The organism is Lacipirellulaceae bacterium (genome assembly GCA_040218535.1).
In the GTDB taxonomy this organism is placed as follows: domain Bacteria; phylum Planctomycetota; class Planctomycetia; order Pirellulales; family Lacipirellulaceae; genus Adhaeretor.
Window position 1 is genome coordinate 1,095,758 of sequence record JAVJRG010000005.1, and the last position, 115,343, is coordinate 1,211,100.

Below are 115,343 nucleotides of genomic sequence, written 5' to 3' on the forward strand. Positions count from 1 at the left end.
ACCCGGTTTCGCCGTCTCCTAATAAGTTGTCTCCCGAATGAATCGTCCACAGGCCGCTCCGGCGGAAATTTCTTTGGTCCCCGCTGGGGGCGGATGGCATTGCAGCCATCTTTATTACACGTGGGACCGAGCGGTCCTCGCTCAGATGCCAGCCAAGCAGCTCTCAGCCGGGCGAGCCGCAGTTGTCGAAACGCTCGATCCTTCTGCTGAAAACAATCCGGCGCGTTTGCAGCTTTCCGTGGTAAGTGGACACAAGGCTGACTTCTCCCTGATGTTGATGGACCCGGATCCATTGAAAGTGGATGGCGTCCATCAACGACTGATGAGCAGCCCGCTTGGTGTGGCTTTGCAGCCTGGGTACTCTTTCGTTTCAGTGACCGAGATCAGCGAGTACGTCCCCAGCGTCGAGCAATTCGGTGCTCGTCTCGTTGCCGAAGGGGAAGAAAAGGACAGCCCGACCTACACCGCCAAGGTGAAGGGCTACGAAGGGCGCTTGGAGGCGATGAACAAGCAGCGCATCACGCCAGACTTTCCTGAGTACCCCAGCACCTGCTTCTATCCGATGAACAAGAAGCGCAAGGTCGGCGAAAACTGGTTTCTGCTCGACAAGAAAGAGCGAAACCGCATGATGAGCGAACATGCCCGCAGCGGCATGGCGTACGCCGGCAAGGTGTCTCAGTTGATAACCGTTGGCTTAGGCTTTGACGATTGGGAGTGGGGCGTCACTCTATGGGCGGCGAATCCAGAATTCCTCAAAGACATCGTCTATCAGATGCGGTTCGACGAGGCGAGTGCCCGCTACGCGGAGTTCGGACCTTTCCTCATCAGCTACATCTGCTCTGCAGAAGCGATGCTCGATCACTGCCGAGTTGGGGTTTAGCGACGGAAAAGTTCCTGCATTCAGCAAGGTCGAAGGCTGATTGCCGTTTTCTAGCTCGCTTGTTTCTTCACACGGCTGGCTTGAATGCTTAGACTGCTAGCATCGCGGATTCTCTTATTTCTCAGGCAGCGAGCAAGCGAGCATGACAACTGTTGTGGATACCAACTCCCCTCCAGCCCAGTTCCAGGGCGGCGTTTTTGAAATCAACCATCCGCTTGTGCAGAGACACATTACTTGGATGCGGAACAAGGACACGCGTCCCAGCTCGTTCCGGCATTCTGTACGTCGTCTTGCTGCACTAATGGCTTACGAGGCGACCAAAGACTTACCGAGCGAACCAGTGGCCGTGCAAACTCCCTTGGCTGAAGCTGAAGGAGTGAAGATCCATGGACGCATTGGTCTGGTTCCTATCTTGCGAGCTGGCCTAGGGATGGTCGATCCCGTACTCGACTTGTTGCCGATGGCGGAGGTCTGGCATTTGGGACTCTATCGTGACGAAGCGACCGCCGAGCCAGTGACCTACTACGACAAGCTTCCTGAAGAGCGTCCCGTGGATGTGGCTCTCGTTACCGATCCGATGCTGGCTACCGGAGGTTCGGTCACTGCAGCCCTTACCGCGCTTCGCGAGTGGGGCGTACCTCATGTGAAAGTTCTCTCCTTGATTGCTTCTCGTGAAGGTGTTGATACGGTCGCGGAGCAATTCCCTGAGGCACAAGTTTACGTTTGTAAGATCGATCCGATCTTGAACGACAACAAGTTCATCGTTCCCGGCCTTGGTGACGCGGGAGATCGCATTTTCAATACGGTTGATCCGTCGTAAACGTTCCGCGAGCCTGTTTTGACCAGCCTAATATTAGCTCAAGCCGCTGAAGCTCAAGAATACTCCAGCACTTTAGGCCAACGGCTCATTAGCGCGCTAGGTCTGTTCGTTATGATTGCCCTGGCTTGGCTGATGAGCTCGCACAAGCAGAAGATACCTTGGCGAGTGGTTGCTGGCGGTCTTGGGCTTCAGTTTCTCTTTGCGATTCTCATTCTTGGTAACAAGTATGGGAAACTCTTTTTCGACTGGCTTGGCGATTTCTTCAGCGCCGTGGTGAATACCACCGACGCAGGTTCGGCTTTCCTCTTCAACATCTATCCTCAGCCAGGGGACGAGGCCTTACCGCCGCAGTACACGCTCTGGAGGAGCTTCGCATTTGGCGTCTTACCGACGATTATCTTCTTCTCCTCACTCATGGCGATTCTCTATCACCTTGGCGTGATGCAGCGTGTCGTGCAGGTGTTTGCTTGGATTATGCAGAAGACGCTCGGAACTTCGGGGGCGGAGACGCTCTCTGCAGCTGCGAACATTTTCGTTGGCCAAACCGAAGCGCCGCTGGTCGTGCGACCCTATGTGGGGCAGATGACACTTTCTGAGTTGAACGTGGTGATGGTGGGTGGCTTTGCTACGATTGCTGGTGGCGTTCTCGCAATCTTCTTACGTATGGGGATCGACGCGGGACATCTGATTACCGCGTCGGTGATTTCTGCCCCAGCTGCACTCTTAATTGCAAAAGTATTGCAGCCGGAGACCGAAGAACCCAAGACCGCTGGCCATGTCAAAATCGAGGCCGAGTCTGGCAACGTGAACGTGCTCGAAGCGGCTGCCGAAGGGGCAAGCACAGGAATGCAACTCGCACTGAACGTCGCTGCGATGCTCGTGGCTTTCGTTGCTTTGGTCACCCTTGCCGATTTAGGGATTGGTTGGTTGGGGACGATTTTTGGGTTCGAAGAAGAGGCCGCTTGGTCTCTCGACAAGATATTCGGGTTTCTCTTTGCCCCTTTTGCGTGGTTGATGAGTATCCCTTGGGACGAATGTCAAACCGCTGGCAGCTTGCTCGGAACGAAGATGGTCGTCAACGAGGTGCTTGCCTACATTCAACTCGATGGAGCGGACAAGGCCGGCGACCTCAGCCAGCGATCAGTTGATATTCTCACTTACGCCCTTTGCGGTTTTGCGAACTTTAGCTCCATCGGAATCCAACTCGGCGGTATCGGCGGTATTGCCCCTGAAAGACGGGGAGATCTAGCCAAGTTAGGCTTCCGCGCCATGCTCGGCGGAACGCTTGCCGCTTTCATGACCGCCTGTATTGCTGGAATTTTGTTATGATGTTGAGAGTCGGCAGTAGGCAGTCTTTTTGGTCGACTTGACGAGACTGCCCACTGCCTACTGCCCACTAAGATTAACTGTGATGCACTCGGATGGCTTCGATCTCAAACACTCTTACCTCAATAAATCAACTTACCCCAACCTCACCATGAAAACACTCTATTCCGAAGCAGAACTCCACGCTGGTGTCGAACGCATGGCTCGCGAAATCGAAGCCGCTTATGAAGGCCGACAGCTTACAATCGTGGGTGTTCTCACGGGCAGTGTTGTCGTTGTGGCGGATTTAATACGCCTGATTGATCAACCAATGCGTGTTGGGGTGATTCAAGCCAGCAGCTACCGCGGGGCGACGACAACACGCGGCGATCTGGTGATCAATAGCGAACTGATGCTTGATATCGAAGGCCGCGATGTGCTGCTTGTCGACGATATTTTCGACACCGGCCACACGCTGGAAAAAGTGGTCGCCAAACTCGACGACTTCAAACCCAACTCGGTCGCCTCGGCAGTATTGCTCCGCAAACAAGGCCGGCAGGAAGTCGAATACGAGCCAGACTTCGTTGCGTTCACTATTCCTGACGAGTTCGTGGTCGGCTATGGTCTCGACTACGAGGACATGTATCGAAACCTTCCGTTCCTGGGTGCTCTCGAAGAGCAAGATCTGCAACGGCATGCTGAGGAAGCTGTGGCTGTCGGTGAAGCAAGCAATGGCTGAGAAGCGAATGCCATGGCTGATGATCAATCTACAGCATCGAAAAGAAAAAGGGGAGTCTCAATTCGCTGGATGCTGCTGCTGACTACCTTTGCAGCCGTTTCTTGTGCCGCTCTCATGAAGCCCGATACTTATTGGGCACCGCTGCTTACCAACCTCAGCGTCGCGGCACAACTAGCGGCTGTGGTTGCCTGCATCTTTGCCGAAAAAAGCACACGGGCTTTCGCTGCAGGTTTCGCCATCTGCAATGGGTTCTTTCTAGTTGCCGAATTCGTGCCGTGGGTCGGCAAGCCTGTTGTCAGAAACATGCTGCCGTACGTCTTCTGGTCCAGAGACTCGCCGCTACTCGTTGGTGAGTTTTACAGCAAGAGGGCATTCATGGGCTTGTTGGTGAGCGGTTTCGTCTACGGCTACGGCGGGGCGGTGTTGGCAAGAAGACTTTACCAACGCCGGAGCGACTCTTAGATCAAGTTTGACTTGCTATTCTGGGATCTCAAACTGCTCTGGTAGCAAGCGATCCAGGCTTGTTTCCCTAACTTTGGCTGGATCATCGGAATCCACCAACAGGACGGTCATGCTGCCACCGAATTCCGCAAGGAACTGGCGACACGCACCGCATGGTGAATGCCCGCCCGGGGTCGCAACGGCGACCGCCAAAAATGCTTGCGACCCCGCAGCGACTGCCGAACCCGCCGCAACCCGTTCAGCACAGATCGTCAGCCCGTAGCTTGCGTTTTCGACGTTACAGCCGCCGAAGATTTTGCCGTCAGCCGTCAGTATGGCAGCGCCAACGAGGAACTCGGAGTAAGGAGCGTAGGCGTTCGCACGTGCTTCAATTGCAGCTTGGATGAGTGCCTTGCGTTGTTGCTCATTCATGCTGTTTTCCTATGCAACTTGCTCGATAATCAAGGGGCCAGACTTCGTTGAGTCCGGTGAAATCTTAATCGCGGAGAGCACCGATTCGCACACGTCTCCGGCATCCTCACTTTTCGCGAAGACTCTGACCAAGGGCTGACCTTTTTCGACATGTTCACCTAAGCGGACGAGCATTTCCAAACCGGTCGAGTGATCAAGCTTTTCCCCTTGAACTTTTCGACCACCCCGCAAGGAGATAATCGCCTGCCCGAGTTGCTCCGTGTCGATCTCTGAGACGTAGCCTTCTTCAGTCCCTGCGAGATCAATCGAGGGGCTCACGGGGCGTGGAGCGTCAATGTCTCCGCCTTGCGCGGCGACCATCTCAGCGAACTTTTCGCGGGCTTTGCCACTGTCAAGCGTATACTGCAGTCGCTTGCGGGCTGCTTCGCTATTTTCGGCCGTTCCAGTTGAGAGCAACAACTCGATCCCGAGGGCAAGAGTCGCCTCCATGAGATCACTTGGACCCTCGCCCTCCATGGCGGCCAGCGATTCATCAACTTCGACAGCATTACCGACCATTCGGCCTAACGGTTGATTCATATCGGTGATGAGCGCTGTCGTCTTCACGTCCATTGCCTTGCCCGTTGCGACGAGTGAAGAGGCTAAAGCTTTCGCCTGGCTGTGTGTCTTCATAAATGCGCCACTGCCAAACTTTACATCCAAGACCAATGCGTCGAGCCCTTCGGCTAACTTCTTGCTCATGATGCTTGCTGTGATCAGCGGTATCGAGGGGACCGTGGCCGTCACGTCGCGCAGGGCGTAGAGCTTGCGATCGGCAGGAACCAGCTTAGGAGTGGCTCCGCTGATGACGCAGCCGACTTTTTCAACGACTTCACGCATCTCATCCATTGAGAGATCCGTACGGAAGCCGGGAATGGATTCCAACTTATCAAGCGTGCCGCCTGTAGACCCCAGGCCACGCCCTGAGATCATAGGGACTTGTAGGTCGCAACAAGCGAGCATAGCCGCTAACGGCAGCGAGACCTTATCTCCGATGCCGCCCGTGGAATGCTTGTCGACTTGCTTGCTGCCATCGGGCCAAGTGAAGGTAGCTCCCGAGTTAAGCATCTCACGCGTCAGAGCAGCCGTTTCACGAGAGGTCATACCGTTGAGAAAAATGGCCATCGCCAGTGAGGCCATTTGGTAGTCGGGGATACTCTCTTTGGCGAAGCCGTCAACAAAAAAGGCAATCTCTTCGTCGGAGAGTTCGCCGTTGTCTCGCTTCTTTTCGATTATCCAAACGGGATTCATAAACTTTTTCGGCCACGGATGAACACGGATGAACGCAGGTGCGTCATTCTACCAAAAAATCCGAGTTATCCATGTCCCGACTGGTCGGGATGGCCAAAAACTTCAGGTCATCGACTCTCGATGGCTCGGCCTAACGGCAGCAGCGTTGAGGATGCCTGTCGAATTATCTTTATCTTCGCCGGGTTCGTGATCTTCTGGCCCGTGTGTGATCTTCTGGTGGAGGACGAAGACCCACACAAAGAATAACAGCCCGTAAATTGCCCCGAACATCAAGATCGATCCCAGCACCTGTCCTGACGAGATGACCGTCGAAACGCCATCAGTCGTGCGTAGTCCCTTTTCTTCGTCAAAGACGAAGAATCCTTCCTTGTCCCTCAGAGGCCTTCCTGAGTCATCCTCCACAAGCGGTGCGTAAACAATCCAGGGCTGGCGACCTACCTCCGCGGCTACCCAACCCGCTTCGTTGGCAACGAAGGCGGGAATCACCGTGAGGACGAACACCCAAAGCAGCCAGCGTTTCTCAAAAAGCGTACCGCGCCAACGAAACCAGCTTGCCAACAAAGTCACCGCGACGAAAAACGAACCTATGCCCACCATCAGATGGTAGCTGAGGAAGGCAATCTTCACTGGCGGTCGATCCTCCAGTCGGAATTGATCCAGGCCGATGATGGGTGCTTCGGGATCTTGTTCGAGCAGCAAGCTCAACCCGCCAGGAATCGCGATATTGCCTTTGACCGTTTCACTCTCCTCGTCAGGCCAACCGAACAGACTCAAGTCAGCCGGGCCTGTCTTGAAGTGCCCCTCGAAGGCCGCCATCTTGGCCGGTTGGGTGTGATAAACACTTTCCGCCTGAAAGTGCCCACTGATGCCCATCGCCAGGCTTGAGAGTGTGCAGAAGATCAGCGCTCCGGTGAACGAACGACGTGCGAAGTCCTGATGACGATTCTTGAGCAAGTACCAAGCGGAAATGCTCATGATGAATGCCGCCCCGAGGATGAAGCAGCCGAGCCAAACGTGAATCAGTCGATGCACTGTCGAGGGATTGAATACCATTTCCCAGAAGTCGACGATCTCCGCCCGACGAATCACTTCGCCGTCCACCACCCAGGGTTTGCCATCGCGAAGCATTGGCACGATGTGATGCCCTGCGGGGGTCTGCTGCCAACTGTTGGCGATGGTAATCCACACGCTGCTGAAAATCGAACCGAGCGAAACCATCAGCGTGGCAAAGAAGTGGAACTTCGGGCCGACTTTGTCCCAGCCGAATACCAAAACGGCCAAGAATCCCGACTCCAGAAAGAACGCGAAAATCCCTTCCGCAGCCAAAGCCGACCCGAACACGTCGCCAACGAACCGCGAATACATCGCCCAGTTGGTGCCAAACTCGAACTCCATCACAATCCCCGTCGCCACGCCCATCGCGAAGTTGACGGCAAAGATCTTCGTCCAAAACCGGGCCGCTTGCTCGTAGATCGCCTCACCCGTGCGCAGGAACTGCCCTTCGAGATACACCATCACCACGCCCATCCCAATCGTGAGGGGCGGGAAGAGATAGTGGAACATAATCGTCAGTGCGAATTGGATTCGCGAGAGGGTGACGACGTCGAGTTCGGCAAGGCACATAGATTTCAGCGTACGAAGTCGGATCGCTTAGTTCTAGCCACGGATGACACGGATTCAAGCAAAAATTTATCCGTGCGAATCCGTGTCATCCGTGGCCACAATTTTAGGCGTGGAACTGCGGGCGACAAACTAATCATCCGAGCCCAGCAGATGCTTCAGCGACCGCTCTGGCTGGTCCAGAAAACTATGCGTCACGCGGTAGTGTTCGGTCTCCTTGTACTCTACCCGCTCTATGCCGTGGTCGGTCAACTGGTAAATCCAAGCTTTCGGATAGGCCATAATGATCGGCGAATGTGTAGCGATGATGAATTGCGATTCCTTGTGCACCAGCTCATCCATCGCCACCAGAAACGCCAACTGCCGCTGCGGTGAAAGAGCCGCCTCGGGCTCGTCGAATAAGTACAGGCCATCGCCTCGCAGACGGGTAGTCATCAGGCTCAGAAACGATTCACCGTGTGATTGGTCGTGATAAGAAATCGGTCCGTAGGGGCTGGTCGCCGGATTAAAGTCGAGCCGCTCAATTTCCGTAGCCACGTTGTAAAAGCTTTCAGCACGCAAGAAGAACCCATCACTTCGCCGTTTGCCCCGCGCGCCCCGACCGAGTTTAATCCACTTGAACAGGTCCGCATGCGAATCTTTGGTTGAATTGGTGAAGTTGCGCGTCCCTCCCTCAGGATTGAAGCCATCAGCCACGGCAATCGCTTCAAGGAGCGTCGACTTCCCTGAGCCGTTTTCGCCGATAAAGAATGTCACATGCGGATGCAGCTTAATTTGACTGGTGGCCGCAATGGCAGGGATCTTCTCTGCGTACCGACTATTCAGCGGGTACTTTCGATGAAACAAGACGTAATCGACATGCGGCTCATAGGGGTGCATACCTGGATTGTCCGCTACCACGGTGGTTCGGGCAACTTGCGAGTCGAGCCGGGCACGACCGGCTGGCCCTTCTCAGCACTCTCGATTGCAGCGAAACATAGCGACAAGCTGCGGAGGTTGTTCCGTCCGCTGTTGGTCGGCTCGCGTTTTTGCTCGATTGCACAAAGAAGTTCCCCCATCGTGCCATGAAAGCCGTCGGGAAACCATTTTCCTTCGAGCTTCGGCGAGAACGTGCCGTCCGCCTTGCTGAGCTCAACCGTTTGATGATTCACATCGACGCCGTGGCTGCGGAGCGTCCCCTTGCTGCCCGCGATATAAGTGTGATCAAGCTGTCCATACTCCGTGTGACCATCGAACACGAGCGTCGCCTGGGCCTGCGGGTATTCGACGGCAACCTGTGCGAGCAGCGCGGGCTTGATCTTCTGCGAGGGGGACTTGGCCGTGGAGGCGAAGACGGAGGTCGGTTCGACATCACCCATGATCGTCGACAGAAAGTCAAACCAGTGAATCGCAAAGTCGTAGAGCATCAAATGGTAGATCTTCTCGAAGGGCGTTCCTTCGACCCAATGATGGTTCCAGTGGGCTCCGCAATGCACGGACATCACGTCTCCGATTTCGCCAGCTTTCACCGCCTCTCGCAGATAGCTAAAGTGCGGAGCCCAGCGAGCGTTCTGATTGACGGCTAGCTTCACACCGTTGCTCTCTGCCAATCCTGCGAGGCGTTCGCCCTCGTCGAGATCCAGTACAAACGGCTTCTGGCTAAGGACATGAACTCCTTGCGTGAGCGCGTCGTCGATCAGCGGCCCGCGAACCTCTGGATGGGTCGTAATATCGACGACTTCGACATTCTTCTTGGCCAAGAGCTCACGGTGATCAGTGAACACGGCCGCCTTCGGGAAGAATTCCTTCCGACGTGCCTCGGCGGCCTTGCGATCAACGTCGCAGAGGGCGACGACCTCGTAGTTGGCGGCCTTGTAGGCTTGCAAGTGGTACTGGGTAATCCCCCCACAACCGATGAGCCCAATGCCGGGACGCCAATCGCCGGAAACAAGGCTTTTGGGATCTTGAGGCCGATAAGCGATTTCTTGAAAGTTGATCATCTGCGGTGTGTTTGATAGCTCTGAAGGATTCCAAAAGCTGTGGGCATACTGCTCAGCGATTTCGCTCAGTCTAAAGCGATTCGTTCAAAGAAGGGAGCGCGGAAAAGGAGACAAAATCCAGACTCTTCAGATTCAGATCGAAAGCGCGAAAACCGGCTTTTCCGGCGGTTGAAAATCCGTCCCCTCAAGGTATCCTGAGAAGCTTCCAAAAGACCGCCCAGCTAGATCCTCGGCGGCACTTCAACTCAGAGTAGCGAAGCAGTTATGGCCAAGAAAGCTGACGACAAAGCACAACAGGGAAGCAAACGAATCCTGCTCGTCGACGACGATGCGGAGATTATCGAATCGCTCCGCCTCGCCCTCGAAGCCAAAGGCTACGAGGTGCTGATCGCTCGAGACGGCAATCAGGGATTGGCCCTCATTGAACGCGAATCCCCTGATCTTGTAATTCTTGACATGATGATGCCCAAGCGAAGTGGTTTCTTGGTCCTAGAGCGTCTCAAGAAGCTGGGCGAGAAAAAGCAACGCATCATCATGATCACCGCCAACGAAGGTAACCGACATAAAGCCTACGCAGAAATGCTTGGTGTCGACGATTACGTGCGGAAGCCGTTTCCGATGGATCGATTGATCCAGAGCGTTGGTAGGCTGCTGGGAGAATAGGCTTCGCGCTAATTTCCCAACGAAATTGCCCGAGACAGTGGCTGCAGCACTTCTTCTGCCGCATAATTATCAACGACGTCCTGGCAAACTTGCCACAGGCGGTCAAGCATCTCGACGTAGGTGACACCCGCTTCCAGGCTGCCATAGTGACGGGCTGTGACGTAGACGCTCAATTGATCGTCAGGATACTCGCCACTCCGGATTTGGTATTCGGTCGTGCGAGACTCAAAACCGACACGGCATTGCAGTCGGCAGTCTTCATCAAGCGCGATCGTGATGCTCGGTTCGTGGTGAATCAATTTCGACCCAGGAATGCCCGCCAGTTTCTCCAGGGCAGGAGAAACTCCCAAGGTTTCAGCCAAAAGTTGGTTCTGATTGCCCCGGTAGCTGAAGTCGAAGCCCATAAACACGTCCAGTGCTTCGCAATCAAGAGGACTTAAGGAAAGCGCGTAGGGAGCGAGTTCCAGTAGGTGACGGTGCTGAGTGAGAGCTTCCTCTGGAGTCGCCGGATTCACTTGGCCTGAGCAAAGCCGACGCGGTTCGACGGAAGCCCAGGAATAGTCGCCGCGATCTTTGTCTTCTTCCAGAAGATAACTATCTTTGTCCCGCGTGCTGAAGTTCCGCATCTGCGGGTACTTCTTCTGAACCTGCTCAAAGTAATGAAGAACGGGCTCCCTCCCATTAGGGAGTGCCATTTCCGTCGTAAGGTTGAGATTCAGGTAGTAATCGTCAGAGAGGTGCGAATAGGGATTCATCGAAGGTGCTGCGGCGGGTTATTGTGTCACTAACCAGATAAGTATAGAGTCGTTCTTAGTGAAGTGTCAAAGAGTGGGGCGTGTCCCAGGTCTTTAGCTACAGGGAGATTTCGCAATGGCTGCAGTCATGATTGATCAAGAAATCGCTTCAGCAATGACTGAATTGGGCGGTATGGCCGTAGGCGTTATTGATGGTTCTCTCGCCGCGGTGGCTTTTGGTCATAAAACGGTCGCGTCTGCTGAGCGCGACGTGCAGCGGCAGATTCGTGATCTAGAACCTGCTATGCAAACAGTTTCGAAGGCCATTTCGGCGCATGAGGCTCTCGACTTCCTTGCGGACTACGCCGCAGGGTTAAAGGTCGACTTCTCGAAGCTGCCGATTTATGACTACAAGCGTACCGATTTCCAAAAAAGGGTCATTGATGCCTGCCGTCGAATTCCTCGTGGCGAGACCCTCTCTTATGGGGAGCTAGCAGCAAAAGTAGGAAACCCCGGTGCGGCCCGTGCGGTGGGCACCGTGATGAGTAGCAACCCGTTGCCTTTGGTGATCCCTTGCCATCGTGTTCTAGGAGCCGGGGGTTGTCTTGGCGGTTATTCGGCTCGACAGGGCGTCGCAATGAAAAAGCGCTTACTCGAGATGGAAGGCGTAGAGTCTTGAGGTTAGGTATTCTGGGGTAGCATACGAAATGCTAACCATCCGAGAAGTGCAAGCGTTCGCGACAATCAGCGGCGTTTGCGTTGATTGCTGACTCCTGTTGACCGATACCTGAGACTATGAGTCTAGGTATTTCGAAAGGTAGGAATCCGAACGCGCTTCTGTTGGCGAACGAACCCGCCCGGTTAATCGGACTTAGCGCGCTGTGGCCAGTCCTCGCCCTCTCTTTGGCATTACTTGCTGGCTGTAAGTCTACGAGCCGCGTAGCGGAAGTTCGTGACCCTTTTTTACCTACCAAGACGGTATCCGTTAGCGCAGCTCAACGACTTCCATTGCAAGTGGCACTGAAGTAGTTACCGAAGATCGAACCGGCACTCTGGTAAGTTGATGCGCCCCTACCTGTGAGCGGCTCCAAGGCATTGCTAGCAGTTGCTGGCGGGAAGCCACAAGTCGCAGAAGGCATTTCTGCGCGTACTGGCGTCGAGTCTTTTTCGACGTGAATGAAACTTCAGCGAACTCTGCCTGATACATTCTTGCCTAGCGGCTATAGCCCCCATAAACTGACTTCACAGGACTGAGGCATTCTAACTGGCCGATAGCTCGGGGGCGAAGCATCGGCAAATCGTGAGGGAATTGAGGATGGAGCGCTTGCGGAGAAGTCGCGTCTGTCAGTCTGTGGCCACATTGATCGCTTGTGTTGGGCTAGTACTCCATTCGCAGACTGCCCACGCCATCAACGTCACGATTGATTACAGCTACGATACGAACAACTTTTTCGGATCGGGTAATCCAAGTGGAGCTGCAGCGGGCCTGCTGGCACGGAATGCTTTAGAGTCAGCAGCAACCTTTTACTCAGACATTCTTATGGATACCTTTTCGGAGATATCTACGCCAGCTCCATTTAGCAGCTCAACGTTTAACGGGGTTGCTACCTGGACTTGGAATCTCAACTTTAGCCACCCAGCGACCGGTGGCAATGTTTCGTTGACAGACCAAACGATTCCCGCTGATGAATATCGCATTTATGCGGGAGCGAGAAGCATTGGTGGAAATACACTCGGCATCGGCGGGCCCGGTGGCTTCGGCGTAAGCAGTGGCGGGAACGGTGGATTCTTTACGCAGCAAGAGATTGATCAAATCAATCAGACGACCACCGATTTTTTCGATGCCGTCCAGACACGCGGAGAACCAAGCGGTTTTTCTCGCTGGGGTGGATCAATCACGTTTGATCGCGACAGCAGCACAACATGGTGGTACGACAGTAACTCCGATCCGAGTGGAAACGTCAGCGATTTCTACTCGGTTGCGATTCACGAACTGGGGCACGCGCTTGGTCTAGGAACTTCTGATAACTGGATCAACTGGGTCAATGGAAGTAATGAGTATTTTGGCCCCGAGGCGGTCGCTCTGTTCGGAGGGAACATTCCATTGGACTGCGACATTGATGGGTGTGGCCACTGGGAGGAAGGTACTCAAAGCACTGTCTACGGGACAGGAACGCCGCAAGAAACCGCCATGGACCCGACCATCACCAACGGAGACCGAAAGCTACTGACGGCACTTGACGCGGCCGGTTTTTCAGACATCGGTTGGAGTGTTGCCGCTCCGCCAATCCCGGGTGACTTTACTGGTAACGGGACTGTCGACATCCCCGACCTCGTTCAGTGGCAGGGTGACTACGGGATCAACGGCGACAGCGACGCGGATGGTGATGCCGATTCGGATGCGAACGACTTCCTTATCTGGCAACGCAACTGGGGGACAGGATTGCCGGGCGCGGTTGCCGTGCCGGAACCAAACACCCTCTCGATTTGCATCCTTGCAGTTGTAGCCATCGCCTGTATGGCAATGCCCCGGACGAAAAAGTCCTAGGCCCTCGAGGTTGGGAGTCCGTTCTAAGCAGCTTCCAACGGTCGCATGTGGTTTGCGAAGTCGATCCACTCGGCGACCTTCTCGCGGTTGGGGATCTTCCCATCACGAAGGACACGTTGCCCTGCCTTGCTTCGGCTGTAGCTGCGAATCTTGCGGAAAAGCTCCTCTTCGCTTGCACCGGCGATCTGCTCTGGCTCGGTAAGCCCGCAACCGACGAGTAGCTGAGCCCCGTAGCCCCGGAGTTCAGGGATGCAACAAACGAGCCGTGCTTGATGCTGCCAAGCGGCAATCGTAGTGGCCTTAATGTGACTCACTTCAATCTCGCTTGCGGTCGACTCCGCATCGGCATTCAACAGGTCAGCAACGCTGCGGATGCCAACCCCCGCTAGGCGTTCGGCGGTCTTGGGGCCGATGGAAGGTGCCTCTTCGACGTTGCTTGACCTCTCAAGAAAGAACCGTAGTTCTTTCGCGGGCCGGCTCGTTTTAGTTCTGGTTGTACTGTTCTTGCTTGTGGACCTCGCGCGAGATGTTCGCTCTGCCCTGCCGGAAACACGAGATCGAGAGCTTCTCGAAGTGCGGCTTCTACGGTTTGACCACCGGTCGGAGTAACGCTGCCAACGCTCGCGGTTGCCCCGTGCGTTGCGACTCCAATTGGACAAGCTCTTGCTTGAGTAGCGACGTCGCAGGGCGGCGTAGCTTTGGCCGCGGCTCGAATTGAGGAATTCCTCGATCTGTGCTGAGAGAAGATCGATATCTACCTCGAAGAGGTCCGCCGGGCTATCAATTCCGCAGGTAGAAAGAACTTGGGCATCGTCCAGCGAGACGCCAGCCACGAAGCACATGAGGCTCATATGGGACTGCCAAAGTCGCACAGTACGCCCGGTGACGTGAGAGAGCGACAACCGCTCAGCCACCCAATCCGCATCAGCCTCAATCAACTGGGCGATCGTCTTGATGTCCAGGGCAGCAAACTTCGCTCTCGTCTCGGCGCCCAGCACGGGGAAGTCCGTCATGAGGGCATCTTCGCGCAGGTAGTACAAGTCCTGTGTTTCCTCAGGTGCGACCCAGTTGCCTGTGATCTTCAGTTGTGGGCCTTTTTCTGAGGAGGTCGAATTCAGATCGACCGTCTCTCGAACAATATGCCTGTGTGTCTCTTCGATGGTTGTGACTTGAGGAGTCGTGACGATCTCCTTGACCTCGACTTGCTGAGTGTCCTGTCCCAATCTTCGGATATCAACCCCAAGCGATTGCAAGCGATCAGTCGCACTTCGGTCGGCGGTAAACAGAATCACTTGGTGGCCTTCTCGCGCGAATTCATCCAAAACGCTGGCCATTGCCGCCGCTTCAGCATCGCTCAAGCGGAGGAACGGTTCGTCCAGCAATAGTGGTAAATGGAACTCACGAGAGGCGTGTTCAGAGATCATCGCTAAGGTGATCGCCAAGTAGACTTGGTCAATTTCTGCAGCGGTTAGTTCGGTGGCTTGGCGAGTCTGCCCGGTGTGGCTGACGACCGTCGGCAAACGACCATCCCGCGGAAGTCGAATCTGGTTCAGTCGACCATCAGTGAGCTGGGCCAAGACATCGGAAGCACGCCAGACACCAGTCTTGCGGACCTCAGTCACACGAGTGTGACGGATCGCCTGCTGCAACTGTTCTTCAGTACGACGTAGCTCGTCGCGAATCGAATCGACAGAAGTTCGACCTACGAGTTCGGCACGTTCCTTCTGAAGCAGCTCCCAGCGACGCTCCAGGTCAGCGCGTTCGCGTCCAACACGTGCGAGACTTTCGGAGACATCTTCGCGTCGCCGTCCCAGGTCGTGTCGCTGTGCTTGCCAGTCTTGCTCGAAACGACCTCGCTGCGTGCTCCCAAGGAGCATCGCCTCGTTCTCCCCGAGGAATTCGCGATGATGTTCGCACTGGCAGTGTCGCTCGACGGGAAGTTGTGGCAGCAACATCACCGGTTGCCCAGCAAGCTGAGCCTCGTGAGTCAGTTCCTGGCGTTGCTCCAACAGGTGTTCCAACTGCTCACTCAAGTCGGTCTGCGAACGAGACAGGTGACGTGACTCGGCAGCAAGTTTACGACGTCGGGTAGCCCGCTCCTGTTCAGTAAGCTGCCCGCAAAGCGTGTAAATCTGTTGACGCAATAAATCCGCAACCGGGGTGATGCGCTTATGAGCTTCGGGAGCGATGCAGCGCCCCGGATCATGTGCACGGGCGAGCAGGGTGACTTCGGAGTCCAGGTCGTCCATCAGCCGTTCCAGGACACTCAGTGTCACGCGTTGATCGGCCAAGCTGGCGGCGTTATCAGCGGTGCCGTCGGCGTGAACGGTCGCCAACTTCCGACGGATTGTCGCCTCTCGCGATTGCAGATCACTAAGGGTGCTACGGCAGCGGGAAATCTCTGCGTCCAACTCCGCTAGCTGTGCCTGATGCTCTGCAGAATCGACCTGAGGCCCCCGTCGCAGGGTGGATTCCATCGAAAAGTATCGCAGGCGAGATTCGATCGCTGCGAGTTCCCCTTCGAGGCGCCGCAGTTCCGCGAGCAGTTCCTCTTCGTGCTTTCGCTTGCTGTTTAAGGCCTGGTCAAGCTCAGCAAGCTCCTTCTCGATGATCGAACTATCCCGTCGCCGCCCGCCGATTTGTTGTTCGATTTGCAAAGCCAGCTCGTCCCGACGTGCGACCAATTCATCGACGAGCTGTCGATCAATCGATGTGCTTCGAAGCGAAGTGGAGTGGTCACGACATGTCCGCTCGCGGAGCGGCAGATCCGTCGAGGAGTCGAAGAACTCCGCCGATAGTTCCCGGCTGAGTAGGTTTTCAATTCGTGGATTATCAGCAAAGTCGATCGTGTACAACTGGCGAAGAAGCTTCGGCGAAACTTCTCCTAACAGATCCTGGACGGACTGAACGTTGGCCAGTTTTTCAGCTGAATTGGTTCCACCGACCGAGGAAATACTCAATCGACCCTGAGGCGTCCCATCATGCTGACGGCTCAACGTGTGGTTGCCACGCCGGCTGCTGATTTCAACCGAACCTTCCAAGAGCGACCGGGAATCGAAGTTGGTCGTCTTTCCGTAAAGAACGTGAGCCAACAGCTCGTTGATCGAGCTCTTTCCCGAGTCAGGCAAGCCATAGACGGCAGTCAACTGCGACGAAATTGCTTCAAGAGGGCCATGATTCCACAGATTGCCAACGGATGAGCTTCTAGCACGACTGCGGGGACGAATAGCGGTAATCTTCATCGTGTGCTTCCTTGCGCGGGATATGCCTCGGTAACCGGCCCCTCATGGGCCTAGAAAAAGCAGCCGCGACCTAATAGATCGCCGGTACCTTTTCGGCAGATGTACGGTGAGCGCAGGGTAACCCAATTTGCCAGTTTCAGGCAAGAGCGATTGCGTTGCTAGCAAAGGGCAATAAAGCCCTAAGCGTCAGCGCCGGGATGATAGAGCGCTGTCCCGTCCTGGCGCTAACGCTTAAGGGCTTTGGTTGGATGCTTGGGGCATTATCATCGCAACGCCATCGTAAATCACCAAGGGATTCGGTTGCCTCTCGAGCACATAACCCCTAGCCGAAAGATATGCCCGCTCATTAGGCAACAACCGAGGCGAGCCATCCCGCGTCCACCACTTCCGCCGTTCGCCTGGATTGTAACGCGCATTCAGCACGCGGCTCGTATAGGCCTTCAGGTCGTTGAAGATTTTCTTCGGGGCTGTCTCACTCGGGTCTCCGACAATGAGATGAAAGTGGTTGTGCATGACCGCCCCCGCATGCAAGGTCCAACCGCGGTACTGGCACGTTTCCAGTAATTGCGTCAGCGCCGCCTCCGCTTGTGGCTTCGACAAATGAACCGGCGCAGTCTTGCAAAGCGCTCGAGCATGCTCCGCCAGCCTAGGCTGAGGCGCGGTCAGCTTCATCGTGCCCGTCACATCGGTGTAGCTCCACTTATGATCCCCGGGGAGCCAAGTGCCGTAGGTCGTATTGGTTAGCAGCCACAGGTTCATGCCTGCGATTATGGCAAATAGTGAACGTTTGTCAACTTTCGCCCAATGCACAAAACAAAGCCCTAAGCGTTAGCGCCGGGATGATAGAGCGCCGGTATCGATACTCCACATCAGCGCCGCACGATCCCGGCGCTGACGCTTAGGGCTTTATTCTCGATTTAGCTTTGATCTTGCACACGCACCGACCAGTCGCACAATCATACGCTAGCACGCACTTCGCTTCGCGACCTCTTACGACGCTTCTTTCTGCCACATCATGGACGAACCCACCGCCCAAGCTTTCATCGACCGCTGGAAACCCTCCGGCGGCTCCGAATTGAGCAACTACCAGAGCTTCTTGAGCGAACTCTGCGACTTGCTCGATGTGCCCCACGCTGATCCGGCAGGGCCAGACAACGCGGAGAATGCTTACGTCTTTGAGAAAGCCGTCGTCTTCGACAATGGCGACGGCACCAGCAGCACGAAGCGCATCGATCTTTACAAACGCGGCTCGTTCATTTGTGAAACCAAACAGGGCGTCGAGCAGGAAACTTCTGAAGCCGCCCTCAGCGAGCAGCAGAAAGAGCGACGCAAAAAACGCAAAACGGGCCACGGCAAACGCGGCACGCCCGGGTACGACGGCACAATGCTCCGCGCGAAAGGCCAGGCGGAAAGCTATGCTCGCAACCTACCGGCCAGCGAGGGCCGTCCGCCGTTCTTAATGGTAATCGATGTTGGGCACACGATTGAACTCTTTGCGGAGTTCTCCCAAACCGGCGGCGTCTACACGCCGTTCCCTGATCCGGTCACGCACCGCATCAATCTCGACCGTCTTGTCGAACCGGAAGTCCGCGAAACGCTGCGTGCCGTCTGGCTCGATCCGCTCTCGTTAGACCCGGCCAAGCGCAGCGCGAAAGTCACCCGCGAGATTGCCGCTAAGCTGGCCGAATTGGCCAAGAGCCTCGAAGCCGCCAAGCACGACCCGGAGTATGTCGCCACGTTTCTTATGCGGTGCCTCTTCACGATGTTTGCCGAAGATATCGACCTGCTGCCCAAGGATGCGTTTCTCGATCTGCTGAAAAGCATCGACGACGTGGAGCATTTCGCTCCGCTCATGGAGCAACTTTGGCAGACGATGAACAAGGGTGGCTTTAGCACGCAGCTTCGCACCAAAGTCCTGCAGTTTAATGGCGGCCTATTCGCGGAGTCGCACGCCATCCCGCTCACCCGCGACCAGCTCGACCTGTTGATCGAAGCCGCTTCGCAGAAGTGGAGCGATGTCGAGCCCGCCATCTTCGGCACGCTCCTCGAACGAGCCCTCGACCCGGTCGAACGGCACAAGCTGGGTGCCCACTACACGCCCCGGGCGTATGTCGAGCGGCTGGTGATTCCCACGGTGGTCGAGCCGCTGCGCGAGCAGTGGTCAGCTGCCCAAGCTGCAGCCATCACGCAGGCCAACCAGGGGGATACCAAAGCCGCGGTCAAAACGTTGGAAGATTTTCACGACCACCTCTGTTCCGTTCGCGTGCTAGACCCGGCCTGTGGGAGCGGCAACTTTTTGTATGTCGTGCTGGAGCATTTGAAACGGCTCGAAGGGGAGCTGTTCGACACGTACGAGCAAATCGCCAAACGGCAAATGACCTTCGAGGAGAGCCACACCGTCGACCCGCACCAACTCCTGGGGATCGAGCTCAACCCGCGGGCCGCGGCCATTGCGGAGCTGGTGCTGTGGATCGGCTTCCTGCAGTGGCACTTTCGCACCCGGGGGAAAGTCGCCCCGCCGGAGCCGGTGATCAAGAACTTCCAGAACATCGAATGCCGCGATGCCGTGCTGAAGTGGAGCAAGCGGGAGATGGTCACGGGTGAGGATGGCCGCCCGGTCACGATCTGGGACGGCCGCACCACGAAGCCGCACCCGGTCACCGGCGAAGAAGTCCCCGACGAAACGGCACGCGTGCCGATGTACGAGTACCACGACCCGGAGAAAGCCGAATGGCCCGAGGCGGATTACGTGGTGGGGAACCCGCCGTTTATTGGCACCGCCAAGATGCGACACGACCTGGGCGATGGCTATACGGATGCGGTTCGCAAGACCTACAAGGAACTACCGGAATCGTGCGACTATGTGATGTTTTGGTGGCACAAAGCAGCGGGACTTGCAACCAGAGGTCAAATCGAACGCTTTGGTTTCATTGCCACAAACAGCTTGCGGCAGACCTTCAATCGCCGCGTTGTCGAGCAGCATCTCTCTGGGAAGGTGCCGCTTTCGATCATTTATGCAATTCCAGATCATCCTTGGGTTGATGCTGCGTTAGGTGCTGCTGTGCGTATCTCCATGACTGTTGCAGCAGTTGGAATACCGGAAGGCCGTTTGCTGAAAGTCGTTTCCGAAGAAAAGATTCGCGATGTCGGTGCCGAGTTAGTCTTGGAAGAAGACGTAGGCCCCATTCTAGCGAACTTGAGAATTGGAGCTGCAGTTGGAAATGCCCTGCCATTGCAAGCCAATGACGGCATCAGCAATCCCGGTGTGAAGCTGCACGGTGCGGGGTTTATCATTGAGGAGGAAGAAGCTACAGAGTTGATAGCGGGATCAAAGAATGGAATCGAGAAGCATATTAGGCATTATCGAAACGGCAGAGATCTAACACAAACTTCTAGAAATGTATTAGTTATCGATCTCTTAGGCCTCAGTTCCGAAGATGTTCGTGATAGGTTTCCGGCGATATATCAACGATTGCTGGAACGTGTGAAGCCGGAACGCGATCAGAATCGCCGTGCGACCTATCGAGAGAATTGGTGGATATTCGGTGAGCCTCGTAAGTCGTTTCGTCCTGCGCTGTCTGGACTACCTCGCTATATCGCGACGGTAGAAACATCGAAGCACCGGTTCTTCACATTCCTCGATGAATCAATCCTACCCGACAATATGCTGGTGAACGTAGCTACAGACGACGCGCATATACTTGGAGTTCTTTCCAGCCGCATCCACGTCACTTGGGCACTAGCTGCGGGTGGCAGGCTCGGAGTCGGAAACGATCCGCGCTACAACAAAACCGTTTGTTTCGAGACCTTCCCCTTCCCCGACGCCACCGAGCCCCAAAAGGCGCGCATCCGCGAGCTCGGCGAGCAGCTTGATGCCCATCGCAAGCGGCAGCAGGAGTTGCACCCGAAGCTCACCATGACCGGCATGTACAACGTGCTGGAAAAACTACGCAGTGACGAAGAACTAACCGAAAAAGAAAAGACCATTCACGAGCAGGGTCTGGTGAGCGTGCTCCGCCAAATCCACGACGATCTCGACGCCGCCGTGGCCGACGCCTACGGCTGGCCGGTGGACTTGAGCGACGAGGAAATCCTCGAACGGCTCGTCGCGCTGAACCACGAGCGGGCCGAAGAGGAGAAGCGGGGCCTTATTCGCTGGCTACGTCCCGAGTATCAAAACCCTGATGGGGCGACGCAACAGACGATGCTTCTCGACACGAAAGAAACGAAAAAGAAAACCACCAAGCAAAAAATCAAAAAACAACCCTGGCCCAAAAAACTGGGCGAACAAGCCGCCGCCGTCAGCGCGGCGCTCGCCGCCATCGGCGAACCGGCCGACGAAGCGCTGGTCGCCAAGCGATTCACCCGAGCCAACAAGCAGCGAATCGCCGAACTGCTAGAAACCCTAGCTGGCTTAGGGCGAGCCCGAGAACTAGAAGACGGCCGCTTCTTGGCAGTCTAAGCCCCAACCAACAAAGCCCTAAGCGTTAGCGCCGGGATACTACAGCGCTGGTACCGATTATCCACCGGTGCGTTGCTTATCCCCTCGCTTACGCTTAGGGCTTTGAGGTGCGCTTAGGGCTTTACAGTGCGATTAGGGCTTTTAGGGTGGCCAATAATCGTTGCTGAACCAGCCCCGCCGATTCGCTAAAATGGCACTCGTTCGACGGCGGCCTTGGGGGCGACAGCGGCGGACTGCGAAAAGGTCGAGGTTCACGCTTGAACAACTCGTCCGACGATTCTTAGCGGGATCGCCACGGACGTTTCCCGGGGGCGTGAGCAGCGGCACCAGTAGCAGTGATCGCGAACGCGGTTCTCAGAGTCGACGCTCGAGTGGCCCGAGGGATCGCCCACTCTTTCGAATGATGGACGTCCATCGTTGTTTTGTTCATAAAGCCCTAAGCGTTAGCGACGGGATACTACGGCGTTGGTACCGATCAACCACACGGGTGCGTACCATCCCGTCGCTGACGCTTAGGGCTTTCGTCGACACAAAAAAACGCACACCCTCGGAAGGAAGGTGTGCGTCAAGAGTTTCAGATTACCTGCAGGGGATCAGCGACGGCGATAGCCAAGTCCAAGCAGCGAAAGCCCAATCAAGGTCAGGCTGGTTGGCTCGGGCACAGCAATGCCTGCAACAAGGGCGTCGCCCACGTCAGCACCTGAGAGGTCACTGGTTGCTAGGTTATTCGTTTGCAGGAAGCCAGCAAACTCCGGCGAGACCAATAGGTTAGCCGTGATCGAAAGGCTATCTCCAGTTGCATCCAACGCGCTGGGGTTTTCGATGTCAAACAGAATCGCTGCAATGCCGGTGGTGCTTTCGACGAAGAATCCACTGGCAAGGCCTGAAAGTGTTCCAACGCGAGCGGCATCAAAGCCGATGGTAAAATCGCCGACGATCGCGTCCATTGAAGTTGTCCCGTCCGAGTCATCGGTGTCGAAGAAAACCTCGCCGGTATGTTCGATGGCTCCACTGAATGGCGCGAGCGTGCCAGTGGCGTAGGAGAACGTTGTCGGAAGTTGCGGTGCTGCAGCGTCGCGAGCGTTAATGGGAAATGCCACAGAACCAGCGCCCAAGTCGCCTGGGGCGATCACGTCGCCGGAAACTCCCGAGAGGTTCAAGCTAGCGGCGGAAGCCAGCGCCCCCGTGTCGAGCAACACGTTCGTTTGACCACCAATAACATCAGCGGCATGAGTTGTTGTTGCTGCGAACAAGGTGGCAGAAATAGCAATAGCAGTAATAAACATCTTCATCTTCTTAGTCTCCGTAAGTTGAGAAATTAATTGCGTACAGGTAGCGGCAACTTCAAAAGTGGGAAAGCGACCGACGCGAAAAAATACGCTCAATTGCTTCACAAGAAGCCTAGAATGCAAGCCTAAAAGCTTGCTCAAGCCAGTAGAGAATCAATCGATGTCCACGGCTCGATGTGAAGCAGCCCAAGCGGCATCAAGCCATTTGGAATACTGCTAGAAAATGATTCGATTCATTAGCCAGCGTCCTCCAATGAGGGCGTGGCTGCGATATCGTTTTTTCGATCAGAACGATTGTCATGGCTGCCACAGCGGACTGCAGGAATGCACTCGCCTTTCGAGTGATATTGCGGCTGCGAAGGCAGTACGAGGATCGCCGAGAGTAGCATGAGCCCGGCAAATGTCTTGTTAGCCAATTTGCCTTCCGGCTTTCCAGATGTGTTCAAGATGCTCTTCAGACGATCGCTCGTGATGCTTGTCGACCGTACTCCCGTCATGCCAGAGAGCCTCAGTAGGCGATACCGTTGTTCGAGAACTTGAATCAGCCCCGAAGCATACTTGGCCGCGCCAAACCCAGACTTGCCGACCACGTCACGATCCACGCATCGTTCGGAATACTCTTCGATCTTTCGACTTGCCAACCAAACCATCGGGTGGAACCACCACAGGCATAGGGTCGCAATTTGAAGAGCAGATAGCCAATGGTCACGGCGCTGAAGATGGAGGATTTCGTGGGCCAGGATGGCGTCGAGTTCCTCTTCACCGAGAGTCTCAACTAATCTCGCTGGAAGAATTAACCACGGTCTCCAAGTCCCAATAATCGCCGGACCGAGATCAGCATTCGTCACTATGAGCTTAGGTGCACTCCGTAGTCCATGAGCCTCGGCAATGTGCGCCAATCGACCTTCGAGTCGGATGGAGGCAGGAGTTTGGGAGTCGAGGATCGTGCGACGTAAGCGACCTCGTTGGTAGAGCCAAACCGTGAAGACACCGAGCACGCCTGTCGCATAGACAACTGCGGCCAGCATGATCGCCGTTTCACCAAAGGGGAGACGTTGTTGGAGAACTCCCGCAGGGAGAGTTAACGCTTGTGCCTCAACCGTTCCGACCCCCAGTCCTGCGGGGTTCTCCGTGATAACTCCCAAGGGCGACCAGCTAAACAAGCCGGTTGGGCTCGCCCATAAGGGAGGAGTGAGGGCTTTAATGAGAACCAGCAGCCACAGGCCATGCGATAGCCTTGGCAGTCGGTTGCCTAGTAAGCGAGTCAACATGAACACAAGAACGGCCAGCAATGTGACTTGCCAAATCTGCGTCGCCAGAGATTCAATCAGTGAAAGCTTCTCAGTCATCGCTAGGTGCCTCCGCTGAGGAGTCCGAGGTATGCTGATCCAGCAGCTTACGAAGCTCGGCCAGTTCTTCTGCTGAGATTTGACCGTCGTCGATCAAGTGTCGCATGAGCGGCAGTGGCGTGCCGCCGAATAGGCGAATAACGAAGTCGTCGACGGCTTCCGAGATGACTTTCTTCGGCTTCACTTTTCCGGTGAAGAACTTCGCGCGGCCACGCAACTCGGATTTCACGTAACCTTTTGTTTCCAAACGGTTCAAGTAAGTCTGCACCGTCGAGAAGTCCGGCCTTCGTTCCTCAGGCAATGCCTCATGAATCTGCCGAACGCTCGCCGTGCCAAGCTTCCAGAGCGTGCTGGCAACTTCCATCTCAGCGGGTGAAAGGGCAGGGCGACGGGGCATTATCGTATTACGTCGAGTCTGTTAGCGGCAGGGGATTCAACCACATTTGTAATTGAAAGAATAGCGACATTTGTGGTTGTGTCAACAGAACAGAGATAATTCCCCGGAATTAACTCCTTCAAATGAAAAAATCAGAGAAATCGCTGCTTGTTTGCTTAGCCGCTCAAACTGGCCAGGCGACACGCCGCTGCGAAATCCCCAGTCGCAGTCGTGGCCCCCAGTCCCGTAACGCACATCGCTCCCACAGCCGCAGCGAGGCGTCCTGATTCAGCGACCGAGTGGCCCTTGAGCAAGCCGGTCAGGAGCCCCGCCAAGAAACAATCCCCCGCGCCTGTCGTGTCAACAACTTCGCCCGGCGGTTTGACTGCGTCGATCTTGAGAACCTCGCCAGCCGTTGGGCTTAGCAAAGCACCTTCGGCGCCGAGCTTCACACCTATAAGGCCCTTAGCTCCAGCCTTGCGAAACGTTCGAAGAATCTCCCGAGAGTCGTCGTTGCCCGTCTGGTTTTGGGCCTCGGCAAGACTAGGTACGTAGACGTCCAGCAGTGGAAGCAGCGGTGCCAGCTTAGCCATGTCACCTCCATCCCCGGCCGCGTCGAGCGCTGTCAGGCAGCCTGTCTCGCGAATTGCAGTGAGCACTTCTGAAAGATCGGCCAACAGGTTTGGCAAAAGAGGAAAGTAGCCAAGCAACATCGCACGGCTGGAACGGAATAAGTCAAGCTTCTCCATGAAAGCTTGCTTGTCGAGCTTCTTCGGCGCGCCGACCGCATGCAAGAAACTGCGCTCGCCTTGCTCATCAACAAGCGCCACCGTTGTGCTTGTCGGCGCTTCAGGGTGAACTAACAGATGATCCGAGTTGAGTCCTTCCTGCTCATACCGCCCGCGCATTAGCCCCGCCCAATCGTCGTTGCCCAAATAAGTAAACGCCGCCGGCTTCATCCCCAACCGCGCCATGGCAATGCCTGCATTGGAAACAATTCCGCCGGTCGCCAACTGCATCGGCTCCGTGCGCACTAGCTTTCCACCGCCGATGGGCTGCGAGAGATCGACGGGACGGACGAGGACATCGACAACGCACGAGCCGCAGATAACGCAGTCGATGGGGCGGTCCGTGGTTTCCAGGAGGCGTTCAGCAATCACGGAGCCACCTCATAGGCCTCGCGCTCAAACGGATTGTCTCGATAAGCATCCCCACCACGCAGACCAATTACCAACGAACAAAGCAAATAAGCCGGCACGAACAACGGTCCCCAGCGTTCGTATTGGCGGACATGGACCAGCTCGTGCTCGCGAGCCTCGTCGAGCATCTCCGGCGTTTGTCCCACGACGACATGGCCTAAAGTCATCGCGTGAAACGCTTGTCCCCCAGGCAGGTGCGTTAGTAGCCAGCGGAGGAAACGGCCGTGAAATTCGATGATGCCGCATCTCGTTTGCACGCGACCGCCCGAAGCCAGTGCGATCACGCCCAACGCCAGCCCAAAAGCCGTCCAAGGGGATGCCCAGATCCAACCGAGAAGTCGCATGGAGTTGTGGGTTATTGGGCGCGAGACGCGAGTTTGATGAAACAAAAAAGTGAAACAGTCGCGAGGGCAGAACCAGCCAACAACCAGCGCCTCGCGTCTAATAACCAACAACTAAAAAGCAGAGGGCCTGTAAGCCGGGTTTTGTCTCCACGCATGCGTGGACGACGATCATTCCTCTAGGACGACGATTGCTCGTGCGCCTCAAGCAGCCTACCCGAGAGTCGTAGCGAGCCGGACCGACTCTGCTCTCTGTTTGGCCTTGCGCCGGACGGGGTTTACCTAGCCAGCGGAGTCACCCCCGCTGCTGGTGCGCTCTTACCGCACCCTTTCACCCTTACCTGTGAAGCTATCGGCTATCGGCTATCGGCTTTCGGCTTACTCGTTGGAATAATACTTCCTCAAGAAAGCCGATAGCCGATAGCCAACAGCCGACAGCCCCCATCGGCGGTATCTTTTCTGTGGCACTTTCCCTCGCCTTACGGCGGGTGGACGTTATCCACCGTCCTGTCCTTCGGCGCCCGGACTTTCCTCCCGTCCCGACAAGTCGAAACCGGCGATCGTCCAGCCCTCTGCTACATCCATCCTACTCTCATCGAGTCAGTGAGAAAACGGAGGCTGGCGAGCCATTGACATATAGTGAACAAGTGTATACATTTGATCTGTTGGCTGAATAAACACTTGTTTTCAGGAGTTTACGGCATGCCTTGCTATCTGTTCACATTTCACGCTCACGGTTCCTGGCTCTCGGACAAGTACCAGGCTACGAGCGATGGCCTCTATCAGCGTGTTCTCTTCGCAGATGAGAGCCGCATGAGTGGGACCCAAGAGCGGCGGCCCATCCGCAGTACTGGGCTGTTGGCTGCGGAGCAAAAGCTAGCGATTGAAGGGCTAGCTCGTGCCGCCGAACGTAATGATTGTCGTTTGCATTATGTGGCGACTGATCGTACCCATGTCCAAGTTTTGGTGAGCTGGCAGAATGACTGCAACTGGAAATGCCAGCGCGCCAACATGAGAAAAGCGATTGTGGCGAATCTTCAAAAAATGCGAGGCCGCGAAACTTGGCTCTCGGAAGGCTCATCCCGAAAGCAAATCCGCAGTCTGCAACAATTCGATCAGCTCGTCAACGAGAAACTTCCAAAGTATCGCGGCCTGAAGTGGAGCGGCGAGCGTCAACTTCACCCGTGCGGCGCGTACCAGCATCTTCAAACATCCCGATAGAGCCGCCCCTGCCATGTATCGCGTCGCTCAAACTCGGCTTCGATTGCGCGTTTCACTGCTGGTTTATCAAGACACCAATCGGGGCCTATAAAATAATCAGGTGGCGCATCGCCACTAATTCTTTCGACCACCATGGTGGGAGGTAACAGTTCAAGGAAGTCGACCACCGTCTTCACATAGTCAGCTTGCTCCATGAGCGTGACTTCCCCTGCGGCGACTTGATCTGCGAGTTTCGTGTTCTTCACGCAGTACAGATTGTGGATCTTCACCGCATCAATGTTCACACGGGCGATTTCACGTGCGGTCGCCAGCATGTCGTCATGCGTTTCACCCGGCAAGCCCAACATGACGTGAGCACAGATCTCAAAGCCACGTCCGCGACTTCGCTCCACCGCATCGAGAAAAGAGTTGTGCGTCTCACCTCGGTTCATCCACTCAAGCGAACGGTTGTGCATGGTTTGCATACCATATTCAACCGAGAGGTTGGTTCGCTCGGCAAACTCTTGCAGTAAATCGAGTACTTCATCGGGAACGCAATCCCCCCGCGTTCCAACCGCCAAGCCGACGACTTGGGGATGAGCTAAAGCCTGCTGGTAAAGGTCACGCAGTTTTTCGACAGGGGCGTAAGTGTTTGTAGCCGGCTGGAAATAGGCGATGAAGCTTCGGCAGTTTTTGTACCGATGCTTCATCCGCGCAATGCTTTGTTCAATCTGCCCATAAATCCCTGCACGCGGCAAACGGCGACTGGGGCTGAATGAGCGGTTATCGCAGAAGGTGCAACCCCCTTTCGCTACGGTCCCATCGACATTGGGGCAGGTAAAGCCCGCATCAAGGCTGACCTTTTGTACCCGCTCGCGAAACTTGCCGCGAAGGTAATGGTTATAAGCGTAATAGCGGAGCCCTGCTGCACGCCACGAGGGTTGCGTATCAATCGTCGTAAGCGGCTTTGTTGACGACACTTGGGCGAATGCGTAGAGTAAGAGGTGGCCAGATTAGGGTTTCTGCAGGGTCTCTCACTTGGCGGCAGAGAGAATCTGCAATCATACTTCTATTATCCAGCAATTCCTAGCGAGTTTGCCTCGGGGCACCGTTGGTGCACGGTTCCAACAGTCGTGGTCCAACCGTTGAGGCACGCCAACAGCCGCGCGAGTAACAGACATCATGAACGACACGTATGGTGAATTGGTACCTAAGGGCGGGGGCGATCCGGTCCCGCTTCTCAAAAAGCAACTGTTAATCGGACGTCGCGAGAGCTGTGACATCGTACTCCGCTTTGCGAACGTCTCTGCTCATCATTGTCGCCTGATGATCAACGGCGGCTACTGGTATGTTCGCGACCAAAACAGTCGAAATGGCGTAAAAGTAAATGGGATCCGTGTTCAGGAGAAGCGGATTGATCCCGGCGATACGCTATCGGTTGCAAAGCATCACTATGAAATGCGTTATTCTCCTTCTGATCTCGGTGCTGTCGGACCGCCGCCGGCTGATGACTTGCCAAATGAGATCCTGCAAGAGTCGCTCCTGTCGCGTGCCGGACTTCAGTCAGACAAATCGGGGGCTGGAGACAAGCGGAATCAGCCCACGTCATCTCGCTACAACGTACTTGACGACGGTGCTGGTCAAATCAAAACTCCCGACAAGCCCGTCTAGTATGCTGACTTTGCCTTCCGTCATGCTCGCAGGCCTGTACTGATGGCGGGCAAAAAGCGCAAAGTCCGAGCCAATTTTCGCAAGAATCGCAATGTCCGCGTTCGCAAGAATGATTGGACTGAGGATTCGGACTCCACGGAAGCAGAAGACGCAGCGAGCACGCAAAGTGTTTCTGGCAAGGGCGAGCTAACACGCAAGCGTACGGTTGCCAACGCTGAAGTCGTCGAGGATGCTTCCGGCGAACTCGTCTTGCCCGAGATCGACCGCGTTGCCTGCCAGCTTGGTCGTGTTCTACGGGTGCAAGGGTTGGTTAGCGTGGTGCAGTTTGATGACGGTGCGTTGCGCAACTGCGCTACCAGGCGACTGCTGAAGACGTTAATGACAGACCAGCGACACGTAGTCGCCGCCGGAGACCGTGTCTGGGTTCGCCCGGAAGGCGAGGATGAGGGTTTCATCGAACGAGTCGAGCCGCGACATGGTGTCATCAGTCGCACGAGCCGGGGCCGTCAGCATGTGATTGTCTCCAACGTTGATCAAGTACTGATCGTCGCCAGCGCCGGCGAACCGCGGATCAAGCCGAACCTGATCGATCGCTATCTTATTGCTGCTGACAAATATGGCATTGAGCCCATCATTTGCATCAATAAGATTGACCTGATCGACTTTGCTGAGTTGCAACCGCTGGTCGGAGTTTACAGTCAACTCGGATATCGAGTGATGCTTATCTCAGCAACAACGGGGATTGGTATGGAAAGACTTCACGCTCGGCTGCTTGGGCGGCAGACGGCAGTCGCAGGGCAATCGGGGGTAGGAAAGTCGAGCCTACTGAATGCCGTCGAACCATCACTCGATCTGCGCGTTCAGAGCGTTAGTGCTGAGAATGAAAAAGGCCGACATACCACCACGACGGCTGAGCTAATTCCACTGAAAGGCGGCGGCTATGTCGTCGATACACCCGGGATTCGTCAATTTCAACTCTGGGACGTGATCGAAGAGGAACTCGATAGCTTCTTCCGCGAACTACGACCCTACGTGAGCCAGTGTCGCTACCCGGATTGTACGCACGATCATGAAGAACCGTGCGCTGTAAAGGATGCGGTCGCCGACGGCTATATCAACTTGCGTCGGTATGAAAGCTACCTGCAGATGCTACACAGCGACTAGCTACTCGGTTTCTGCTCAGAATCTTGAGCCATCCCCTTAGCTTCGGCTAGCTTCTTGGCTTCCGCCAACCTCTGCTCCGGTGATTCAGCCTTTCCCTTCTTGGCTTCCGCCAAACGCTCAGCGGGCGTTGTTCCCGTCGCCTCGACATGGGCTGTTTCCTCGAGAGGTTCTTCCTCAGCCTTAGGTGGCAGCATACGAACTTCCAGCGGACGCTCCGTATCAATGTGCACATCACGTTGTGGGAAGGCGATCGTAATGCCAGCATCACGGAAATACTGATCGATCATGAATCGCAAGTCGCTCTCGATTCGCATTCGTTCGGCTAGTGTACGGATCACAATGAAGAAGTGCAGCTCGAAGTTGAGCGAGTTGTCACCAAAGCCGGTAAACCAGACGAAAGGCTCAGGCTTATTGCGAATCATGCCGTGCTTTTCGGCTGCTTGCTTCAACCAACGCGCCACTTCGCGAGTCGGAGAACCATAAGCAACACCCACAGGCACCTTGCAACGAATCGTCGAGTCGGTAAGCGTCCAGTTCTGGACGTTATTCTCAAGGAATGAACTGTTGGGAACGATCATTTCCTGATTCTGTGGCGTGCGTATTCTCGTGCTCCGCATGCCAATCGTCTCAACCGTGCCTGTTAAGCCAAGTAGCTCGACGAGGTCGCCGACTCGGACCGGTTGCTCAACGAGCATGATGATGCCGCTGATAAAGTTGTTGAGGACATTCTGGCTACCAAAGCCCAAGCCGATCGCAGCCGCACCCCCGAGGAAGGTAAACAACGTCAGCGGAATTTGGATTGTCTTGAGTGCCATCAGTGCCGAAGTCAGGACGAAAGCGTAGAACGAGAGCGACTGCAGAGCAGAAGCAGCACCTTCGTGCACACCAAACTTTGGCAGCATGCGCTGACCGAGAAGCTGACTAAGTTTCCGCGAAACCCAAATTCCGATGACGAGTAGAAAGACGCCCTTGATAATCGTGCTAACACGAATGGCTTTCGAATCCTCACCGGGAGATTCGATCAGAATATAGTTCCAAACACTCAGAACGCTTTGCCAGGCAGAGTTGGCCCATTCCTTGACGTTCAAGTTGAGCCGCTGGTCGTTGATCTCATCATCCAGCTGTGTTGCTAATCGTCGCACCGTATCCAAGTTAGCTGTGTGATCGGTAATCGCATTAATGTGCGATCTCAAAGCTTGTTGGCGAGCTTCTAGCCAATTGATCACTTCTTGAGGGGTTTGCTCATCGGCTCTAATCTCTCTCTGAAGATCAGAGAGTTGTTTACGCATGTCTTGGAGACGTGCATCGAGTGACTGCTCTTCTGATTCCAGATCTTTCAGCAAAGCTTCATTGGTTTCTTCCCAGTCTTTCAAGTCTTTTCGGGTAAAGTCTTCCTTCGCAATTCGATACCGGCTGTTCCACATCGTGATCGATTTGCGAACCCACTCCAGTTGTTGATTGAGCAGGCCGATCTGGTCGCTGGTTGTTTCTGACTCCTTGTTATGTGCTGCGACTGCTGCTTCGTGAGCCTTCGTATTCCCACTACCGCTCTGAAGTTTTGTTCTAGCGGTTGCAAGTTGCCGTTGAATAATCGACCTGTCACTCTCGATCTTTTGAATGGCTCTTAGGAGGCGTTCTTCCTGCTTCTGTAATTCAGCCAAACGCGTATCGAGATCATCAGCACTGAAGGTCGTCCTGGGGGTGACGAGCGCTAGTTTTTCTTTGAGAATTTCGACCCTTACTTCGGCTATTTCGCCGGCAAGCTGGTCGTTTTTCAGCTCAAGTCGTCTCAGCTCGACTTTCGCTTCGGCAATCTGACCGCCGATCTCAGTCAGCTTGAGCTCCAGCGCCAGTTTCGACTTCACGGCAGCGTCTTTGTTATTCTCGACCGCTTCTTTCGCATTGATCTTGGCGATCTCTTTTTCTTTCAGCGCTTCTTTCGCCCGAGAAAGATTGTCTTTCGACGAATCAACCGCATTCTTAGCAGCATTGGCTCGCTCCGTCTGAGTCGTGAGCGAATCCTCCAGGCTTTCCAGCAACAGGAATGAGAAAGGCGGCTTCTCTTCGATGCCCTCGGTTTGTACTTTTCCGAGTTCATCTTTTACACTCGCTAACTCTGTTTCGAGCTGCGCGGTCCGCTCGCCAAGCGTGCTCTGCTGAGAGATCAGATCACCCAACTGCTTGAGAAGTTCAATCTCTTCCGTGGATTGCTTGCTCTTTTTGGGTTTGTCCTCGGCGGGTGCTTGCGACTGCTTCTCCTCGAGTTCCTTTTGAGCCAGCCGAATTTGTTCGACGACCTTCGCTTGTCGCTCAGGAATGCTCTCTTCACTGCTGGGCATCGGCACCACAGGTTCTGCTGTTGGTACTGGCCAGGCTGGTAGTAATGCAGGCCCGCCAGACTCTTCGGCAGCTTGAAGAGAACGGGTCGCAATCTGAAATGCGACAATCGAACAGAGGAAGCAGCGCAAATAACGCATGACGGCAGTAAACGACGGGTCCGTCGCTCAATTCCAGAAAGGCGTTGATTCTTGAGAATCAGAACGCCGGGATGTAAGCCGCGGGAAGATAGGAAAAGCGCAGCCTGTGCGTCAAGCTCGCGCTCGCCATCCACTTGCGAGAATCAGCAGATCCTGTTCTTGGCTGGACTGCTATCCAGGTATGAAGGCACTCGCCTCGGGAGTGAGCCCCGCAGCAAAGCGTGCTAGCAGTTCGGCGGCTTGGTCGAGGTCGTCGAGCGAAATCATCTCGACCGCACTATGCATGTAGCGATTGGGGATGCTCACCAGACCTGCCGCGACACCTGCTCGGGAACGCTGAATCGCATTAGCATCGGTTCCCGTACCACGACCAATGGCACCCCACTGGCAATCGATTTCCCCTTCATCGGCAACCGTGCGAAGACGATCGACCACCTTGTGATTCATGTTGGGGCCACGGTAAATGACGGGCCCTCCGCCGAGCTTAATGTCCCCTTCTTGAGTCTTATCGATCGTTGGGCAGTCGGTCGCGTGAGTCACGTCCACGGCGATGCCGACTTGCGGATCAATGCCGAATGCACTGGTTGTCGCCCCGCGAAGTCCTATTTCTTCCTGAACAGTAGCCACGGCATACAGCGATGCTTCCAGCCCCATCTTCTTGGCTCGCCTGAGTGCCTCAAAGCAAACCCAAAGGCCCGTCTTGTCATCCATCCCGGGTGAGTTCGCTAAGTTGTTGCGCATCTCCTGGTAGCCGAGCTCCAAGGTGACCGGGTCGCCGATGCCGACGACTTCAGCCGCTTCCTCTTGGTCTTTCGCCCCGATGTCCAGCCACAGATCCTTCGCCTTGACGACTTGCTTACGCTCTTCTTGCTCAAGCAAATGAATCGCCTTACGAGCGATCACCGCTGGGATGGGGCCGCTCGGGGTATGGATCGTCATCCGCTGGCCAATCAACTGCTGCGGGTCCCAGCCGCCGATCGTATTAGTGTAGATGAAACCGTCGTCGCTAATATAAGTCACCAGCAGTCCGATTTGATCCGCGTGACCGGCATACATAATCCGCAGCGGTGCCCCGGGATTGCAGCACGCGATCACGTTGCCATGCAAGTCCGTGGTGATTTCATCAGCGAACCCACCCGCGTACTCACGGACCAGCGCCTGGACAGGCTCTTCGTAACCCGAGGGACTGGGGGTTTCGAGAATCGATTGAAAGAACTCTTTCGCAGCGGTTTCCATAATAAATCGTTTGTCATGAATTGTTGGAAGGCAAACTGTCTGTCATTCCGACGGGAGGCTCGCCGACCGAGGAATCCGGTTTCCGTTCTCGTCCGGACAGACTGACATAAGTAACTATTCTCCCGAACTTGCACTCTTATGCCACCGGGGTGACTGCGGTGATTTAAGAACTTTCTCTACCCAGGAAACATTTCCTCGGGCGAGGGCCACTCACCCAGTTCCAGCACGTTGCCGTCGAGATCGCGAAAGAACACTTGCCGGTAGCAGTAGTCGGGAAGCACCCGCTCGACGAATCCGACATTGTGTTGCTCGAGATCATTGATCGCCTGGTCGTAGTCCGGCGTCTGCATGGCCAAGTGGGAAGAGCGTGTGTTGATCGGACTTTCAAGATCAGGCTGAAATACAGCGTCGTGGATGAGGTGGATCATCAGCCCCGTGGCACGATTCAGCAGCCAGCTCCCTCGAAACGAAAAGCCCGGCCGGGCAGTCTGCTCAAAACCCAGCACCTCGCAATAGAATCGCGAAGCCACCTCCGGGTCTGCCGAAGGCAGCGCGACGTGATTGAGTGGCCCGATGTGAAGTGGATTGGTCATTTCTGAGCTGGTGAGATCTTTTGACCAAAGGGAACCGTTTCGCCGCGGGTGCTTGCACCGCGCTGTGTAGCTGTGTTTCGCGTGCTAGCGTCCCCCGTGCTGATTGCGTTGATTCTAACGATTTCAGCCAAGCGGAACGACCCACGCTGACGATACAGCAAAAGACAATCTAGATTCCAAATGAAGAGACTCACGATACCCGGGGGGGGTGAAGATGAGATTTTCTGCCGCGCTCACGTTGAGCCTGATGCTGCTCGCTGCGACCAATCTTGGTTGCCGGTCCATGTCTTGCGGCTCCTGCACCGATTGCACCGCAACCTGCGGCTGTCCCGAACCGGCCTGCGGCTGCGATGACGTGGCCACCTGTGGTTGCCCCGATGAGTGCTGCGGTGGCGAATGCTGCGATGCCGGGTGTGGCTGCCCCGAAGCATCTTGCGGCTGCGACGACTCTTGTTGTGCTGACGACTGCTGCGGAGGCTGCGACGACGTCTGCTGCGGTAGCCCCTGCAAGAAAAAGCGCTGCAAGCTACTCAGCGGACTGATGAAGTGCTTCGGCTGTGGTTGCTGTGCGGGCTGCGACTGCGAACTCTACTGGAGCGAATGGCACAACGACCCACCCTGCAAGTGCGACCCGTGCGATTGCTACGGCAACTACACAGGCCCGCAAGGCGGTTACTATGCCGCGCCATATCGTCGGCAGCATCCGCTAGCGGAGAACTCAGCAGAACCGTCGAGCCAGCGGCTTGAGACACGTCGGCAAGACGTGGCTGAGATTCCTACGCCGCCTGTGTACTAGGCCGTTTCTTAATTGCTAAGTGCTACGCGGTCCATACCTAGCTTGTTGAACTAAGCAATGCAATTAGAGAATTTGAGTCATACTCAATCTCAAATCTCGCAAGGCATACCTCGATCGTCGTTAGCAAATACGTGCAAAGTACGTGGCGTATCGAAGCCGAGTTGAGCGAATTCCAGTCGTGGTCGGCAATAACCAAGTCGCAACATATATGTTTGTGAGTACATTCGACGTTCTCTACTCCGCTTGGACCGAAACTTCCTAGCGAACCGTCAATTCTAAGTACTATAGATAACTTCTCAGCAGAGGCAGAATCCAGTCCTAAGAACCATGGTTCCAAAAGGCGGCGAAGAGCAACTGCCTCATGAATCACTTTCCGGCACTCTGGGCCGCGCAATTGACCTGGAAGTTCAAACTTCACTGATTGCGTCCTTTTGCAATTCAAGTTTGAACACCTCACAAGCATTTCGCGTCGTAACCTCAGCAAATTCCTTCAACGACACACCCCGCACCTTCGCCAAGCACTCCGCGATATGCCGAACCCTCGCCGGCTCGTTGGGCCGTTTCCCACGCAGCGGCTCCGGCGAGAGGTAGGGGCTGTCGGTTTCGATGAGTAGTCGATCCGCAGGGACGCTTGCCGCGCAGTCGCGTAAGTCTTGCGACTTTTTGAACGTAACCATCCCGGCGAAGCTAATGTGCATGCCCATGGCAACGCACTCCGCGGCCATCTCCGTGCTGCCGGTGAACGAGTGCATAATGCCCCGTAGCGGGCCTCGCTTATGAGCCTCCCGCAGCATGGCGAGGATGTCCTCGTCGCATTCACGCATGTGGACGATGAACGGCAGGTCGAGCTTCTCCGCTAGACGCATGTGCCGGTCGAAGTAATCTTGCTGCAAGTCAAATGGGGAGTCGTCCCAGTAGCGGTCGAGCCCCGTTTCGCCGATCGCTACTACGCCGGGCTGCGTGGCGAGTTGCTCGATCTTCGCCCAATCGTCCTCGGCGGCTTCAGCAACATAATTGGGCTGGATGCCGACGGCGGCGTAGACCTCCGGGTACTGCCCAGCAAGTTCGATGCAGCGCTGGCTGGTTTCTACTGACACCCCGACCGCGATCATCTGTGTGACGCCGACTTCGCGAGCGCGGGCGACGACTTCGTCTCGGTTTGCATCGAATTCTTCTTGATTCAGATGCGTGTGCGTATCGAAGAGCATCGTCAAGAAACCTGCTTAGCTGGCAGGTGCGAGCGTCAGATCACGCAACGAGTCAAGATGCCCTTTCGCCATCCCGAGAGCCTCCTCAGCAATCGCCTTGGCAGCAGGAGCAGTCCGCAACTGCTGAACGATTTCATCGATCTTCGCGATGTCTTGCTCTTGGTAGTTCGCTGCGTACTTCAGCAGGAAGTCGATACTTAAGTCGTGCAGGTCGGTGAATTCCATGGGGAAGTCACCCGTGCGTCGGCGCGAACCTGAATCCGACAGTAAGCGGTTGATACGATCAGAAATCGTGTTTTGATCAGTAACCATTGCCTCGATCGACTCCAACACGTCATCCCGACCTTTGGGGACGTGAGGCCGCGAGTATTGGAGATACTGCGGGAAGGATCGGCAGAGGATCGCCAGCAGTCGATTCAGAGCTTGGACGGTTTCAGGGGACATTCAGTTAGGAAAACTCTCGGAAACGAAAAACTAAAATAAGTTGTCAGCGGCCTGCTTCGCCCAAGCAGCGATTCCATCAGGAATGATTCCAAAAATGATAATCGGCAGCGAAATCGCGACGATGTAAGTGGCCGGGAAAAAGCCCACCGAAACGGGGCGACTCGTGTCGGGCTCAGGATCGATGCAAATCGTCTTGGCAACACGCAAGTAGTAGACCAGGGAAATCGCCGTGTTCAGACCGGCAGCAACCAGGACGGCAATCAGCAGCGGTCCACCTGCTGCGTATAGCGAACGAAGCACTTGCAGCTTTGGCCAGAACCCGGCCAGTGGAGGCAGGCCTACTAGGCTGAACAAGATCAGCGTGAGGCAAACGGCAATCCATGGTGCTTTGTTGATCAGCCCGGCGTAGTCGCTGATCTCTTCGCTATGCATTGCGTTACGTAGGAAGGCGATGATGGCGAACGCACCAAGATTCATGAACAGGTAAATACCTACGTAAAGCAACAGAGCCGAGACAGCTTCGCTCGCGTCGGCCGTGTTCTGTCCGGCTAGGGCAATCGCTGCCGCAACCGGCATCATCATAAAGCCCGCGTGAGCAATCGTGCTGTAAGCGAGCATGCGCTTGATATTCTTCTGCCCGTAAGCGGCCAGGTTACCAAACGTGCAGGAGATAATCGCGAGAATAGCGACTGCGGCGACGAAGAACTTACGCACTGAGGAGAGCGGACTGCCGATCTCGACGGCATCCGTTTCCTCAGCGTCGGTAGTTTCCTCATCAGCGACAAGTTGGAATTTAGAGTCGACAGCACCGTCCAGCTTAGCGGTCGCGACTGCCTCTTCTCGGTTGCTGATCCCAGCAAGCTCAGTCTCTGGTGCATAACCAAGTCCGAGCCCGACGCGAAGCAACAATGCGAGTGCCGCCGCCTTAGAGGCCACAGACAGAAATCCATCGACTTCCGCCGAAGCACCTTCGAACACGTCAGGGCACCAAAAGTGAAACGGCACGGCCGAAAGTTTGAACGCGAGTCCCACGCCCAGCATCAGTCCGCCTAGCACTAGCACGATAAGCGACTCAACACCTTCACCGGCGGCTAAGCTGGCGGGGATATCCATTGCGACCAACTGAGAGGCCATCGTCGGGAGATGCGCTGAGCCCAGCACGCCTGAAAGCAGGCTGATGCCATAAAGCATGACGCCAGCTGTGCCTGCACCGTAGATGGCATACTTCAACGCCGCTTCGCTACTTCGCTGGCGACCCTTCACCATGCCGGCGAGGACGTACGAAGGAACGCTCGCCATTTCGATGCCTAGGAAGAGCGTGAGCATGTGATTCGCCGAAGCCATCAAGCACATGCCGACGACCGAACCAAACACTAGGCTGTAATAATCCTGGCCATCTTCGCGATCAGCGATTCCCGTGAGTCGCGAAAGGAGAACGAACAGAACTGTGAAAGCCAGTAGGAAGACCTTCATGTAGGCCGTGACTGAGTCGTAGACGAGCATCCCGGTGAACAACTCTTGTCGTTCTAGTTCCGCCCACGTCGACAAGCCTTCCAACGGCAATGCCGTCCACAGGGCCAGAATCGAACCGGCTAATGCTAACAGAAACGGAGGGATGCGATCTGTCAGGGGAAACACGCGACAAACGAGCATCACAACGATCGTGATGCACAACACGAGCTCCGGCTTGAAGAGCGGGAGGCTTGTGTTGACGGTATCGTCAACGAGCGAGTTTATAATGGTTTGCAGATTCACTGCTAAAGCTCAGTCAGTTTGTCTAAAGTATTTCGTATTCTCGATGCTCTTGTCGCGATCTATCGCTTAGCCCGCGCAATCGCGACGTTATCGGCGTTGTCCAGCTTCTCTTCCGCCTCAGCCTCTTCCTCGTAGCCTTCGGTCAGCTCAGCGAGGCGTTCCACCTGCCGGTCGACGCTCGGCTGCATGTAATGGAAAACAGCTCGCGGATAAACGCCGAACAAGATCGCCAAAGCCAGCAATGGCGTAGCGATCGAGAGTTCTCGCATTGTGATCGGAACCAGAGCCTCGGGATGCGGACCCTTGTACTCAGCCCCCAGGTAAACTCGCTGGATGGCCCACAGGATGTACCCTGCAGTAAGAATCACGACTGCCGCGGAGATAATCGCCAGCACGTAGCTGTACTTCCAAACGGAAAGCACAACCAGCACTTCGCCGATGAAGCCGCAAAGGCCCGGAAGACCCAAGCCAGCGAAGAAGATTCCCAGAGCCATGCCGCTATAGACGGGCATCTTGGCAAACAGGCCGCCGAACTCTTCCAGATTGCGGTGATGTACCCGGTCGTAGACCACGCCAACCATAAAGAACATGCCGGCGGAGCTAATGCCGTGGGCGATCATCTGGAACATCGCTCCATTGACGCCCATCTTCCAATAGTCTGGGTTGTAGCCGTTGGAGCCGAATGCACTCCAAACCGCGAAGCCCAGCACGACGTAGCCCATGTGGCTGACTGAACTGTAGGCGACCATCCGCTTGAAGTCTTTCTGAGCAAGTGCCGCGAACGCACCCCAAACCATGCTTACGACGCCGAGCCCACAGACGATCGGTGCGAGGGTGAAGCCAGCTTGCGGACAGATGGGATAGCAAATTCGCAAGATTCCATAGCCGCCCAGTTTGAGCAGAATGCCGGCAAGGATCATCGAGATGGGTGTCGGGGCTTCGACGTGAGCATCGGGCAACCAGGTGTGGAACGGAACGCCGGGCACCTTGATCACAAAGCCGATAAATAGCAGCACAAAGGCCCACAGGCCAACAGTCTGGCCCAGCCAGGCTTCGCTTTGGAACTGCGTGGTATTTTGGCCAATTTGTTGGAGAGCTAGGATGTTGAAGGTGTGTAGCGGCTTCTTCATCGCTTCGTCAGCGATGCCTTCGTTCGCTTTCTGAGTCTCCGCGAATCGCTTGGCGAGGTCGCTATCTCCTGCGAGCCACTCCTGTAACGCGGACTCCGCGTCGCCTTCTTCGCCGACAGAAATAATGCCTGACTCGGCCAGTTGGGTTGCGTTCAGTTCGGTCAAATCGCTGTTGAAGTACAGCATGAGGATGGCGATCAGCATCAACACACTGCCGAACAGCGTGTAGAGGAAGAACTTGATCGCCGCATACTCACGTCGTGGGCCGCCCCAAACACCGATGAGAAAGTACATCGGCAGGAGCATCACTTCCCAGAAAACATAGAACAGGAAGAAGTCGAGCGCGAGGAAGCAGCCGACAATGCCTGTTTCCAATAGCAGGAATAGGATGCAGTAGGCTTTCACGTGCTTGTTGATTGGCCAGCTCGCCCCCATCGCCAACACGCATAGGAACGTTGTTAGCACGACGAGCGGGAAGCTAATGCCATCCATGCCCATCATGTATTGGATGCCGAACGACGGGATCCAATCCAGGGCGAATAGGTTTTGCATCTCGGCGACGCTCGCGTCGAAATCAACACCGGCTCCCTGGCGGAACAAGCCCAGCGACAGGATGAACGTGAAGATCGTCACGCCGAGCGTGGTGAACTTGATCGCGTCGCCTTGGTTCTTAGGAAAGAAAGCCAATACCAACGCGGCAAGCGCCGGCAGGAAGACGAGAAAGCTGAGATAAACTTTGGGGTCGCTGAGTGACATGGTGTTTTCGTTGACAAGCGAGAGTCAGGTGGGAAGCCTATGCGATCGTTACGCGGCTAGCTTCCTGAAATCACAATCGTGAAGAACGCGGAGACAAACAAAACCATCGCCCCGACGACGATGAATAAAATATATTGACGAAGGCTGCCGGTTTGCAGCTTCTTAAGTAACAGTCCGAAGTCCCAAGTGCCGCGGGCGAAGGCGTTGACTGAGCCATCGACCACCGTCTTGTCGAAGACGGCGTCCACAACTTGAGAACCACCCTTTGCAGCGGAAGCGGCACCGTGAAGAATCGAATCAATCACTCCCCGGTCGAAGCTGGACGCAAACTTCGCCACCACCATCGAAGGAGCGACAAACACAGCCCAGTAGAGCTCGTCAAACCACCACTTATTCCACAGCCAACTGTGAATGGGTTTGAAGGTCTGCTTGATCTCTGCTGGGTTGAACATATCCCAACGCAACAGATACATGAGTGTGGCCAGCAACAACCCTGCGGCTGCTGTCCCGAAGGCGGCTAAGCCTGCTTTCACCAAGAAGTTGTGCGCGTCATGCTCGTTGGGAATCGTTAGACTCTCCATGAGGACGCCTTCACTGGTGGCAAGAGTCCCGACAGGACGAGCTTGGTCAAGCAAATTGTAAACGCCGAGGTTCGTCCCAGGGAAGTTCCAACCAACCGCAACTGCAAAGACCGCGAGAATGATCAGTGGCGTGGTCATCGTGCTGGGTGATTCGTGAGCATGGTCGTATCGCTGTTGGTTCCGAGGCTCACCGGCGAAGGTCATGTACCACAGTCGGAACATGTAGAACGCTGTGATTGCGGCTCCGAAAACCGGAGCGGCTAGGAGAATCGACCCGTGGAACTGATTCTTATCGAAGAAATTCCAAGCTTGCTCAATGATGGCATCTTTGGAGTAGTAGCCACTCAGCCCAATACCAGCGACAGGGATGCCCGCACCAATAATAGCCAGACAGCCAACAAGCATCGTGTAAGCCGTGATCGGCATTTTCTTACGCAGGCCACCCATTTCGGTCATGTCGTTCGTATGTACAGCGTGAATTACCGAGCCAGAACACATGAACAACAAGCCCTTAAAAAAGGCATGCGTGATTAGGTGGAACAAGCCGGCAAGCCAACCGCCCAAGCCCAAGGAAAGCATCATGTAGCCGAGCTGGCTGACCGTCGAGTAGGCGAGAACGCGCTTAATATCCGTCGCCGTGATGGCAATGGTTGCTGCAATCAGCAGCGTGATCGCACCGACGTAGGCAATCACAATCAGCGCTTCGGGAGAGAACGCGGGATAGAATCGCCCCGTGAGATAAACCCCTGCGGCGACCATCGTTGCGGAGTGAACTAGCGCCGAAACGGGCGTCGGCCCTTCCATCGCGTCGGGCAACCAAACGTGCAGCGGGAACTGGGCGCTCTTGCCCACGCAGCCGCAGAAGATTCCGACGCCAGCGACCAAGAGCAGCCACCATCCGGCGTTATTCTCTTCTCCCTCTTCGACAGTCGTGATCCGCTCACCTTCAGCCACCATGCCTTCGGTCGGCTGGATGGCGTAATCGTTCTCTTTCGTTCGGAGCTGACTGAAGATGCCGGGCTCGGCGACTTCACCGGACTCCGTCATCACTGTCTTGCCGGTTTCGTCCTGCATGTCGCCAAAAGCGAACGTGCCGACGCTAGCCCAGAGGGCCATCATGCCGATCAGCATGCCGAAGTCGCCCACGCGGTTGACGATAAACGCCTTGTTCGCGGCGGTGCTTGCACTGTGGCGTTCGATGTAGAAGCCGATCAGGAAGTAGGAGCAGATACCGACCAGTTCCCAGAAGACAAAGACCATCGCCACGTTGCCAGCGATCACGATGCCCAACATGCTGAAGCAGAAGAGCGACAAGTACTGGAAAAACCGCCAGTAGCGACCGGGCCGCTTGAGGTGGGCACCGTTGGAGAGCGTCACTTCGTGGTCAGTGAAATCGTGCAACTCGTCATGCATGTAGCCCATCGCGTAGATGTGAACGCAGGTGGCGATCAGCGTGACCATGCAGAACATGACGACCGTGAGCGTATCAATGTAGTAGCTCAGGGCCAGTTTCAAGCTGCCAAACGAAACGAGCGTGTAATACTCGCCCGTGTAATAAGGTGGCGGGCCGTTGTTGTGTTCTTCGGAATGCTCCTCGCCTTCGCCGGAACTAGCGGCGGTGAGCGTCAGCTTGGCTGAGGCGACCTCGGTACTGGTGTATTGGAACTGCGATCCCTGGGGAGCTGCCGCTTCCTCAGCACCATGGTCTTCGTCGTGGCTCTCATGATCTTCGCCTTCGTGAGTCGCGTCATGCCCGCCGTGATGGGCGTCAACTAACTCGTGATTGGGCAGCCACACGCCAAACAGGGCGATCATGCTTAGCAGGCAGCTTGTTCCGATCGAAAGTGCCGCGACATGGCCGGCCAGCTTTCCATGCGGCCCCATGTGCTTGCCGAAAAACAGGATAACTACAAACGACGCCAGGGGGATGAGCCAAGCGAAGGTAAGTAGTGTCGGCAGTAGAGAAGCAGGATCCATAGGTGTTCTTGAAGCAGGATTTCTCCCGCTGATTGCTTGTTAGCCTTGCAACTGCTCCGCACGGTCAACATCGACCGAGTCGTGGTTGTTGTAAAAGTTCAATACGATGGCGAGCGCGACGGCCGCTTCGGCAGCGGCTAAAACGATCACAAACAGCGACATCAGTTGACCATCAAGCCCAAGGGTGTTCGCGTCGTTGCGGAGGTATTTGCTACCGAACGCGATAAAATTGATATTTGCGCCGTTAAGGACCAGCTCGATCCCCATCAGGACGCCAAGGGCGTTCCTTTTGGTTGCCATGCACAACGCCCCACAGACGAACATCACCGCACCGACCAACATGAAGTGGGCGACGCCAACTGGCTCGTTCAAGAGGTGTGCTAGTGGAAGTGAGGACATGGAGTGATGGGCTATTGGAATGATGAAAAATGGAGTGTTGCGAGTTGTCGCCCTGTCTTTGAAAACAGCCGCCTACTTATCAATTGGGCAGTGCGGCTCCTGGTTCGACCTGTGTGGTTCTCTCCTCAGCAGTCCCCCGTTTCATTTTCGCACGAGCGAGATAGGCAGCACCGACCAGCACGACGAGCAAATGCACGGAAACGACTTCGAAGAATAGGAGATAACCCTGCTCACTGCCGCCATCAGTGCGAGCGCCAAGCAAGCCCATCGCAAGTGGAGCAACCGTCGCTTCGACTTCAAGCTCTTCAGCCGCGGCACGATCGATACCTCTCCATTCGGGAACACTAAACGCCACCCAGGCGAGGGTTGCCAGCAGGGCGCTACCAGCAATAAAGCCCAGGACCCAGTCACCAGCCATCGTCTTCATCTCGACGAAGCGTTCTTGGGAGGTGAGCATCACGCCAAAAATCAGCAGCACTAGAGTACCGCCGACGTAAATCATCAATTGCATCGCACCAACGAAATCAGCGCCCGCTAGAAAGAATAGGCCCGAAGTCGAGGCGAGTGAAAGTACCAGGTAGAACGCCATCCGCACGATGTTGGTTGCCAACAGGACGGCAACGGCGAAACCGCAGGCGAGGGCGGCGAACAGCAGGAAGAAGAATGAGGGCCAGTAGATGGATTCCATAGTTAGTTGCCCCCTCCGACAGAGTTGCTCATCGCAACGGTTTTCTCGCTTGGAAGCGAAACAGTCTCTTCGGAAACTTCTTCCTCCAATTCTTGTTCTGTCCCATCGGTTCCCCCCTCCGAGGCAACTTTATCGCCTGCTCGCTGCCAACCTTCGCTGACGGCATAGGTCGCTTCAGGACGATCTTGCAGGCCGAAGAGGTTCTTGTGAGGGAAGTTGTATTGCCAGATGACCGCGCCTAGGAACATTGCTGCGGCGATCGGTGTGCAGTATTTCAAGCAGGTGGTCATCACTTGGTCGATACGCAAGCGAGGCAGCGTCCAGCGAATCCACATCATGATGCAGACGCCGAGGGTCGCTTTGCCGATCAAATTCGCGGCGCCAAGCAGGCTACCGAGATACCACGCGACTGAGGTTCCTCCTGCTGTAAGTCCAAAGAACTGCATGATGCTGTCAATCACACCCGAAATTGTACTTGGCTCACCTGTCAGCCCAAGCCATTCCGTAACAGGGAACGGGCCATTCCACCCTCCGAGGAACAGGATTGATGCGAGCAAGCTCACCGAGAACATCGAGCCATACTCGGCCATGAAGAAGAAGCTCCAGCGAAGGCCGGAGTATTCCGTATGGAAGCCAGCCACGAGTTCACTTTCCGCCTCTGCCAAGTCGAACGGGGCGCGGTTAACACTTGCCGTGGCACACGTGCAGTAGACGAAGAAGGTGATAAACGTGAACGGATCGTTGAAGACCAGCCAGTTTGTGAACAGGCCTTCTTGCATGTTGCCGATGTAGACCAGATCGAGCGAGCCCACAAGAAGAACGGGAACAACCGCACACATGCCAAGCGGAACTTCGTAGCTAACCACCTGTGCCGCTTCACGCATTGCTCCGAAGAGCGACCATTTCGACGCGGAAGAGTAACCGGCCAGAATCGTGCCGAAGACTTCTAATCCAAGAACGGCAAGCACGAAGAAGATGCCGGAGTTCACGTGCTGAGCAACAAAGGGATACTCGCCCCCCGCGAAAGGTATCGCTAGGTAGGCTGCGATTGCAGCGCAAAAGCTTACATAAGGAGCGACTTTGAAGAGAAGCTTGTCGGCCCCATCGGGCATCAAGTCTTCTTTGGTGATGAGCTTCAAGCCATCGGCAAGAGTTTGCAGCCAGCCGAATTTGCCACCGACCCGCGTGGGGCCTAGGCGGTCTTGGATGCGGCCTGAGATCTTGCGCTCAAGCCAAATAAAGACCAACGCACCAACGGCAACAATGTTGATGATCAAGCCGACATGAACAAACGCTGCCAGGACAAATCCAAGCAAACTGTCACTTGCGACGGTGAGTCCAACCCACGACGCGAGCCAGTTCAAAACGGAATTGATGATTTCTGCCACAGCCTAAATTCTTTCGCGCTTGGGCGGCTCAAAAATCGTGCTTAAGAACGACTTCCAGGGGCATGGAACGGCAGGCCGGTTGCCGTGCTATCATGTCCGTTTGGAGATCGTGAAATATGGCACAAAGTCCAAAAGGTGTATAGGGTTAGCCCGGTGAAAACCACATGATTTGCCGTCTACTAGATGCGTCGTGACCGGTCTAACGATCAATCTCACCCATCACGATGTCGAGCGACCCGACGATCGCGGGGATGTCCGCGATCAGGCAACCGCGACTCAGTTCGGAGACGACCGACAGGTTGCAGAAGCAACTGCTGCGTGCCCGGAGTCGCCAAGGAATCGAATCCCCTTCGCTCACCAGATAGAAACCCATCTGGCCCCGCGGGCACTCGGTTTCAAGATAGACTTCGCCCTTGGGTAGCTTCGTTGTGAGCTTCATCGGCTCGCCATAGTCGCCTTCTGCGGTGCGGTATCGCTCGATCCCTTGGCGAACTAAGTCGATCGCTTGAATGACTTCTAACATCCGCACGTAGAACCGATGCCAGCAGTCGCCGAGGATCGCTTCTTGAGGGATCGGCGGGTACTCGTGATCCTTCGGGTAGTGGCCGTCTTGCTGGGAAATGACTTCGAAAGCGTAGCCATCGTACATGGCCGTGTAGATTTCCTCGCCGTCGCGACGCAAGTCGTGATCGATCCCGCTCCCCCGCAGCACGGCGCCGCTAGTGCCATAGTCGATGGCCATCTCACGCGACATCACGCCGATGCCGGCGGTTCGCTTGATAAAGATCGAGTTGGTGGTCAGCAGCGTATGGTACTCCGCGATCATCGGCTCGAACTGCGTGAGAAAGTCCTCGCACTTTTCTAACCAGCCTGCTGGAAGGTCGGCCGTCGCTCCGCCGGGAGTAATATAACTGTAGGTGAGTCGTGCACCGCAAGCTTCCTCAAATAGGTCGAGGATTTTCTCCCGCTCGCGGAAGGCGTAGAGGAAAGGGCTAAAGCTACCCAGGTCGAGGCCGTAGGTACCCATGCCGACCAAGTGGCTCGCGATCCGCCCCATCTCCGCAATGATTACGCGGAGGTGCCGGCCTTTTTCGGGCGGCTCGTACTTGAGCAACTTTTCAACGGTCAGGGCCCAGCCGAGATTCATGTTCATCGCGGCCAAGTAGTCCATCCGGTCCGTGTAGGGCACCCACTGCCGCGGTGTGAGGTTCTCGCCGATCTTTTCCGCACAACGATGCAAGTAGCCCATGTGAGGCGTGACTTCCGAGACGATTTCTCCGTCAGTTCGCAGCACCAAACGCAGCACGCCGTGGGTGCTGGGGTGCTGCGGACCCATGTTCACCAACATTTCGTCGGTGCGGACATCAAATTCAATTTCGCGGGGATCGTCGACCGTGGTGGACATGCAAGTCGTTGAGAGCTAGTGGATAGTTGACCTAATGAACGAGAAGCCGCTACTTACCGACCACGGATTCCGTGATACTCGAGCGGCATCTCGTAGTCTTTTCGCATCGGATGCCCGACCCAGTCTTCAGGGCAGAGGATCCGGCGGAGGTTGGGATGATCGGTGAAGTGAACGCCTGACAGATCGTAGATCTCGCGTTCATGCCAGTCGGCCGTACTCCAAATGTGCGACACTGAGGCCAGTTCCGGCAATTCACCTGGAGTGTCGTCCTTCCAGCGGGGAAGCGTCACCTTTAGCACGAGGCTGTGCTTGTGCTGCATGCTGAACAGGTGATAGACAACTTCGGTATGAGGCTCCCAAGTGGCCTTCTTTGCCTTCTTCTCATCGATGTGCAGATAATCAACCGCGGTGATGCTATTGAGGTAATCGAAAGCCAGGCTTGGTTCGTCACGCAGATACTGGCAAAGCTCGACGAGCCCATCTGGGGAAACTTCAATCCAGGGGTCGATGTTTTCAAAGTTCGAACCCGTAATGTTGTCGCCAAACTTTTGTTTGAGCTGGTCGACGAATGCTTGTCCGCTCATCGGATGTCTACTTTTCTGTTGTCCAATAACTTACTGACTTGAACTAAGCCGAGAGAATCGATCCTGCTGATCGCGCGGCACGGTCGGTGGTCTGAGTGGGCGGTGCCCGTTCAACGACCTGCCCCTTCTGGCTCTCTGTGGAACGTACCCAATCAAGGTCGCCCCGCCTCCAGACGTAGAAGAAGCCGACCATTAGCACTGAGAAGAAGACGCCAATATCAAAGATCGAGGCCTTGGCGAGCAACTTGCCAGTGTCGCGAACCGCGGCACTGGAAGCCTCAGCACTACCTTGGACGAGGTCGAGCTCCTTGGCTCGTTCAGCCGTAAGGGCAGGGAGTTCGGGCGATTCGACGCCGAGTTCCGCAAGCCGTGTGGCCGCCTGCGGTGAGAGTTCGTCAGTCGCTCCGCCAGGCTCGACATCTGCCATCACGACCGGCATGTTTGGCGAGGATAGTTGCGTTGCTTTTCCGTAGACGCTGGCCCACGGAAAGAAGAAGGCGACTTCCACATCAAAAATAATGAACAGCAGAGCTACGACGTAGAAACGGAGGTCGAACTGCACGAAGCTTGAGCCAATCGTAGGCTCACCGCACTCGTAGATTTCGAGCTTTTCTTCGTTTGGTAAGTTTGGTCGGAGAAAACGCCCGACGAGCAGGTTGACGAACAAGAAGATCGCAGCGACAGCCGCGAATAGTCCCAGGTAGGCGACGATGGCAGTTGGGGTAGCCATTATTGATTCGGCCCTCCATGAACGGGCTCAGTAATGACTTTCGATTGAGCGACCGCCGTGGGGTTAATCGAAGATCGCCCCCAGGCAACGTCCAACGGCAAGCGCGAGAAGTCAACGATGCAGCCATCACGGCTGTAGCAACTCAAGTCGTGACTCGCACCCATGAAGATGCAATCCACTGGGCAGGGCTCGACACATAGCGCACAGAACATGCACTTCGTATAGTCAATGGTGTATCCATTGATTTTAAAGCCTTTACCGCCCTCAACCTTTTCCTTGCCAATGTAGATGCAATCGACAGGGCAAGCCTTCGCACATTGGTCACAGGAAATGCAAGTCGTCAGATCAAACCGATGGAAGCCGCGGTAACGGGCGGCTACAGGAACGGGCAGCTCGGGATACTCGTAATGTTCTGTGAACGTTTTTCGATCTGGCCGATACGTCTTCACTGCTGTTCGCAGTGTCACAAACATACCGTGTCCAACGGTATAAACCGCCTCGAACACATTGCCCAGCCAAGGGAAAACTCGTTTAACGGTCGCAATCATTTGCTTCGTTTACGCTTCTCTTCTTAGAGACTAAGAGTGAGGCTGTAAGAGCCGTGGATGCACTGCATGCAAGCCCGGATTATAGATTCGTACACTGTTGCCGCAACCGCTAAGCGTTCATGTGCCGGCAAATACAACCGTAAAAATGTAAGAAGCAATCCACGATGAATCGCCTTGGGGGATTGTTCTAATGAGGCAAGCTCAGGTCGAAAGCTCGAGCGCAATCAGTTGGGACGAAGAGCTGATGACAATCCGTCGATGAGCCTAAGCCGGAGCAACGCCAACTGGATGTCTCTTGTCTTCTCCAGATATAGCGCCAGGAGTCTCGTCTTGCCAGGTTGAATACTGGCAGAAACGGGATGATCAGACTCCTCGAAGCAGTCGTTACGAACCGACCCGGCTTGGCTCAACAGTAGGCTTTGGTTCCCTCATTGACCTGCCAGGTTGTCTCTAGGAAATAGGCGTAAGTCATTGATCACATTTGGTTTACAGTTTTTTCAGTTGTGTTTTTTCGGTGATCTCACCATAAGAGACCACCTTGGTTCTGTGCGGCATGCCGCAGTACTGCCCTCTTTTGCCTAGCTTTTCCCTGCAAAAAAGGACCAATACTGCTTACGGCTTTCTTGACTCTCGCTTTTCCTCACGTAGAGTGAAACGAGGGAGTCGAGTGATCGGCGACCGTGATTTTCGCTGCCGAATGACTAGTTGTCAGTGGTAAAAAGCGGACTGGGCAGGAGGCCGCGCTGCGTAGGCGTCTGACGTGCCTATGGAATCGTCAGGTAAGGATCAGTGAAGGAATCCGAAAATGTTAGTTCTATCCCGCAAGAAGAACGAGAGTATCGTCATCAATGACGATATCACGATTGTCGTGGTCGAAATCCGAGGCGACAAAGTTCGCCTGGGTATCGAGGCTCCGAAGGAAGTGCCCGTGCATCGTAACGAAGTTTACGAAGCCATACGCCGCTCCGCGGAAGCCGCCAACGAGTCTGCTGAGCCAAACCCTTCGTAGGCTTAACCGGTCGCACTTCGCATTTTTGGTTGTACCTTCACAGATCGCCATTTTTGGCGATCTATTTTCTTTTGAAGGGTTCTCCTTCAATACGAAACAGGCGGATTCGCTGAGAAGTACTCAATTTTCTCCGGTCTGGCCGGTTGATTGCCGATGATTAGAACGGTCTTTAACGGGTGGAGGCTGTGCTTAAACGGGAAATCGCCTTGACGTTCTTCCGAAAGCCGCCACAATTCCGTTTCTGCTGGGCGTTTCGTTCTGAGAGCGAAGTCACCTCGCACACACCGCGGCCCCTTCGTCTAGCGGTCTAGGACTCCGGCCTTTCACGCCGGCAACACGGGTTCGAGTCCCGTAGGGGTCACTAAGCGTCAATTCACAATGACCAAGTCGAAATGACCAATGACATCGGCCGTAGCCGAAACGCATTGGTCATTTTTGCTTGGTCATTTGTCATTTAGGGAGCAAAGTTCCAATGAGTGATTCGTCAGAAGCTAACGCCTACGATGCCATTCTTGTCGTTTCTTTTGGTGGTCCCGAGGGCCCTGACGACGTCATGCCTTTCCTGGAGAACGTCCTTCGCGGCAAAAACGTCCCCCGCGAGCGAATGTTGGAAGTCTCTGAGCACTACCAACATTTCGACGGCGTTAGTCCCATCAACGAGCAGAATCGCCAGTTGATCGCCGCTTTGGAAGAAGAACTGGCAGAGCACGGTCCCCATCTCAAGATCTATTGGGGCAACCGGAACTGGCATCCGATGATGGCCGACACGCTGCGCGAGATGCGGGACGACGGCGTGAAACGGGCGATCGCGTTCTTCACAAGTGCCTTTAGCTGCTACTCGGGATGTCGGCAGTATCGCGAAGACATCATGCGTGCCCAAGAAGAAGTAGGAGAGGGGGCACCGCACGTTGATAAGTTGCGGATGTTCTTCAACCATCCTGGTTTTGTCGAGCCAATGGCGGAGTCCGTGAAATCGCACCGTGAGAACATCCCGGAAGAGTCTCGCGAGAGCGCTCTGCTAATGTTCACTGCCCACAGCATTCCGATGGGCATGGCCGAGAATTGCCGCTATGAAGTGCAGCTTAAGGAAGCATGTCGGCTCGTCGCAGAGATGGCGGGGCATGAGCGTTGGGAACTGGTTTACCAGAGTCGCAGTGGCCCGCCCCAACAACCTTGGCTTGAGCCCGACGTCTGCGATCGAATTTCCGAGCTGCACGAGAAGGAAAAGTTGAAGGAGTTGATGATCCTTCCGATCGGTTTCGTCTCCGATCACATGGAGGTTCTTTTCGATCTCGACACAGAAGCGGCTGAGCTTTGCAAGGAGCTTGGCATCCACATGCAACGAATACCGACCGTCGGCACGCATCCGCGTTTCATCCGGATGATTCGCGAACTGATTGTCGAGCGGATGAGCGAGTCGCCGGACAAGCCGGCCCTGGGCGACATGGGTCCCAACCACGATGTCTGCCCTGTTGATTGCTGTCTCTACACACCGCGTCGACCAGCCGCTGCTGCCGGCCAGTAGGCCTCATAATCGGAATAGTCCCTCTAGGCTACTGCGATTTCAGCCTTTTCTCACGCCGGGAAAACGCTTGCCCGCAAGACATTTCGTTTAGTGGCTGGTACGATAAGAGCTTACACGAAGCGGACCACCCGGGTCGGGGGGAGGTCCCCACGATCCGATCCAGACTATTGAGAGGAGTTGAGACGATGAAGATTTCAAAAATGATGTTGCTGATGGCACTCGGCATGTTCACCTTCGCTGGCTGCAGCGAAGCCACAAAGGACAGCATGAAGGAAGACGCAAAGAATGCTGCTGAAAAGGTTGAGGAAGGCGCGAAGGAAGCTGTCGAAGGTGCCAAGGAAATGGGCAAAGAAATGAAAGAAGGTGCTGAGGCTGGCGTCGAGAAGATCAAAGAAGGTGCAGCCGAAGTGAAAGAATCTCTCTCTGGCGAAGAATCTGCCGTTGAAGAGACTGCTGAAGAAATCGAAGAAGCTGCCGAATAGGTTGCTGACGACGGATCTAGTAATTGATAACGACAATGGCCGCGGAGACGGGTGACGCCCGACTTCGCGGCCATTATGCTTTTGTCCATGGATATTTCGTCTCAGAAGATTTCGATTGATTCGCCAGAGCTACGCACGCTTGGGCAGTCCGACATCCAAGTCTCCCCGGTTTCTTTGGGTTGCTGGCCGATCGCTGGTGTCACAACGCTCGGCACGAACGACGAGGACAGCATCGCAACGATTCGCAAGGCACTTGAGTGTGGCGTGAATCATCTCGATACGGCCTACTGCTATGGGCCGAGCGGCGAGAGCGAGAATCTGATTCGGCGGGCACTCGACCTCAATCCCAATGTCGACCGCGGGAATCTAACAATCGCCACCAAGTGTGGCATCCACTACAACGCTGATGGTAATCAGGAACAGGATGCCCGTCCTGAAACCATTCGCCGCGAATGCGACGAAAGCCTCCGTCGCTTGGGTGTCGATCACGTCGAACTCTATTACCTTCACTCGCCCGACCCAAAGCTGCCACTCGAAGATTCCGCTGGTGCGATTGCAGAGCTTGTCGCCGCAGGCAAGACGCGGCTAGCCGGGGCCTCGAATTGTCAGCTCGATCAATTGCAAACGTTTCACTCCATCTGTCCGCTCTCGGTGGTGCAGCTTCCCTACAACATGCTGCAACGGGACATCGAGCAGAAGACAATCCCGTGGTGCATTGAGAACCGCATTTCAACAGCCATCTACTGGCCTCTGATGAAAGGCTTACTCGCCGGCAAACTACCGACAGATGGCAAACTGGCCGAAGGTGACAACCGGCTTAAGTACCCGATGTATCAGGGAGAGGAGTGGCAACGGAATCAGGAGTTCGTCACTCGGCTCACAGCAATCGCCGAAGAAGCCGGCAAGACAGTCGCCCAGTTGGTCATCAACTGGACGATGCGTCAACAAGGCATCACCACAGTCCTCTGCGGAGCAAAGCGTCCGTGGCAGATCGAAGAGACCGCCGGCGCGATGGGCTGGGAACTAACCGAAGAACAAAACAAAGCAATCGCAGCCGCCCTAGCCGCTCGCGGCTTAGCCGAAGCGAATCGCCGTTTCGAGTAGCGAAGCCATACTCAATTTGCAGTTTGCCGTACTCGATCTGGGCCACATTCCGCTTCACCGTTAACCAAATCCTGGCTAGTATGAAACATTCAGCGGCTTGAGTCTCCAGCCGCTCTTTGTGTTTCTATTTTAGAGGGCAGCAGTGTTTTTCTTTTCGAGAGAGCTCAGCGCTCGGCGTGGGCTCGCAAGCTTCGTATTGCGGTATCTCGCCGCTCTAGTTGCGATAATATCCGGATACTTTCTTGGCCCGTTGCAACAGGTCCGAGCAGTCGAGCCCATTCAAGTCGGCTTTCTCTGGCACATGCACCAGCCGATTTATTTTCCGGGTGAAACGCTGACGCAGACGGACGCCGCGGGGCATTTTTCATTCAGTCCCGTGGATGTACACAACCAACGTCAGGGGCCCTACACCAGCTGGCCGCTCAATGCGATTCAAGCAGGAAGCCATTTGCCGAATTTGGGCGCTTCGGTCTCTTTCTCAGGTTCACTTATCCAGAACCTGAATCAGCTCGAAGCAACCGGTGCGAACGGCGGTAGCTGGTCGCAATGGGAGTCCTCGTACAACCAAGCCCAGTCGCTCACCACAGCAGAGGGCAACCCGCGGCTCGATCTTATCGGCTTTGGTCATCACCATCCCTTAGGGCCACTGCTGGATACGCGTGATCTTCGGATGCAAATCCGCCTTCACAAGTACACCTATGAGCAGACTTGGGGCAACGACGTGCCGTACTCGAAAGGTTACTTTCCTGCCGAGACGGCTTTCTCCTCGAGAATGATTCCTGCGCTCGTGGCCGAAGGAATCGAGTGGACGTTGTATGACAACATCCATCTCGATCGTGCGACGCAGAACTATCCTCACACCAACGCCTCGAATCTCTATGCACCCAACCGTGCCGATCAAATAAACCCTGATCCGACAACCAACGGTGGGGCGTGGGTGCAGTTGAACAACCTCTGGGCACCAAGCCAAGTGAGTGCGCCGTTCTCCTATCGACCGCATCATGTCCAACATATCGATCCGAACACTGGAAGCGTGCAAAAGCTCGTCGGAGTACCCGCCGCACGCTACGAGGGGAATGAAGATGGCCGTGGCGGCTACGGGGCCTTTCTGTACGACCAGGTGATGGATCAGTACCTGCCGTACAACACCGATCCTGACCATCCGATGCTCGTCGTGTTGCATCATGATGGCGATAACTTCGGTGGCGGCTCGGAAGGCTATTACAACGGCAATTTCCAGAACATGGTCAACTGGGTGCAGAACGACCCCGACTATAATGTGACCGTCATCCAAGATTATCTCGACAAGCATCCGGTTGACCCGAACGACGTGGTCCACGTTGAGCCCGGCTCGTGGGCGGGGGCGGATAACGGTGACCCCGAGTTCAAAAAGTGGCTGGGCGACCCTGACGCCAGCGGTTGGAGTCCCGACCGCAACTCCTGGGCAGTGCTCACCGCGGCCAAAAACCGCGTCTTCACGGCCCACGATTTGACACTTGGCGGGCCGGACGCCTTTCCGAATATGCAGGAGGTCTATCAAGGCACCGGTGGTCCCGTGTCAAAGTCCTGGCATTACCTGCTGCAGGCGCAGGCGTCGGATCATTGGTACTGGGATGGTACGGAAGTCTGGGATAGTAACGTCACCCGCGGAAGCAACCTTGCGGTGGCCCACGCAGATCAGGTTCTCAACTCATCGTCGGCTGCCGAAACCACGCCACCAACGCTGCTGCATCCCCAGCGCGAGTCCTACAACCCCGGCGGGTTCGAGTTTGGCAACACGCGTGAGCCTTCAGACTTTGAGGTTTGGACCTACGCCTATGATGTGAGCGAACTCAGCAGTGTCACACTGAAGTACCGCATCGACGGTGACGGCTTCAACCCGCTGGATTCGACGCACAACGAAACTTACGCGGGCGGTGCCGAGGTGGGCGACTGGATCAGCGTTTCGATGAACTCCAGCGACGTGCAGCCGCCGGGAAACATCACGAGCCCCACCTATCGTGCGCTCCGCTATGGTGGCATGATCGAGGGGTTGGAGGACGTATTGGTAGATTACTATGTTGAGGCGGTCGATGGGCTGGGGAACGTCGCTCGCAGCGATATCCAGCATGTCTACATTGGTGACTCCTCGATTGGCACCGACCCGACACAAGTGATCGTTAGCCCCGACCCGCTAGTCGCTGGCGAGTCTGCCCTAATTCAGTACGACCCCGCGGGAGGTCCACTTGGCGACGCTCAGGTTATCGAGTTGCACTTTGGCTTTGATGATTGGCAAGAAGTCTCGCCATCACGACTTCCACTCACCTACGACGCATCCAGCGAAATGTGGAATGTGAGCGTCCCGCTCAGCGAAACTGCCAGCCAATTCGATTTCGTCTTTACCGACGGACAAAACACATGGGACAATAACAAGGGCGCGGACTGGCACCTTCCGATCACGGGAGCCCAAGGGCCAGCCTTCGTGATGGACGGTACTCTCGACTCGGTTGCTGAAACTCTAGCAGAAGCTGGCGGCAACCACCTTTACGCGAGCGTCAACGGCAGCCTGCTCTATGTGGCCACTGAAGATGCTGGCGAAGGTCAGGATGTATTCATCTATCTGGCAAGGGACCCCGGCGACCTGCAACCAGCCAATTGGGCGAAGGCGAGTGAAGTTGCTGGCTGGGATGCGTTTCTCGCCGACGAGAACGACAACGATTACGAAGGCTGGTTCGACGCCGCGAGTGTCGTGCAGATTGCCAGCGGCAATGGGGATGGCGTCCTTGAAGGCGTGATCGACCTGCTGGCTGAATTTGGCGAGATGCCCGAAGAGATCTACTTAGCCGTCGGACGTTACGAGACGGGCGACGGTGGTCAGCTTGTCTGGTCGCTGCAAACTCCGGCGAGCGCAAACTCGGATGGAAACCTCGACGCCAGCGAGTTCTATCGCTTTGTCCTCTCGGTACTCGTGGGTGATTTCGACGGAGACGGAAACATCGATAGCAATGACCTGACCCAGTGGCAGCTAGCCTATAGCGAGACTTCAGGAGCCGATGCGAACGATGATGGCATCGTTGATGGTTTCGATTTTCTTGCCTGGCAAGCAGCTGTTGGAGCAAATAGCCAATCCTCGCTTGCTGCTCGCACCGTCCCAGAGCCCGCCGGGAGCCTTCACTTCTTGTTGGGAGTCGTTGCCGCAAGCCTTGCGAGAAATCGAAAAGCTGTTGGAAGGTTGCTACAATAACGCCAAGAGATCAGCAGAAGCGTCGAATGACTTGCTCAAAGGGTCGGCGTTTCGCTTTGCCTAGGCGTGAGTTCAACTCTTGCGACTTCCAACAACTCCATGATTCAAGTCGAAAACCTGCGCATGGAGTACGGCGACACGGTCGCCCTTGAGAATCTCACGCTCGAAATCGCACAGGGCGAAGTCTTCGGGCTCATCGGTCCCAACGGCGCAGGGAAGACGACGCTTATTCGCATCTTGGCGACACTCCTTGAGCCGACCTTTGGGAGGGTCCGCGTTGCGGGCGTTGATCTCCTGGCTGATCCGCTGGCCGTGCATCCAAAGCTGGCGTACATGTCCGACTTCTTTAGCCTCTACGACAACATGCGGGTGTGGGAATATCTCGATCACTTCGCCCGTTGCTACGGCGTCCCCGCGGAACGGCGGGACCAGCTCATTAGCGAAGCGTTGGAGCTCGTGTCGCTGGAAGTCCGACGCGATGCGGAGATCGCCGAACTCTCCCGCGGAATGCGTCAACGGATTTGCTTTGCGAAGAGCCTTCTTCACGAGCCTGAAGTCCTATTGCTCGACGAGCCCGCTTCGGGGCTCGATCCAGCCGGGCGGGTGGAGTTTCGCGAAATGATCAAGAGCCTACACGCGATGGGTCGCACGGTGCTGATCTCCAGCCACATCCTCACAGAGATGACCGGGTTCTGCACGTCCATCGGGATTCTTGAGCAAGGTCAACTCTTGGCAAGCGGCAAAGTGGATGAAATCCTCGCCCAGCTTCAATCAGGCCTGCGCCTGGAAATCGAAACCGTCGGCGATGACGGCCACGTTTCGGAATTGACGGAGCTCCTCGCCAAGTGGCAGGCTGCGGAAAACGTCACCACAAAAGAAAGCAAAGTACGGTGCGATTGGCGAGCAACCCGCCAAGAGCTACCCCAGCTACACCGAGCGATTGTCGAAGCGGACATCCCTTTAGTGTCCATGTCCGCCAGCGAGGACGACCTGGAAGAAATCTACATGCGGATCTCAGGACACAAAACGAGTTAAATCCCTATCCTCACTTAGCCGATAGCTGACAGCCAACAGCCAATAGCCACTCATGCTCGATTTCTGGAACAACCCGATGGTCGTCACCGCGTTGCGGCTGAAGTTCAGGCGTACTTCGCCCGGGTTGATTTGCGCGGGACTTGTTGTGCTGTTGGGCCTTGCGGTCGCGATCTTGAATCACAATGCCGATCGACTTCCGCTGCCCTACGGACGAATGCTGCTGCTGGTAATCGTTGGCGGCCTGTTCCTACTCTGCGGGCTCATCAGTCTTACTACCGTGAGCAGTTCGCTGAATTCAGAAGTCGCTAATCGCACCTTGGAATTTCAGAAAATTGTTTCGCTGCCGCCGCGGCAGATTCTGCTGGGAAAGATCATCGGCGAACCGACGCTTTCGTACTTTCTCATTCTCTCAACGATCCCTTTTGCAATCTTTGGCTGGTTTTTAGGCGGAGCGACGGCAGCGGTTATCGCCCTGCTTTATTTGAATCTTCTCACTTTCTGCTTCATGATGGCGGCGGTAGCGACGATCCATACGCTCAGAGAACCAACACAAAGCACAGGGCATAGTAATTCCAATGGCAGCCTCGGTTGGCTCTTTTTTATACCGATGTTCATTCTTCCGCAGGTTGCCTTCGGTGGGGGAGGGCAGGCGCTTACCAATGGCTGGTTGGCGACACCGCTCGGCTTGCTGACACCTCTGGCTTCTCTGGTGCAACTTTCCAAGGGCGATGCCTGGCTGGCGAAGGTCTCGCTTTGGAGTTTCGAACTCCCTTCGTTGGTCATCGCGCCTTTGTTCCAACTACTCGTCGCTTGGCTGTCGATTCGAGTCATGTCACGTCGCCTAGAGAATGCAGAGCGACCGCTGTTGAGCAAACCGCTGGCCTACGGCTTACTAATAGTCATCGATTTCATTGCCGCCGGTTTTGTCATGCACGAACGTGTTGCGACCGCACGCTCCACGGATGCGGTGTGGATTTTCGCAGCGATTCACCTCATCGCTGTCCTGATGCTCATCCTCTTCACAACGCCGCGGGCGGAAATGCTCAAACGGGAGATCTGGCGTAAACGAGGGTGCAGGTATTCGCCCTTGGAAATAGCGACCTCCGACCGCACTCCGATAAGCCTTAGCCTGCTCATCTTCTGTCTTATAGCAGGCCTTGTGGCGATAGTTGGCATGATGTTGCCTTCAATGACTAGCCGGTTCGGGCTACCCATCTCGTGGCCCGAGGTCGGCCAGGTGCTGTTTATCGTCTCATTGTTGACGCTCTCGGTAGGAGGATTGCTGCAGACCTGCGCAGCCTACTCGTCGAATAATAACGGCATTGCGCTCGGCCTGTTTGCCACACTCATTTTGGCTGTTGTGCCGCTGTTGACTGCTATCACGGCCAGAGTGAATCAATTGCCCGGCAACGAGAGTTTCCTGTTCGACATCCTCTTCAGCATCAGTCCGATTGCCTTCTGGATCGAGAAGTTTCAAGAGGTACCGCCTCGTATCAACTTCATTCTGCCAGTATTAGTTATGTTTTATTCCGTTGTTGGTCTCGTATGTGTCCTATTGAGGAGACGTTGGATGGAGTCTTCGCGAGTGATCGTTCGTGATAAGCTGATAGCTATGGGCGTTCAACCGTAGGACGGCCACTCTTGGCCGTCACTTACTCTAAAGGTCAAACGCAAACGGGCAGGAGTGCCCGCTCTACGGTCACTTTCCAGGGCACAAAGGATTGAATTTCCTCCCGGAGCAGTCATACTAGCGCGCATGACAAGGATCCTGCTAACGGCATTCGATGCCTACGAATCATGGACGGAGAACGCAAGCTGGCTGCTAGTGCAGCACCTCATGCGTGACTTGGCACCTTCGGCCGAGGTAACGACGCGGCTCTACCCCGTCGACTTTGGTGAGTTGCGGGAACGGCTCGCTTCCGACCTGCAAGATCAGTACGACGTCGTCCTCATGCTGGGCCAAGCGCCCGGTTATGGCGGGATTGAGTTTGAATCCATTGGGCTCAACATCGCGTTGCCGCATGGCACGCATCGTGACGAGGCTGGTCTGCTCGCTGAGGATGGCCCGGTTGCCTATCGCAGCGAATTGCCGTTAGGCGACTGGGCACGGGAACTTCGCGGCCAGGGTGTGCCGACGCAAGTTTCGTTTCACGCAGGCTCGTTCCTGTGCAATGCCGCCCTATATCTTGCCCACTACTACATTGAGCAGTTCAGCTTGCCCACCGAAGCGGCGTTCGTGCACGTGCCGCTTGACCCGACGCAGGTTGCACACGAAGTGAAACCGCAGGCTTCTCTCCCTGTTGAGATTTCCGCGGCAGCCATCGGCTGGGTCGTAGAGACACTCGGCGCGCGAACGACTGCCTAGGGTTCCGTGCGAGGCGCAGCTCGCGGGCTAGCTGAGTCTTGGAACTTGCAGTGACGCTATTATTCGACGTAGCCCGCGAGCTACGCCTCGCACGGCGCATTGCCAACTTACTTCCGCTCCGCCTTAGCGATCTCAGCAAGCTTGTTTGCCTTCGCAGCACTGGCGAGGCTGGTGTTGATGCGAGCCGTGAATTCCTCGGGCGAGACGTACCCTTCGATCTTCTCGATAACCTTGTTGCCCGGCGTCACCACGATGGTCGTGGGGTACCATTTGATGTGCATCTTCTCGACGAGCTTTGGTTGAGCGTGGCGATCGACGTAAACCGTTTCGAATGAGCCTTCTACCAGCTTTGAGATTTTTTCTTGCTTGTAGGTCTTCTCCAGCATCTTCACGCAGTAAGGGCACTGATTGGCGGTCGCGTAGACCAAGATCGGGCGGCCCGTTTTCTGAGCGGCTGTCCACGCTGCCGGATAACGAGTGAAGCGGAAGATGCCATGACGCAACGGTCGCGGCTTTTTTGTCTTGCAATCTTTGGTAGCCGATTGGTTCGGCTTCAAGGCCAAGGTGTGGATCTTGGCGGTCGTTGTCGAGGTGCTCTCAGCGGCTAGCAAACTGGAGCTCGAAAAAAGGACTAATCCCGCGACTGTACTTCTGACGAAACCAATCATCCCGACGTTCTCCACACACGATGCTCAAACCGCGCGGACTCTTAGTCATCCGCTACGGGAACGTATCGGCGTGGATGCATGCACTGCGCGGCATCCGTTTTGCTGACCTAGCTTGGCAGTCAAGACACGAAAAGACGACCGTGTCAGAGAACTTTGCCTAGTCGTTAGGGTCGCTGGGCAAGACTGGTAGCTACCTCAAAACTATTAGCCGGAGGGCGTTAGCCCCCGGTTGCTCAGGGAACCGGACGCTAACGCGTTCCGGCTAAGAAGCAGCGAACGCGTGCTAAACAGCGGCACCCGCTTCGCGCGCCTTTTGAACGCCCACAAAGACTTGGTGGGCTTTGAAGCAGGTCGAACGGAAGGCTTTTGGATGAGGCACTCCAGAGAGGCGGAAGGTTTCGATTTCGCCATTCTTAAAGACCAAATCACCCGCCGGATACCACTCCTGGCCAGGCAGAACGATTGTCTCGATCGAGTCAAACCGATCAAGCGAAACGCTCTGCTGCTCACCACCGCCATAGGGCTGTTCGACGATCAGTCGGCGATTCGTGAGCCGATACCGACGGCACGCTGAGTTTGGGAATCCCGCTACCACCAAGGGCAACCTGGGAACCAGCATGTGGAAATAGAGCGGCAGGACGAAAGGAATCGACACCAGTGCCATCAAACGTCCCACAGTAAAGGGAATCCCAAATACGGAGATTCCCAGCTTATTCGCAAACCGACGACCCCACCAACGCCCGTATGCCGTGGCACCAAGGGTGGGCCAGACGGTCATGATCGTTGCTTCACGTTCAGTAGCGGGAACAACCCCGGCGATGGCTTGGGACATGTGAGATTGGAAAGTAGAGAGTCGAAAATGGAGCCACAATCTGGCCGCGGGTGCTTGCACGGCGACTACGTCTCAGTAGCGTATCAAACCCTGAAAAACCCTGCTAGTGGCGTCCCCTTCGCAGCCCTAGCATCATTGATCCCGCCAAACCCAAGAGCATCAAGCTACTCGGCTCGGGGACCGCGGTTACCAAAGGCATGATACTGGCTTCCTGCTGCCAAGTCAGGAAATCGTTCCCTGCAACCTGTGCGTCCCGCGTGGCGTCCCCATCGCTGAGCAGTGCCGCAGAGGCGATGCCGTATCCCGTTTCCCAGTCCGCCAAGTCACCGCCATCGACCGAGGCATCAAGATCAAAATCTGCCCGGAGAGCTCCCGGCTCGATGCCGCTGGCGGCCAAAAGATCAGTTACCGCTTGGTCCCGCTGCCCTGCGGTGATTCGCTGGGCGAAGACGAACAGAAAAGGTTCTGTCGGCGAATGTCCGTCAACTTCCAATTGCCCGACAATCCCGTAGGCCCCGTCGGGTGAGGTTAGCTCGAAGAGCCGAAATAGGATGTGGTCGTGGACTTCGCCATTATTAAAGGCGACGGCGACCGGAAGCGGAGCGTGATCTGGAACTTTGTTGCGCGTGACGTCAAAGAGCGTTCCAGCTAGGTTCTCCACGCGAAACGGTGTCGTCAATGGAGTTGGGTTTGCAACCTCGGCACCATCCCAGTACAGCAGCGGTTGAATCACTCGCAGGTTGACGATCGCTCCTTCGGACAGTGCCCCCGGCGGTGCGCGAAAGCCAGGTTGGTCGGTACTAACCGGCGGATCGCCTGGCATCGGTGGGAACCCGGGAGCAATTAGAAATGCCGAGCGGGTGTTGCCTTGCGTAAGCGTCAAGCTACCGGCGTTGTTCGTAAAATTAATGTCGAGATCTTGGGAGAGACCAACTGCCGGAGATAGGGCCAGGATAATGAACCCCAAGATCGATCGTTGAAACAATTTCATGACAATTCTCAGTGAGAATGTGAAACAGATGAATAGCCCGGCGCGAGGAATCTCGCGAAGCCACGCGCCGGGCGAATAACTCAATCCATTCTCCGCTCAATTAGCTGCGGCGTCGTACTGCACAAAGTCCCATTGAAGCGAGCAGACCCAAGACAGCCGTGGTTGGTTCAGGAATCCCCAAGCCGAACTGTTCGCTCACGAAATCGACCGCTTCCTCGTGGACTACTTCATCTACGCCCACAGCGGCGACCCAGTACAGCTCCGGCGAACCAGCAAAAGCGTTTCCGTTGAGCTCAGCTTTGTGGGTCGTCTTCACCAGATAGATTCCCGCTGTCGGAGCGGCCACGTCGTTTCCGGCGTTATCTACGAGTGAGAAAACCAAGTGATCGTCGAACAGCTCATCCTGTCCTGGCTGGTCGTCCGACTGGGCAAAGAAAAACCCGGTCGCAGCTGCGGACCCGTCGATTTGGATCGACTGAGCCGAGGGAGGATCAGCGATCTCTAGCTCATGAGGTGCCATCCCAAACGAGGGGGCTCCGGTGCCATCCCAAAACCAGAGGCTGCGTTGGGTGCCGCTAAAATCGATCAGTCCCACGTCGAAGCCAAAGATGGCCCCATCGGGAACCGAAGGCTCACCCAGCGGTGGTTCCTTTTCTGCCAGAAAGCCAGGATCGTCGAACTGATTCATCCCAAGTGCTGGGAAAGCCGAACCGAACTCGGCTTCAACGATGTCCGTGCTAAGGACGAGCTCTCCGCCCTCAATGGCGACTTCAACATCTGCCCCGTGCCCGTGTGGGTCTTGGGCAGTTGCCGTTAATGCTAGTGTTACAACCAAGCCTGTAGCAATGATTGTGGTAGAAAGAAAACGAATATGAGAACACATCAGACTATCTTCCCCTTCAGAACAAATCGTGAAAAATGCTGTGCAGCTAAACCCGGAAGCGCAAGCTGAGCACGCAGCTCTTCCTGAGATGCTTTTCAATCCGTGATAGTGCTGTAGGCCTGCTATTCAGGCTTAGCAAATTGAAATGGCTCGTCGATCCATTCGGAGATTTGATCCTCCGGAACGAAGGCAACGTGCCCGTCGGCGTAAAGAAAGTGCGAACCGCCAGCGTGACGTGCCACGGCCACCTCGGCTTTGATGGTTTGCATCACGGCGTTCCGGTCGAAGTACCAACTATCGAACCAAGCAGGCGAGTGCGTATGATCGTTAGCCGTGCCCAGCGGTAAATCATCCGCTGCCTCGAACATCATGATCGTCCGCGAAGTCGCCCGGAGCTTCTCAAAGTTGAGAATCGAACCAGGACGTAGAGAGTCTTCGTAAACAAGAAAACCATTCAGTAGGTAACTCGTCAGACCCTGTCGAAGGCGTTCATCTCGCTGCTCGTCATCCGGGCAAATCCGAATGGAATCCACCGCCTCGGAGTACGGTTTCAGAGTCCAAATCCAGGACTCCTGCTCCTCGACCGTGTTGTCATGGCGAGCTCGGGGAAAATCCCCGTCATGCGTGTCGCAGTAGCTCATCGTCGCCAAGCCAAGTTGCTTGAGGTTGTTGGCGCAGTCCATACGTCGTGCCGCGCCGCGGGCAGCTTGTACCGCCGGTAGCAACAGACCGATTAAGACTCCGATGATCGCAATGACCACCAACAATTCAACGAGCGTAAAAGCTTGCCGATAAACTCTGGAATGTGTGCTGCTGCGGGCAAAGCGGCCTATCAGGCAGCGTTGCTTGCTATGAGCAACCATGACTCTTCCTCATGCATGAGAAAATGTGAGCGAGAAAAACCAACCTTCAGACGGTCGGTGGCCCACGAGCATGAGGCGTATAGGTGAGGACATCAGGAGCCAGAGTTTCACTAGGCACCGGCTGACCGGCGACGTAAGTGACTTGCAAGAAGTTGGTCGGCACTGCCGCCGGTGTCTGAGCCTGGGCAAGGAAAGCACAGATAGGGCAGTATCCTTCAGCAGCAACAAGCGTCCCGGCGGAGTCGCTCTTGTGAGGAACTTCACAAGAATTCTGTTCGGCAGGACAGCAACTATCGCTTGTCACCGCAGTTGCTTCGAGTTGGACCTCGCATGTGTGGCAGCAGGAACAGCCCTGGCAGGCTTGCCGCTCAGCGGCAGTCGAACCCTTCGTGCAGCAGCTCGCGGCTGTGCAGTGCTCGCAGTCCAGAACCGTGTGCAAACCGTAGCGAAAAACCCCCGTGCTGCCATACGTCAGCAGAACTAAGCCGATGAAGGCCAGTTTCAGATGATGCTTCGAGAGCTGTTGGCTGGGGAGGGACATAGACTTCGGAGAAGCCAAGTGCGGCATTACATGCAATACGATTGCAAGTAGTATATGCAGTCGCTCCGTTTGTGTCTAGCTTGTTGTAGCTAAACACCTTAATTGCCCAGATTTCGCCGCCAACTAAGCCACGGGGGCCTCGCTTCGCTCTTTTAACGCACTTAGATACAGAATCGTACTGTCGGAGGCCTTCGGTGGCGATTTCTTCACCAGTTTCAGTGCCGCGTGCAGGACGTCTCTTCGGCTAACTTGGCCAATCAGTCTGCCGTCTTCGAGCACCGGCAAGCGGCGATAGGATGTCAGCAGGAACACCTGGGCAATCGATAAGAGTTGTGCGTTCGGGTCAATCGTCTGGGCATCGCGGTCCATGAACGACTCGACGCTGCTCGAGGGAAGCTGGTCGTAAGCGGCATCCAGGAGAAAGTGCATCGAGCATTTCTCACTGAAGATTCCCAAGTAGTTGCCAGAGTCGTCCACGACCGGTGCGCCGGAGATGCGATTTTTCAGCAGCATCTGAACCGCTTTGAGCACGTCCATTTCAGGACGTAGAGTAACAAGCTTCTTGACCATGAAGTCGCGAGCAGTGAGTTGATCCATAGTGACCTCCCGCTAAGAGCAGATTTTTGAAGAGAGTTGGGATCGGCTTCCTCCAGAAGCCCACCGTTATGGTGCGTGTCCCAAGGTTCCAGCATAGCACGACGGCAGTGCCAAAGTGAGGAAAAAAGGGCCTTGTGAAAAGTTTCACATGGTTTGCTTGTGAAACTTTTCACAAGGGGGTGAACCTCCGAGATACGTCAGCTCTCCGATGGGTGTTTCGCAAGCACATCTCTTCATTTCGGGTACACCCTCAATGTGTGACTCTTCTGGCCACGACCTAAATCGAACGAACGCGCCTAATGCGATCGAAAGCTGGGCACGTGCTGAGGGGAAGAGCGAGACGATGTCCGCAGACTTAGTCCACGAGCATTCAGGTTCTGGAGATGCTTGTTGTGGAAAAGTAGAGGCTGTGGGAACAGCCCACCGTCGGAGCAAGATCACAGTCGTCCTTTTGCTTCTAGCAGGGCTGTTGTGGGCGTTGTGGTAGAATAGGAGAGTGATTGCCAACCTCGGAACGACCTAGCTTTCCCATTCAAGTCATTGGCTCACGGTTGTCTTTAACGATTGGCCCGTTACTCCTTTCGCACTCGCTAGAAAGTGGACGCCCACCAGATCCTCGACGCCCTAAGCGCCTCGTTCTTTGCCCTGCTAGGCATCTGGGCTGCCGTGGTCCGACGACATTGGTTTCTGCGGTTTTCTGTCGTCTGCATTTGCCTGCTTTCAGCTTTGCTGATACCGGCCTACGAAGTTGTCATCGAATTTGGCCTACTTGTCACCGTGATCGTCACCGGGGTTTGGCTTGCCAGGAAGAAACCAAATTGGCGACCTCAATTCTCATTGGAGACGGCGCTGCTGCTGACAGTTGTTGTCGCCGTAATTTCTGCCGTGGCGGCGAAGGCACCCGAGCTGAGTGCCCACACTTGGGCCTGGATGATCGTCAACGGTGTTGCGCCGGCGTTGTTAGCCCTGGGGTGTTTGTGGCTGGTGTTTGGTCGAGCCCGTTTGCTAACACGCTTGATTGTCACGGCATTAGGTTTCGTCCCCTTTGTGAGTTTTTATCATTTTCTGAGAGTTGTTGAGACGACGCTCAGTACCTACTTAACGGGTGGTCGTTGGCAAGAGGAGTTACTGGAGAGCTACAAATGGGATGCGGTATCGCAATGGGTTGTGGTGAACGCCCCCATTCTGGGACTTGCGATTACGATTATTCTTGCCTCACTGATCACCGCAAAAGCAAGTGGCTGGTTCGCAAGCCAAGACGAGCAGGAGCAGCAAAGTACGTCACGTTGGCAGGCGCTAGCTCGGACTGGGTTGGTTGCTTCATTACTCGCCGTAGTCGTTCCGCTGGTTTACGTTTTTTATCGACTCCTAACGCCGCCGGAATTACCAACCGTTGAGTTGCCGGTGCCGAATGGATATGACGATTTCGCCACTGCCGGCGCGATGATCAAAGGAGACTCCCAGATCATGTATAGCAACTGGCAGAGCATCAGCGATGAGAAACGCGGCCAGCTTGTCAGGGATTGGGAGCCGGTACTCTCGCTTGCGCAACTCGGTCTGAAAAAGGAGTGCTACTGGCCACTTCAAGCAGATGGAACTTCAGTGGACGAAGTTCTACGACTGTCGAATGCCACTTACAACAACTTTTTCGCTATCCTTTTTTCCCTCGACTATGAGTCTCGCCTAGGTTCCGCCTCTCAAGCAGCGAGCCATGCAGCCATGCTGATCGAGTACGAATTGAAAGCTGGGCGAGGAACGGAGACGTTGGCGAACTGGTTTTATCCGTTCGAGGGCTACGGTCTTTCGGAAGTTGAAGCGGAATTACCGAGGTTCCTGTCACGCTTAACAGCCGAGGAGTGTGAAGACTTTTCGGCTAGGTTGACCAAGTTGCGAGAAGACATTCGGCCAGTCAATGAAAAAATTACGGGGCGGCGGATCGCCGAAGCGAATCGTAATTGGATGTCGCACCTCAACGTTTTGCTGACGGAGTGGTCAGGACGCGATCCTTTTTCTTGGGAGCAGCGGCGGCATCGCTACTGGCTCGCCAGGTATCGTGTCATGACTGTGCAAGTCATGTTGCAGTCGCACTGGCTCAAACACGGCGTTCTGCCTCAAGAACTTAGGGATTTGGAGAACAGTGCCGGCAACTGGTTTCTTGATGACCCCTTTTCAGACACTCAACTTGCTTACGTAGTCGACTCCAAAGGTAACTTCACCCTGCTAAGTGTTGGCAATGACGGTAAGACCGATCCCCCCGGGGCCAACCCAATCGACGACATCATCGTCACAGGGCCGGCCAAGTCCGAAGATCAACCTGAATCGAAGGGCAACTAAAGCCCTTCGTTCAGCCCCTGCAAGTCTTCTGGCACGAATAAGCCGTCCTTGCGGACGAGCTCATCGTCGAAGTAGATTTCGCCCCCGCCGTAGTCCTCACGCTGGATTAGAACCAGGTCCCAATGGATCTGGCTGTCGTTTCCGTTGTCCGCTTCATCGTAGGCTTGTCCCGGGGTGAGATGGAAACTGCCGCCGATCTTTTCATCGAACAACGTGTCAAGCATCGGATGCCGCACGCGGTTGTTCGTTCCCATCGACCACTCGCCGCAGTAGCGGGCACCTTCGTCAGAGTCGAGGATTGCGTTGAGCCGCTCAGTGTCGTTCGATTCAGCCCGGATGATTTGACCGTCTTTGAATTCGAACTCGATATCGCTGAACACCGTTCCTTGATAGCGTGATTGCGTATTGAACTTGATCACCCCGTTGATGCTGTCGCGCACGGGGGCGGTGAAGACTTCGCCGTCGGGGATGTTCCGATCACCATTGCAAGGAATCACGGGGATGTCTTTGATGCTGAACGCCAGCTCCGTGCCGGGCGCGATGATCTTCACCTGATCAGCTGCTTCCATTCGCTTGACCAGTGGCTCCTGGTTTCGCCCCATCGCCGCATAGTCGGCGGTGCAGACATCAAAGTAAAAATCTTCAAAGGCAGCGGTACTCATGTTTGCCGCCTGCGCGAACGAGTCGGTTGGATACCGCAGCACGACCCACTTCGTATCGGGGACACGAATACTACCATGCACGGGTTTCCACCAATGCTTTTGAAACAAGTCCATCCGCTCGTGCGGCACATCTGCGAACTGACTACTGTTGGCAGCGCCGCGGATACCGACATAAGCCTGACAAGCGTTCATGCGGGCTCCTTCAAACTCCGCCGCGGCCTTCATGCTTTCTTCGGTGGCCGTTTGGTAGAGCGAACGCAAGACGGCATTTTGCTTGGTCGTGACAAGAGGAATCGCTCCCCGCTCGGCGGCTCCTTCGACTAACGCACAGACGAGATTGGGCTCTGGCAAGTCGAAAGCTTCGATAAGAATTTTCTCGCCCTTTTTGATCTCACAGCTATGGTCAAGCAGTAAGTTGGCGAGCTTCGTGATGCGAGGGTCGTTCATCAGGGGAAACGATCTTTCTAGGAGAATCAATGAGCGGTCAAGAATCCTTGAGCATAGCAAAACTCAAGGCAAAGTTCACCAGCGTGTCCTGGTGGCATTGTGCGTTCTGTTCTACTTATAAGTACCGTTTGTTCGTGCACTGTCATAACCACGGCCTTCGATACTTGTATGAAGTGGTATAATTGAGACGGAGAACAAAAGCACCGAAAGAGGTTCACGATGAGCACCCAATCGCCCCCACCCACTGAGACCGATCAGACCTCAGATCACGAAGCTTCCTTCGCCGAAACTGCCCTCAAGCTGGGCGGCAAGAGCGATGATGAAGCGCGCCGCACCGGGGCGATCGACAAGGCAGACGATCAGGTCGAGTCCCTCTTCGCACCGCAATATCAAACCGTCAATAGCCCCGCGCACCGTGCGGTCTGGGAACGTGGTGTTCCGGTCGAACTCTTTCAAAGTGCCGAGCACGCAACGCCTGCCGATGTTCGGAAGGTCATGGATGATTCTCTGGCCGTGGTACGTAAGCACCGTGATGCAGGCACGGTTCTTGATGCTAATGGTAAGATCACCGATCAAGTGATGGGCGACTTAGCCGAGGTTGGCTATTGGGGCCTCTTGGTCGACCGCGAGTTCGGCGGCAGCGGCACGCCCTTCGCCTCTTTCGCGCCGTTTCTGACAGAAATGGCGATGCTCGATCCGACGATCGCAGGCCTTGCCTCAGTTCACGGTTGCATCGGTGCGGTTGATCCTGTGCGGACGTTCGGCACGGACGAGCAGAAGCAACGCTTCTTGCCCGACCTTGGTAACGGCGACCGACTCAGTGCGTTCGCACTTACCGAGCCCTGCGCCGGCAGCGATCTTACCGCATTGCGCACTTCTGCCAAGTTAGAGGGTGACCATTATGTCGTGAACGGCGAGAAGCTGTTCATTACCAATGTGGTTCCTGGCCGCACGATTGGGCTGGTCTGTTTGATCGAAGAGAAGCCCGCTGTGCTGATCGTTGATCTTCCCACGGAAGAAAACGAGAACTTCCAACTCCGCAAGTACGGCCTCTGGGCGCTCAAGCATACATTCAATCAAGGAATTATCTTCAAGGACTTCCACGTCCCCAAGGAGAACTTGCTAACTCCCACCAAGGGCGATGGCCTGACGATTGCCTATCACGGTTTGAATCTCGGTCGTGTCTCGCTTTGTGCCAACGCGGCCGGCACGATGCGAATCATGCTCGCCAGCATGATCCCCTGGGCGAACTTCCGCGTTACCTACAGCGAGGCGATCGCCAAACGTGAACTTGTGCAACGTCGCATGGGCGAAATGGCCGGGCTGATTGTCGCCTGCGATGCACTCGTTGCTTGGTGCGCAGGTTTGATCGATCAAGGCTATCGTGGCGAAATGGAATGTGTGATCGCCAAGATTTTTGGTAGCGAAGCTCAAAAGCACGCCGCGATTGAATTATTCATGAAAACCCACGGCGGTCGTTCTTTCCTACATGGCCACCTTTTCGGCGACAACGTTCACGAGTATCTTGCCCCATGCATTTACGAGGGTGAAGGGGAAATGCTCGCCATGGCGTTTTTCAAATCCTTGGTGAAAGATCACGGCAAAACGTATTTCGAGCCCGTCGGTAAAGCTCTGGCTGCAGCAGGCATCAAGAAACCGAACCCACTCAACCCGGCCCACGCTTGGGCTCTCAAGGGAGTGGTGTTCCCATACTTGAAGTGGTTGGTCGCCCGCAAACTGTTGCCGACCGCCAGCAGCCAGCTTCCCAATATGCCTAGTGAGCTACGCAGACACGCCGAGTTCGCGTGTACGAACTTGCAAAAAATGTCGGTCGAGATCTCCGACACGATGAGCAAGTTCCAATTGTCGCTCGCCGATCGCCAGTGCCGCATGGCAGAGCTAAGCCAACGCTGCCAAGACTTGATTACCATGCTCTGCACCAGCCTCTACGGCAGCCGCCACGCCGACGAGTTGGTGCGTAAAGCAGCAGACGTAATGTGCGAGCAGTTGCAGCAAAAGTACACCGGTCGCCGTCACTCGAACAAGTTTTTCAAGAAGGTCACCCAGCTCGGCGCTGCTATCGGCGAAGGGGGCTTCAAGAGCATCGCTGGCTTGGAACCGGATGAAATCCTAATGCCTTATGAGCAGCAATCTCAGACAGAGAAAGCCGACTCGCCTGAGCATGTGGGCGGTCGAGTGCATTGATTCCTTAGGCAATTGAACAGGAGCACAGCTGCGGTGGTCATCCAGCGCGCTAATTTGCTGCTCGGTCTGCTGGCTTTTGTCGGCATTGCACAGTTCTGCTTTTGTACGATTTCAGCGATTCAGCATTACCCAGGTGGGTATTCTGCCAGTGAGCAATTCCTGAGCGACCTAGGTTGCACGGCTACGCGCACACACCAAGACAATACGACCTCAGCAAAGTATTTCAATCAATCGATTATTCTGCTGGGCCTGCTGCTTATCCCATTTTTCCTCGCAATGCCTAGCATGCTTGAGGAGGGACAGCAGATCGTTCGGTCTGCAGGAGTACTTTCTGCTGGCGGGTTGATTGGCCTAGGACTGACACCCTACGACCAGCAACTGGTTGGCCATTTGGCTTCACTTGGTCTCTGGTTGCTATCAACGCTGCTGCTGGTTGTGATGCTCTTCTATCTGCTAGGTTCGCGACTGAATGGTTTCTCCCGAATCGTTTCGACGATCGCTACTCTAGCGGTGATTTTTGCGGCCTGTGGTTATCTCTTCATCGGAACCCCAAGTGGGCACGTTCTTTTTCAGAAATTGGTCGTGATCGTCGTGGCAGGCTGGTTCTGTCTCCTTCTGCTGGTAGTCTCTGTCACGACTGTTGAGGCGGTACTTCCTCACAAGTTGCTTATCGAGCAGCAAGCGAGGGACTACTTGGAGCACATCTCTACGCATAGCCATCGCCGTGTGAAATACAGAAAACGCCGATGATAGAGTTGTTTTAGTGAGCGCAGGGTAGGATTGCTTGACTTAACTCATGCGTCGGTTATTCTCACCACTAGCCACTGCGGGCTTCCGTAGCGTTTCTCTGTCAATTTTTCTTGAGGGGTGAGCTAATGAGCCAAAGAATAATTGCACTTCTGGCAGCGGTTGCTGTCTGTGTTGTGCCCGCCGATGCTTTCGGAGTATTGATCACGGAAACACTAACTGGCGAAGTGCTGTTTGGCGACGCGATGGGCGCGACCGCCACGGCAACTTTCACCTATGACGACGCACTGATCACAGGGATAGATGAAGAGTTTCTCGTGCCACCAGACTTCAGCTTGAGCTTTACCTTCTTAGGCCAAACTTTCATCGAAGACGACGACACGGATTTCCCTGACTTTCCCGAGCTCGGCTTCCTTGATGGCGTGCCAGTTTCTCTTGATTTTGTTGTCATTGATGGAGACGGTGTCGGTGATGAGATTCTCGACCCGGTAATCTTCAATTTCTCCATGTTCGATATCGAACCGGACCCCGCTGGCGGCTTTTTTGGAGAAATCTTCACGAACTTCTCATTTATTCCGGAGCCAACCACAGCAATGTTGGCTGGGCTAGCAATGGTCGGTTTCGCCACTCGCCGAAAAACTTGCTAGAGCTTGTCGCTCAGTTGAGGATCGCTTCGATCTGCGCGAGTTCGTCCTTCTCGAACTCGCGTTTGTCGAGGCAGTCAAGATTGTCATCAAGCTGCTTCACGCTACTCGCTCCAATCAGCACGGTGGTAACTTCCGGTCGCCTAAGGACCCAAGCGAGCGCCATCTGTGCGAGCGATTGACCACGGCCTTGAGCAAGTTCGTGTAGCTTGCGGATTTGCTTGAGGACGTCTTTGGTCAACTGATCTTCAGAAAGAAAGCCGTGTTCTTTGGCGACCCGCGAATCTGCGGGGATACCGTCCAGGTAACGGTCCGTGAGCAGCCCTTGAGCGAGCGGAGAGAACGGGATGCAACCCGCGCCAACATCCTCAAGCGTTTCGAGTAGTCCATCCTCTTCCACCCAACGGTCGAACATCGAGTACCGCGGCTGGTGGATCAGCAGTGGGCAGCCCATTTCCTTGAGCAGCTTGGCCGCCTTGCGTGTCTTCTTCGATTTGTAGTTGGAAATGCCCACATACAGGGCTTTTCCTTGCTGGACTGCACTGGCGAGTGCGCCCATTGTTTCTTCCAGCGGGGTCTCTGGATCGGGACGGTGTGAGTAGAAAATGTCCACGTACTCGAGTCCCATCCGCGTGAGGCTCTGATCCAAACTCGCCAGCAGGTATTTCCGTGATCCCCAGTCTCCGTAGGGCCCGTCCCACATCGTGTAGCCCGCCTTGGTGCTGATGATCAGCTCATCGCGATGGGCTGCTAAGTCACCGGCTAACATCTTGCCGAAGTTCTCCTCGGCGGAGCCCGGCGGCGGGCCATAGTTGTTCGCCAAATCAAAATGCGTCACACCGCGATCAAACGCCCGCCAGACAATGTCGCGCGCCACTTGCTGATCATCGACACCGCCGAAGTTATGCCAAAGCCCTAAAGAGACGGCTGGGAGTTTTAGGCCACTGTTTCCACAGCGGTTGTAAGTCATCGAATCGTAACGTGACATAGAAATTTCCCCTACCTCAATTAGCCGCGAGCTAACAGCTCGCCGGAGTACTCTCTTCAGTTTCTATTTCAATCCCGCCCTAACTCTTTCACCAACGCTTGAACTCGCTTGCGTAGTTCATCGCTGTTCAACCCTCGCTTCTCCGCTTCGGCCAGCAGGCGGCGTTGATGCACATGCGGCAAGCGGGCCACTGCCGCGTGGGCACTCCAAGATAGGGCAGGTCGGCGATTCTGCGGGGGCACGCGGCGAGCGACCGATGCGTAACGGCTGACCATTTCGGTGGAGAGCGTATCGCCGCAGACTTCGCCAAATTCCTCGCCGAACAGGTCCTCGCCCGCGTTGATCATGTCCCCAATCCACCAGGGACTGGCTCGTTGGCTCCACAAAGCAAACTGCAAAGGCCCTCGCCACTGCTCCAACGCAGGTTTCCCCTTCATACGTACCGCTGCCGACTTGAAGTCGAACGGACCAAGTTGAATCTGCGGTTCTTCAGGCATAGTCGGCATTGTTTGCGAGGAAGACAGTTGCTCGTCCTAGATTTTAAGCAGAGCGGCAAGAATAATGAATAACTTACCAGAGTCTGAATTTTCCGAGTCTCTAAGCTTGAAATATGGGCCACGGATTACACGGATGTCACTGATTTTCTAACAGGAGGTAACTAAGGAAACAGAGAGTATTAAGGTCCATTACTCTGTTCTCTCTGTTACCTTCTGTTCAAAATAAATCCGTGACATTCGTGTAATCCGTGTCCAAATTTGAGTTTCTCTTGTGAGTTCTTTATGCCATCCCAATTAGGTTTCTTTCCCTCAACCCGCATGCGTCGCCTGCGGCGGCATGATTGGTCGCGCCGTTTGGTTTGCGAGAATCAGCTTTCGGTGAGCGACCTCATCTGGCCGCTGTTCATCCGTGAGGGAGAGAACGGGCGCGAGCCAGTCCCTTCGATGCCCGGCGTTGAAAGGCTCTCGATCGATCTTGTTGTTGAGGTAGTCGGCGAAGCGGTTCAGTTGGGGATTCCCGCCGTCGCCTTGTTCCCCGCGACGGACCCGGCGCTCAAGACCGAAGGCTGCGAAGAGGCAATTAACCCCGAGAACCTCGTCTGCCGTGCCGTTCGAGCCGTGAAGGCGGCTCACGGCGACTCCGTCGGCGTGATTTGCGACGTGGCGCTCGACCCTTATTCCAGCCATGGTCAGGATGGTTTGGTTCGCGACGGATACGTGGTGAATAATGAGACGCTGGAGATGCTGTGCAAGCAATCACTCGTGCAAGCCGAGGCAGGTTGCGACATCATCGCCCCCAGTGACATGATGGACGGCCGCATCGGGGTGATTCGTAAATCGCTCGACGAAGGTGGCTATCAAAGCGTGCAGATCATGGCCTACGCCGCCAAGTATGCCTCGGCATTCTACGGCCCGTTCCGCGACGCCGTCGGTTCAAGCGGCAACCTCGGCAGCGGCGATAAACGCACCTACCAAATGGACCCCGCGAACACTGACGAAGCCCTCCGCGAAGTCGCCCTCGACATCGCCGAAGGAGCCGACAGCGTGATGGTCAAACCGGGCATGCCGTACCTCGACATCGTGCAGCGCGTGAAGCAGGAGTTCGCCGTCCCCACCTTCGCTTACCAAGTCAGCGGCGAATACGCGATGCTCAACGCGGCAGCCCAAAACGGTTGGCTCGACCGCGAGAAGGTGATGCTGGAGAGTCTGCTTGCGTTCAAGCGTGCGGGTGCGGATGGGGTGCTGACTTACTTTGCTTTAGAAGTGGCTAAGCTGCTTAGAAAAACAAATTAACCCGCGAGCTACGCCTCGCGAGGAACTCGCCAAACTTAGTTCCAAGCGGGAACACTACGCCGAAGGCGTTACGCAACATAGCCTAGGGTTAGCCAACAGCGAGCCCCAGCGAGCTTTGGCTTACCCTAGGTTTAGTTGACGATGTTCTCATCGACCGAGCAAAGAGTGTTGCCTGCCGTTTAGCCTAGCCGAGGTCGAAATGTGAGCGACAAACCTCGGCACATTGCGACCTCGACAATCCGCCGCTGGTAGTCGACGCGTTTCGCTCGGTCGCTAATCGTCTACTTCTTGTTTCCTAGGGTAGGTCTTCGCTCGCTTAGGCTCGCTGCGACCAACCCTAGGCTATGGTGCGTAACGCCTTCGGCGTACGTTATGTCTCAGGCTTGTGTCGTGGCAGTCAACTCAGGGGTGGGTGGCACTGCGGTTAGGAACTGATGAGTGCGTGTAGTTGTTTCCAAAAAATAATTTGGAGGATCGAAGCAACGTAGATGCTAGTGATGGTCCCTCTTCTGACGAAAAATTTCCCTTCCGCATTCCTTCGAATAAAGAGTAACAAGAAGCATGCGGCTAAGATCCACACTGTGAAGCAACCCTTCCCAAAAATTAACATCGGCGTAAGGAATGCAAATAGAAATGAGTAGAAATCTTGCTTTCTTGATTGACTAAATGCACCGAGTATTATGACTGCAAGTCCGACTAACGCCTGTGCGGTAATGGAAAGCTTCTCGTTACTTGTTTCGTAAAACTTGAATTGCCACCCATACCTGAATACTACGGCTGCAAAAAAGAGTGCGAATAGCTGCCACGTAAGGGGACGGCCATCAAGGTCAATCAATAGTAAGCACATAAGAAAACACAAGGCGGCACAATGAAACCCATACACCCCCAGCACCGTCCAATTCGGCTCAATCACATTCTCCAGCGCCCCACGCCCCTCAGTCAGAGGCCCGGTCGGTAAGTTTGCCCCGCCGCTGAATACCTCCGCATAGCACAGCACGAAAAAGGTGAGCCCCATCACCGCTTCCACTATTGCATAGCGAGGCGAAATCGGCTCGCTGCAAGCGCGGCACTTTCCTTTCAGCCACAGCCAGCCCAATACGGGCACATTATCGCGGGCGAGAATCTGTGTCTTGCATTTCGGGCAGTGCGAAGGTTTCCAGATGACGCTCATGCCCAGCGGCATACGGTAGGCGACGACGTTGAGAAAGCTCCCAACGCATGCGCCGATAACGCCGAACCAGCAAGCAGTGAGGAAGTCGATCAAGATATGTTGCTTTTGTAAGTAACCAAATAATTAGCCTGCGAGCTACTTCTCGCGCGGTGATCTTCGAGCAGAATTCCGCGCGAGCCAACCTAGTATTGTCGTGCTCGCGGACTAGTGCAGAATCGCACAATTGCTTGCAAGGAATCGTAGTCTTATATTGAATTCCTGCAAACCTTGATCATCGATTCGTTAAAAGGAAAGCTCACATGCCCAAGACTCTTCTTTCTCTTTGTATTGCGACTTTACTCCTATCGCTCAGTATGAACGCCCAGGCCGACCACCACGAAGCCAAGAGCGGGAAGAAGCCTGAGAAAGAGACCGGCTTCACGCCCTTGTTGGGCGACGATGCCGAGAAACTTTGGGTCGGCTACAACAAGAAGACTTGGCCGGAACATTGGAAGCTCGCCGATGGTGTCCTCCATCGGGCAGGCGGCGGTGGCGATATCGTCACCGTCGAAAAATTCGAGAACTTCGATTTTCGTTTCGAGTGGAAGATCTCCGAGGGGGGTAACAGCGGTGTTCTCTATCATGTCGGTCTTGGAGACAACCAACCCTACTTCACGGGCATGGAATACCAGATCCTCGATCACACGAAGCACAGCGACGGCAAAAGCGACCTGACTTCGGCTGCCGCACTCTATGCGATGTACCCGGCCAACAAGAAGGTCGTCAAACCCGTGGGCGAGTGGAACACCAGCCGCATCGTCGTCGCTGGCAATCGCATCGAACACTGGCTCAACGGCAAGAAAATCGTCGACGCGGTCCGGGACGGAGACGAATGGAATCGCCGCCTCAAGGCGAGCAAGTTCGCTACTTGGGAGAAGTTCGCCAAGAATCGTGAAGGGCACATCGCCTTGCAGGATCACGGCGACCTCGTTTGGTATCGCAACATGCGGATCAAGAAGCTTCCTGCAGAAGAAATGAAGAAAGCCGGCTAAAGTAGCTCGGGCCTCCAGGCCTGAGTCGCAAGACGTTTCCGACATGAGAAGGCGATAATCCCGTTCAGAGATTCTCACTTCCCGGGAATCGTGAGCTATCAATAAGTGAGTCTCAGGCCTGGAGGCCCGAGCTACAGATTGCTAGCACCGCGTCTCCTACCATCTTCTCAATTAGGCTGCGGTCACCCTCCCTTCTTGGCCGAATAATCATTACGACCGGCAACGTTTCACACGTGCGGGATCGATCCATAAGGGGGGATCAATGCTAGGAATACTGCGCCCAGCTTGCGGGCGAACTGAGAGGAAGGTACGCGCTCGGCGTCCATGTCTCTCGCATACGAAAAGACTGGGTTCTTGGAGATTAGGCGGCTTCCTGGCGACTTTTTTGGTCGTCATAGGGGGGCAAGCCGCTACTCTTTTCGCTGCCAACGCGAGTACGCCCTCGACGACTTCTGACCAGGCACGGGAAGCGGCTCGCAGAGCCATCCCGCTCAGCCGCGTCTCGCGCGAGTACCGTGGAAAAGTCAGCCAGGTTCTCAAAGATCCGAGCATCTACCGGCGGCTGCCAACTGAAGTGGTGGATTGTCAGCCGGAGATGTTTACGATGCTGGCTCAGAACCCTGAAGTTCTCGTCGAAATCTGGCGGAAGCTCGGCGTCAGCAAAGTTCAACTCGTGCGCACTGGACCAAACACGTTGGACCTCACCGATGGCATGGGCACCACGGGAACGCTCGTTATTGTCGAGCAACTATGCGAACCCGGCGCGCAGAATCGAATCGTCATGTATTCCGAGGGGCGTTACGAGGGGAAGCCGTTTACGCGTCCCGTGACTGCCAGTTGCGTATTGCTGCTTACCAGCGGATCAATGCAGGAGACCAACGGGCGTCACTACGTGGCGGCTCGCATGGATACCTTCGTGCGGATTGATCGACCGAGTTTGGAGATCCTTGCCAAGGCGGTTCATCCTTGGGTAGGGAAAACGACCGATCGCAACTTCGTCGATACGATGACGTTCATCAGCAACTTCTCGTACACGGCAGAGAACCGTCCTCAGACGATCGCCCGGCTAGCGGAAGATCTGGACCGCGTCGATGCGGCCCGCAAAAACAAACTGGTCCGCATCGCCCACGAGTGCGCCGAAGCCGGGGCCGGTTTGCGGCAGGCGAGTGCTGTGACAAGGTCAGCCAGAAAGTAGCTTTGGCCTCCAGGCAATTAGTTTGGGGTAGGTTTTCTAATCCCAGCCCCGAAGGGGCGGCAATACCATAGCCCAGGGCAAGGCCATCACGAGCCCCAGCGAGTGTGGTCGCAGCCCTGGGTGACTGCCAGCAAACAAGAATCGACCGAGTAGAGAGTCGTGAGTATCGCAGAGCGTAATCGAGGTCGAAACGGGAAAGGTTTGCCTCGGCCTGTTGCGACCTCGCCAAGGTGCCGCTGGTAGTCAGGCCTTCCTGCTCGGTCGCTCATAGGGCTCAACCTTATCCCAGGGCTGCGGCCAAGCTCGCTGGGGCTCGCTCGACCTTGCCCTGGGCTAACTTACTTACACCCCTTCGGGGTTGTGGGTGTTGATTTGCACCATACTGACGGGCCAGGAGGCCTGAGCTACTTGTCCCCAAACCGTTCCCACGCCAAGTCGCTCACTCCCTTCAAGTCGAGCTTACCCGTGCCCAGCAGCGGAATCTCTTCGACTTCAAGGAAGCTGTCTTTGCTGGGAATGTAAATGTTCGGCAAGCCTACACCCCTGAGATGCTCGATGATCTGCTCCGGCGTGTAGTTGATCTTCTTGTGCAGGACGATCAGCCGTTCGCCCTTTTTCTCATCCGGAACCGACGTGACGACGACCAAGACTTCGTCCTCGTTGCCATCGGCCACATAATCGGCAACTGCTTCCTCGACCTTCAAGTGCGGCACCATCTCGCCGCCGATTTTTGAGAAGCGGCTCAAACGCCCGGTGATTTCGATGAATCCATGCTTGTCGATCTTGGCAATGTCGCCCGTAACGTACCAACCATCGCGAATCACTTCGGCCGTCTTGTCAGGTTGGTTGAGGTAGCCCTTCATCACGTTGGGACCTTTCACCAACAACATGCCGGCGGTGTCCACGGGCAAGTCTTCATTCGTGTCGGGGTCAACGATCTTCGCCGCCACACCTGGCACGGGCCGCCCGACTGTGCCTTCTTTGAGATCGATCTGATCGTGATGCGAACGACTCGGCGGCACGTTCACCGAAACCAGCGGCGATAGCTCCGTGGTACCGTAGCCTTCGACGGGCCGCACGCCGAACTTCTGCTCGAAGGCCTCGCACAACGGCACCGGCAGTTTCTCAGCGCCGCCGACAGCGATTTCCAGCTTCTCGAAGTCCGCCGGGTCGCAGCGTCGTAGGTAATTTCGCAAGAAGGTCGGCGTCGCGAGCATCACCGTCGCATCGCGTGCCTTGGCAAGCTTGCCAATCTGTTTCGCATCCAGCGGCGAGAAGTGATATGCCGCGCGAACATCCAATCCCATGATCGTCCACAGCGTGACCGTGAAGCCAAGCGAATGGAAGAACGGAACGACACCAAGCACGCAGTCATCCTTGGTGAGGTGGATGACTTGATCGATCGCATCGACGTTCGAGCCGACGTTGTGGAAGGTGAGCACGACACCCTTCGGGTCGCCGGTGCTTCCTGAGGTAAAGATCACCGTTAGTTCATCGTCGCCAGTTAGCCGGTTGAGGCCCAAAATCGAATCCAGCATGAACGCCGGTGTCGCAAAGGCCATCGTGGCGGCGGTCAGCTTATCTGAGAGGGTTACCTTGTCCTTGAATTCATCGAGCAGCACAATTTCTGCATCAATCTGCATATCGAGCTTATCGAGCACCTTCTGCGTGGTCAGCACATGCTTGATACCCGCCTTCTCGATACAGCGGTTCATCACGTCGGAGGAGACCGTGTAGTTAAGGTTACACGCCACCTTGCCGCTGAGCGTCACCGCGTTGTTGACGACCACGGCACCAGTCGAAGGAGGAATCAAGAGGCCGACGTACTTCTCCTCAGCCGTGAAGACCTCGCGCTGCAGCAACCGCCGTAAGACGAATGTCTTCAGCAGAATCTGCCCGCCCGTGAGGCCAGCACCGGTCGAGTCGGCGATCTTCCAACGGAACAACGACTTGCGGCATTTGCGAATCATCGCGCGAGGCAAAATCATAGCGTGTTGCTTTCGTTCTGTCGCAGCCGTGGCACTCAACTGCTGCACGGCATCGCGAACCTCGTAAATGTTCTTTGGGGAAGAGATCTGTTCGCCGAACCAAATCGAGACACGGCGAGGGCTAAGTTGAGGCCATTTCCAAAAGAAGCGGCCGCCACGGAACGTAAAGATACTGCCCCACAGCTCATCCAGATAGACCGGTAGGACAGAAGCCTCGGTCCCCTTGAGGATTTCCAGCATCCCAGGCCGGAACGGCTGAAGCTGGCCACTACGCGTGATGGCCCCTTCCGGGAAGATACAAACAAGCTCGCCATTGTTGAGCGCTTCGCGTGCTGTGCTTATTGCCGTGCGGGCCGCCTTGGGCGAGCGTTTGATCGGAATTGCATCCATGATCCGCGCGATGCCGTGCGACCACCAACTGCCGACCATGTTCCCTGCGATAATCATCCGCACGGGGCGTTGGGAGATGGCCACTAACAGCAACCCATCAAGCCAAGAAACATGATTGGGCGCGAGTAACGCCGCTCCCTCTTCTGGCAGATTCTCAACTTGCTTCAATTTGATTCGATAGAACGTATGCGTGATGAGCCACGCCAGGAAACGAATCGAGGCCTGCGGTATCGAAACGACAATGTAAGCGAAAACCGGAATCGTCAGCACGCCACACAGCAGGAAGATCTGCCGTGCAGTCATGAAGGGATGCCCGTTGATCTCGTCGTAAACGGCATCGACGACAGCGGTCTGTTCCGGATAGCGCTCTTCAAAGGTCGACTTGTCGAGAGGCTGCTTCGACTGCTTGATCTCGCTCATCTCTTTCCAGAGATCGGCGGCCAATTGCTTCTCAACCGACTCGGCAGGCATGTCGACGATAACGTTTTCTAGGGACGACTCTTTCGTCGGCAATCGAAACAGCATGAAGGCTACCGACGCGAGCAGAATCCCAGCGAAGGTAATGAAATTACTTGCCGCCAAAATTGAACCGCGTTCGCGGGCCGGGCTGTACCGTTGCATGTACGCGGCCAAAGGCACATCGAAGAGCCCGCCAGAGAAACCGAGCAAGAAAAGCAGCAGGCTCGCGGCGACATAGCTGAGCGTCCAACTCCCACTGGGCGTGTAGAGTTCCCCCTCCACCGTGAACAGCATCAGTGCGCAAAACGCCAAGCCGCCCGCCCCGAGGGGCAGGATTCCCAGTTCGACTTTTCCCTTCGACCACACGCCAGCCAAGACACTTCCTGCTCCCACGCCCACGACTAGTGCAACGAGCAGACCAGCCATCTGGCTCTGACGGCTGCTTCCTCCCTCGACGGCAAACTGATCGATATTCAGATTCGCCAAACCTCCCAGCGACCAGAAGAAGGCAATCCCGATCGCCACCCGCAACATGCCGGGCGTCTTTGCCAGCGTTCGTAGATCGCGAAAAGTCTGTTGGAAGGCATCCCGAGGGAACTTCCGCTGGGGATCAGCCGGGGGCAGCGGCTTGATGAGCAGACTGGTCGCCCAACCTACTGCCGCGACGCCGATCAGCACCATCGCCGAGAGCCACCAACGCTCCTGACCAAACGCTCCCGTCTTGTCGGCGAGAACGCTTCCCACGACGGAACCGACGGCTGTGGCGATGACTGTTGTCAGACCAATTAGGCCGTTGGCGGCAGAGATGCGACTCTCTTCCAAGATTTCCGGAATACTGCCCAGCTTCGACGGACCGAATAACGCACTTTGGGCACCCATCAGTCCCAGTACGACCAGCAGCAACCAGACCTGGCCAACAAGAATCGCCCCGACGGCCAGCATCATGATGACGATTTCCGCCAGCTTGCAAGCGACGATCACCTGCCGCTTGCTGAACTTGTCCGCCAGATAACCCGCGGGAGCCGCGAGCAACAGGTAGGGCAACACGAAAGCGACCGTCCCCGCCGCCAGGATCATCCCCACGCCCGATTGCTCGACGTGCTGCTTCCCCACTCCGATGATCAACCAACGGAGAATATTGTCGTTGGATGCCCCCAACAGTTGGGTGACGAGCAGCCCGAGAAAGCTGGGCGAGAGCAGCGTCCGATCTCGTTCGACGGCAGCAAAGTGCTTGCTGCCAGCAGTAGGAGAGGCTGCCATCGAGAGGTACGGTCGCTTGTGCCTGGGTCAGTCGAGAAACACGCGGAGGCGGATCGGCAGCGGCCTTCCGCGTCGGAAACCGTTGCCTGCTCTTGCTTTAAATCAAAACCGCCTAGTCCCATTTTAGCTTGCAGGGCGGCCCGTCTCCAAGTGCGAACTTGAAAATAAGCCGTTAGGCCCGAACTGGCGGATGCATTGATGGCAGGAAGGCTCTGAGAGAAAGGTATTGCCCCGTTTTGCGGCTTTCAAGAGAATCCGCCCATGAATGCCGACCCACTACCGCCGTGGTTTGACAAAGCCGAAGCGAAAAGACTAGCCGCGTTCTTCGCGGTCGTGGCGATCGTCGCGCTGCTTTGGTCGGCTTGGCCCATGGTTGCAAACTGGCAGCAACAGCGCGTTGTCGAGGCGTTAGTAGCAACGGCTGAGTCGGGCACTGCCAGTTCCAGCGCGATAGCAGTCCGCAAACTGGGCGAGCTGGAGCAGCCAGCCATTGTCGAACTAACGCGGATTGCCTCTTCTGAGCAAATCACCTCCGCGGATGTGGCCCAACAGCAACTGACGATGTTGCTCGCACACTGGCGGACGCTTCAGAACGAGCAGTTGGCTGACGAGCAGGTGACAGACAGTTTGGTTATGCTCGCCGATTCCCTCTCAATGCATGCTCACCGGCTTGGACCGGCCGGACAGCAGTGGGCGGAGCAACTGGCACTCGATCTGCTCGACGCGACGGAAACCCTTCCGCCACGAGCGACAGCAAAGATCTTAAGTGCTTGCGATGCGACGCTTTCACACATTCCCGCACGGCGACCACGGCAGCCAGTAGCAACGCAGCTCGTCGATGCCTCATCTGAGTCGCTTACCGTTCCGCAACCCGACATGGCGATTCTTGCCGAGCAGTCGGGAGAAGACCTGCCAGAGCGTTTTCGCGATCCGCCGCGAGCAGCAGTCGCAACACCGCTTCCACAAGCGTCGGGAAACGCCGACGAAGCAGAGCGATCGCCGCTCACGTGGAACGCTCGTTCCAAACAGGACGTATCCCAAGGAAACGATGAACCTTTGGTAGAAAATTTTGACCGAGAGCCTACAATCGCAGAACGCGCAACAAACAAAGCCATCAGCGTGCCCTCACCCGAAGAAGCCCGTCAACTGCTACGGGAACTTTCCGGTCGTTCCTCGCGTGATTTGCTCCTGGAACTCGAAAAAGCGAATCGCTATCGGGCGGCGATTCTGAGAGAAGCACTTCGCAGTAAAGGTTACAGCGATGCGGAAGTGACACTCTTCCGCCGGATTAGTTCCCCCAAGGTTGCTGATCGACGGCGATTGCTGGAGCTCGCCCCGAACCTGCCTGCTGACTCCGCACGTCGGTTGCTCGTCGCGCTGACCGAAGACGCTGATGCCGACATTCGCCTTGCAGCGCTCACGGCATTCGCAACAACCGGCGACCCACGCATTCGCCAGATTGCCCAGCAGCGAGTCCGTGTTGATGCCGACGACCGCGTTGCGAAGTTGGCGAGTCGGATTCTGCGAGAGCAGTAGCCACGTGCGCCAGAACGTGGAAACGCTGCCAACGATTCCACCGTCTGGCGACGGTGGCTACTTGCTACCGCCGTTGCGTACCACCAAGCATATTCACACGACTCGCCGTCACATGTGCCCGTTTGTAGTCCGGCATATAGCCACGCTTGCCTTGAATGCCGACGCGACGCCCAACATAACGCTGCAGATTGACATCGGGAGTCGGGGTAACGAAGGAAACGACTTCTCCCTTCTGATCGACCAGAGCGTAGCGGGGAGCTTTCGCTCGCTTGGAAACGACCGGCTTCAGGATACCCACCGCATCGTACTTGGCTTCTTCGGTGCCATTGGCTGATAGTTGATTCCCCGTCGACTCAAACGGATCAACCTGCACCGGGGTGAGCGTTCGATGATTCTGCACCAGCTCCGCCGCTCGCGGCTTAGCCGCCCTACCTCCCAGGTCTTCCCGAATCCTATCCAAGACTGCAGCACTCCCAGGAGTATGCGCCGGAGACTGGCCACTCGTACCAGAAGCAGCAATTTCCTCAGTCAATGCGACCTCCGGCAGTGCGACTTCGGGCAATTCTACTTCTTCAGTCGCGAGTTGGCCTAATTCAGGCATCGGTTTCGCTTCCACTGCCGCTGGTTCAATTGCTTTAGTGACCGCTGCTGGAGCAAGCACCGGCTGCTGATACCGTGCTTGAACTTGCTCGAACGTCGCGATCCGATTCAGTAGTTCCCGATACTGTTCGCGTGCCCCTGGAGCTTGCTCGTTCGCAAGCAGAACCGCGGTCTCTTCCCGCAGGGCAATGAGATTCCACTGCTTCGGCGGTTGAATCACTTCACGCGAAAGCCGCATCTGCAACTCCGCGATTCGCTTATTTTCCGGCAAGGTCGAAGCCTCGTCACGGAACTTGATTCGAGGGGGCATGCGACCGTCGTAGTCGACACGTTTCGGGGTGTCGAACACTGCGGGCAACGGCTTCTTATCAGCAAGGATGTCAGAAGCCGGGTTACTGTTCCGCGTCGGGTAGAGCGGCGGTGCGGTGATCTTCTCTTTGGAATCCGATTTCTGGGCATACTGAGCGAGCTGAAGCTCAGCGGGTGAGCCTTCAACGATTCTCACGGTCTCGTCATCCGCTTGATGCATCTCAATTGAGTGCATTGAATCTGTGGCAATAGGCTCAAGGTTTGTTGCACTAATCGTTTGATGGCGTAGATGTGCGAATGCGTTGCCGCCGCTGTTCGCATTCTCGCTTTGAACCGGGGAGGGCGGTGCCGACGGGATCGCGGAACCGTAGGACTGCCAAATCATCTTTGGCGAACTTGTTGACGGTTGCGTACTCGGCACTGTCGGAGTGGGCGGGTTGGGTTCAAGCGGGGGATCCAAGGAAAGGTCCTTCGCGGCAACCCAACGAAACTCCCCGGCTGGTGGTGCGATTCTTACCCAATCGTTTCCAGGTTGCTGTCCGACAACTGGCAAAGTCGATCTCAGTAGTTGCACTCGCTCACCTTTTTTAAGCATTACCTGAACCGCCTGCTTTTGCGGTGAGAGCTGGCTGCCTACCCGGGCGACCGCATCATCGACGATCACCTCGGCGGTTCGTTCGTCGATGATTCTCAGACTTTGCTTCGGCACCAAACTAAAGGCGTTGTGGGGCGGACGTACCGCGCACCAGCCGTCGGCGTCATGCCGAAAGACCTCCACTGCCGCACCAGAAGTGAGCGAACTGGTCGGATAGTGCCGTTCACTCGGGCCGCTGCGTACAAAAGCGTTTGCGCCGCTCACAAATGCGACATATGGGAAATGTTGCTGCCCCCAAGCGATCGTTGCCTGCGAGAGCAAGACTCCGAGTAGGCAACTGATGACGAAGCGGTAAGAAAACGAAGCTTGTCGGCGATTCATCGCAAACCTCATGGTACTGACGGCGCAAACTCGGCGCGGTTAATAGTGCCGCTGCTTGTAGAAAATCTAGCCGCTAGCAACAAGGTCGCTTGAGCCTTGCTAGCTGAGGGTACTCGTCACTGTTAAACTAAAAGCTGCCAGCAAACCTCCATGTCCTCCCTGCCTCCGCGGTAAATCCCCATGCAAGTCGAACAACTAGGCCCATACAAGCTGGGCAAGCGAATCGGCAAAGGGGGGATGGGCTCGGTTTATGAAGCGGTAGAAGAATCAACGGACAACCGCGTAGCCGTCAAAGCGCTCAGCCCGCAGCTAGCAGTTGCTGACGGCTTCCGAGAACGATTCGAAGCGGAGATCGAATCGCTGAAAATACTCCAGCACCCGGGAATCGTTCGCCTCTTGGGCTACGGCGAAGACTCGGGCGTGGTTTTCTACTCGATGGAACTCGTCGACGGGCCCAGCCTCGAGCAAGAGATTACCGCCGGTCGTCGCTTTGATTGGCGCGAAACGCTTCAGATCGGTATCCAAGTCTGCAAAGCGCTCAAGCACGCCCACGATCACGGAGTTGTCCATCGCGACATCAAACCTGCAAATCTTTTGCTCACGCAAGACAATCGCGTCAAAATCGCCGACTTCGGTATCGCTCGCCTCTTCGGAGCGACGCAACTGACCACCGCCGGCGGAGTGCTTGGCACCGCGGATTACATGTCGCCAGAACAAGCCGACGGCCGCCCGGTGACGGAGAAGTGCGATCAGTATAGTCTCGGCTCGGTCATGTACGCGTTGCTGTCAGGCCGCCCGCCGTTTCGAGCGAAGAGCATGCCCGAAATGTTGCAGATGCAACGTTACGCTGAGGCAGAGCCCGTCACACGCTACGCACCTCGTACGCCTGCTCATCTCGAAGGATTGATCAAGCAACTGTTGAGCAAAGAGCCCGACGATCGTTTCCCTAACGTCATGGTGCTTGCTCGCCACATGGAGGCGATGGAGAAAGCACTCTCTCGGCGTTTTCAGGAGGCGGAAGGAACAGCCGAGAGCTCGGCTGAGCCCAGCATCCCGAAGCATTCGACGATCCAAGAAGATGCAACACTCGTGCATGACAGCCAAGTGTCACTCTCCGACGACTCGGTCGATCTGCTCATCCCTGATGAAGTTCACGATGCGCCCACCTTAGCCGAATCCGACGAGATCGAGCTGGCACCTCCCGAGCCACGCCAGCCGATTCCGCGGAACGCTACGGTGGCGAACTCCCTGGCAAGCCATTCAACGCGTGCGGCGGACGAAACAGAATCAGCTAGCCCTGCCGTCCAGCCGGTCGCTCCCGCCAAAAGGTTCACCACGGTCGACGAAGAGGCTCGTCGCCAGAGCAAGGCTCAACGGGGCGAGCGTTGGGCGGTTGTGGCACAGGTGGCTGGTCTCGTTTTTTCATTGGCTGCCGTCATCGGAACCGGGTGGTGGCTGCTCAAACCGAAGTCAGCGGATCAACTTTACTCCTCGATCCAAGCCACCATCGAAGAAAACGGCGGCAAGGATCTTCGTCTGGTTGAAGACGAAGTCGAAGAGTTTGCCGAGCGCTTCCCTGACGATCCGCGACTGCCAGACTTCGCGGAAATCCAGCAAGAAATCGAGCTGAGCAAACTGGCCCGGCGACTCCGTGCCGAGTCCCTGTTTGCGAAGAGCGATTCACTCCACCCAATTCAGCAGATCTACGGCGAGGCGATTGCCGTCGAGGAGGAGAATCCGGCCCTAGCGGCAAGCAAGCTGCGTGGCCTACTCGATCTGTACGATCAGCCAGCCGCCAAAGAGTTGGAGGAAGAGCAAAGACGCTGGCTGGAACTCGCGGCTCGCCAGCTCGAAAAACTCGAGTCGCAAGTTGCTGCAATTGCCCAGCAACAGCTCCCAGCCTTGGAGGCTCGTCTTCGTCGAGCGAACTCTCTGCGAGCCAGTGACCCCGCCGCCGCGAAAACCATCTACACGGCACTTGTCGATCTGTATGAAGACAAACCTTGGGCAAGCGAAATCGTCGAGGCTGCGCGAGCACAACTTCAAGAACTAAAATAAGAAGATCTACGTTATTATGGACACGGATTACACGGATCAACGGTAGGATGGCCACTCCTGGCCGTCACTCGAAATCTACCTGAAGGCAATAAGTTCGGAGACAGGTCCAAACATCGGGCAGGAGTGCCCAATCTAAAAAAATCCGTGTCATCCGTGTCCCGATTCATCGGGATGTCCTAAAAGCAGGCCAAACACACCAGAAAACAGACATTCATGAGTACGCCCCAGATCACCAATCACGAGAAAAGCCAAGCCCACTTCGCCAGAGCCCAAGAACTCATGCCCGGCGGAGTCAACAGCCCCGCGCGTGCTTTTGGGGCCGTTGGGGGCACGCCGCTGTTTATTGAGCGAGGCGATGGGGCCTATCTCTACGACATCGATGGCAACCGCTACATCGATTACATCGGTTCTTGGGGACCCATGATTCTTGGCCATCGCCATCCAGAGGTGATCGCTGCCTTGCAAGCGGTGCTCGAAACGGGTACTAGCTTTGGCGCACCGACCGAAGCGGAAAGTCTCATTGCCGAGCAAATCATCGATGCCGTGGCGTCGATCGAAAAAGTAAGGCTCGTGAACTCTGGCACCGAAGCGACCATGAGTGCCATCCGGTTGGCCCGTGGCTATACTGGTCGTGACCTGATTGTAAAGTTCGCCGGCAACTACCACGGGCATGTTGATAGCCTGTTGGTCTCCGCGGGAAGTGCGGCAGCAACGCTGGGAGTTCCCAATTCGCCTGGCGTCACTGCCGGAGCTTCGCAAGATACGCTCGTCCATCAATACAACGACGTCGAAGGTCTGCAGCAAGCCTTCGCCGAGCATGGCTCAAAGATCGCCGCAGTGATTCTTGAGCCAGTGGTCGGCAACATGGGCGTGGTCAAGCCAAGCGAGTTGTTCTGCAACGCTCTGAATACTCTGACCAAAGAGCATGGTGCCTTGCTCATTTGCGATGAAGTGATGACCGGTTTTCGCGTCGCCTTCGGTGGAGCGCAATCATTGTTTGGACTGAAGCCCGACCTGACGACTCTCGGCAAGATCGTTGGGGGTGGACTCCCGGTTGGTGCCTACGGCGGACGCGAGGAGGTGATGAATCACGTCCTCCCAGCTGGCGAAGTCTTTCAAGCTGGCACGCTCAGTGGCAATCCGCTGGCCACGGCAGCGGGCAGTGCAACACTACGCCTTCTCAAGGAGCAACCACCTTACGAGCAGCTAGAGGCCTACGGCGCGAAACTGGAAGAGGGCATGCGAGCCGCGGCCCAGCGACACAGCATTCCACACACGATCGCTCGCGTTGGTAGCATGATGACGCTGTTCTTCAACGATCACCACGTTGAAGACTGGGGCGTTGCGAGCCAAAGCGACACAGATCGCTTCGCCAAGTATTTTTGGGGCATGATCCAAAGGGGCGTCTATATGCCTTGCAGCCAGTACGAGGCGTTGTTCTTCTCCGCCGTGCATAGCGAAGAGGATTTGCAGCAGACAATCGCCGCGGCCGACGAAGTGTTCGCGACGTTTTGAGTTAAGCAGTGTAAGCTCCCGAGCCGAGAAGCATAAGCTCTCGGGTTGAACTCTCGAACGCTGCAACCCGACTGCTTACGCGAGTCGGCTCAGGCTTCCGCCTTTTCTTCCGCTGCGCTCCGCCTTCCATATTTGGGAACCAGTTGTAAAGCGTCGACTGTTTCACCACGCAAGAACCGCTGGTAGCCTAGCGTACCCACATCCGCCGCTCGTGGTTGATTGCCGTTCGCTTCCATGATTCTAACATCCGAAGGAAGCCGCTCGCTGAGTTTCTCCACCGCCGGCCCATGAACAAAGTCACCCGCTTCGAGCTTCGCCAGAAACGTCTCGACCGAAAGCAACTCCCCATTCTGCTGCGTCTGTTGTGTCAATGAATCATTCACGTTGAAGCAGCAGGTAAATAATTCTTGTCGCTGCGCGTCCAGAACGCACCAGAGCCGCTCGAACTCTACGGAGACACCGACCGCCAAAGCCGCGAGCGTGTTGACCTCGACGAGCGGCACGCCAAGGGCGTAGGCAAGTGTCTTAGCCGTCGTGACCCCAACCCTAAGGCCTGTGAACGAACCCGGTCCCGTGCAAACACAGATCAGCTCCAACTCACTCGTTTGCCAATCATTTTGCTTCAGCAGGTGATCGAGCGTCGGCACAAGAGACTGTGCCGAGCGCGTCTCGCTAGGCAGCTCGATTTCCCCAATGAGCTTCGTCTCAGGCTGCTGACCTTCTAACAGGGCAACTGACCCTGACTTGCCGCTGGTTTCCAATGCGAGGATTTTCATGAGATAGGAAGAACTTGCCTCAAGTGCCCTGGTCAAAAGTTCCCTGGTCAACTGGGGAGGCAATCATCGTAGTTTGCCGTAGCTACCGTCGCCAGACGGTGGAAGTGTTCTTCAAGGGTCTCCATGTTCTGGCGAACGTAGCTACGGCGGTCCCTCTCTCACCCTGTCCTTGACCCTAAAAACCCCGGCATTTAGACTGTGGGATTAGCTCGAAACCGTAATCGACCCATCTTCCAAGCCGTCATCTCCAGGTAACCAACACCGTGAAGCGGGCCATTATCAGTGACATTCACGGGAATCTGGAAGCGGCCCAGGCGGTGCTGGCCCATATCGGTGACCAAAACGTCGACGAGATCTTCTGTCTCGGCGATGTGATCGGCTATGGACCCAACCCCTGTGAGTGCCTCGATCTCGTAATAGAGAACTGCAAAGTAGGTCTTTTGGGCAACCACGATCAGGGAGCGATGTTCGACCCTGAGGGTTTCAACAGTGGCGCTGAACGGGCCATCTTTTGGACGCGCGAGCAACTGGAAAGCGGCAACGGACCTCGCGATAAAATCGACGCTCGTTGGGATTTTCTGGGAACGCTCCCGCGTATCCACCGCGACGATCCTTGGCTCTACGTTCACGGATCGCCACGCAATCCGGTGAACGAATATGTTTTCCCCGAGGACATCTACAACCAGAAGAAGATGGAAAAGCTCTTCGCCTTGATTACCAAGGGCTGCTTCCAGGGGCACACGCACGTCCCGGGCGTGTTCCTCGAGAGCATGGAATTCATTTCCCCCGATCAGACCGACTACGTCTACCCTATCGGAAACGAAAAGTTCATGGTCAATGTCGGCTCGGTCGGACAGCCGCGCGACGGCGATCCGCGATCTTGCTATATCGTGCAAGAAGACGACAAGATTACCTTCCATCGGATCGAATACGATATCGAGAAGACGTCTGAAAAGATTTATCAAACGCCCGATCTCGATAACTTTCTAGGCGACCGCATCAAGGAGGGACGCTAGCACTGTCCGTGTCAGTGCAAAAATAATAGTAGCCCCGGGATTTATCACGGGGTTGGGATACTGCCCTCAGCAATCGACCGAGCAACATGGATTTTACTCAGCGTAGCACAATCGAGGTCGAAACAAGCCGCGGATGATTTCGGTCTCGTCAAAGCGCCAATCGGATTGAGACCGAACGACTCGACCGATTATCTGGCTACGACATATCCCCCGGGATAAATCCCGTGGCAAATAAATTGGCCACGCTCCGGCGGCGGTATGCCAGAAGCAGAAACAGACGTAATCGTCTTTAGAACCATTGAAGAATTTGTATAAGGACCACACGAAGTGGATCGTCGTTTTATCCTCTGGTTATCTGTCTCGCTTCTTTTGATCTTGCTGTTAGGCAAGCGCCCCGAACTTCCACAGCCGGACGACAAAGAAAAACAGGCCGCCAATCAACTCGCCGAAGACGGGGCAGGCGAGGGAGTGCAGGATGCTGGGGAGAAGCCAGCTGAAGGGGAAGACGCTGCCGGAGACAACGCAGAAAAGCCCCAGCCGAAGCAAGAGCCGGAAGTTGAGGTCGCCGCTCAAAAACTCACTCTCGGCACGGTTGATGAAAGCTCTGACTATCGCATGTTGGTCACGCTCACCAACGAGGGTGCCGCGGTTGAGCGAATCGAGCTGGCCAATCCAAAGTACTTAGACCTGACTGACCGCGGCGGCTACCTGGGCCACTTGGCGTTAGCTTCTGCCCAGCAAGGTGAAGGTCTGAAGGTGCAGGTCGTCGGAGCCGGGACGCCCGCAGCCGAAGCGGGTATCCAGATCGGGGATCTCCTTCTCGCCGCAGGTGTGAAAGAGGCCAAGCCGATCGAATCCGTGGAAGCCTTCAACAAGCTGCTCGCCAAGACCAAGCCTGGCCGCGAATTGAGCCTGACCCTCGAACGCGACGGAGTCGAGCAACAAGTTACCGCCAAGCTCGTGCGTCGTCCGTTGGAAGTCATTCGACCGGAGAAAGAAAACGTGTTGCTCTGGGCAGACAAACTGCCCGCCGGTTCGCGTTCGCCGCCGTCATTCCAGATGACTCTTGAACAGATCGACCGTCGCACACTTACCGGCGAAAACGAGAAGCGTGCGGAAAACGAGCTGCCCAAGCTGAGTGAATTCGCAGAACTCGAACTTCGCAAAGCTCCTTGGGAAATCTCCGAGCCGTCACAAGACTCAGTAACCTTTCGCAAACGCTCGTCGCAGCTTGGGCTGACGTTCGTCAAGCGATATCGCCTAGAAGAAACCCCCGAGGGAATGCAGACTTCGGCGGACTATCCGGCCTATCACCTGACGCTCGAATTGGCAATCGAAAACACCGGGTCAGAAGCTAAGGAAATCGCTTACCAACTCGACGGCCCGAACGGATTGCCGATTGAAGGTTGGTGGTACGCCTACAAAATCGGTCACGATTGGGGGGCGGTTGGACTCCGAGACGTGATGTCCCGAACGTTCGACGCCAAGGTGCAACAATTCGCACCCGCGACGATCGCCACTGAAGGGGTAGAGCCACTCGAAGGGAGCCCTCTGGCGTTCGTGGGTGTGGATGCCCAGTACTTTTCAGCAATGATGATCCCCGAGCGACAAGATGCTGACGAGCTTTGGATCGAGAGAACCGAATTTGTCTCACTGAGTCCTGAGCCCAAGAAAAGAGGCTCCGAAGGCAAGTATGTCAACGCGACCTGCCGGCTGATCAGCGTGCCAAAGTCGCTTCCCGCCGGAGAAACTCGCACCGAAAAGTACACCCTCTTTGCGGGACCGAAACGCCCCGAACTCTTAGAGCAATACAAGGCCGTTGATAGCCCGATCTACAGCTTAGCGGACCTAATCACCTACGGCTGGTTCACCCGCATCGCCAAGGGCATGCTGTGGATCCTCCATTTCTTCTACGGCATCGTCGGCAACTACGGCATATCGATCATTCTGCTCACGGTACTCGTCCGTAGCTGCATGTTCCCGATCAGCCGGAAGCAAGCGCACAGCATGACGAAGATGCAGGAACTTCGCCCGGAGATGGATCGCATCAAGGAGAAGTATAAAGGCGACATGCAAAAGCAGTCGCAAGCGACCCAAGAGCTGTATCGCAAGCATGGTGTGAACCCGCTGGCCGGTTGCTTGCCGATGTTGATCCAGTTGCCAGTGTTCGTTGGCCTGTACCGCGGCCTCGCTGTGGACATCGAACTCCGCCAAGCCTCGTTGTTTGGGGATAGCGTCCGTTGGTGCTCGAACCTCGCCGCACCGGACATGTTCTGGGACTGGTCCGCCTTCATGCCCGACTTCATCAATCGCGGCGAGGGTTTCTTTGGTCTCGGTCCCTATCTGAACGTGCTGCCGCTGATCACGATCGTACTCTATCTGTTGCAGCAAAAGCTCTTCATGCCGCCCCCGGCGAACGAGCAAGCCGAGCTGCAGCAAAAGATCATGAAGTACATGATGATCTTCATGGGCTTGCTGTTCTACAAAGTCCCCAGCGGCCTCTGCTTGTACTTCATTGCTTCCAGTGCTTGGGGAATCGCCGAGCGGATGTTGTTGCCAAAGCCAACACCTCCGACAGAAATCGCAGCGACGAGTAGCGGTGATACGCCGCTGTTTGGTGGGAACGATCGAGCGAAAAAGGAAAAGAAAAAGCGTCCCAACAACAGCGGTAAGAAAAGCAGCAAGAAAAAGAAGCGATAGAGCAGGGCAGTTGAGAACGTGTTTTGAAATTCAAAAAATCGACCGCGAAGCGGTACTTTATGTTCCCTCTCCCGCTTGCGGGAGAGGGCTAGGGTGAGGGTGTCTGAATTTCAAAACACGCTCTGAGGAGCTTCTATCGTGTATGACACGCGTGAAGAAATCGTAGCCGTCGCCACGGCACCTGGTGGCCAAGCGGCAAGGAGCATCGTCCGTGTGGGAGGGCCGAATATCGTTTCGCTTCTGCGCGAACTCTTCACGCCCTGCGAGCCAATCGACTTGGCTGCGATTCGCACCGCGAGAATAGTCGAGGGAAATTGTGATATCCGTCTTAGCGACAGCGAGCAGCTAAGCATCCCCTGCAGCTTGTTTCTCTGGCCGGGCAGCTCAAGCTACACCCGCCAGCCGATTGCGGAGTTTCATCTGCCTGGTTCCGCGCCGCTGGCTGATGCCGTGGTTCAGTCGCTATGCGCTGCCGGGGCGAGGCTGGCCAGTGCGGGGGAATTTACGCTGCGGGCATTTCTCGGCGGTAGGATTGATCTCACTCAAGCCGAAGCCGTGTTGGGCGTGATCGACGCCTCGGATCGCTCGTCTCTCGATGCGGCCCTGACACAACTCGCGGGTGGGCTCTCCGGGCCGCTGGACGAGCTCCGCAACCGGCTGCTCAATCTTCTGGCCGAACTCGAAGCAGGTCTCGACTTTGCTGATGAGGACATCGAGTTCATCAGTCGCGAGAAACTGGCTGAGGATCTAGCAAACGCTGAAACCGTGCTTCAAGACGCGCTGGATCAATTACGCACTCGCGACGCCTCGCAACAAGTGCCACGCGTTGTCCTCACCGGACCGCCCAATGCAGGGAAGAGCAGTTTGTTCAACCTGTTGGCAGAGAAGTTCGCAACGTCAGAAACGAAGGCCGGTGCTATCGTTTCCGAAGTCGCCGGTACGACACGTGACTATATTTCGGCGAAGCTAGAGCTCGGTGGATTTCCGATTGAGTTGATCGATACAGCGGGTGTGGAAGAAGTTGAGCAAGTCGATCAAGATGCGATTCCCTCGACACAGGAGATTAGCATCGCCGCCCAGCAAGCGATGCGAACCCAAGTTGGCTCCGCATCGTTAATTCTCTACTGCTTTCCGTCCGACGAATCGCTTCTCGTAGAAAGAGATTCGATAACGAGTCCGCCGACGATTCGAGTTGCTACGAAGTGCGATCTGTCAGGTTCTGGTTCTCCCGAGTTCCTTGCTTGTAGCAGTGAGACGGGAGCAGGCATCGACCGGCTTGTGGCGGCCATCGTCGAACGACTGAAAGCGTCCGACGAACCGGCCACCGGAGTCGCCTCGACAGCCGCCCGTTGCCGCGTCAGTCTGGAGCAGGCACAGCAATCGATCGAAGCGGCCAAGTTTCTGTGCGAATCTGGCGGTGAAGAGCTCATCTCCGCCGAACTACGCACCGCCCTCGACCGCCTGGCTGAAGTCGTCGGTGCGGTCTATATCGACGACATCCTCGACCGAGTTTTCAGCCAATTCTGCATCGGCAAGTAGTCGGAAAATGCAAGAAAGGGTCCCCAGCCGCGGTCCTACGGACCGCCGGATACCCTGCCGACCCAACACGCCACTTCTAACGATTGCGCGGGCGTCACCAGCCACCTTCGAGAACTCTGCGGCAAACGTCGAAGATACTACGGATTGCCGTACTGCCCCACATCACTCTCGGTATCCATGTCTCGCACTCGATTTTTCCCTCGCCTGGCCGTGGGCTTTGGTGAGTACGCTCGCATTGTGTTCCTTCCCGACGCTCTTTGTCTCTGGCTCTGTCTCTGGGCAGGCGCGGTTTCCGCTGCGAACGAGCGGCACGCGATGCTCGATGCTGCGCTCGCAACGATTACCAGTGAAGAAGTGCGAGATCACGCCGGCGTTCTCGCCGGCGATTCGCTCGAAGGTCGCGAGGCAGGCTCTCGAGGCGGGCGAGCTGCTGCGGGCTATCTGAAGGAGCAATTGGAGCGTATTGGGGCTAAGACTGGGGGCACGGACGGCTACAGCCAGCGGTTTCATGGCACGATGCAAAACCTGATCGCGGTGATCCCGGGAACCGATGAGCAAGTCGGCGATGAAGTAATCCTCATCGGTGCCCACTACGACCATGTTGGCTACGGTTCGCGGCGCACCAGCTACGGTCCTTACGGCTACATCCACAACGGAGCCGACGACAACGCCAGCGGAGTCGCCGCGATGCTGGAGACGATCGACGCACTCGTTCAGATCGATTTCCGCCCCCGCCGGACGTTGCTTTTCGTTTTCTGGGATGGCGAGGAGAAAAACTTGCTTGGCTCGAAGCACTGGCTCAGCAATCCGACCGTACCGCTTGAAAAAGTCAAGCTGGTGATCAATCTCGACATGATCGGTCGTATGGTCGAAGGGCGTGTGAAAGTGGGCGGCGCACGGACTGCGTTGGGACTGCGTGAGCTACTCAGTTCTGAGCGACTTCCCGAGGGGATGCGGCTCGATTTCTCTTGGGAGTACAAAAGTAACAGCGACCATTGGCCCTTCTACCAACGGCAGATACCGTCCCTCTACTTCCACACGGGGCTGCACGATGATTATCACCGCCCTACTGACGATGTGGAAAAACTAAACGTCGAAGGCATCCGGTTGATCTCGCAATACCTAGTTGGTCGACTCACGAGCCTTGCAGACCTCGACAGCATGCCAACGTTTCGTCCGGAGTCTCACTACGAAGACATCGCCGCACAGACCCGACTCGAAGCACCGCTTCCGCCGCACACGACAGGCGATCAGCGGCAGCGGCTAGGAATCGCCTGGCGAGCCGATCCCGGCGAACCCAATAGCGTCTTCATCACACGAGTCACACCAGGAACTCCGGCAGAAAAAGCTGGGCTCGCTGTTCACGACCGGCTGCTGCATTTCAATGGTGTGCCCATTGAGGATCGGGATAAGCTACTGACGAGGGTTCGTACTTCGCTTGAAGAAGACGTTGACGCACTTCACTTCAAAATGGAAAGAGATGGCCGTATTCGCTACGTTCGAGTCAAGCTGAGAGAGCCCACACAGGCAAGCGAAGATCCGACTCTGTAGGCGAAAGAATCAGTTCTTAGAATTCGTCGCTAGTTCTTTCAGCCGCTTCCACGTGAACAATCCCGAGTTGTGCCCGTCGGACCAGTTCACGCGAATCGCGTAGCTTCCGACGAGATCCATTTTCACGATCTGGATATCACGCGGCACGGTCGCCGGATCAAGAATTCGCTCCCCGGTCCACTCATTCACGCACTGGGCACACTCGCAAGCACCCCGCAGTTCGTACAGCTTGAATTCATGCTTCCTGTCAGGCCAATCAACAAGCAACACACCTTGCTCATTCTGTGCTTGCAGATTGCGAGGGACTTCGGACATGATTTTCGGACATGATTTACAGGATCAACAGGATGTTGAGAAACTGTTTTAGCACATCCTGTCGATCCTGTTGATCCCGTCAAAATAAGCGAACTAGCCAGAGAGATTTGTGTCTTTTCCATCAAGTCGTGGCTTGCTAAGATTAGGTACACACGAGAATCCTGGGGGCGTGGCGGAATTGGCAGACGCGCTGGATTTAGGTTCCAGTTCCTTCGGGAGTGCAGGTTCAACTCCTGTCGCCCCTACTCGATTCTCTTTCTCTTAGACTGTCGCCGCCTGTTCTTGACGGCTCAAGTGCTGGTGAACGCAGGTAATTGCCAGCGCGCCGTCTCCGGCGGCGAAAGCACAACGCTTAGTCGTGCCTGAACGGACATCTCCTGCGGCGAACACACCGGGCAGTGTCGTTTCCAACTCGCACGGGCTTCGCTCAAGATCCCACAAGGGATGCGATTGAGCGTTGGGGCCTGTAATGACAAAGCCGTGATCGTCGAGGGCCACGCCTTCACCCAGCCACTCGGTATGAGGCTTTGCGCCAACGAAAATGAAGACGGCAGCACAGCCCAAGTGGGTTCGCTCATCCGTCTGGTTGTTGCGAAGCGTCACCTCCGCGAGATGCGTCTCGCCTTCAAGCCCTTCAACTTCGGTGTGGGTCATGACTTCGATGTTTGCGGTCTGTTTAATCCGATGACACAAGTAGTGCGACATATTTTTGCCCAGGTCGTCGCCACGGATGACGATTTTTACCTCTTTCGCAGTCCGCGAAAGGAACATGGCAGCCTGTCCCGCTGAATTACCACCGCCGACGACAATCGCCGTCGAGTTACGGCACGCGCGTGCTTCAACTGAGGTAGCGGAGTAGTAGACTCCCGCCCCCTCCAGACGGCGACAGTTTTCGATGGGCAGGCGACGATAAGAGGCGCCGGTGGCGACAAGCACCGTTCGCGTATTCACATCCTGTCCCGTGCAAAGCCGTACGCGGTAATTACCGTCTTCTCCTTGGGTGACGCTTCGCACGATCACTGGGGCGGTGAAGCTAGCGCCGAATTTCAAAGCCTGAAGAAACCCGCGATTTGCGAGTTCCGCGCCTGGCAAACCGGATGGGAATCCCATGTAGTTTTCGATCTTCGAACTGGTTCCGGCTTGTCCACCGGGACCCATACGATCGACGACCAGGGTATCGAGTCCCTCAGAAGCGCCATAAACAGCAGCAGCAAGCCCTGCAGGTCCCGCTCCGACGACAACGACATCATGAACATGCTCGTCAATCGTACGAGTGATTCCTAAGCAGTCCGCGATCTTGCCCAAGGAAGGCTGTTTCGCGATGTGTTCCGTGCAGGCAATAACGGGCGTTTCTTCGGGAGTGGCACCGAACTCCTTCAGAGCTTCTTTGCCAGCTTCTTCATCAATGTCGAGAAAAGTGTGCGGGACCTTGTTCTTATAAAAGAATTCGCGAATCTGTAGTGTCTCTTTGGAATTTGCAGAACCAGCAATGCGGACGCCCTGAAACTCCGACGCTTCCAAAAGTTGGCGTCGCATCTGAAACGCTTCAAGCAGCTTGTCGCTAAGCTCCGGCACTTCCCCCATCAGGCGACGGATTTCGCCGGCTGGGATTTCGTAGGCTTGACAATCGCCCCGCGCGATGGCAGAAATCACCGACGGACGACCCGTGAGCATGGACACGTCGCCGGTGAAAGCGCCTGGACCGTGCACAACGACATCGCGAGGCTTGCCTGTAGAATACTCAATGATCGCAACATTTCCCTCTTTGAGCACAAACAGCGGAAAGTCGCGATCACCATGTTTGTACAAAGCTTCCCCATCGCTATAGGCCTTCAAGTCTCCCATCTTAGCGATACAAGTCATTTCCTCGTCGCTAAACGTTGGGAAGGCAACGGGGTCAAGCGTCGCGTGAGACATCAAATATTTCCTTAAGCGTTTTAAGGTGATTTGCCCTAGCGAATCACGTTTCGCCGCGGTGCACGCACCGCTCTCTACCAGGCTTGCATCAAAGAGTTCAGCTTACCGCCAACAGGTGCAACACCGCAAACCACTCTTTCGAGTCGGTCCAGACCTGCTTTACTTCCATGCCCGCCTGTTCGGCCATTCCGGCAAAACGTTCGACCGTATACTTGTGTGAAGATTCGGTGTGGATCGTCTCGTCTTTCTCGAAGTCTAACTCGCAGCCATCTATCACGATCGTCTGAGACTTTAAGCTGCGGAGATGCATTTCGATCCGATTCAATTCGCGGTTGTAGAAGGCAATGTGAGCGAAGTCTTCGACCGCGATGTCCGCGTCCAGCTCGCGATTGATGCGATGCAGTAGATTCAAATTGAACGCAGCTGTGACGTTCTGCGAGTCGTAATAGGCCGGTTCTAAGACATTGAGATCCTTTTCAAGATCGATGCCGATTACTAGACCGCCTCCAGTGCCAACGAGATCGGCAATCTGCCCCAAGAGCTCGACAGCTTCTTCCGGCGGAAAGTTACCAATTGTCGAGCCGGGGAAGAAAACAGTTCGGCGGACGTCGGCAAACTCTTCGGGAAGTTCAACCTCCGAGGTGAAATCGGCGACGACCGGTTTGATTGGCAGCCCGGGCAACTGGCGACGTAGTTCGGCAGAAGTCTCCAGCAAATGATCTCGGGAGATATCTAGCGGTACGTAAGCGGCCAGATTCGGTGCAGCCTTCAGCAGCGGAACCGTCTTCGTGCTACTACCGCTGCCATACTCAACAAGGACTGTCCCTTCGCCGATCGCGTCGGAGATGGCCGCTGCGTTCTCCTCCAGAATCTTCGTTTCCGTTCGGGTGGGGTAATACTCGGGCAACTCGCAAATGCGATCGAAAAGCTGCGACCCGCGCCTGTCGTAAAAGTACTTACATGGCAAGGTCTTTGGACTGCTTGAGAGCCCCTCGATCACATCCGCAAGGAGTTTTCCATTGATTGGGGCTTCATCGGCAGAACGCGTGCGGGCTAGTATGGCAGAATCAGAAGGCACGGGAGGCTTTCGGTTAGAGTTGGCCGAGCAAGGGGGAGAGCTTGGAATTCAATCAGCAAGAACCACCGCAGGACATTTCTTCGCCCGACGAGCCTTCTTCAACGGTGACGCCTTTCCAGAAGGCGATGTGGCCGGCAATTTGGGACGCTTCTGGTTTCGGCTCAGCGTAGTACCAAGCAGCACCTTGATTCACCTCGCCCCCGGCTAACACGTCGTAGTAGTTGGCCGTTCCCTTCCAGCCACAAACGGTTGTCGTAGAGTTGGCTTGGAGTTTCGTTTTGTCGACCGACTCGGGTGGGAAATAGTGATTCCCTTCGACGATGACGGTTTGGTCGCTTTCAGCGATGATCTCTTTATTCCAAATCGCTTTGGCCATTTTGCTTTCTCTTATTGTCGTTTTTTGTATTTCAGCCGGAACGCGTTAGCGTCCGGTTCTCTGAGCAACCGGGGGCTAACGCCCAGCGGCTAAAAATCTAATGAAACCTAAACTAGCAAGACCGAGCGAGTCGTATCCCCGTAAATTGCCAGCGACTGCTTGCGTGAAAGAAATTACGGTAGGTGAGTCGTCGGTGCGATTCGGGCGTCGCACACGAGGCCCCTCGTAGCACGTGCTGATTGCACATGAACTTTCCATTGTACTCCCCCAACGCTCCTTCTGCTGCCCGATAGCCTGGGTAGCCCGTGTATTGCGACGAGGTCCACTGCCATCGCGAACCCATCCAACCCTCGCCACGTCCACGCTCCGCTTGCGACTTAGCTGCATGCTCCCACTCAGCCTCCGTCGGCAACCGGCAAGCCCGCCAACGCGCAAAAGCATCCGCTTCGTAAAGACTGACATGACAAACGGGCTCACTCGGATTGAGAGGCTGCGTCCCATTGTGGGTAAACAATTCCCAAGAGTCCTTCGAATCAGATTTCTGCCAATAAAGAGGAGCGTTCCAGTCTTCGCGTTTCACAACATCCCAACCCTCGGATAACCAAAGTTCGGGCCTACTGTAGCCTTCATCTGCGATGAACTTGAGAAACTCTCCATTCGGGACGAGCGAGGAGGAAATCTCGAAAGGCTCAATGAACACCCGGTGACGGGGCAATTCGTTATCAAAGCAAAAGCCGTCCCCGGTGTGGCCAATTTCCACTAGTGCTTCCTCGTAGCTTAACCATTGCGAACTAGTGGAATCGTTATCGTGCTGTTCAAGCGGCTCTTTCAAAACCGCGGGTCGCAGAGGATTCTTCCAAAACGCGTGTTTGATGTCCGTAAGCAAAAGCTCCTGATGTTGCTGCTCATGATGCAACCCAAGCTCGATAATCTTTAGTAACTCGCCGGTGGGCTCCTCTGCCAGTAACGTCTCCATCCGCTTGTCGGTTTCGCCTCGGTACCGCATCACCTCGCTCACCGAAGGTCGCGAGAGCAGCCCGCGTTCAGGTCGAGGGTGGCGCTCGCCAACCGCGTTGTAATACGAATTGAAGAGGTAATTGAAGTCGGGACTAATCGGCTCGTAGTCGGGATTGTCCTTGGCGAGGACAAAAGTCTCGAAGAACCAAGTCGTATGGGCAAGATGCCACTTCGCGGGGCTTGCGTCGGGCATCGACTGCAGCAAGAAGTCCTCAGTCTGGAGATTCTCCACCAAGGCTTCCGACCAAGCACGCACCTCCCGATAGCGGGCGGCGAGTCGAGTCGCGTTTAACTGCGAAGTGGACGCTTCCGCGTCAGAGAGCTTCGTTGCGGTAGCATCCATAGGCCGCATTGTAGGCTTTTGCCCGGCAGAAGTGAAATCAGACCGATGGTTAGTTGCACCAAGGCGCGGCAGAAAGCCTTTCAACTCGCCCTGACCGTGCAGACTACCCATGCGGAATTGGCCACTTCTTCTGATAAAATGAACGCCCAGTCGGCTGCTTGGCGAAGCATGCCATACCGATTTTGCACCAAGACAACCGGGCTTTTGCACCTATTCGAGAGGTGCCAAGAGCAAAAGTCGAGCAGCTTTCGATCTACTGAAAGCCACAAGGCGTTTCAGTGTAATAACTTGCAGCGATACCGGACAGCAGAACAACAGGACTTTTGCACTTAGAAACACGTACACTGTGCAAAAGTAAAAAACCGCTTGCGGCTTAGCCGCAAGCGGTTCGGTTTAAAAAAGAAATGAGCCGGGAGCGACTCGAACGCTCGACCTACGGATTAAAAGTCCGTTGCTCTAACCAACTGAGCTACCGGCCCGGTGCAGCCCCTTCGGGGCTACGGAAAGGAGGGATTCTAGTGCATTTTGGCTCGCGATGAAGGGCCTCGCACAATGAAAAAGCCGCGAAAACTCAGGCGATTTAACTTGGGCTCAACGAAACCAGCCTCGGAGAACTAGCCGCGGAGCTACGCCTCCGCCGGTGGTAGACGTCTTCGAATAGTCCCAGCGTCGGCGTCGCTCCGCGGCTATTGGAAAAGTCATCGTGACTGACCGCTCTACAGGGAGTGCTGGTTACGAGCGGTTTTTCCGCATCGCAGCAAACATGCCGACACAGATCAGTAGCATTGCGGAGGGCTCCGGAATCACCGCTGCGAGGTCATTCACGGTGAGGTTGTTCTCCGTGCTGAAGACGAAAGCATCAAGTAGCAGGCCGTCCTCGCGTCCGCCGATTTGGAAAGTGTAAGTACCAGCCGCAGGGACAACGTAAGGATCGGGACCGTTGCTGCCTGCCAGAATCACATCATTACTCGAATTATCGATCCCGCCGCCATTGTTGGTCGCGGGCTGGGTAATGCCAACCCAACCAAAGGTATCGAGAACGCTATTACTGCCTCTTGTTTTGTCAGCCGTTTGGCTGCCAAAGTTCAACGCTCGCACGGCTTCCGCGAACGTTGGGTACTGAAAGGTTGCAAATGAGGAAGGGACGAAAAAGCTATCGTTGCGGAAATACTCTTCATCGTCAGGTCCGCCAATGCTCGGAATACCAATCCGCGCATATAGAAAGTAAGTTCCGCTTTCTGGAAAGGTTACGTCGTATGTAACGGTGTCGTCATTAGCGCCGTTCGGAGCATCGGCCGTATCAAAAACCGACTCAATCGCAGTCCCACCGAATGCGTCAACATCACTGATTTCGTTCCATCCCGGGCCCGTTGTTGTATTCGTAAGTTGGACGTCAGCAACGGTTCCAGACTCTGCTTCGAAGTAAATCGTCGTAGCGTGAGAGAACTGAGCGAGGCTTAAGGACAAGCCGACGAGGAGAGAGAGCTTGAGAACATCATCACAACGTAGCCGTAGCATGAGCGTACCTTTCGAGTGCTTATCCGGGTGCCGTACGAAACAGTGAGAGCCACTAGTCAAGCTAGGGCTTTCTCACGAAGGGCGGGAATAAACAGAAAAGCGCTGCCGCGGTCAATTCCAGAAACGGGCGAAACGGCAGGTGAAAGGAATTTCGTGAGAACTTCGCAAAATACCGCAAGTTTTGTGGGGGGCTCCCTTACGTTTGCAGCAGAAGTTCTTCGAAGGCAACTATTTTTCGCGAACGAAATGTCCGAAGCCAGTGTTCAATTCTCGCACACGGTCCGTCCCGCGCCACACGACTTGCGTTGGCTCCTCGTCCGGTTCGTCGGCGTCGTGCAGAACGACCGTCCCCTGGAGACTATGCCAATCACGTCCTTGGATTTCCTTCACCAGTTTCGTGGGGATCGCGAACTCCAGATCGTAGCCGTCCTCGGTCCGTATGCCGCTTGCTTTCACGCCTCGATAGCTGCGGTCGCGACGAAAGCGACGAGCATCGACTTTTACTTCGCCGCTTTCAGTCGGGGCGAAGGCGCTAATGGTCAGCCCCGTTCGCGTGTAGCGAGGTTCGGTGCTTCGCTTTTCAACTGGGCGGGGGTCAATCAGCAATTCCACCCGGTCAACCGCGGAGATCACTCGATCATCTTTGACTCGAACGGCAACATAAACTTGTTCACCTGCGGGACCATCGTTCTTGGGAACGTGGCGAGCGAAAAACTTTGCCGAGCCATCGCCAACGCCCTGCCAACCGCGCGTGTTGCCAAGCAGCAATGGCTTCTCAGGGGTCGCATTACTGCGCTCCGGCCACGACTTGACCATGCCATCGATCGGCGGAAGTTCTGCAATCGTTGGGAACTCAAATCGCCGATCAATCACAACGGGAATCACTCTTTCACTAGTCAACGGGTCCTCTCCAACAGTCTTCAAAGTAGAAACCATGGCCGTGCGAAAGAGTTGCTCGAACTCCATTGGTTCGGTGAAGGCTATTCGGACACGCAGTTCTTTACTGGTTCCGGGCGGGACGGTCAGGTCAAGCGTTCCCGGGTCGACAGTCAATCCCTTCAGTGGCAAGCCTTCCAACTCGCCCGACAGCTTGACTACTTCGGTCGACTTGTTGCTGACGCGGATTCCGATTTCGCCATCAGAGAAGCGATCCGCTGTCGATTCGCTCATCAGGATGGGTGCGACTTCGACAGCAGTTCCTTTCAGAAATGCATTCAGGCGGGTGATGGTTTGCTCGTCAACGACATCGGCGGCCAGAATACCATCAAGCCGCAAGTTAGCGATCTGCGGACCGTCTTTTTCCATCGTCAACCAAGTGACATGGTCGAACTCACCGTAGCTGTCTCCACGAAGTTGAGACACACCACCAGTGGTCGCCAGGGAGTAATACTCACGTTCGTTCCGACGATACTGTACGTAGTGATGTACGTGCCCGGCAAAGACTGTGTGCGGACGATCGATCAACAGTTGTTCGACTTTCTTCCAATTGGTTTGGTCGGGCTTGCCCTCAGCAAGGTCGCGTTCGGCGTAGGTCCAGAGCGGCTTGTGAAGGAAAACGAGCGTCCATCGTGCGTCGGAGTGTTCCTGCAAATCCTTGCTGATCCATGCGAGCTGCTCTTCGCTGATTCGTTCGCGAGGCTCTTCGCTGCAGAGACAAACAAAGTGAACGCCCTTGTAATCGAACGAATAGTACTCCTTGCCAAACCGTTCCCGCCACATCCGATGCAGTATCGGGTTGGTCACGTCGTGGTTCCCAGCGACGAAGAAAAACTTCATGTCGAGTTGGTCAACAAAACCGACGAACTCGTCCCACTCAGCCTTCGCTTGTTGCTCATCGTCCGTGTAGCCTTCAATGAGGTCACCGACCGAAACCACGAACTCAGGACGCAGCATATTCAGTTTATTAACAGCATCCATCCAGACCCCGGGGCGATGTCCGCCAGTCCGGTCGGTCACGATCGCGAACTGGAACCTTTCTGGGTCGTTCAGCAGGGGTTTGTTCGTCCAGGGAGTTGGCCCTTCAAGGGGGGGCAACAGCATGCCAACAGCCTCATCGCTTTCCGGTGGCGTGCCTTGAGGCGAGTCGGTCTCTGGATGGGCGAAGCAATGCAGGGAGGAAAGCATTCCCGAGAGAAGGACGAAAAACGAAAGACGTATATTGGAAAAATGCATAGCAAGTCACTGGACGGTTCGTTGGAAGGGGGTATCGAGCCTCAGCAGGCTCCGCCTAGTCTAACGAGTACACTGGCAAATGCATGTCAGGAAATGATGAAGATCAACGGGAAACTCCGAGAACCAATAGGAATCAGGATGAGACAAACAGCAGTAGCGGACCTGTCGAGCCCTCTTCACGCCGCCGCGGTACTCGACTTGCTCGACGAGTACGCTAGGGGAATTACCGGCACCGGAAAGCCGCTGCCAGAGTTTGTCAGAGCAAACCTGATTCACGAGCTCTCACAACGCCCCGATTGCTGCGCGGTTCTCGCTTTCGTCGACGAGCAGCCCGCAGGGCTAGCGATCTGCTTTGAAGGATTCTCGACTTTCGCGTGCAAGCCGATCCTCAATATCCACGATTTCGTCGTGGCAGAAGCATTTCGGGGCCAGGGCCTCGCCAGAGATTTGCTCGCCAAAGTAGAAGAAGTGGCGAAGTCCAATGGTTGCTGCAAACTGACGCTTGAAGTGCTCGAAGGCAACGAGCGAGCCCGGCAAGTTTATCAGCGGTATGGTTTCGCGAGCTACGAACTCGACCCAGAGATGGGACGAGCTGTCTTTCTTGAGAAAACGATCAAGTGACGGCAGTTTTGAGTGGCCGTAAGTTACGGAGGCGTCGGAATCGGATTAGGCTCGTCAACTACAGTGCCTGAGGTGACAACAGTGCCCGTGTTATTGGTATCTACGTCAGCCAGGTTTGCGACGCTAAAGTTACCATTCACTTGATTGAGCTCGTAGCCATTGTTAGCAGCGTTGCCTGGGGCAGCAGTGTTACTGCTGCCGGCTGTTCCGTCGCCTCCAAGGTTCAGCTTCAAGTCGGCTGCAGCGTCGTCGACCTGGATGCGGACGGGAACACCTGTGGCTGCATTGAGGTTGACGAACGTGTTGTCGAGGACTGTTACATTCACGTCGCCTGTTCCTTCAGCCCGGATGTCAGAGGTAAACGCAGTCGGGTCGTCGTTGCTAAAGACATTATCTTCGACCAGCAGATTAATCGTCTTGGCAGTGCCTCCTGATGTTGTGAGCAGGAAGGCCTCCGCACTGCCGGAATTCGTCACCGCGTTATTCGTCATCCGAACATTTGAAGTCGCGGCACTGTTGAAGTCGAGTTCCATGGCTGCCAATGCTGAAGTGACATTCATGGCGTTGATTGTGACGTTCTCTGAATTAGTGATGCTGATTGCGGTGCCCGTGATGTTGGCCAAGGTGCCTCCATCGCCAGCAGTTGTTCCGCCTTCCCCAACGGTGATGATGCCGCCTGTTACGTTGTTGAGGACAATGGCCTGAGCCGCACCGTCGGCGGAAACGCTCTGGAAAGTCGCTCCATTGGCGGTGATGCTCGAATTCGAGATGTCTATTCCAGTGCCGGTCGTCGTTGTGATCGTGTTCGTAGCGCCGGTCACTTCCAAGGTTTGCGTGTTGGCGACCAAGAGGCCGGTACCACTGGTCGTGTTGATGTTGAGATCTTCGAAGCTGGTTTCGCTATTCGTGTTGCCAGTCACAGTGACTGCGTCGTTCGCGCCTGTGGTAAGATCGAGCTGCCCCGAGATGCGTGTTCCGCCACCAGTGTTGTCGAGCACCTGGATGCCGGCGCCTGTGTCAGTAACGGTAGCATCGACGACCACCGTTGCGCGTGCGTTGTCAGCAACCACGATCGAGCTGCTAGCGCTGTTCGTAATTTCACCCACGTAAGTGACGATGGCCGAGACCGTTCCGCCCGTCGAGCTGCTGTTGCGAACAACCAGTGCGTCGCCTGTGGGGTTTGTGATGGTCGCGTCGCTGAATACGAAAGTTCCCTGAGAACCATTCAGGATGTCGATGCCAGCGTCACCGCCGTTCATCGTGATCTGGTCGTTAAAGCGATAGGCCCCGTCAGCATTGTTGAATTGCAAGCCATCACCATTATTGACGTTGAAGACCCCCGCACCGGTGGTTGCTTCGTTAAAGTCAAGCGTCCCATTGTGCCCCGAAGAAACGGCCAATGCGGACGCAGCGTTGGCTTGATTGACTTGCCCGGTGAAGCTCAGTGATCCATTACCATCCTGGACATTGATCGCCGTGCCGGTTGGATCCGTAATCGTGGTGTCTGTTAGGGTGATCGTGCCGTCGGTCCCGTTCAGCATGTCGATTCCGGCGTCGCCGCCGTTTAGTTCAACAGGCCCATTGATCACGTACTGACCATCGGCGTTGTCGAACTGCAAGCCGGTCCCGTTTTGGGCATCGACGATCAGGGCTCCAGCGGCTGAGCCTGCTGGGAGGACCATGTTGACGGTACCCGTGTGGCCGCCGTCTGCAGAGAAGGCGGCTGCGCTGCTGGCTGCCGCACCTTGAGCGATCTGGCCAATCAGATTCACGTTCGCGTCACCACCGGTGATTTTCACACCAGCTTCACCCGCGGCATCGCCAGCGTCTGTCACGGTGACGTCGGTCAGATTGTACGTTGCATTCGACCCAACAAGTTCGACACCGTGGCTGGCTGTATTGTCGACCGTCACGTTGTTCACGTTGAGCGTCCCCGTGCCGGTTGCTTCGGAGCGAATGCCTACGTCGCCATTTGTAATTTGGAAGTTGTTCACTTCCATCGTCGTGGTATCAGCAAGTGAGCCAGCACTTACCTGTACTGCAGCGAGCGGTGCACCGTCAATCACGGGAACCGCACCTGCACCAGCCCCTAGGGTTGTTTCAGGAAGTTGGAAGACGCCAAAGTCAAGCGAGTTGATCGTGTGCACGATGCCGCCGCCCTCGCCTAGGAAACGCTGATCGGTCTGCAGGGTGGCAGACTCGCCAGTGTGAGTGCTGCCGGCATGGACAAGAACGATATCGTCTTCCATCGAGTTGGCGAAGATGTCGTCCAGGCTAGTTAGCGGGCTCTCGAATGTTCCGTCCCCAGGAGCCGTGGCGGTGCTATCGACATGAACGATGCGTTGCACATCGCCATTCTCGTCTGTCATGTCGGTAACGCCCATAAAGAACGTACGCTGTTGGGTGGCAACGTACATCGGTCGATACACAGGTTCTCGCATGCGATCGTTGATGTTGTGTAGCTTGCTTGAGGGACCAGAACTGACTCGACCAGGTGTCCAGATGACTTGAAATGTCGTCACTGTGCCAAACTCGTCGTCGTCGCTGATGCCGAGATCGATAGCCAGATCGTTATACACGTAGCCACGAGCACCCAGCTTGTAACCTCCGGTACTCACCTGATTCCCGTCGAGCTGGTACCCCCCCGCGTATCCCCAGAAATTTGTCTCAGGTACGCGTAGGGCAATCTCTCCCGTGACGTTTGATAGCGAGACATCCCCACGAGCACTTTCTGATCGTCGAATGACATTCCCCGTGTAGAAGAAGTCGTTGGTCATGGCCGTGTCACTGATCTTGATTCCGTTTCCTGGAATATTTGCGTTGAAGCGGAGATCGATCATGTCACCCAAGGTCTCGAAGCTGATACCACCTTGATTGAAGTAGTTCTCAAGGTTGGTCTCCATACCGTCATACCATCCGCTGACGCCGAAGATGCGAGTTCCACCCGCAACGGGGTCCTCGTACCGCCAGCGTGTTCCGACACCAAGATTCATGCCAAAGTCGCCGCTGTTGCTTTCACGCCATTGCGCTTCAGCGAAGTAGATGCCATAGTCGGACGGACGAGCGAGGCGGCCGCCGATGGCAGTTTCACCCTGTTCTTGAGCATAGCCATTTGTGCTGTGCCAGATCCGCAGTGGCGTCGTCCCGAGATTGATTCTGCCTGCACGGGAGGTGGAGTACGGTGTCCCGGCTTCTTGGCCATTCGCCACGCCGCCGCTAACTGCTAGCAGCCCGGCGGCAACCCAGGCAAAGCCTAAGATGGCAGCGCGGATCGTCTTGAGACAACTCTTCTTGGCCTGTGGTATTGCTTGACTCGACACTTGGTAGCTCGCTCAAAGGTCGGCGGAGGCTGCCAGAGACGCAGATTTGCGATGTGGGCAAAGTCCGCGCAATCGGCAAGGTTTAACATGCTCCAGCTATCGGTATCGGCCCCTGAGAAGTTTGCCTTGAGAAACAAGGCGGCAAAATCGGCAAACTCTCTCTATTTTTACATGCGGCAAGATCGACCTTTTGGCAGCACCGAGAGGTCAATACACTCCGCGGAGCAACTTCACCAACCAAGGGGTTCACCCATGAGCCGTCGACCGATTTCCAAAGTCTCTGCCGTTCTCTCAAACGTTTGCTTGCTAGCTGCGGCACTGCTGGTCGGCTGCAGCCAGGATTCCACGAGTGAACCGCAAAAAACCACGCCCTCCACGGGGTCTGTGGCCGTGATCGACCTCGACCGGGTTGCTCAGCAATTGGGGCAGGACAAACGGATCACCCAGACGCTGACGGCTAGCCAGACCAACTTGCAGCAGCAATTGACCAAGCTTGCGCAGAATTACCAGCAGCAGATCACACAAAAGAAACAGGCTGCGGAAGGAGCGACAACAGGCGACAACGCAATTCAGCTTGCCAGTTTCCAACGGGAAGCCAGCGCGAAACTGAATGAAGCACGCCAACAGGTGACACGCGACTTGGCAAGCCAGCGGAGCCAATTGATCGCCAGTTTCAGGCAACAAATTAAGCCCTACGCCCGTGAAGCCGCACGAGCCCGCGGCCTATCGGTGATCGTCACCAATAACGACAGCGTGATCTACGACTACGTAGCGTCCGTCGACATTACCGACGATGTGGTGAAGGCAATCACCAGCCGTCAACAAAACGCACCAACTGCATCGAAGTTCCCTGGCTCAAACTAGCGTCGACGACGCGATAGCCCGAACACGGCGGTCGCAGCAGACAACAGCAGAACGCTCGCGGGTTCCGGCACGCCTGCGGCACTCGCACTTGCGACGACGCTTGGGGCCAAGGTCTCTTGAATTCCCAGCGATCGTTGGATGGCGTTTATTAGAGAGAAGTCTTCGGGCACGTCTAAGATCGTTACGTCTTGGATGACAACGAGCTCGTTTTCATTAACGACAGGGATGTCACTGAATGCGAGACTGTTACCTAGTTGTGCGGTCAAATCAATCTTCTCAAGGTTTAGAATCGGCCTTAGTGACTCAAAGTCTTCGATCTCTGCAAAGGCAATAAAGCCTTGGCCATCTAGTCCGCGGTCGTCTTCGTCATCAGGGTCGCCATTGTTGTCAATCAGATTGATAAAAAAACTATTCGTCCCAGAATCGGGATTAGTGGTTCGAGTATTTGGGAAAGGTGAAAGTGCTAAACTCACAGTTCCGCGACTATTTGAGAGTCCTTCTGCTTCAGACATAAGTAAATCGTCATCTACGAGAACGGGCGGATTAGTCTCAATTGACTGGAATAATTGAGCAAACGCAGCGGTACTTGCTGGAAAGGCGGAAAGGCCACCCATTTGCAGGGCAAAATCCGAGTCGTCCTGCATGTCTCTGTCAGTATCGATGTCATCGTCGCGATTGATCGCAGAAAAGTGGTAGCGCCCCAAAGCCACGTAACCCAAGAAGTTATCCACGTGGTCTTGCAGATCGGGATTGTTGCTTGGGTTCAAATTAATGTTGAAGCTGCCAACATTGGTGTCGAATCGCACCGTTTGGGCCGTCGCCGTGGAGACAAAGAGGGTGAGGCAAATAAAGAGCAGGGCAATCTTACGCATCGACTCGGTTCCTATTGAAAAGTGCCGCTTCTGGTGAGTTGATCTTCAGCATTTATCATAATCACCCGGTTCGAATCGGGCCTCTTTTCAGGCCATCAATCGGCAGAATTCAGAGCCTGGGGCTGGAATACCCGTCATTTTCGTCGTCCCAGGTGGGACTAACCCTTACGACTGGAACGCCGCAGGACGACTTCTACTTTCGTCCTTTCAAAGCGGCAGCCTATCTGAGAACACGAATCCAACTAAGAAACGCCACAAGTAGAATCAAGACTGCGCTCGGTTCCGGTACGGCATGGGTAGAAGAAGCTGAGGGACTTGGGCCGACACCGTAGTTGCTAGTCCAATTACTGAGGTCCATCGCTCCGTAGACATTCGCGGTGTTCTGCTGCCAGCTTAGAAAGTCCCCGCCCTCAACGTCGCCATTGCCGTCCAGGTCCCCCGGCGTCAGAACCGTCGCTTCAAGGCGAACATCGTCGAAATCAACTTCGATATCCGACAGCGGAAAGTCGGGATCAAGTTCGTTTAAGTTCACCAGCCTGATGCCCAAGTCGTTGCCGAGTTGCGGATGTTCAGCGCCGGTGACGAAGGTGATCGTGCTTGTCGCAAATTCACCGTCGTCGATCAAGCCGGCAAGCGAGTTATTGTCAGACTCAAGGTCCACTTCCACGCCACCAGGGTTGCGAGCGAACAGATCTATCCGGTATCCCGGGAAGCCTTCTAGCGGGAAGAACGACCCGTTCATGGCAGTTGCCGAGTCGATGTCGCCGACCTCAACTTGCAGTGTGTAGAGTGTATTCGGTTGCAACGTGTCGCTAAGAATCTGCTGCAGGCCGTACTCACCTTGGCCGTCGCTTCCTTGAAAATTGAAGGCAATAGCTACGCGTTGCCCCTCGGGTGCACCGGCGGGGAAGTTCGCGTAGACGCCCGGATTGGCAACCGGCTCCGGCTCGAAGGGAGTCAGCGTCCCAATGAAATACGTGCCACCGGCGCCGCCACCTGTAATGCCACTAGGGTCGTAAAGGTCCCAGCCGTTGAGCGGACCAAACGTAAACTCATTGAATGGTGACTCACCCGTGATGTCCTCGAACCCAGGGTTCAAGACGTTCAGAGGTACTGCTAGGCAGGGAGAACTCACGCTCAGCAGAAACAGCAACAGAGACGATCTCCTCAACGTTTTGATTGAGTCATTCACGTATTCTTGCTTTCAACACAGTTCACATGTATAGCTAGCATGTACTGAGCTACTCTAATTGTATCATCAAGTTCTGCTAGCTAATCCGGACATCGGCGAACTGAAAAGTAGCGACCTGCCATGGATCTTGCTTGAGGGATAGAGTCCTGAGCTAGATGCTAGCACCAATGCGCCTGGTTTAGCCTCCGCAAAATAGTCTGCCTAACCTGGACGCTTGAAATAACCGATATCCTTTCCCATGGGGGGGAACAACGACAAGAAGTGTCTCATGCTGCGCCTACGGTGTAGCCTTGCGCTATGCGCTGCCCTCATTTCGGGCTGCCGCTCTCCCTCCCAGATCGCCTTTTCCGAGCCCGGCTACCAGCCTTCGCAAGTCGCACCATCACATCCGTCGTCGGTGGAGCAATGTAGCTACGTTTCTTCAGAAACGCTTCCGCAACCTGCGAACGCTGAAGCTTCGCCTTTTGAGAGTCCTCCGCTAGCGAATCTTGAGTCGCTCTCGATTGACGAGGCTCTACAATTCGCCCTGCAGCACTCCGATATCGCTCGCTCCATTGATGACGATGAGGTCATTGTGGAGCAGGCTACCGGGTACGACGCACCGATCTCTCAGGAAGCGGTTCGAGAAGCACTAGCCGCGTTCGATACTAGTCTTGAGACGACGTTCGCCTGGAATCGATTCGAGGGGCCGCCCAACTCGTTCTTCGGACCGGGCATCGATCGTGAAGACCGTCGTGACGAAGCCACCTTTGCCACGGGACTGACGAAGCTCTGGCAACGGGGGACGCAGACGCGTGTCGGCTACAACCCGACACCCGGCTATCTCTTCTTCCCCGCGGGCTCCACCGGTTTTAACCCCACACATGTCGCGGCTTTCGAGATCGAAGTCCGTCAACCTGTGCTGCAAGGGGGTGGGCTGGAAGTAAACAGCGCGCCGATTTACGTGGCCCAACTGCAAGCGGATCAATCTGCCTGGGAATTTAAAGAAGCTCTCTTGGAGATGGTGCAGAACGTCGAGACCGCCTACTGGGAACTGTACGCCGCTCGCGTGGCACGCCAAGTGTTGGAAGAGCAGGCACCATTGATTGAAGAAGTAGTGCGTGTCGAAGAAGCCAACCTTGCCGTTGACCGATCCGTGAAAGCGGATCTGGCGAGGGCACGGTCGCAACTCTACCGGCTCCAACAACGGACGATCGAGGCTGATCGGACGATTCGCGAGCGTGAACTTCGTCTAGGTAGCCTGATCGGCCTCGGAGCCAACTGCCGCGTCTCGATTGAACTGTCGACTCCGCCTCCCACCGCTCCAATGTTCGTCGACAAACACGCTTCGATCCAGCGAGCGATCAACCAACAGCCGCTCTTGGTCCAGCGCAGAATTCGCGCCCGAATTCGCGAACTAGAAACGCGGGTCGCAAGCAACCAGTACTTGCCTCGATTTGAGTTACAGGCACTCTATCGGGCCAACGGTCTGGAAGACGATCTTGGGAACGCCCTGAAGATGATGGTCGAACAGGATTTCTACGATTGGCAGTTCGGGGCAGCTTTCTCGGTGCCACTGGGACGAAACGGCCCCCGTGCCCGTTTGCGTGCCGCAGAGTTACAGCTCGCGCGAGAGCAAGCCCAGCTTCGCGAACAGGTTCGTCTGACGGTGTTTCAGATCGACGAAATCCACACGCGAATCGAAGCGCTACATGCAGGCTATCGAGCCGCCAAGCAGCGTGAGAAACAAGCGAAGTTGTGGCTAGAAGGTGCCCAGATTCGCTACAAGAATCCACCGCCGGCGGGACGGAGCGTCAACTGGATGTTGGTGGCTCTCAACGATTTGCTTCTCGCGCTGCAAGAATCCTCCGATGCTGCCGAGGAACGAGCGCAGTTGTTGGCGGACTACAATGCGGAATTGGCGCGCCTGCAGCAAGTTGAGGGGAATCTGCTCAACAAATACAACGTCTGTCTGCAGGACGAGCCACTCAGCGAGGACCTCATCGAGCAGCTTCCGGCCATAGCCATTCCCAAGCAAGAGCCCAAGGTCGAGGAATTGGAGAAGGGGAAGGAAGGCAAACTTCAAGATCAAGACAACAGCGCATTCATGCGTGTGTCACCCGAGATCGTGTTCGAGGGAGCACCAGAGCCCCCGCAACAATCTGAACTCGAGTCCTTAGAATTGCTCCCTCAAGTGGGACCCCCCCAGGCGACTGCTCGAATTAGAGGTATCACACCTGTCGAAAACGGCGTTTCCGCTGACTGGACCGTTCTTCCACCGCTAGAAGAAATCCCAAGTGGAGAGGCCCCGACGCTGCAAACGCCCAAATCAGGTTTGGTTGATAATCCCTACTTCAGACCAAATGTCAGCACTGCGGTGCGTCCCGGAGAAGGGAACGAAAGTGGACCCCGCGATGTAAGTCGCCGCTAAGAGCACTGCTTAGGACCAACGGAAAAATAACTTCTCCATTGCCCCCTCGCCCCTATGGGGAGAGGGCAGGGTGAGGGGCTAAGAATACGGAAGTTGTTAATCCGTCGGTCCTTGGCTTACCACCACCAGAATTCCGTTCGGAGGTAACGCCTCGCCCGATCAAGTGCGATGCCCCCCACCGAGCGCTGCTTGCCGTAGATGCGTGCGTAGCCGGTCATCCCCGAGAGCAGTTGGGCGTCTTCCTGGTTGAGTTTGCAATAGACGATCACCTTGCCAGGCACGACGGTATTGGGAACCGTCGGGGCAGCGGAAGCCGTGGGCGTGGTTTCCATTTTCGCCGCCGGTGCTGTCCGCACGACTTCCGTTTCAAAGGTGCGCATCGGCATGCTTCGCGCGCGAAGTTCTACGCGTTGGCCGGGCATGACTTTCAAAACATCAGACTCGGAAATGGCAATCTCGGTGGCCATGTCGGCAAGGTCCTCGATAATGCACACCACGGTTCCCGTTGGTACATACTTGCCGTTCAATTCGTGCATGTGAGGTGTGGTCACGATGCCATCGACGGGGCTGCGCAAGACGATCCGGCTCTTGAGATGCTCAAGGTACTTCAGTTCCTCGGTGAGCCGCGCGAGGCGTGCTCTCTCAGCCTCTGCTTCTTCAGGATGTCCACCAGCTTCGAGGAGCGTGAGCTTCGATCGCTCGTCGGCAAGCTCCTTCTCACGACGTGCTAACTCAGCTTCCGCTTCGACGGTTCCCTTGGCCACCCGAGAACGCATCTTCGCGTGGGCGAAGTCGTGCTTCAGAGTTGAGATGCGCAGCTTCGTCTTTTCGCTGAGGAGCTGTTCTCCCGATAGGGCCTGCTGCTGGTGCAACTTCTCAGAATG

General features: G+C 55.6%; 92 protein-coding genes, 3 tRNA genes, 1 other RNA gene and 1 pseudogene (1 of these 97 cut by a window edge). 40 read left to right on the forward strand and 57 right to left on the reverse strand.

Annotation, left to right across the window (positions count from 1 at the left end):
- Positions 1–37 precede the first annotated feature (37 nt).
- The 5 genes from RIB44_04690 (at position 38) to RIB44_04710 (ending at position 4,206) form a co-directional block, all read left to right on the forward strand.
- Positions 38–880 carry a heme-dependent peroxidase gene (locus RIB44_04690; GenBank protein ID MEQ8615873.1) on the forward strand — a complete coding sequence of 281 codons (843 nt, stop codon included), beginning with the start codon at positions 38–40 and terminating at the stop codon, positions 878–880.
- Between the two features lie 142 nt (positions 881–1,022).
- Complete coding sequence (upp, locus tag RIB44_04695) at positions 1,023–1,700, forward strand: uracil phosphoribosyltransferase (GenBank protein ID MEQ8615874.1); 678 nt, start codon at positions 1,023–1,025, stop codon at positions 1,698–1,700.
- Between the two features lie 18 nt (positions 1,701–1,718).
- Positions 1,719–3,029, forward strand: a complete 1,311-nt coding sequence (locus RIB44_04700; protein ID MEQ8615875.1) for a NupC/NupG family nucleoside CNT transporter — start codon at positions 1,719–1,721, stop codon at positions 3,027–3,029.
- 148 nt (positions 3,030–3,177) lie between these two features.
- On the forward strand, positions 3,178–3,744 hold the full coding sequence (gene hpt / locus RIB44_04705) for a hypoxanthine phosphoribosyltransferase (GenBank protein ID MEQ8615876.1): 567 nt from the start codon (positions 3,178–3,180) through the stop codon (positions 3,742–3,744).
- A 114-nt stretch (positions 3,745–3,858) separates the two neighbouring features.
- The gene (locus RIB44_04710) at positions 3,859–4,206 is read left to right on the forward strand and encodes a hypothetical protein (GenBank protein ID MEQ8615877.1); all 348 of its coding nucleotides are present in this window, start codon (positions 3,859–3,861) and stop codon (positions 4,204–4,206) included.
- A gap of 15 nt (positions 4,207–4,221) precedes the next feature.
- Here RIB44_04710 and RIB44_04715 read toward each other — a convergent pair whose 3' ends face one another.
- The 5 genes from RIB44_04715 to RIB44_04735 form a co-directional block, all read right to left on the reverse strand.
- Entirely contained in the window at positions 4,222–4,617 is a 396-nt protein-coding gene (locus RIB44_04715) for a cytidine deaminase (GenBank protein MEQ8615878.1), read from the reverse strand.
- A gap of 9 nt (positions 4,618–4,626) precedes the next feature.
- Positions 4,627–5,907, reverse strand: a complete 1,281-nt coding sequence (locus RIB44_04720; GenBank protein ID MEQ8615879.1) for a thymidine phosphorylase — start codon at positions 5,905–5,907, stop codon at positions 4,627–4,629.
- A 102-nt stretch (positions 5,908–6,009) separates the two neighbouring features.
- Entirely contained in the window at positions 6,010–7,530 is a 1,521-nt protein-coding gene (locus tag RIB44_04725; GenBank protein MEQ8615880.1) for a cytochrome ubiquinol oxidase subunit I, read from the reverse strand.
- A gap of 129 nt (positions 7,531–7,659) precedes the next feature.
- On the reverse strand, positions 7,660–8,406 hold the full coding sequence (locus tag RIB44_04730; GenBank protein MEQ8615881.1) for an AAA family ATPase: 747 nt from the start codon (positions 8,404–8,406) through the stop codon (positions 7,660–7,662).
- 14 nt (positions 8,407–8,420) lie between these two features.
- Positions 8,421–9,506 carry a Gfo/Idh/MocA family oxidoreductase gene (locus RIB44_04735; protein ID MEQ8615882.1) on the reverse strand — a complete coding sequence of 362 codons (1,086 nt, stop codon included), beginning with the start codon at positions 9,504–9,506 and terminating at the stop codon, positions 8,421–8,423.
- 264 nt (positions 9,507–9,770) lie between these two features.
- Between RIB44_04735 and RIB44_04740 the strand changes: the two genes are divergently transcribed.
- Positions 9,771–10,169, forward strand: a complete 399-nt coding sequence (locus RIB44_04740; protein MEQ8615883.1) for a response regulator — start codon at positions 9,771–9,773, stop codon at positions 10,167–10,169.
- Between the two features lie 8 nt (positions 10,170–10,177).
- On the opposite strand, the gene RIB44_04745 is transcribed toward RIB44_04740, so the two are convergent.
- The gene (locus RIB44_04745) at positions 10,178–10,924 is read right to left on the reverse strand and encodes a hypothetical protein (protein ID MEQ8615884.1); all 747 of its coding nucleotides are present in this window, start codon (positions 10,922–10,924) and stop codon (positions 10,178–10,180) included.
- Between the two features lie 115 nt (positions 10,925–11,039).
- Here RIB44_04745 and RIB44_04750 point away from each other — a divergent pair, with 115 nt between their 5' ends.
- Both RIB44_04750 and RIB44_04755 read left to right on the forward strand, forming a co-directional pair.
- Positions 11,040–11,582, forward strand: a complete 543-nt coding sequence (locus RIB44_04750) for an MGMT family protein (protein MEQ8615885.1) — start codon at positions 11,040–11,042, stop codon at positions 11,580–11,582.
- A 636-nt stretch (positions 11,583–12,218) separates the two neighbouring features.
- Positions 12,219–13,451, forward strand: a complete 1,233-nt coding sequence (locus tag RIB44_04755; protein MEQ8615886.1) for a matrixin family metalloprotease — start codon at positions 12,219–12,221, stop codon at positions 13,449–13,451.
- Between the two features lie 23 nt (positions 13,452–13,474).
- Here RIB44_04755 and RIB44_04760 read toward each other — a convergent pair whose 3' ends face one another.
- Complete coding sequence (locus RIB44_04760) at positions 13,475–16,693, reverse strand: DUF4332 domain-containing protein (protein ID MEQ8615887.1); 3,219 nt, start codon at positions 16,691–16,693, stop codon at positions 13,475–13,477.
- Between the two features lie 231 nt (positions 16,694–16,924).
- A complete protein-coding gene (locus tag RIB44_04765; GenBank protein ID MEQ8615888.1) occupies positions 16,925–17,452 on the reverse strand; it encodes a transposase in 528 nt (175 codons plus the stop codon).
- A gap of 256 nt (positions 17,453–17,708) precedes the next feature.
- Between RIB44_04765 and RIB44_04770 the strand changes: the two genes are divergently transcribed.
- Positions 17,709–21,155, forward strand: a complete 3,447-nt coding sequence (locus RIB44_04770) for a hypothetical protein (GenBank protein ID MEQ8615889.1) — start codon at positions 17,709–17,711, stop codon at positions 21,153–21,155.
- Between the two features lie 593 nt (positions 21,156–21,748).
- Here RIB44_04770 and RIB44_04775 read toward each other — a convergent pair.
- The 6 genes from RIB44_04775 to rnpB form a co-directional block, all read right to left on the reverse strand.
- Entirely contained in the window at positions 21,749–22,447 is a 699-nt protein-coding gene (locus RIB44_04775; GenBank protein ID MEQ8615890.1) for a PEP-CTERM sorting domain-containing protein, read from the reverse strand.
- A 233-nt stretch (positions 22,448–22,680) separates the two neighbouring features.
- A complete protein-coding gene (locus RIB44_04780; GenBank protein MEQ8615891.1) occupies positions 22,681–23,793 on the reverse strand; it encodes a M56 family metallopeptidase in 1,113 nt (370 codons plus the stop codon).
- Positions 23,786–24,190: a BlaI/MecI/CopY family transcriptional regulator gene (locus tag RIB44_04785; protein ID MEQ8615892.1), complete on the reverse strand. Its 405-nt coding sequence runs from the start codon at positions 24,188–24,190 to the stop codon at positions 23,786–23,788. The genes RIB44_04780 and RIB44_04785 overlap by 8 nt, the downstream gene beginning before the upstream one ends.
- Positions 24,191–24,345: 155 nt before the next feature.
- On the reverse strand, positions 24,346–25,329 hold the full coding sequence (locus RIB44_04790; protein MEQ8615893.1) for a carbohydrate kinase family protein: 984 nt from the start codon (positions 25,327–25,329) through the stop codon (positions 24,346–24,348).
- Positions 25,326–25,712: a hypothetical protein gene (locus tag RIB44_04795; GenBank protein MEQ8615894.1), complete on the reverse strand. Its 387-nt coding sequence runs from the start codon at positions 25,710–25,712 to the stop codon at positions 25,326–25,328. The genes RIB44_04790 and RIB44_04795 overlap by 4 nt, the downstream gene beginning before the upstream one ends.
- Before the next feature lie 114 nt (positions 25,713–25,826).
- Positions 25,827–26,285: RNase P RNA component class A (gene rnpB / locus RIB44_04800), an RNA gene on the reverse strand.
- Between the two features lie 126 nt (positions 26,286–26,411).
- Between rnpB and RIB44_04805 the strand changes: the two genes are divergently transcribed.
- Positions 26,412–26,930, forward strand: coding sequence for a hypothetical protein (locus RIB44_04805; GenBank protein MEQ8615895.1), 519 nt, complete (start codon positions 26,412–26,414; stop codon positions 26,928–26,930).
- Here the strand turns inward: RIB44_04805 and RIB44_04810 are convergent.
- Positions 26,915–27,889 (reverse strand): TIGR01212 family radical SAM protein, encoded by a 975-nt coding sequence (locus RIB44_04810; GenBank protein MEQ8615896.1) that lies wholly within the window; start codon positions 27,887–27,889, stop codon positions 26,915–26,917. The two genes, RIB44_04805 and RIB44_04810, sit on opposite strands and share 16 nt — an antisense overlap.
- Positions 27,890–28,091: 202 nt before the next feature.
- On the opposite strand from RIB44_04810, the gene RIB44_04815 reads away from it, so the two are divergent.
- Entirely contained in the window at positions 28,092–28,580 is a 489-nt protein-coding gene (locus RIB44_04815; GenBank protein ID MEQ8615897.1) for an FHA domain-containing protein, read from the forward strand.
- A 42-nt stretch (positions 28,581–28,622) separates the two neighbouring features.
- A complete protein-coding gene (gene rsgA, locus RIB44_04820) occupies positions 28,623–29,744 on the forward strand; it encodes a ribosome small subunit-dependent GTPase A (protein MEQ8615898.1) in 1,122 nt (373 codons plus the stop codon).
- On the opposite strand, the gene RIB44_04825 is transcribed toward rsgA, so the two are convergent.
- The 3 genes from RIB44_04825 to RIB44_04835 form a co-directional block, all read right to left on the reverse strand.
- Positions 29,741–32,083: a mechanosensitive ion channel gene (locus RIB44_04825; GenBank protein MEQ8615899.1), complete on the reverse strand. Its 2,343-nt coding sequence runs from the start codon at positions 32,081–32,083 to the stop codon at positions 29,741–29,743. The two genes, rsgA and RIB44_04825, sit on opposite strands and share 4 nt — an antisense overlap.
- A 309-nt stretch (positions 32,084–32,392) precedes the next feature.
- The gene (locus RIB44_04830) at positions 32,393–33,457 is read right to left on the reverse strand and encodes a M42 family metallopeptidase (GenBank protein MEQ8615900.1); all 1,065 of its coding nucleotides are present in this window, start codon (positions 33,455–33,457) and stop codon (positions 32,393–32,395) included.
- Positions 33,458–33,633: 176 nt separating this feature from the next.
- Positions 33,634–34,050, reverse strand: coding sequence for a VOC family protein (locus tag RIB44_04835; protein ID MEQ8615901.1), 417 nt, complete (start codon positions 34,048–34,050; stop codon positions 33,634–33,636).
- A 214-nt stretch (positions 34,051–34,264) separates the two neighbouring features.
- On the opposite strand from RIB44_04835, the gene RIB44_04840 reads away from it, so the two are divergent.
- Positions 34,265–34,846, forward strand: coding sequence for a hypothetical protein (locus tag RIB44_04840; GenBank protein ID MEQ8615902.1), 582 nt, complete (start codon positions 34,265–34,267; stop codon positions 34,844–34,846).
- 407 nt (positions 34,847–35,253) lie between these two features.
- On the opposite strand, the gene RIB44_04845 is transcribed toward RIB44_04840, so the two are convergent.
- The 12 genes from RIB44_04845 to RIB44_04900 form a co-directional block, all read right to left on the reverse strand.
- Positions 35,254–36,054, reverse strand: coding sequence for a TatD family hydrolase (locus tag RIB44_04845; GenBank protein MEQ8615903.1), 801 nt, complete (start codon positions 36,052–36,054; stop codon positions 35,254–35,256).
- A gap of 15 nt (positions 36,055–36,069) precedes the next feature.
- Entirely contained in the window at positions 36,070–36,498 is a 429-nt protein-coding gene (locus RIB44_04850; protein MEQ8615904.1) for a hypothetical protein, read from the reverse strand.
- Positions 36,499–36,528: 30 nt separating this feature from the next.
- Positions 36,529–38,253 (reverse strand): NADH-quinone oxidoreductase subunit N, encoded by a 1,725-nt coding sequence (locus tag RIB44_04855; protein MEQ8615905.1) that lies wholly within the window; start codon positions 38,251–38,253, stop codon positions 36,529–36,531.
- A gap of 59 nt (positions 38,254–38,312) precedes the next feature.
- The gene (locus RIB44_04860) at positions 38,313–40,139 is read right to left on the reverse strand and encodes an NADH-quinone oxidoreductase subunit M (protein ID MEQ8615906.1); all 1,827 of its coding nucleotides are present in this window, start codon (positions 40,137–40,139) and stop codon (positions 38,313–38,315) included.
- 56 nt (positions 40,140–40,195) lie between these two features.
- Positions 40,196–42,697 carry an NADH-quinone oxidoreductase subunit L gene (nuoL, locus tag RIB44_04865; protein ID MEQ8615907.1) on the reverse strand — a complete coding sequence of 834 codons (2,502 nt, stop codon included), beginning with the start codon at positions 42,695–42,697 and terminating at the stop codon, positions 40,196–40,198.
- Between the two features lie 39 nt (positions 42,698–42,736).
- Positions 42,737–43,096: an NADH-quinone oxidoreductase subunit NuoK gene (gene nuoK / locus RIB44_04870; GenBank protein ID MEQ8615908.1), complete on the reverse strand. Its 360-nt coding sequence runs from the start codon at positions 43,094–43,096 to the stop codon at positions 42,737–42,739.
- Between the two features lie 79 nt (positions 43,097–43,175).
- Positions 43,176–43,784, reverse strand: a complete 609-nt coding sequence (locus tag RIB44_04875) for an NADH-quinone oxidoreductase subunit J (GenBank protein ID MEQ8615909.1) — start codon at positions 43,782–43,784, stop codon at positions 43,176–43,178.
- A 2-nt stretch (positions 43,785–43,786) separates the two neighbouring features.
- Complete coding sequence (nuoH, locus tag RIB44_04880; protein MEQ8615910.1) at positions 43,787–45,172, reverse strand: NADH-quinone oxidoreductase subunit NuoH; 1,386 nt, start codon at positions 45,170–45,172, stop codon at positions 43,787–43,789.
- A gap of 199 nt (positions 45,173–45,371) precedes the next feature.
- Complete coding sequence (locus tag RIB44_04885; GenBank protein MEQ8615911.1) at positions 45,372–46,577, reverse strand: NADH-quinone oxidoreductase subunit D; 1,206 nt, start codon at positions 46,575–46,577, stop codon at positions 45,372–45,374.
- Positions 46,578–46,630: 53 nt separating this feature from the next.
- Complete coding sequence (locus tag RIB44_04890) at positions 46,631–47,161, reverse strand: NADH-quinone oxidoreductase subunit C (GenBank protein ID MEQ8615912.1); 531 nt, start codon at positions 47,159–47,161, stop codon at positions 46,631–46,633.
- Positions 47,162–47,204: 43 nt separating this feature from the next.
- On the reverse strand, positions 47,205–47,891 hold the full coding sequence (locus RIB44_04895) for an NADH-quinone oxidoreductase subunit A (GenBank protein ID MEQ8615913.1): 687 nt from the start codon (positions 47,889–47,891) through the stop codon (positions 47,205–47,207).
- Positions 47,891–48,439, reverse strand: coding sequence for an NADH-quinone oxidoreductase subunit I (locus RIB44_04900; GenBank protein MEQ8615914.1), 549 nt, complete (start codon positions 48,437–48,439; stop codon positions 47,891–47,893). The genes RIB44_04895 and RIB44_04900 overlap by 1 nt, the downstream gene beginning before the upstream one ends.
- A gap of 805 nt (positions 48,440–49,244) precedes the next feature.
- On the opposite strand from RIB44_04900, the gene csrA reads away from it, so the two are divergent.
- The 9 genes from csrA (at position 49,245) to RIB44_04945 (ending at position 59,182) form a co-directional block, all read left to right on the forward strand.
- Positions 49,245–49,448: a carbon storage regulator CsrA gene (csrA, locus tag RIB44_04905; GenBank protein ID MEQ8615915.1), complete on the forward strand. Its 204-nt coding sequence runs from the start codon at positions 49,245–49,247 to the stop codon at positions 49,446–49,448.
- A gap of 288 nt (positions 49,449–49,736) precedes the next feature.
- Positions 49,737–49,809, forward strand: a tRNA-Glu gene (locus RIB44_04910).
- A gap of 111 nt (positions 49,810–49,920) precedes the next feature.
- Positions 49,921–50,973, forward strand: coding sequence for a ferrochelatase (locus RIB44_04915; protein ID MEQ8615916.1), 1,053 nt, complete (start codon positions 49,921–49,923; stop codon positions 50,971–50,973).
- A 185-nt stretch (positions 50,974–51,158) separates the two neighbouring features.
- On the forward strand, positions 51,159–51,455 hold the full coding sequence (locus RIB44_04920) for a hypothetical protein (protein MEQ8615917.1): 297 nt from the start codon (positions 51,159–51,161) through the stop codon (positions 51,453–51,455).
- Between the two features lie 87 nt (positions 51,456–51,542).
- Entirely contained in the window at positions 51,543–52,559 is a 1,017-nt protein-coding gene (locus RIB44_04925; protein ID MEQ8615918.1) for an aldo/keto reductase, read from the forward strand.
- 142 nt (positions 52,560–52,701) lie between these two features.
- Entirely contained in the window at positions 52,702–55,782 is a 3,081-nt protein-coding gene (locus RIB44_04930; GenBank protein ID MEQ8615919.1) for a carbohydrate-binding protein, read from the forward strand.
- 99 nt (positions 55,783–55,881) lie between these two features.
- A complete protein-coding gene (locus tag RIB44_04935) occupies positions 55,882–56,817 on the forward strand; it encodes an ABC transporter ATP-binding protein (GenBank protein MEQ8615920.1) in 936 nt (311 codons plus the stop codon).
- 52 nt (positions 56,818–56,869) lie between these two features.
- Positions 56,870–58,447: a hypothetical protein gene (locus tag RIB44_04940; protein ID MEQ8615921.1), complete on the forward strand. Its 1,578-nt coding sequence runs from the start codon at positions 56,870–56,872 to the stop codon at positions 58,445–58,447.
- 126 nt (positions 58,448–58,573) lie between these two features.
- Positions 58,574–59,182: a pyroglutamyl-peptidase I gene (locus RIB44_04945; GenBank protein MEQ8615922.1), complete on the forward strand. Its 609-nt coding sequence runs from the start codon at positions 58,574–58,576 to the stop codon at positions 59,180–59,182.
- Positions 59,183–59,289: 107 nt separating this feature from the next.
- Here RIB44_04945 and RIB44_04950 read toward each other — a convergent pair whose 3' ends face one another.
- From RIB44_04950 to RIB44_04985, 8 genes and pseudogenes are all read right to left on the reverse strand, one after another.
- Positions 59,290–59,850 (reverse strand): thioredoxin family protein, encoded by a 561-nt coding sequence (locus RIB44_04950; protein MEQ8615923.1) that lies wholly within the window; start codon positions 59,848–59,850, stop codon positions 59,290–59,292.
- Positions 59,851–60,133: 283 nt separating this feature from the next.
- A complete protein-coding gene (locus tag RIB44_04955; GenBank protein MEQ8615924.1) occupies positions 60,134–60,682 on the reverse strand; it encodes a PH domain-containing protein in 549 nt (182 codons plus the stop codon).
- Positions 60,683–60,785: 103 nt separating this feature from the next.
- Positions 60,786–61,673 (reverse strand): PEP-CTERM sorting domain-containing protein, encoded by an 888-nt coding sequence (locus RIB44_04960; GenBank protein ID MEQ8615925.1) that lies wholly within the window; start codon positions 61,671–61,673, stop codon positions 60,786–60,788.
- A 100-nt stretch (positions 61,674–61,773) separates the two neighbouring features.
- On the reverse strand, positions 61,774–62,556 hold the full coding sequence (locus RIB44_04965) for a hypothetical protein (protein ID MEQ8615926.1): 783 nt from the start codon (positions 62,554–62,556) through the stop codon (positions 61,774–61,776).
- Between the two features lie 122 nt (positions 62,557–62,678).
- Entirely contained in the window at positions 62,679–62,927 is a 249-nt protein-coding gene (locus RIB44_04970) for a hypothetical protein (GenBank protein MEQ8615927.1), read from the reverse strand.
- Between the two features lie 165 nt (positions 62,928–63,092).
- Positions 63,093–63,389, reverse strand: a pseudogene (locus RIB44_04975) (DUF1559 domain-containing protein).
- Positions 63,390–63,465: 76 nt separating this feature from the next.
- Positions 63,466–63,960, reverse strand: coding sequence for a hypothetical protein (locus RIB44_04980; protein MEQ8615928.1), 495 nt, complete (start codon positions 63,958–63,960; stop codon positions 63,466–63,468).
- A 123-nt stretch (positions 63,961–64,083) separates the two neighbouring features.
- Positions 64,084–64,557, reverse strand: coding sequence for a CBS domain-containing protein (locus RIB44_04985; GenBank protein ID MEQ8615929.1), 474 nt, complete (start codon positions 64,555–64,557; stop codon positions 64,084–64,086).
- Between the two features lie 597 nt (positions 64,558–65,154).
- On the opposite strand from RIB44_04985, the gene RIB44_04990 reads away from it, so the two are divergent.
- The gene (locus RIB44_04990) at positions 65,155–66,891 is read left to right on the forward strand and encodes a hypothetical protein (protein MEQ8615930.1); all 1,737 of its coding nucleotides are present in this window, start codon (positions 65,155–65,157) and stop codon (positions 66,889–66,891) included.
- Here the strand turns inward: RIB44_04990 and RIB44_04995 are convergent.
- The gene (locus RIB44_04995; GenBank protein MEQ8615931.1) at positions 66,888–68,000 is read right to left on the reverse strand and encodes an aminopeptidase; all 1,113 of its coding nucleotides are present in this window, start codon (positions 67,998–68,000) and stop codon (positions 66,888–66,890) included. The two genes, RIB44_04990 and RIB44_04995, sit on opposite strands and share 4 nt — an antisense overlap.
- Positions 68,001–68,219: 219 nt before the next feature.
- Between RIB44_04995 and RIB44_05000 the strand changes: the two genes are divergently transcribed.
- The 3 genes from RIB44_05000 to RIB44_05010 all read left to right on the forward strand — a co-directional run bounded on the left by RIB44_05000 (position 68,220) and on the right by RIB44_05010 (position 71,599).
- Positions 68,220–70,205 (forward strand): acyl-CoA dehydrogenase family protein, encoded by a 1,986-nt coding sequence (locus tag RIB44_05000; protein ID MEQ8615932.1) that lies wholly within the window; start codon positions 68,220–68,222, stop codon positions 70,203–70,205.
- Positions 70,206–70,238: 33 nt separating this feature from the next.
- Complete coding sequence (locus RIB44_05005) at positions 70,239–70,955, forward strand: hypothetical protein (protein MEQ8615933.1); 717 nt, start codon at positions 70,239–70,241, stop codon at positions 70,953–70,955.
- Positions 70,956–71,080: 125 nt separating this feature from the next.
- Positions 71,081–71,599, forward strand: a complete 519-nt coding sequence (locus RIB44_05010) for a PEP-CTERM sorting domain-containing protein (GenBank protein ID MEQ8615934.1) — start codon at positions 71,081–71,083, stop codon at positions 71,597–71,599.
- Between the two features lie 10 nt (positions 71,600–71,609).
- Here the strand turns inward: RIB44_05010 and mgrA are convergent, their stop codons facing one another.
- Both mgrA and RIB44_05020 read right to left on the reverse strand, forming a co-directional pair.
- Positions 71,610–72,584, reverse strand: coding sequence for an L-glyceraldehyde 3-phosphate reductase (gene mgrA / locus RIB44_05015; GenBank protein MEQ8615935.1), 975 nt, complete (start codon positions 72,582–72,584; stop codon positions 71,610–71,612).
- 68 nt (positions 72,585–72,652) lie between these two features.
- Complete coding sequence (locus RIB44_05020) at positions 72,653–73,081, reverse strand: hypothetical protein (protein MEQ8615936.1); 429 nt, start codon at positions 73,079–73,081, stop codon at positions 72,653–72,655.
- 282 nt (positions 73,082–73,363) lie between these two features.
- On the opposite strand from RIB44_05020, the gene hemB reads away from it, so the two are divergent.
- On the forward strand, positions 73,364–74,374 hold the full coding sequence (gene hemB, locus RIB44_05025) for a porphobilinogen synthase (GenBank protein MEQ8615937.1): 1,011 nt from the start codon (positions 73,364–73,366) through the stop codon (positions 74,372–74,374).
- 424 nt (positions 74,375–74,798) lie between these two features.
- Here the strand turns inward: hemB and RIB44_05030 are convergent, their stop codons facing one another.
- Positions 74,799–75,638, reverse strand: a complete 840-nt coding sequence (locus tag RIB44_05030; protein ID MEQ8615938.1) for a prepilin peptidase — start codon at positions 75,636–75,638, stop codon at positions 74,799–74,801.
- Positions 75,639–75,844: 206 nt separating this feature from the next.
- Between RIB44_05030 and RIB44_05035 the strand changes: the two genes are divergently transcribed.
- A complete protein-coding gene (locus tag RIB44_05035; protein MEQ8615939.1) occupies positions 75,845–76,576 on the forward strand; it encodes a DUF1080 domain-containing protein in 732 nt (243 codons plus the stop codon).
- Between the two features lie 385 nt (positions 76,577–76,961).
- Entirely contained in the window at positions 76,962–77,771 is an 810-nt protein-coding gene (locus RIB44_05040; protein MEQ8615940.1) for a hypothetical protein, read from the forward strand.
- Positions 77,772–78,175: 404 nt separating this feature from the next.
- Here RIB44_05040 and RIB44_05045 read toward each other — a convergent pair whose 3' ends face one another.
- On the reverse strand, positions 78,176–81,868 hold the full coding sequence (locus RIB44_05045) for an MFS transporter (GenBank protein MEQ8615941.1): 3,693 nt from the start codon (positions 81,866–81,868) through the stop codon (positions 78,176–78,178).
- Between the two features lie 261 nt (positions 81,869–82,129).
- Here RIB44_05045 and RIB44_05050 point away from each other — a divergent pair, with 261 nt between their 5' ends.
- Positions 82,130–83,404: a hypothetical protein gene (locus RIB44_05050; GenBank protein ID MEQ8615942.1), complete on the forward strand. Its 1,275-nt coding sequence runs from the start codon at positions 82,130–82,132 to the stop codon at positions 83,402–83,404.
- Between the two features lie 64 nt (positions 83,405–83,468).
- Here RIB44_05050 and RIB44_05055 read toward each other — a convergent pair whose 3' ends face one another.
- Positions 83,469–85,289: a hypothetical protein gene (locus tag RIB44_05055; protein ID MEQ8615943.1), complete on the reverse strand. Its 1,821-nt coding sequence runs from the start codon at positions 85,287–85,289 to the stop codon at positions 83,469–83,471.
- Positions 85,290–85,469: 180 nt separating this feature from the next.
- On the opposite strand from RIB44_05055, the gene RIB44_05060 reads away from it, so the two are divergent.
- Both RIB44_05060 and hemL read left to right on the forward strand, forming a co-directional pair.
- Positions 85,470–87,347 carry a protein kinase gene (locus tag RIB44_05060; GenBank protein MEQ8615944.1) on the forward strand — a complete coding sequence of 626 codons (1,878 nt, stop codon included), beginning with the start codon at positions 85,470–85,472 and terminating at the stop codon, positions 87,345–87,347.
- A gap of 213 nt (positions 87,348–87,560) precedes the next feature.
- Complete coding sequence (gene hemL / locus RIB44_05065; GenBank protein MEQ8615945.1) at positions 87,561–88,862, forward strand: glutamate-1-semialdehyde 2,1-aminomutase; 1,302 nt, start codon at positions 87,561–87,563, stop codon at positions 88,860–88,862.
- 89 nt (positions 88,863–88,951) lie between these two features.
- Here the strand turns inward: hemL and tsaB are convergent, their stop codons facing one another.
- On the reverse strand, positions 88,952–89,638 hold the full coding sequence (tsaB, locus tag RIB44_05070) for a tRNA (adenosine(37)-N6)-threonylcarbamoyltransferase complex dimerization subunit type 1 TsaB (protein ID MEQ8615946.1): 687 nt from the start codon (positions 89,636–89,638) through the stop codon (positions 88,952–88,954).
- Positions 89,639–89,901: 263 nt separating this feature from the next.
- On the opposite strand from tsaB, the gene RIB44_05075 reads away from it, so the two are divergent.
- The 4 genes from RIB44_05075 (at position 89,902) to RIB44_05090 (ending at position 96,444) form a co-directional block, all read left to right on the forward strand.
- Entirely contained in the window at positions 89,902–90,654 is a 753-nt protein-coding gene (locus RIB44_05075; protein MEQ8615947.1) for a metallophosphoesterase family protein, read from the forward strand.
- A gap of 327 nt (positions 90,655–90,981) precedes the next feature.
- Positions 90,982–93,354 (forward strand): YidC/Oxa1 family insertase periplasmic-domain containing protein, encoded by a 2,373-nt coding sequence (locus tag RIB44_05080; GenBank protein MEQ8615948.1) that lies wholly within the window; start codon positions 90,982–90,984, stop codon positions 93,352–93,354.
- A gap of 138 nt (positions 93,355–93,492) precedes the next feature.
- On the forward strand, positions 93,493–94,893 hold the full coding sequence (locus RIB44_05085; GenBank protein ID MEQ8615949.1) for a GTPase: 1,401 nt from the start codon (positions 93,493–93,495) through the stop codon (positions 94,891–94,893).
- Positions 94,894–95,070: 177 nt separating this feature from the next.
- Positions 95,071–96,444: a M20/M25/M40 family metallo-hydrolase gene (locus tag RIB44_05090; protein ID MEQ8615950.1), complete on the forward strand. Its 1,374-nt coding sequence runs from the start codon at positions 95,071–95,073 to the stop codon at positions 96,442–96,444.
- A 9-nt stretch (positions 96,445–96,453) separates the two neighbouring features.
- Here the strand turns inward: RIB44_05090 and RIB44_05095 are convergent, their stop codons facing one another.
- Positions 96,454–96,759 (reverse strand): DUF971 domain-containing protein, encoded by a 306-nt coding sequence (locus RIB44_05095; protein ID MEQ8615951.1) that lies wholly within the window; start codon positions 96,757–96,759, stop codon positions 96,454–96,456.
- Between the two features lie 163 nt (positions 96,760–96,922).
- Here RIB44_05095 and RIB44_05100 point away from each other — a divergent pair.
- Positions 96,923–97,004: transfer RNA gene (locus tag RIB44_05100), tRNA-Leu, on the forward strand.
- A 16-nt stretch (positions 97,005–97,020) separates the two neighbouring features.
- Here RIB44_05100 and RIB44_05105 read toward each other — a convergent pair.
- The 7 genes from RIB44_05105 to RIB44_05135 form a co-directional block, all read right to left on the reverse strand.
- The gene (locus RIB44_05105) at positions 97,021–98,676 is read right to left on the reverse strand and encodes an FAD-dependent oxidoreductase (protein MEQ8615952.1); all 1,656 of its coding nucleotides are present in this window, start codon (positions 98,674–98,676) and stop codon (positions 97,021–97,023) included.
- 97 nt (positions 98,677–98,773) lie between these two features.
- Positions 98,774–99,754, reverse strand: a complete 981-nt coding sequence (gene egtD / locus RIB44_05110) for an L-histidine N(alpha)-methyltransferase (protein ID MEQ8615953.1) — start codon at positions 99,752–99,754, stop codon at positions 98,774–98,776.
- A 52-nt stretch (positions 99,755–99,806) separates the two neighbouring features.
- Positions 99,807–100,130 (reverse strand): DUF427 domain-containing protein, encoded by a 324-nt coding sequence (locus tag RIB44_05115; GenBank protein MEQ8615954.1) that lies wholly within the window; start codon positions 100,128–100,130, stop codon positions 99,807–99,809.
- 112 nt (positions 100,131–100,242) lie between these two features.
- The gene (gene egtB, locus RIB44_05120; GenBank protein ID MEQ8615955.1) at positions 100,243–101,490 is read right to left on the reverse strand and encodes an ergothioneine biosynthesis protein EgtB; all 1,248 of its coding nucleotides are present in this window, start codon (positions 101,488–101,490) and stop codon (positions 100,243–100,245) included.
- 405 nt (positions 101,491–101,895) lie between these two features.
- Positions 101,896–101,969 (reverse strand) — tRNA-Lys (locus RIB44_05125).
- A 253-nt stretch (positions 101,970–102,222) separates the two neighbouring features.
- Positions 102,223–103,008, reverse strand: a complete 786-nt coding sequence (locus RIB44_05130; protein MEQ8615956.1) for a hypothetical protein — start codon at positions 103,006–103,008, stop codon at positions 102,223–102,225.
- 228 nt (positions 103,009–103,236) lie between these two features.
- Positions 103,237–105,180, reverse strand: a complete 1,944-nt coding sequence (locus RIB44_05135; GenBank protein ID MEQ8615957.1) for a metallophosphoesterase — start codon at positions 105,178–105,180, stop codon at positions 103,237–103,239.
- A gap of 138 nt (positions 105,181–105,318) precedes the next feature.
- Here RIB44_05135 and RIB44_05140 point away from each other — a divergent pair, with 138 nt between their 5' ends.
- Positions 105,319–105,801, forward strand: coding sequence for a GNAT family N-acetyltransferase (locus RIB44_05140; protein ID MEQ8615958.1), 483 nt, complete (start codon positions 105,319–105,321; stop codon positions 105,799–105,801).
- Between the two features lie 23 nt (positions 105,802–105,824).
- Here RIB44_05140 and RIB44_05145 read toward each other — a convergent pair whose 3' ends face one another.
- Complete coding sequence (locus tag RIB44_05145; protein MEQ8615959.1) at positions 105,825–109,121, reverse strand: hypothetical protein; 3,297 nt, start codon at positions 109,119–109,121, stop codon at positions 105,825–105,827.
- A 252-nt stretch (positions 109,122–109,373) separates the two neighbouring features.
- Between RIB44_05145 and RIB44_05150 the strand changes: the two genes are divergently transcribed.
- Entirely contained in the window at positions 109,374–109,985 is a 612-nt protein-coding gene (locus RIB44_05150) for an OmpH family outer membrane protein (GenBank protein MEQ8615960.1), read from the forward strand.
- On the opposite strand, the gene RIB44_05155 is transcribed toward RIB44_05150, so the two are convergent.
- Both RIB44_05155 and RIB44_05160 read right to left on the reverse strand, forming a co-directional pair.
- On the reverse strand, positions 109,982–110,857 hold the full coding sequence (locus RIB44_05155; GenBank protein MEQ8615961.1) for a peptidylprolyl isomerase: 876 nt from the start codon (positions 110,855–110,857) through the stop codon (positions 109,982–109,984). The two genes, RIB44_05150 and RIB44_05155, sit on opposite strands and share 4 nt — an antisense overlap.
- 220 nt (positions 110,858–111,077) lie before the next feature.
- Positions 111,078–111,992, reverse strand: a complete 915-nt coding sequence (locus tag RIB44_05160; protein ID MEQ8615962.1) for a hypothetical protein — start codon at positions 111,990–111,992, stop codon at positions 111,078–111,080.
- Between the two features lie 325 nt (positions 111,993–112,317).
- Here RIB44_05160 and RIB44_05165 point away from each other — a divergent pair, with 325 nt between their 5' ends.
- Positions 112,318–114,459 (forward strand): TolC family protein, encoded by a 2,142-nt coding sequence (locus RIB44_05165; GenBank protein MEQ8615963.1) that lies wholly within the window; start codon positions 112,318–112,320, stop codon positions 114,457–114,459.
- Positions 114,460–114,575: 116 nt separating this feature from the next.
- Here the strand turns inward: RIB44_05165 and RIB44_05170 are convergent, their stop codons facing one another.
- A protein-coding gene (locus RIB44_05170; protein ID MEQ8615964.1) for an efflux RND transporter periplasmic adaptor subunit crosses the window boundary here: on the reverse strand, positions 114,576–115,343 show its 3' end. The gene runs 1,722 nt beyond the window's last position; only the last 768 of its 2,490 coding nucleotides appear in the window; the start codon falls outside the window, past its right edge; the stop codon is at positions 114,576–114,578.

Excerpts from the sequence above, each read along its gene's own strand:
- RIB44_04690 (MEQ8615873.1), top strand. The coding sequence starts at position 38 with ATGAATCGTCCACAGGCCGCTCCGGCGGAAATTTCTTTGGTCCCCGCT.
- upp (MEQ8615874.1), top strand. The coding sequence starts at position 1,023 with ATGACAACTGTTGTGGATACCAACTCCCCTCCAGCCCAGTTCCAGGGC.
- hpt (MEQ8615876.1), top strand. The coding sequence starts at position 3,178 with ATGAAAACACTCTATTCCGAAGCAGAACTCCACGCTGGTGTCGAACGC.
- RIB44_04710 (MEQ8615877.1), top strand. The coding sequence starts at position 3,859 with ATGAAGCCCGATACTTATTGGGCACCGCTGCTTACCAACCTCAGCGTC.
- RIB44_04715 (MEQ8615878.1), bottom strand. The coding sequence starts at position 4,617 with ATGAATGAGCAACAACGCAAGGCACTCATCCAAGCTGCAATTGAAGCA.
- RIB44_04720 (MEQ8615879.1), bottom strand. The coding sequence starts at position 5,907 with ATGAATCCCGTTTGGATAATCGAAAAGAAGCGAGACAACGGCGAACTC.
- RIB44_04725 (MEQ8615880.1), bottom strand. The coding sequence starts at position 7,530 with ATGTGCCTTGCCGAACTCGACGTCGTCACCCTCTCGCGAATCCAATTC.
- RIB44_04730 (MEQ8615881.1), bottom strand. The coding sequence starts at position 8,406 with ATGCACCCCTATGAGCCGCATGTCGATTACGTCTTGTTTCATCGAAAG.
- RIB44_04735 (MEQ8615882.1), bottom strand. The coding sequence starts at position 9,506 with ATGATCAACTTTCAAGAAATCGCTTATCGGCCTCAAGATCCCAAAAGC.
- RIB44_04740 (MEQ8615883.1), top strand. The coding sequence starts at position 9,771 with ATGGCCAAGAAAGCTGACGACAAAGCACAACAGGGAAGCAAACGAATC.
- RIB44_04745 (MEQ8615884.1), bottom strand. The coding sequence starts at position 10,924 with ATGAATCCCTATTCGCACCTCTCTGACGATTACTACCTGAATCTCAAC.
- RIB44_04750 (MEQ8615885.1), top strand. The coding sequence starts at position 11,040 with ATGGCTGCAGTCATGATTGATCAAGAAATCGCTTCAGCAATGACTGAA.
- RIB44_04755 (MEQ8615886.1), top strand. The coding sequence starts at position 12,219 with ATGGAGCGCTTGCGGAGAAGTCGCGTCTGTCAGTCTGTGGCCACATTG.
- RIB44_04760 (MEQ8615887.1), bottom strand. The coding sequence starts at position 16,693 with ATGAAGATTACCGCTATTCGTCCCCGCAGTCGTGCTAGAAGCTCATCC.
- RIB44_04765 (MEQ8615888.1), bottom strand. The coding sequence starts at position 17,452 with ATGAACCTGTGGCTGCTAACCAATACGACCTACGGCACTTGGCTCCCC.
- RIB44_04770 (MEQ8615889.1), top strand. The coding sequence starts at position 17,709 with ATGGACGAACCCACCGCCCAAGCTTTCATCGACCGCTGGAAACCCTCC.
- RIB44_04775 (MEQ8615890.1), bottom strand. The coding sequence starts at position 22,447 with ATGAAGATGTTTATTACTGCTATTGCTATTTCTGCCACCTTGTTCGCA.
- RIB44_04780 (MEQ8615891.1), bottom strand. The coding sequence starts at position 23,793 with ATGACTGAGAAGCTTTCACTGATTGAATCTCTGGCGACGCAGATTTGG.
- RIB44_04785 (MEQ8615892.1), bottom strand. The coding sequence starts at position 24,190 with ATGCCCCGTCGCCCTGCCCTTTCACCCGCTGAGATGGAAGTTGCCAGC.
- RIB44_04795 (MEQ8615894.1), bottom strand. The coding sequence starts at position 25,712 with ATGCGACTTCTCGGTTGGATCTGGGCATCCCCTTGGACGGCTTTTGGG.
- RIB44_04805 (MEQ8615895.1), top strand. The coding sequence starts at position 26,412 with ATGCCTTGCTATCTGTTCACATTTCACGCTCACGGTTCCTGGCTCTCG.
- RIB44_04815 (MEQ8615897.1), top strand. The coding sequence starts at position 28,092 with ATGAACGACACGTATGGTGAATTGGTACCTAAGGGCGGGGGCGATCCG.
- rsgA (MEQ8615898.1), top strand. The coding sequence starts at position 28,623 with ATGGCGGGCAAAAAGCGCAAAGTCCGAGCCAATTTTCGCAAGAATCGC.
- RIB44_04825 (MEQ8615899.1), bottom strand. The coding sequence starts at position 32,083 with ATGCCCAGCAGTGAAGAGAGCATTCCTGAGCGACAAGCGAAGGTCGTC.
- RIB44_04830 (MEQ8615900.1), bottom strand. The coding sequence starts at position 33,457 with ATGGAAACCGCTGCGAAAGAGTTCTTTCAATCGATTCTCGAAACCCCC.
- RIB44_04835 (MEQ8615901.1), bottom strand. The coding sequence starts at position 34,050 with ATGACCAATCCACTTCACATCGGGCCACTCAATCACGTCGCGCTGCCT.
- RIB44_04840 (MEQ8615902.1), top strand. The coding sequence starts at position 34,265 with ATGAGATTTTCTGCCGCGCTCACGTTGAGCCTGATGCTGCTCGCTGCG.
- RIB44_04845 (MEQ8615903.1), bottom strand. The coding sequence starts at position 36,054 with ATGCTCTTCGATACGCACACGCATCTGAATCAAGAAGAATTCGATGCA.
- RIB44_04850 (MEQ8615904.1), bottom strand. The coding sequence starts at position 36,498 with ATGTCCCCTGAAACCGTCCAAGCTCTGAATCGACTGCTGGCGATCCTC.
- RIB44_04860 (MEQ8615906.1), bottom strand. The coding sequence starts at position 40,139 with ATGTCACTCAGCGACCCCAAAGTTTATCTCAGCTTTCTCGTCTTCCTG.
- nuoL (MEQ8615907.1), bottom strand. The coding sequence starts at position 42,697 with ATGGATCCTGCTTCTCTACTGCCGACACTACTTACCTTCGCTTGGCTC.
- nuoK (MEQ8615908.1), bottom strand. The coding sequence starts at position 43,096 with ATGTCCTCACTTCCACTAGCACACCTCTTGAACGAGCCAGTTGGCGTC.
- RIB44_04875 (MEQ8615909.1), bottom strand. The coding sequence starts at position 43,784 with ATGGAATCCATCTACTGGCCCTCATTCTTCTTCCTGCTGTTCGCCGCC.
- RIB44_04885 (MEQ8615911.1), bottom strand. The coding sequence starts at position 46,577 with ATGTCCACCACGGTCGACGATCCCCGCGAAATTGAATTTGATGTCCGC.
- RIB44_04890 (MEQ8615912.1), bottom strand. The coding sequence starts at position 47,161 with ATGAGCGGACAAGCATTCGTCGACCAGCTCAAACAAAAGTTTGGCGAC.
- RIB44_04895 (MEQ8615913.1), bottom strand. The coding sequence starts at position 47,891 with ATGGCTACCCCAACTGCCATCGTCGCCTACCTGGGACTATTCGCGGCT.
- RIB44_04900 (MEQ8615914.1), bottom strand. The coding sequence starts at position 48,439 with ATGATTGCGACCGTTAAACGAGTTTTCCCTTGGCTGGGCAATGTGTTC.
- csrA (MEQ8615915.1), top strand. The coding sequence starts at position 49,245 with ATGTTAGTTCTATCCCGCAAGAAGAACGAGAGTATCGTCATCAATGAC.
- RIB44_04915 (MEQ8615916.1), top strand. The coding sequence starts at position 49,921 with ATGAGTGATTCGTCAGAAGCTAACGCCTACGATGCCATTCTTGTCGTT.
- RIB44_04920 (MEQ8615917.1), top strand. The coding sequence starts at position 51,159 with ATGAAGATTTCAAAAATGATGTTGCTGATGGCACTCGGCATGTTCACC.
- RIB44_04925 (MEQ8615918.1), top strand. The coding sequence starts at position 51,543 with ATGGATATTTCGTCTCAGAAGATTTCGATTGATTCGCCAGAGCTACGC.
- RIB44_04935 (MEQ8615920.1), top strand. The coding sequence starts at position 55,882 with ATGATTCAAGTCGAAAACCTGCGCATGGAGTACGGCGACACGGTCGCC.
- RIB44_04940 (MEQ8615921.1), top strand. The coding sequence starts at position 56,870 with ATGCTCGATTTCTGGAACAACCCGATGGTCGTCACCGCGTTGCGGCTG.
- RIB44_04945 (MEQ8615922.1), top strand. The coding sequence starts at position 58,574 with ATGACAAGGATCCTGCTAACGGCATTCGATGCCTACGAATCATGGACG.
- RIB44_04950 (MEQ8615923.1), bottom strand. The coding sequence starts at position 59,850 with ATGATTGGTTTCGTCAGAAGTACAGTCGCGGGATTAGTCCTTTTTTCG.
- RIB44_04955 (MEQ8615924.1), bottom strand. The coding sequence starts at position 60,682 with ATGTCCCAAGCCATCGCCGGGGTTGTTCCCGCTACTGAACGTGAAGCA.
- RIB44_04960 (MEQ8615925.1), bottom strand. The coding sequence starts at position 61,673 with ATGAAATTGTTTCAACGATCGATCTTGGGGTTCATTATCCTGGCCCTA.
- RIB44_04965 (MEQ8615926.1), bottom strand. The coding sequence starts at position 62,556 with ATGTGTTCTCATATTCGTTTTCTTTCTACCACAATCATTGCTACAGGC.
- RIB44_04970 (MEQ8615927.1), bottom strand. The coding sequence starts at position 62,927 with ATGATGTTCGAGGCAGCGGATGATTTACCGCTGGGCACGGCTAACGAT.
- RIB44_04980 (MEQ8615928.1), bottom strand. The coding sequence starts at position 63,960 with ATGTCCCTCCCCAGCCAACAGCTCTCGAAGCATCATCTGAAACTGGCC.
- RIB44_04985 (MEQ8615929.1), bottom strand. The coding sequence starts at position 64,557 with ATGGATCAACTCACTGCTCGCGACTTCATGGTCAAGAAGCTTGTTACT.
- RIB44_04995 (MEQ8615931.1), bottom strand. The coding sequence starts at position 68,000 with ATGAACGACCCTCGCATCACGAAGCTCGCCAACTTACTGCTTGACCAT.
- RIB44_05000 (MEQ8615932.1), top strand. The coding sequence starts at position 68,220 with ATGAGCACCCAATCGCCCCCACCCACTGAGACCGATCAGACCTCAGAT.
- RIB44_05010 (MEQ8615934.1), top strand. The coding sequence starts at position 71,081 with ATGAGCCAAAGAATAATTGCACTTCTGGCAGCGGTTGCTGTCTGTGTT.
- mgrA (MEQ8615935.1), bottom strand. The coding sequence starts at position 72,584 with ATGTCACGTTACGATTCGATGACTTACAACCGCTGTGGAAACAGTGGC.
- RIB44_05020 (MEQ8615936.1), bottom strand. The coding sequence starts at position 73,081 with ATGCCTGAAGAACCGCAGATTCAACTTGGTCCGTTCGACTTCAAGTCG.
- hemB (MEQ8615937.1), top strand. The coding sequence starts at position 73,364 with ATGCCATCCCAATTAGGTTTCTTTCCCTCAACCCGCATGCGTCGCCTG.
- RIB44_05035 (MEQ8615939.1), top strand. The coding sequence starts at position 75,845 with ATGCCCAAGACTCTTCTTTCTCTTTGTATTGCGACTTTACTCCTATCG.
- RIB44_05045 (MEQ8615941.1), bottom strand. The coding sequence starts at position 81,868 with ATGGCAGCCTCTCCTACTGCTGGCAGCAAGCACTTTGCTGCCGTCGAA.
- RIB44_05050 (MEQ8615942.1), top strand. The coding sequence starts at position 82,130 with ATGAATGCCGACCCACTACCGCCGTGGTTTGACAAAGCCGAAGCGAAA.
- RIB44_05055 (MEQ8615943.1), bottom strand. The coding sequence starts at position 85,289 with ATGAATCGCCGACAAGCTTCGTTTTCTTACCGCTTCGTCATCAGTTGC.
- RIB44_05060 (MEQ8615944.1), top strand. The coding sequence starts at position 85,470 with ATGCAAGTCGAACAACTAGGCCCATACAAGCTGGGCAAGCGAATCGGC.
- hemL (MEQ8615945.1), top strand. The coding sequence starts at position 87,561 with ATGAGTACGCCCCAGATCACCAATCACGAGAAAAGCCAAGCCCACTTC.
- tsaB (MEQ8615946.1), bottom strand. The coding sequence starts at position 89,638 with ATGAAAATCCTCGCATTGGAAACCAGCGGCAAGTCAGGGTCAGTTGCC.
- RIB44_05090 (MEQ8615950.1), top strand. The coding sequence starts at position 95,071 with ATGTCTCGCACTCGATTTTTCCCTCGCCTGGCCGTGGGCTTTGGTGAG.
- RIB44_05095 (MEQ8615951.1), bottom strand. The coding sequence starts at position 96,759 with ATGTCCGAAGTCCCTCGCAATCTGCAAGCACAGAATGAGCAAGGTGTG.
- RIB44_05105 (MEQ8615952.1), bottom strand. The coding sequence starts at position 98,676 with ATGTCTCACGCGACGCTTGACCCCGTTGCCTTCCCAACGTTTAGCGAC.
- RIB44_05115 (MEQ8615954.1), bottom strand. The coding sequence starts at position 100,130 with ATGGCCAAAGCGATTTGGAATAAAGAGATCATCGCTGAAAGCGACCAA.
- egtB (MEQ8615955.1), bottom strand. The coding sequence starts at position 101,490 with ATGGATGCTACCGCAACGAAGCTCTCTGACGCGGAAGCGTCCACTTCG.
- RIB44_05130 (MEQ8615956.1), bottom strand. The coding sequence starts at position 103,008 with ATGCTACGGCTACGTTGTGATGATGTTCTCAAGCTCTCTCTCCTCGTC.
- RIB44_05135 (MEQ8615957.1), bottom strand. The coding sequence starts at position 105,180 with ATGCATTTTTCCAATATACGTCTTTCGTTTTTCGTCCTTCTCTCGGGA.
- RIB44_05140 (MEQ8615958.1), top strand. The coding sequence starts at position 105,319 with ATGAGACAAACAGCAGTAGCGGACCTGTCGAGCCCTCTTCACGCCGCC.
- RIB44_05150 (MEQ8615960.1), top strand. The coding sequence starts at position 109,374 with ATGAGCCGTCGACCGATTTCCAAAGTCTCTGCCGTTCTCTCAAACGTT.
- RIB44_05155 (MEQ8615961.1), bottom strand. The coding sequence starts at position 110,857 with ATGCGTAAGATTGCCCTGCTCTTTATTTGCCTCACCCTCTTTGTCTCC.
- RIB44_05165 (MEQ8615963.1), top strand. The coding sequence starts at position 112,318 with ATGCTGCGCCTACGGTGTAGCCTTGCGCTATGCGCTGCCCTCATTTCG.